Origin of the sequence: Nonomuraea sp. NPDC049625 (assembly GCF_040675285.1) — a bacterium.
Lineage (GTDB): Bacteria > Actinomycetota > Actinomycetes > Streptosporangiales > Streptosporangiaceae > Nonomuraea > Nonomuraea angiospora_A.
In genome coordinates this window covers 816321-930235 of the sequence record NZ_JBFAOQ010000001.1, presented here as the reverse complement: position 1 = coordinate 930235, position 113915 = coordinate 816321, and the positions used below count along the sequence as shown (strand labels likewise).

Sequence of the window (113915 nt, the reverse complement as noted above, 5' to 3'; positions counted from 1 at the left end):
TTGCCCGAGCCGGACTCGCCCACGAGCGCGTGCGTGGTGCCGCGGGCCACCTCGAACGAGACCCCGTCCACCGCCCTGAACCCCTTGAACTCCTTGACCAGGTCGCGCACCACGATCGCGGGCTCGCTCCCGGGAGGGGGGTCGCGGAACGGGGACGCCGACAGCGACGGGGCGTCGTTCAGCAGGCGCTTGGTGTAGTCGGCCGCCGGGGAGGCCAGCACCTCCGGCGTCCGGCCCTGCTCCTCGATCCGGCCGCCCTTCATGACGACCAGCCGGTCGGAGCGGGCGGCGGCCACGCCCAGGTCGTGGGTCACCAGCAGCAGCGCGGTGCCGGACTCCGCGCGCAGGTCGTCGATGAGGTCCAGGATGCGCCGCTGCACGGTGACGTCCAGGGCGCTGGTGGGCTCGTCGGCGATGATCAGGCGGGGTTCGAGCGCGATCGCGATGGCGATGAGCACGCGCTGGCGCATGCCGCCGGACAGCTCGTGCGGGTACTGGCGGGCCCGCGCCTCGGGGTCCGGCAGGCCCACGCGGGCCAGCAGGTCGACGACCCGGCTCCGGATCGCCCGCCGGTCGCCGCGCTTGTGGATGCGCAGCACCTCGGCGATCTGCGCCCCGACGGTCTTGACCGGGTCCAGCGAGCTGGACGGGTCCTGGGGGATCAGGCCGATCTGGGCGCCGCGTACCGACTCCATGCGCTTCGACGACCAGGACGCCAGGTCGGCGTCGCCCAGCAGGATCCGGCCCGCGTCCACGGCGCCGTTCGAGGGGAGCAGGCCGATGACGGCGTGCGCGGTGGTGGACTTGCCCGATCCCGACTCGCCGACGACGGCGACGACCTCGCCGGGCTCCACGGTGAAGGAGACGCCCTCGACCGCGCGCCTGCCGTCGTAGGAGACGGCCAGGTCACGGACCTCCAGCAGGCTCACTCGTGCCTCCCGATCGAACGGCTGATGCGGCCGGCGGCGAGCACCACCGCGACCACGACGGCGCCCGGCAGCGTGGTCAGCCACCATGACGTAGCCAGGTAGTTGCGCCCCTCGGAGATGAGCAGGCCCCACTCGGGAGTGGGCGGCTCGGCGCCGTACCCGAGGAAGCCGAGCGTCGAGATGGCCAGGATGGCCATCCCGAACTGCAGCGCCGCGAGCGCGATGACCGGGCCGAGCGAATTGGGCAGCACGTGCCGCCACAGCACGGCCGGGAACCGGCCGCCGCTGCCGAACGCGGCCTCCACGTAGTCGGTGCGCCGCACCCGGACCACCTCCGAGCGTGACAGCCTGGCGAAGGCCGCGACCGAGCCGACGCCGACCGCGATGGCCACGTTCACGGTGCCGGGCCCGAGCAGGATGATCACGGTCAGGGCCAGGAGCAGGCCGGGCACCGACAGCAGCACGTCCACGATCCGCATGACGGCCTCGTCCGGCACCCCGCCGACGGATCCGGCCAGCAGCCCGAGCAGCGTGCCCAGCACCAGGCCCACCGCCACGGCCACGAACGCGCCCGACAGCGAGTGCACGGACCCGTGCACCACCCGCGCGAACAGGTCGCGTCCGACCGCGTCGGTGCCGAACAGGTGGTACGCGCTCGGCGCCTGCAGCTTCTCGGCCGGGACGCCCGCGATCGGGTCGAACCCGGTGAACAGGCCCGGCACCACGGCCCAGAACAGGGCCAGGCCGATCACCGCCCAGGCGAGCGCCAGCCCGCCCCTGCGCTTCACGAGGCCGCCTTGAGCCGCGGGTCGAGCACCGGGAACAGCACGTCCACCACCAGGTTGACCAGCACGAACACGGCCGCGGCGAGCACCACGACGGCCAGCATCACCGGCGTGTCCTGCGCGTTGACGGCCTGCTCGGTCAGCCGTCCGATGCCGCCGCGCCCGAAGACCGTCTCGGTCACGACCGACCCGGCGATCAGCTCGCCCAGCGTCAGCCCCGCCACGGTCAGGGTCGGCAGCACGGCGTTGCGGGCGACGTGCCGCCACAGGATCCACCACCGCGAGGCGCCCTTGGCCGCCACCACGGGCACGAACGCCTGCGTGGAGACCTGGTCCATGCTGCGCGCCAGCACCTGGGCGATCGGCGCGGAGATGGGCACGGCCAGCGTGAGCACCGGCAGGATGAGTTGCTGCACCGGCCCGCCGCCGATGACGGGCACCAGCTTGAGCCGGAACGAGAACACCTGGATGAGCAGGATGCCCAGCCAGAACGCCGGGACCGACACGAACACCGACGGCACCGACAGCAGCGCGTTCCTGATCCAGGAGGTCCTGCTGTAACCGGCCGCGAACGCGATCAGCACGGCGATCAGCACCGCCAGCGCGAACGCGGCCGAGGCCAGCTTCGCCGTCTCCGGCAGCGCCTCGCCCAGCCGCTCGACGACCGGCGTGCCGGTGTCGATCGAGTAGCCGAACGAGCCGCGCAGGAAGCCGAGCAGGGTGTTCAGGTAGTCGAGGAGCGGCGGGTCCCCGGCGCCGTAATAGGCCCGGATCTCGGCGATCTGCTGCGGCGACAGGCCCAGCTCGGGGTTCTGGAACTTGATCAGGATCGAGTCGCCGGGCAGCAGCTGCAGCAGCACGTAGCTCGCCGTGAAGGCGATCCAGAGCACGAGCGCCGCCTGCCCGACCCGGCCGAGCAGGTACCTGGTCACTGCTGCGACTTCCACACCGAGTAGAACCACGGCCTGGCGACCGCCTCGAAGGCCACCCCCTGGACGTACGGCGCCCCGCCGTAGACCTGCGGCTCCTCGAAGAGCGGGATCGCGTAGCCCTGGTCGAGCACGTACCGCTGGATCTCGGCGACCTTGGCGTTGCGCTTGGCGACGTCCGGCTCGGCCGACTCCTCCTCCAGCAGCTTGTCCAGCTTGGTGTCGTCGGACAGGATGACGTCGCGGTTCTTGCTGTGGAAGTGGCTCTTGATCACGTCCTGGTCGGCGCGCCCGACCATGCCGTGCTGGACGGCGGTCTTCTCGGCGTCCTTGATGTCCACGGCCTGGGTGCCCGCGTCGGCGGGGCGGATCTCCAGCTTCACGCCGAGCTTGGCCCACTGCTGGCCGACGAATTCGAGCGTCTGCTTCGACAGCGGCTGCGGGCCGGAGACGAACACTCCGAGCTGCAGCGGCACGCCGTCCTTCGCCCGGGTGCCGTCGGCGCCCCTGGCCCAGCCCGCCTCGTCGAGGAGCCGGTTGGCCTTGTCGGGGTCGTAGGCGAGGTCCTTCGACAGGTCCACGTAGCCCTGCGCCAGGTGGCTGAGCACCGAAGTGGCCGGCGGGTAACTCGCGGTGAAGAGGGTGTCGACGACCTCCTTGGCGTTCGTGCCGGCCTGGAGGGCCTTGCGGACCTTGACGTCCTTCAGGATGCTGTTGCGCGGCCGCAGGTAGAGGCCGTTGTTGACGCCTCGCGTGGGCTCGGCGTAGATCTGGAAGCCCGCGTCCTTGACGGTCTTCTCGTCGTACGCCTGGACGTACCTGACGAAGTCGGCCTGGCCGGAGGTGAGGGCGCCGACGCGCACGTTGTCCTCGGGTGTCACGATGATCTTGATTTCGTCCAGGTACGCGCGGCCCTGGTGCTTCGACGACGGCGGCGCCCAGTTGTAGTCCTTGCGCGCGACCAGGTCCACCTCCTTGTCGACGACCTGGTTCTTCAGCGTGAAGGGGCCGGAGCCGACGATGTTCTTGAGCTGGCACTGCTGCTCGTACGGCAGCGAGATCGTCTTCTTGGACACCAGCCCGGCGCCGATGACCGAGGTGCCCTGGAGGAAGCCGGGCGACGGCTTGTCGAAGTGGAAGCGCACGGTCAGCGGGTCGACGACCTCGCTGCGCTGGTAGTTGTTGACGAACTCGGCGACGGGCAGCTTGAGCTTCTCGTCGCCCAGGCCGTACACGTCGAAGTTGGCCGCCACGGCGGAGGCGTCCAGCGGGCTGCCGTCGCTGAACGTCACTCCGTCGCGCAGGTGGAACGTGTACTCGGTGGCGTCCTTGTCGACCTCCCACTTGCTGGCGATCCACGGCTCGATCTCGAGCGTCTTCGGGTTCTGCCAGGTGAGCTTGTCGGTGATCTGGTTGAGGATGCCGCCGTTGGGATAGAACCCGGCCGCCGGCAGGTAGAGGCAGGTCGGGGGCTGGTGCTCGAGGTAGGTGAGCGTGCCGCCGAAGACGGGCTGCCCGCCGCTCTTCGCCGTCTGGGCAGCTCCGCCACCGCCACAGGCGCCGAGTAGCCCCACGACGGCGAGCATCGCGGTGCTCGCCACGGCTGTGGTGCGCAGTCTGGAGGATGACATGGATCTGCCCTTCATGAACGGAGGCGGATGACTCTAAAGCCACTATAACCTACCGGCAAAGAAGGGAATGCTCCGGGTCACGGTCTTGCCAAGGAAGCCCGCTCGCCCTAACATCCAAATATCGACTTGTTAAGTAGGGATATAGGAGAATCGGTGAACGTGCGCAGGCTTCTGGCGACCGCTACGGTCATGGCGTCGATCGCCACTCTCGCCGCGTGCGGGGGCGGCGGGTCCGACGGAGGGTCGGGCGGTCAGGTACAGCTGTCGCTGGTGGCGTACTCCACGCCACAGGCGGCCTACGAGAAGATCATCAAGGCCTTCCAGGCCACGCCGGAGGGCAAGAACGTCACCTTCACCAAGTCCTTCGGGGCGTCGGGCGACCAGAGCCGGGCCGTGGAGGCCGGGCTGAAGGCCGACATCGTCGCGTTCTCCCTCGAGCCGGACATGACCCGCCTGGTCAAGAAGGGCCTGGTCGCCGAGGACTGGAGCGCCGGCGAGAACAAGGGCATGATCACCGACTCGGTCGTGGTCATCGCCACCCGCAAGGGCAACCCGAAGAGCCTCAAGACCTGGGACGACCTGACCAAGCCGGGCGTCGAGGTCATCACCCCCAACCCGTTCACCTCGGGCGGCGCCCGCTGGAACGTCATGGCCGGTTACGGCGCCAAGTCGAACAAGGGCGCCGACAAGCAGGCCGGCGTGGACTACCTCAACGCCCTGTTCGCGAACGTTCCGGTGCAGGACGACAGCGCCCGCAAGTCGCTGCAGACCTTCTCCAGCGGCAAGGGGGACGCCATCCTCGCCTACGAGAACGAGGCGATCTTCGCCCAGCAGAACAACCAGCCGCTGGACTACACGGTCCCGGACTCGACGATCCTGATCGAGAACCCGGTCGCGGTGGCCAAGAACTCGGCCCACCCCAACGAGGCCAAGGCGTTCCTGAAGTTCCTCTACACCACGGAAGCGCAGAAGATCTTCGCCGACAACGGCTACCGGCCGGTGGTCAAGGGCGTGCAGGGCGTCTCCTTCCCTGCTCCGCCCGCGCTGTTCACCATCGCCGACCTCGGCGGCTGGCCGAAGGTGACCACCGAGTTCTTCGACCCCAAGGGCAGCGTCATGGCCGACGTCGAGCGCAAGCTCGGGGTCTCGATCGAGAAGTAGGGACCGCGTGTCCGCACAGACTGTCGTCTCCAGGGCGGCGCTCAGCCAGAAGCGGGGCACCGCGCTCGGGCTGGGCGCGGCCGTCCTGTACCTGAGCCTGATCGTGCTGATCCCCCTGGCCGCCGTGGTGTTGCGCTCGCAGGAGCGAGGGATCGTCTACTTCTGGGACGCCGTCACCACGCCGGACGCCTGGGCGGCGCTCTCCCTGACGATCGGCGCCTCGGTGGTCGTGGCCGTGATCAACCTGGTCATGGGCACGGTCATCGCCTGGGTCCTGGTCCGGGACCGCTTCCCCGGCAAGGCCGTGGTCGACACGCTCATCGACCTGCCGTTCGCCCTGCCCACCATCGTCGCCGGGCTGGTGCTGCTGGCGCTGTACGGCCCGCAGAGCCCGCTCGGCGTCGACCTGGCCTACAGCCGCGCCGGCGTGGTGCTGGCGCTGCTGTTCGTCACCCTCCCGTTCGTGGTGCGCACGGTCCAGCCGGTCCTGCTGGAACTTGACAGGGACATGGAGCAGGCCGCGGCCTCGCTCGGCGCGAGCACGGCGCAAACCTTCCGTCGCATCATCCTGCCCAACCTGGTGCCGGCCATGTTGTCGGGCACCGCGCTGGCGTTCTCCCGATCGATGGCCGAGATCGGCTCCGTCGTGCTGATCTCGGGAAACCTCCCGTTCAAGACCCAGGTGGCCTCGGTGCACATCTTCGGACAGATCGAAACCGACAACCCGGTCGGCGCGGCGGCGGTCTCCACGGTCCTGCTCGTCGTCGCCCTGGTGACGCTGGTCCTGCTGGACCTGCTGCAGCGGTGGGGCAGTCGCCGTGGCTAAATACGGACTCCGCGCGCTCGCGCTCCTCTACCTGCTGTTCCTGCTCGTGCTGCCGGTCGTGCTCATCGGCTGGCGCACCTTCGCGAACGGTCTCGGCCCGGTGCTGGAGGCGCTCGCCACGCCCCAGGCACAGTCGGCCTTCCGCGTCACCCTGATCGTCGCGTTCTGGGCCGTGCTGGCCAACACCGTCTTCGGGGTCGGCACGGCGATTCTCCTGGTACGGCACGACTTCCCCGGCAAGCGGCTGCTGAACGCTCTCATCGACCTGCCCATGGCCGTCTCCCCGGTCGTGGTGGGCCTGGCGCTGATCCTGGTCTACGGCCGCTTCGCCCCTGTGGGCGGATGGTTGGAGAACCTCGGCGTCCAGGTCATCTTCTCCATCCCCGGCATGGTCATGGCAGCCGTCTTCATCTCCCTGCCCCTGGTCATCCGAGAGGTGATCCCCGTCCTGGAGGAGCTCGGAGACGAGCAGGAGCAGGCGGCCCGCACGCTCGGCGCCGGCCCCTGGCAGACCTTCCGCCGCATCACCATCCCCGGGATCCGCTGGGCGTTGGCCTACGGCGTCGTGCTGTGCCTGGCTCGGGCGCTGGGCGAGTACGGCGCGGTCGCCGTCGTCTCCGGCCGCCTGGTCGAGAAGACCCAGACGCTGACCCTGTTCGTGGAGGAACGCTTCCAGAACTTCGACGAAGCCTCCGCCTTCGCCGCCGCGACCGCGCTCGCGCTGGTGGCGGTCGTCACGCTCCTGCTCACCAAGATCCTGCGCCCGAAGGGCTGAACCTCATGGCCATCCAAGTAAGCGGCGTCAACAAGGCGTTCGGGGAAACGCCGGTGCTGAGCGACGTCTCCATCGACGTGGCCGCCGGATCCCTGACCGCGCTGCTCGGCCCCAGCGGCGGCGGCAAGTCGACGCTGCTGCGCGTCATCGCCGGACTGGAGACCCCCGACACGGGCACCGTGCTGATCTCCGGCGTGGACGCCACCAGGCTGTCGCCCCAGCGCCGCAATGTCGGCTTCGTCTTCCAGCACTACGCGGCCTTCAAGCACATGAGCGTGTTCAAGAACGTCGCCTTCGGCCTGGAGATCCGCAAACGTCCCAAAGACGAGATCCGCAAGCGCGTGATGGAGCTGCTGGAGCTGGTCCACCTGGAGAACTTCGCCGACCGCTACCCGGCCCAGCTCTCCGGCGGCCAGCGCCAGCGCATGGCCCTGGCCCGCGCGCTGGCGGTCGAGCCGCAGGTCCTGCTGCTCGACGAGCCCTTCGGCGCCCTGGACGCCCAGGTACGCAAGGAGCTGCGGACGTGGCTGCGCCGCCTGCACGACGAGGTGCACGTCACCACCGTGTTCGTCACCCACGACCAGGAGGAGGCGATCGAGGTCGCCGACACCATCGTCGTGCTGGCCGACGGTCAGGTGAAGCAGATCGGCAGCCCCACGGAGGTCTACGACAACCCGGCCGACCCGTTCGTGATGCGCTTCCTCGGCCCGGTCACCGAGCTGGACGGCCACCTGGTCCGCCCGCACGACATCGAGATCGGCACCGCCCCGGAGGACGGCAGCGTCCCCGCCACGGTCACCCGGATCGTCCGCCTCGGATTCGAGGTGCGCGTGGAGCTGCTCATCGACGGCCAGGAAGCCTGGGCCCAGGCCACCCGCAGCACCGTCGAGCGCCTGAACCTGCGTCCGGACCAGGTCATCCACGTGTGGCCCAGCCCGGCCGCCCGCTCCCTCGCCCTGAGCACGACCACGGCGTGATGAGGATCTCTGCCCGCACTCACTACGCCCTGCGCGCCGCCGTCGCCCTCGCGGCGGCACCACCCGGCCCGGTGCCCGCCGAGAAGATCGCCTCCAGTCAGGACATCCCGCGCAGATTCTGCGACAACATCCTGCTGCAGCTGCGCCGGGCCGGGCTCGTGCGCAGCCAGCGGGGCCCTGACGGGGGCTACTGGCTGGCCCGGCCTCCCGAGGAGATCACCCTCGCCGACGTCATCCGCGTGACGGAGGGGATCGAGGAGGAGATCGAGCGCTTCCCCGGCGTGGCCGGCCCGCTCGCCGACATCTGGACGGCGATGCGCGAGCACGAGCACGCCCTGCTCACCGAGGTCACGCTCGCCGACGTCGTCACCACGGCGGCCAAGGACCCCGCCGCCGGCTAGGTGTTCTCGATCGCCCGGCGGGCGTAGGCCCGTACGTCGGCGTCCGGATCGTCAATGACGGCGCGCAGTCCGGCGGCCGCCTCGGAGGTGGTCGCCCAGGGGGTGAGGGCGAGCACGGCGGCCTTGCGTACGTCCTGGTTGGTGTCCGAGAGGGCCGCGACCAGCGCTCCGATCGCCGTGGCCGGGTCCGCGGCGGCCAGGCAGCGGGCCGCGCCCACGCGTACCTGCCAGTCGGGGTCCTCCAGCCCCTTGACGGCCCGCGACTCCAGCGGGACGCCCGCGGCGCCGGACGCCTCCAGCGCGGCGGCCCTGACCAGCGGGTCGGCATCGTCCGCGAGCACCGCCAGCGACCCTGTCGATCTGCCGATGAGGCCGAGGCCCTTCGCCACCCATACGCGCACCTCGCGCGACGGGTCGGCGACGGCCGTGGCCACCAAGGCGGCCTCGTCGAGCGAGACCAGCCCGCGGATCGCCTCGATGCGCACCCGGCGGTCGGGGTCGCCGATCCCCGCCGCGAACGCCTCCCGGTCGCCGAGCCGCAGCGCGCGCAGCACGTCGAGCGCGGTGGCCCGGACGACGGCGTCCGCGCCGGTCAGGCACCCGGCCAGGGCCGCGCCCAGCGCGGGAGTGGCCGGCAGCACCTCGACCAGCTCCCTCAGCCCGGTCGCCGCGGCCCGCCGCACCGTGCCGTGGCCGTCCCCGAGCGCGGCGACCAGCGCCTCCCCCGCCCCTTCCGGGACGGTCTCGGTGAGCGTGGCGATGGCGGCCCGCCGCACCTTGGGGTCGGGATCGGCGAGGTAGGGCGCGAGCCGCTCCACGTCGGGCTGCTCCTCGGCCAGCCGGTGCAGCTCCAGGATCCGGGGCGAGCGCCCCACGGCCGCCCGCTCCTTCCGCGCACCGTCCGAGCGCCGCACGGTGGCGGCCGACTGCGCGCCCAGCAGCACCGGCTCGCCCGCGACCGGCTCGAACTCGGGCACGGGCACCAGGTACGGCTCCACCGGCCGCTTGACGAACTCCATCGCGCCGTCGGCCCTCTTGCGGAGGTTCAGGTGGTAGAGCCACGTGCCGTCGTCGCGACCGGGCAGGTCGGCGCGCTCGTGGTAGAGACCCCACCGGCTCTCAGTACGGGTGAGGGAGGACCGGGCGGCCATCTCGGCGCAGTCGCGGATGAACGTGACCTCCGCGCAGCGCATCAGCTCGTGCGGCGTACGCGCGCCCATCGCCGCGATCTCCTCGCGCATCCGCTCGAACGACTCCAGCGCGATGTCCAGCTTGGCGGCCGTCTTCGGCGGGGCCACGTAGTCGTTGACGAAGCGGCGCAGCTTGTACTCCACCTGCTGCTGCGGCGGCCCGTCGGGGTTGGCCAGCGGGCGGTAGACCAGCGCGTGCGCCTCCGCGACCTGGTCCTCGGGCAGGGCCTGCGGCCGGACGTGATGCTCGGCCGCGTGCGCCCCGGCCAGGTCGCCGAACACGAACGCGCCGATCATGTAGTTGTGCGGCACGCAGGCCAGGTCGCCGGCCGCGTACAGGCCCGGCACGGTGGTGGCGCCGTGCTCGTCCACCCAGACCCCCGAGGCGGAGTGGCCGCCGCACAGCCCGATCTCGGAGATGTGCATCTCCACGTCATGGGTGCGGTAGTCGTGGCCGCGCCCGGCGTGGAAGGTACCGCGGGTGGGGCGCTCGGTGGTGTGCAGGATGCCCTCCACCGCGGAGATCGTCTCCTCGGGCAGGTGGGTGAGCTTCAGGTAGATCGGCCCGCGGGCCGAGGCGATCTCGGCGGCGACCTCGGACATCATCTGCCCCGACCAGTAGTCGGAGTCGACGAACCGCTCCCCCTGGTTGTTGACCTGGTAGCCGCCGAACGGGTTGGCCACGTACGCGCAGGCCGGGCCGTTGTAGTCCTTGATAAGCGGGTTGATCTGGAAGCACTCGATGCCGCTGAGCTCGGCGCCCGCGTGGTAGGCCATGGCGTGGCCGTCGCCGGCGTTCGTGGGGTTCTCGTAGGTGCCGTAGAGGTAGCCGCTGGCCGGCAGTCCGAGCCGCCCGCTGGCGCCGGTGGCCAGGATCACGGCGCCGGCCCGCACCGTGACGAACCGTCCCGACCTGGTGTCGAACCCGGCGACCCCGACCGCCCGGCCGTTCGAGGTGAGGACCCTGACCGGCATGACGCGGTTCTCGATGCGGACCCGTTCCCTGATGTCGCGGCGGCGCAGCACCCGGTAGAGGACCTTCTTGACGTCCTTGCCCTCGGGCATCGGCAGGACGTAGCTGCCCGAGCGGTGCACCCTGCGCACCGCGTACTCGCCGTACTCGTCCTTCTCGAACTTCACGCCGTACCGCTCCAGGCGCCGGACCATCGCGTGGCCCCTCGTGGCGGTCTGGTAGATCGTCTTCTGGTTGACGACGCCGTCGTTGGCCCTGGTGATCTCGGCGACGTAGTCCTCGGGGGTGGCCTTGCCGGGGATGACGGCGTTGTTGACGCCGTCCATGCCCATGGCCAGCGCGCCGCTGTGCCGTACGTGCGCCTTCTCCAGCAGCAGGACGTCGGCGCCGCGCTCGGCGGCGGTGATCGCGGCCATCGTGCCCGCGGTGCCGCCGCCGACGACGAGCACCTCGCACTCCAGGCTCAGGCGGTCCTCGATCGGGGGGATCTCCATCTACAACTCCTCCAGGATCCTGGCGCGCAGGTCGTTCCGGTCGCCGTCGGCCACGCCGAGCACCGAGCGGACGTCCTGGCCGCCCAGCACCACCACGCGGTCGGCGAGCAGCAGCGCCTCGTCCACGTCGTGGGTCACGAAGATCACGGTGGCCCGGGTGCCGCGCAGCACGTCGAGCAGCAGGCGCTGCATCTGCGCCCGGGTCTGGGCGTCCAGCGCGCCGAACGGCTCGTCCATCAGCACGGCCCTGGGCGCTCCGGCCAGCGCGCGGGCGAGCTGGACGCGCTGCCGCATGCCGCCGGACAGCTCGCGGGGCAGCTTGTCCTCCGACCCCGCGAGGCCCACGCGCTCGATCCACTCGCGTGCCTGCTCCGCGCGCTCGCGCCGCGCCACTCCCCGGATCTTCAGCGGCAGTTCGACGTTGCGCCTGACCGTCCGCCACGGCAGCAGGCCGTCGTCCTGGAAGACCATCGCGCGCTCTCCCGACGTGCCCGCGACCTCGGCGCCGTCCGCGAGGATCCGCCCCTCGTACGGCGCCAGCAGCCCGGCCAGCGCCCGCAGCAGCGTGGACTTGCCGGAGCCCGAGGCCCCGACCACGACCAGCACCTCGCCCGGCACGACCTCCAGATCGACCTCGCGCAGCACCAGGCCGCCGCCGTAGCCGAGGGACAGCCCGTCGAGGGCGAACCCCAGCCCCGCGGTCATCGCCCGCTTCCTTCCGCCCGCGGCAGCCAGCGGGTGATCCGGCGGCCGACCAGCTCGACCACGGCCGAGGTGAGCCAGCCGAGCAGGCCGATGGTGATCATCCCGACGATCACCGCGGGGTAGTCCACGAGCGTGTACGACTGCCAGGTCCGGTAGCCGATCCCGAACTCGCCGGAGATCATCTCGGCCGAGATCACGCAGATCCACGACACGCCCATGCCGACCGACAGCCCGCCGAACACGCCCGGCAGGATCCCGGGCAGCACGACGTACCGGAGCACGTGGCGGCGCCCGCCCCCGAGCGTCCTGACGGCGTCCTCCCAGAGCGTCGGCAGCGCCCGTACGGCGTGGCGCGTGCTCACCATGATCGGGAAGAACGCGGCCACGAACGTGATGAACACGATGCCCTGCTCGTCCGTCGGGAACAGCAGGATCGCCACCGGCACCAGCGCGATGGCCGGGATCGGGCGGACGGCTTCGAGCAGCGGCAGCAGCACGTCACGCGTGCGGCCCGACCTGCCCACGAGCACGCCCACCCCGATGCCCGCCAGCGTGGCCAGGCCGAAGCCGGTGAGGATGCGGATCAGGCTCTGGAGCAGGTCGAGCAGGTAGACCTGGGTGGCGAGCTGCCTGGCCGCCTCGCGGGCGATCTCGTCGAGCGTCGGCAACCGGTCGAACCTGAGCCACAGCCGGGCGTCGGTGACGGTGAGCAGCTGCCACAGGCCGGCCGCCGCCGCCACGGACGCCACCCTGACGGCCCACCGCCCCTTCCCGGCCCGGGGCGGAGTGGTGACCTTCCGCGCCTTCCGGGGGCCGGTCGTCTCGCGTGGGAGTACTTCGGCGCTCGTCATGCGTCGCCGCCCCGCCCGGCCGCCTTCAGCGCGGCCTCGTAGGTGACGGGCTCGGTCCCGGGGTGTGCCTTCCGGTAGGCGTCGGCGCCGTCCTGCGTGGTGAACGGCAGGAACCGCGACCGCTCGGGTGCCGCCGGGTCCCGAAGCCAGACCGAGCCGTCGGCGAACCACCGGGTGCCGGTGGTCGTGTCGGGCACGTACGCGGCGCGTACCGCCGTACCGGCCTTGGCGATCTGGCGCAGCAGGCAGGTGGGCGTGGCCGCGGGCCGCGTCGTCGCCGCGCCGGCCGGCCACAGCTCGGACGCCGTCCTCGGGTCGGTGACCTGGCCGCCGCAGGCGGGGTCGGTGCCGGTGATCCGGGCGGGGTTCGCGGTGGAGGCCAGGTCCTTGTCGTACGAGGGCCCGTACGCCTTGCGCAGGTACGTGTCGTTGACGAATGCGGAGACGTCCACCCCGGCGAAGTCGGTGCCGATGCGCTTGAGGAACGGCACGTCGTGCTCGTGCGCCGCCTTGAGCTGCGGCTTCAACGTGACGTCGAACGAGGAGATGCCGCCGGGGCCGTTGTAGAGGTAGACCACCTCGGCGGGCAGGCCCGTGGTCCCGGCCACGGACTCGGCGGCCTCCAGCGGGTGGTCGTGCAGGTAGCGGGTGGCGTCGATCTGCGCCTTGAGGAAGGCGTCCACGACCTCGGGGTGCTCCTTCGCGTACGCCTGACGCACCACCACACCGTGGAACGTGGGCACGTCCAGCGCGGAGCCGTCGTAGACCAGCCGCCCCTTGTGCTGGAAGACCAGCAGCCCCGGCCAGGCCACGAACTGCGCGTACGCCTGCACCCCGCCCGAGTCGAGCTGGGAGGCGCCCACCGCGGGCTGGTGGTTGACCACCTCGACACCCGTGACCCCGGCCTTCTCCAGGGCCTGGACCAGCGTGCCGTGCCCGGCCGAGCCCAGGCTGGCGGAGATCTTCGCGCCCTTCAGGTCCGCGAGGGTCTTCGCCTTGGAGCCGGGCGGGACGACGACCATGTTGAGCCCGCCGCGCAGGTTGTAGCCGGTGATCGAGACCAGCTCCGTACGGGCGGCCGGGATCCCCTGGGTGCGGGAGGCGTTGATCAGCAGCGGGTAGTCGCCCATCGAGCCGATGTCGATCTTCCCGGCCACCATTTTCGCGGTGATGGGGGCGCCGGTGTCGTAGTCCTGCCACTCGACGGAGTACTTGCCGCCGAGCCGCTTCTCCAGGTAGCCGAGCGAGCGCAGCAGCGTGCCCGCCGTCACCGTGTTGATGGTCTTCGACTGGTAGCCGATGACGATCTTCGTCTTGCCTTCGCCGCCCGCCGCGCCGGTGACCGAGCACCCGGCCGCCGCCAGCAGCGCGACGGCCGCCAGGGCCTTGCGCATCGTGCTCTCCCTCATCGCAGCAGGTAGGGGATGTTGATGGTGACCGCGTCCACGGGGCACCGCGCGGCGCAGGGACCGCAGTACCAGCACTCGTCCACGTGCATGTACGCCTTGCCGGTCTCGTCGCTGATCGCGAGCGAGTCCAGCGGGCAGGCCTCGACGCAGAGTGTGCAGCCGTCGATGCAGAGCGCCTCGTCGATGGTCACGGGGACCTCGACCCGCTGGGTGATCAGGGCCATCGTCACTCCTTGTCCGTGGCGCGGTTCAGGTGGCCGCGCATGGTCAGCCGGTCGCCCCTGAAGCGGATGAACTCCAGGTCGACCGGTCGGCTGTCGGCCAGGTGGGTGAGCCGTTCGACCATGAGCAGTGCGGCGCCGGGCGGCGCGTCGAGCACGGCCGCGGTGTGCGCGTCGGCGTTGACCGCCTCCAGGGTGAGCTCCGCCGTGCCGAGCGGCTGGCCCGTGATGCTCTCCAGCAGCACGAAGATGTCGTTGTGCTCCAGGTCGGCGTCGAACAGCGGCTCTCCGACGTCCCGCACCAGGTAGGTCAGGTCCAGGGAGAGGGGCAGGCCGTTGAGACGGCGCAGCCGTTCGAGGTAGACGACCTGCTCGCCGGCGGGCAGGTCGAGCCGGTGGCTGACCGCCCTGGGCGGCTCCATCAGGGTCATGGTCCTGACCTGGTTGGTGACCTCGCCGTGCTCGTGCAGGGTCTCGGCCAGGCCGAGCAGCCGGTGCAGGCCGTGCGGGTACTTCTCCCTGGCCACCGTGGTGCCCACGCCCGGACACCGCTCGACCAGGCCCTCCTCGCGCAGCAGCCCGAGCGCCTCGCGCACGGTGTTGCGCGAGGCGCCGAACTCGCGCGCCAGCGCCGCCTCCAGCGGCAACTGGCCACGCGGGAAGTGCCCGTGGACGATCTGCCTGCGCAGCAGGTCGGCCACCTGCCGGGCATGGTCGGCCCGGCGCCGTGTGGGTCCCACTTGTGCCTCCCGGCGGTCCTCAATCGGCCTCCGACAAGCACAACCTAGCAATCCGGTAGGGAAATAGGGATAACGGTCGGGTTGCGCCACCCGACCGCCCCGCCGCCCCACCCCCGATCAGCCGTTCCCCCAGAACGACCCCAAGATCTGCCACCCCGCCGCCACCCCAGGAAACGACCGAGCCCCCGCCCCCGGCCACCGCACCGCGCCCGCCCCGCCACAGCACCGACCGGCCACGCCGTCGCCCCGGCTCCGCCCCCACGGCGCCATCCCTACGCCGTCACCCCCCGCGTCGGCGTCCGGCGTAGCGCCGGGGCGGCTCCCGGCACTTGGCCTACCCCGTCACCCCAGCCCCCTCGAACCGCGAGTGCCGGGGTGCGGTGGCTCGTCGGTGGTCGGCGAGTTCGCCGGGCCGTAGCCGTACCACCGAGAGCCGGGCGCGAATGCGTGGTCAGGCCGCCCGCAGCGGGCGGAGGGCGCCGCCCCAGGCGAGGACCTGGTCGAGCATGACGCCGAGCTTGTCCTCGTGCACGGCGGCGGGCTTGAACGCGGTCATGTTCTCGAAGTCGGTGAAGATCGAGAGCGTGACCTGCTGCTGCACAGTGGCCACGCCGACATTGGAGAGGACGTCGCGCAGGTGCCCGACGGCCTGGACCGCGCCGCCCACCCCGCAACCCACGAAACCGGCCGCCTTGTTGGTCCACTCCGCATACAGGAAGTCGATGGCGTTCTTCAGCGAGCCCGGGATCGAGTGGTTGTACTCGGGCGTCACGAAGACGAACGCGTCGAAGGATGCGATCTTCGCCGCCCACTGCTTGGTGTGCTCGTGCGCGTAGTTCCCCGCGGCGGGGTGCTGCGGCTCGTCCAGGTTGCCCAGGGCGTAGTCCTTCAGGTCCACCAGCTCGTACTCGGCGTCGCCGCGCTTGGCCGCCAGCTCGTGGACCCACTGCGCCACCGCCTCGGCGTTGCGGCCGGGACGGGTGCTCCCCATGATGATGCCAACCTTGATCATGTCAATCGGTCCTCTCAGCGAGTCAGGAAATGCCTGACCAACAGTAGGAGCCGAGATTGAGATATCCAATGCTTCAAACACTACTTTTTATACGCGAGAGTCTCCTGCCTTAGACTGGTGACATGGATGTGCTGAGCGACGTCGTCGCCCTCATGCGTACCGGCCGCCCGACCTCCGTGCGCATCTCCTGGCGGGCCCCGTGGGGCAAGGAGTTCCCGAAGGTGCCGGGGTCCGCCGGCTTCCAGATTGTGCTGCGCGGGTCCTGCTGGCTCATCCCGCCCGGCGGCGAGCCCATGCCGCTGAGCGTGGGCGACGTGATCTTCTTCCCGCACGGCGACGGGTACGGCCTGGCCGACACCCCCGGCACGCCGCTCGCCGGGCCGGTCTGCGACCCGTACCTGGACGCCGAGCTGTTCGCCTCGACCATCGAGGGCGGCGACGGGGCCGAGACGGTCACCCTCTGCTGCGGCTACCAGCTCGACCCCACCAGGACCCACCCGATCCTGAACGCGCTGCCCGACGTGATCCACCTGCCGACCACGCTCGGCCACCACCCCGAACTCCGGGCCGCCGTCGAACTGCTCGCCGGCGAGATCGACAACCCCCGGCCGGGCGCCGACACCGTCGTCACGTCCCTGCTCGACGTCCTCCAGCTCTACATCCTGCGCGCCTGGTTCGACCTGGAGTCCGACGCGTGCAGGGAATCGGGCTGGGCCGCCGCGCTGGCCGACCCGGCCATCGGCCGCGCGCTGGACGCCATCCACCGCGCCCCCGCCCACCACTGGACTGTCGAGTCGCTCGGCGCCCACGCCGGGCTCTCGCGCGCCGGCTTCGCCCGCCGCTTCACCTCCCTCGTCGGGCAGCCGCCGCTGGCATACCTCACGTGGTGGCGCCTGGCCACGGCGGGCCGCATCCTGCGCGAGTCCGACGTCTCGGTGGCGGAGGTGGCGCAGCGGGTCGGGTACGGGTCGGAGTTCGCGTTCGGGAACGCCTTCAAGCGGCAGTACGGGCTGGCACCCGGGAAATACCGCCGCCAGGTGTGCGAAGAGGCGCGTACGGCCTCCTGAGATTTGGGGGGTGGCTGGGGCAGATGGGGATGAGCTACCCCACAATGGAGCAATGGCATACCCTCCGCAGCCTCCCCCGCCCCAGCCCCAGCCGGAAGGCCCGTGGGGCGCGCAAGGAGCGCCGCAGGGGTACGGCCCGCAGCAGCAGCCCTATGGCCCGCCACCCGGCCAAGCCGGCCCTCCTCCGCAGCCCGGCTACGGCCAGAGCCAACCGGGATACGGCCAACCCGGCTACCCGACCCCACCCGGGCAGGGCACCCCACCACCCGGATACGGGCCACCGAATGGGCAAGGTGGCTACGGGTCCGGATCTGGCCAAGGGTCCCCTCCGTCCGGATACGGCCCAGCCCCCGGGCAAGGGTCCCCGCAGCCCGGATACGGCCCACCGCCTGGGCAGGGAGCCCCTCCACCCGGATATGGGCCGCCGAGTGGGCAGGGGGTCCCGCCGCCCGGATACGGGCCGCCGAATGGGCACGGTGGCTACGGGGCCGGGCAGGGGCAGCCGCTGGGATCGGGCGGGCCGCCGTACGGCAACCCGACCGGGCCCCAAGGCACGCTGCTGCTCCCGGCCCCAGGCCCCGTCCCAGGCCCGCCGCCACCCCCGGCTCCGCCGCAGAAGGGCACCAATGCCCTGGTCATCGGCCTGGTCGTGGGCCTGGTCTCGGTCCTCCTGATAGGCGGCGGGGTCGTCGCGTTCCTCTACATGCGCGACTCCGGCCAGAAATCGCCCGTCGCGCTGCCGACCGCCGACCCGGTCCCCACGACCACCACGGCGCCGCAGTCCGACCCGCCGTCGGCCGCCCCGTCGGACCCGCCCACCTCCGAGCCCGCCGAGCCCACCCCGGCCCCCAGCGATACCAGCTCCAGCACCTCGAAGCGGGTGGATCCCGGCTCGCCGCTCACCGACGACGAGTTCGAGGACTGGGACTTCAAGCTGGGAGACGTGGAGCTCCAGGCCAAGAAGGTCGCCGGGTGGACGTACGACAGCTGCGACCCGGTGGACGGCCAGGGCGTGCTGGCCAAGAACAACTGTCAGCGAGCCGTCCAGCTCGCGTACTCGGCGAACGGCGGGCACATCAAGGCGGTCCAGCTCCTGCTGTCCTTCCCCAGCGAGGGTGCCGCCAAGGCCATGGCCACGCGCCTGGCGTCGCTCACCTCGGACGCGGTCAAGTGGCACACGGACAGGACGCTCAAGAGCTACGCCTACGGCAAGATGCGCTCGAGCGCGTCCAAGAAGTACGTGGTCATCACGGTCCTCACCGCGGACAAGGCCGCCAAGCCCATGGCCACGTACTACCACCAGTACCTGCAGAGCGACATCGCGAGCTACTTCCTCTTCCGCGACCTGACCATCACCAGCTGACAGGAGCAACGCTAGGACTCCTAGTCATGCTAGCGTGCGAGGTATGTCGATAGCCGCCCGCCGAGCACGCGAACGCGCACAGCGCCACCAGCTGATCATCACCGCCGCCCGCGAACTGGCCGAGTCCGAGGGCTGGGACGCCGTGACGACCCGGCGCCTGTCGGAGCGCGTCGAATACAGCCAGCCGGTGCTCTACAGCCACTTCAAGGGCAAGGACGCCATCGTGCGGGAGGTGGCGATCGAGGGGTTCGTGGAGCTGGCGAACAAGCTCCGGGCAGCGCGAACGGCGGGCGGCGACCCCCAGGTGGTGCTGCGCCGGGTGGCGACGGCCTACCTCGACTTCGCCCGCACCCACAGCGCCCTGTACGAGGCCATGTTCGTCATGCCCGTCGCCATCCCCTTCGCCACCGACGAGACGCCGGAGGAGCTGCGGGCGGCGTTCGGCGAGTTCGTGCTCGCGCTGGAGCCGGTGGCCGGTGAGCACCATCCCGGCGTCTTCGCCGAGGTGGTGTGGGCCTCCCTGCACGGCCTGGCCACCCTGGCCCACGACGGGCGGATCCCGGCCGAGCATCAGGAAGCCAGGATCGACCTGCTCATCGACCACCTCACCCGGCCCGCCTGACCCCGCGCTAGGCCAGCAGCCCCAGCCGCCGTCCGGCCGCGGCCGCCTGCGTGCGGGTGGAGACCTCCAGCTTCCCCAGGATGTTGGACACGTGCACGCTGACCGTCTTCTGCGCGATGAACAGCCGTTCCCCGATCTCCCGGTTGGTCAGGCCCTCGGCGACCAGCCGCAGCACCTCCGTCTCCCGGGCCGTCAGCCCGCCGTCGCCCTGGCCGCCGCCGTGCCCGCCGGCGGGCACGAACCGGGCCCGCCGCCCGAACTCCTGCAGCGCGTTCGCCAGCGGCGTGGCCCGCAGCCGCTCCGCCGTCTCCCGCGCCAGGGCCCACTCCGCCTGCGCCGCCTCCCGGTCGCCGGCCGCCAGCAGCGCCTCGGCCAGCCGCCAGCGAGCCCGCGCCACCTCGTAGACGAACCCGAAGTCGAACGCCTCCACGACCCGGCGCCACAGCTCCACGTCGAGCCGCCCGTGCACGCGATGCCACTCGGCCTCCACCCGCACCGCCCAGGCCAGCCCCTCGGGCCCCAGATGGCCGGGCTCGCCGGTGGGCCCGGACTCGACGGCGAGGCGGGCGCGGGCGCGCAGCTCGTCGGCGCCCTCGGTGGTGCCGAGCTCGGCCAGCGCCCACAGGCCGATGGCGGCCAGCCGCAGGATCCACGCGTAGCCGTCGACCATCGGCGCCAGGACCGCCCGCACGTGGTCGAGCGCCGCCGCGGGGTCGCCGTGCCAGAGCGCGTGCTCGGCGGCCAGGCCACGGGAGATGTATCCGGCCAGCTCGTCGTACCAGAACGGCCGCACCCAGCTCAGCCGCGCCTCGACCGCGGGCAGATCCCGCGCCACCTCGATGAACAGCGCGAACGACGACAGCGTCGCCTCCGGCAGCGTGCCCACCCGGGTGCCGAAGCCGGACGCGACCGCCTCGGCCTGGTCCCACTCACCGGCCACGTAGTGGATCAGGAACCGCAGGAAGCGCAGGTCGGTGCCGTAGGTGCTCCACCTGAGCCCGGTCTCGGTCGCCACGCGGACGCCGGCGTCGGCCACCTCGGCGGCCTTGGCCAGCAGTCCCTGTTCGTAGTGGATGCGGGCGTGCTGGAAATGGGCGCGCAGGTCCATCGCCAGGTCGCCGGAGCCCTCGGCGGAGGCGCTCTCGATCAGCTCGTGAGCCCTGGCCACGTCGCCCTGGTGCTCCACGTAGGCGGCCAGCGTGAGGAGGGCGCCCACCTCGGCGTCCCTGGCACCGGACGCGCGCGCGGTCTCCAGCGCCCGCGCGGTCAGGGCCTCGACCTCGCGGTGGCGGGTGCTCCACAGCAGGGTGCGGGCATAGGTGGCCAGGGCGCGGGCGAGCGCGGGCTGATCCTCGGCGCTCTCCACCGCGCGCTCCGCCGTCGCGATGGCGCCCGGCTGGTCGTCGGCTTCGTAGAGGTAGTAGGCCAGGCGTTCGCTGACCTCGGACGTCTGCGGCAGGGCCTTGAGCTGGGTGATCGCACGATGCTTGTCGCCGCTGTCGGCCGCCGACACGGCGCTGCGCAGCGCCAGCGCGAACCGGCCCTCCCCGGCCAGCTCCGCCGCGCCCTCGACCCGTTCCCACAGGCCGAGCACCTGGTCGTAGTGGCTGTGCGCCTCGGCCGGAGCCCCGAGCCGCTCGGCCAGGCGCCCCGCCTCGGCGGAGGCCGCCAGCGCCCCGGCCAGGTCGTGACCGGCGAGGTAGTGGTGGGCCAGCTCGGCGGGTGAGGTCAGCAGCTTGGCGAAGGCGGCGTGCAGCCGCGTGCGCTCGCCGGGCAGCAGATCGGTGTAGACCACTTCCTGCAGCAGGGCGTGGCGGAAGGTGTAGCCGTAGCCGTCGACCCTGAGCAGCCCGCGCGAGACGATCTCCCTGACCGCCTCCTCGAACTCCGCCAGCGGCAGCCCAGACACCTCCCGCAGCAGCTCGTCCTCCACCCGCCGGCCCGCCACGGCGGCGGCCCGCAGCACCCGCTGCCCGGCCTCCGACAGCAGCTCGACCCTGGACATCAGCAGGCTGGCCAGCCCGTCGGGCAGGCTGTCGCCCTCGGCCATCGCCGCGAACAGCTCCTCGGCGTAGAACGGGTTGCCGTCGGCGCGGGCCACGATGAGGCCGAGCTCCTGAGCGCCCACCTCACCCATAGTGGTGACATAGTCGGACATGTCGCCGGAGCCCAGAGGCCCCAGCTCGACGCCCATCACCGTGGGCAGCCGCCGCAGCTCGGCCAGCACCGACCGGAGCGGGTGGCGGCGGTGGAGATCGTCGGTGCGGTAGGTGCCGACCACGCAGACCCGCTCGCTCTGCACCATGCGGCTGAGGAAGACCAGCAGGTCACGGGTGGACCGGTCGGCCCAGTGCAGGTCCTCGATCACGAACAGCACCGGCTGCACGTCGGCCAGCAGCCCCAGCAGCGAGCCGAACAGCCGCTGCTGCGTGAGCCCCGCCGAGGGGGCGCTCTCCACGCCCGGCAGCAGCTGGCCCAGCATGGGATGGGCGGCGGCGGCCTCGCGCACGGCCGGCTCGGCACCGCGCAGCGCGTCGGCCAGCGGCAGGTAGGGCAGCGCGTCACCCAGCTCGGCGCACTGGCCGACCAGCACGTGGAAACCGCGCTCGCGGGCCTCGGCCACCAGCTCCGAGATCAGCCGGGTCTTGCCGATGCCCGCGTCTCCGCCGACGAGCGCCACCCCGGCCGTGCCCTCGGCTGCCGACTGCAGCACCCGCACAAGTCCGGACAGCTCCGTAGAGCGCCCGACGAGAAGACCGTTCACGCCAGAAACTATGCCACGCCCCACTGACATCCCATTGGTCCAGGAAATTGGACCAAGATTGGCCCTCATCTACATACCAAAGGCATTTTACGCTGCTGTTTCGTGATTCAGCCAACGACTTTCGCCCTCTTCATCACGGCCTCGCTCGCCCTGGTGCTCATCCCCGGCCCGAACCATCTCTACATCACCGCCAGGGGCCTCGCCCAGGGCCGGGCGGCGGGCCTGGCCAGCGCGTTCGGCGTGGAGACCGGCACGCTCGTGCACATCGCGGCCGCCGCCGCGGGCCTGTCGTACGTGATCTCGCAGTCGGCGACGCTGTTCGCGGTCGTCAAGTGGGCCGGCGTCGCGTACCTCGTCTATCTCGGCATCCGCGCGTTCACCGGCAAGGAGACGGAGGGCGTGGCGCCGCCGCCCCAGCCGCTGCGCAAGGTCTTCCTCGAAGGCGTGCTGGTCAACGTGCTGAACCCCAAGGTGGCGCTGTTCTTCCTGGCGTTCCTGCCGCACTTCGTGCGCCCGGAGGCGGGCTCGCCCGCGCTCCAGGTGGTGCTGTTCGGACTGACGCTGCTGCTCCTGGGGCTGATCTCCGACGTCGTGTACGCCTGCACCGCCGGCGCCCTCGGCACCCGGCTCACCGCGCGGGCCAGGACCCTCCGGTACGTCAGCGGCTTCGTCTACCTGGGACTGGGAGTGGCCACGGCGTTCGCCGGGAGAAAATGACCCTATGGCGCCGAGGAAACAGCAGGAGATCTTCGATGCGACGTTGCGGCTGGTGGCGGAGAAGGGCTACGACGGGCTGACCGTCGAGGGGGTCGCCGAGCACTCGGGCGTCAACAAGACGACGATCTACCGCTGGTGGCCGTCCAAGGCCGCGCTGCTGGGGGCGGCGCTCGTGGAGGCCGACGTGCTGGGGTTCGAGGCGCCGGACACGGGGAGCCTGCGCGGTGACCTGGTCGCGCTGGTCGAGGGGGTGCGGCGGCTGCTCACCGAGCCGCCGTCCAGCGACATCGCCGTAGCCGCGCTGGCCGCCGCCGTCCGCCATCCCGAGCTGGACGCGCGCCGCTTCTTCGCCGACCGCTTCGCGCGGGAGCGGGAGATCTTCGAGCGTGCGGTACGGCGGGGCGAGCTGAAGGGGTCGGTGGACCCGATGCTGATCGTCGACCTGCTGGCCGGGGCCGTGTGGATGCGGGCGGTCTTCCGGGGCCTGCCGGTCGCCGACGACTTCCCCACGGCGACCGTCTCGGCCCTCCTGGACGGGCTACAACGCTTCTGAGAGCGCGGCCGGGATGCGGTCCAGCACGGGGTGGGGCACCAGCCCGTACGCGTAGAAGTCCACGGCGAGCGCGCCCGCCGCCTTCGCGCCCCGGGCCTTGGCCACCAGCCGGTCCGTCGAGTCGCTGTCCGGGTAGCCGGGCCGCAGCACCGCCCGCACCTCCCGGTCCTTGCCCACCGACCGCAGGTAGGCACCCACGTCGTCGGCCACCCGAGCCGCGTCCCGCGCGTACGCCAGCACCCCGAAGGCCGGGACGAGGTCACCCAGCGCCACCAGGTCGACCCCGAGCTGCCAGGCGTCGTGCGCCGCGAGCCCGGGTGTGGGCAGCCCGTCCGTGTAGCCCTTGACCGCGCCGGTCGAGTCGATGAACACCAGCTTGGAGCCCTCGTCGGCCACCGCCGAGGCCACCTCGGACACCAGCGTGGTGACGGTCTCGGACCGGGCCCGCGCGTAGGCCACGACGTCGGGCCCCGCGTAGGCGGTGAGCGCGGCCCGGGTCACCTCCCCCTGCGCGGGCGGGTCGCCGTCGAACACGCCGCCCACGATCCTGGCGCACTCGTCGCGCGCCACCTCGGCGTTCACGCCCAGGTCGGTGGCGCGGCGCATGCAGTAGTCGCAGAAGCAGAGCGCGAACAGGTACGCGTCCATCGGCCCCAGCGGCACGAACGAGCGCTGCGGCTTGAGCGGCCTGAAGTGCAGCGACTCCGCCACCACGCTGTCGACCCCGAGCCTGGCCACCGCCCGGGCCAGCGCGACCGCGTATTCGCGCACGTCGGGGTGGGCGGGGCACAGGTCGGTGAGCGAGCCGCGGTCGCCGAAGCAGTCGCGTACGGTCACGTCCGGATGCTTCGTGCCGAGCGTGGCGTTGCGCAGGAAGACCGTCCATCCGTGGAGCTTCATGGACCGCTTCGCACAAGCCTCGCGAAGCCCGTCGAGGGCGTTCAGGTAGCCGGGCACGGGAGACAGGCGGAGCCCGGCGAACAGATCGGACGGCGGGGGGAAGTGCGCCCCGTCGTGGCGGATGGTCAGCCGGGACAGTCCGTGCGGGGTGACGTCGCGGGAGGCGTGGTGGACGGCGCCGACGGTGATGCCGCTCACGCCGTACGCGCTGATCCTGTCGAGCACCCGCTCGACGCCCTCGCCGCGCAGGTCCTCGACGAAGACGTACACCGAACTGTCCACAAGCAGACCTTAAGCGCTCTTGTGAGCGACGAAGTCGATCTCCACCAGGATGCCCAACAGCTGGGATCCTACGGTGGTGCGCACGGGGAACGGCTGGCTGAAATAGGACTTGTAAACCTCGTTGTAGGCGGCGAAGTCGCGCTCGAGGTGCTGCAGGTGGACCGTGGACTTGATCACGTCGTCGAAGCCGAGGCCGTGGGCGGCCAGGATGGCGCCGAGGTTGCGCATGACCTGGTGCGTCTGAGTGGCCACGTCGTCGCCGACGATCTCACCGGTCTGCGGGTCGAGCGGGCCCATGCCGGAGGTGTAGACGAAGTCCCCCACCACGAGACCCTGCGAGTAGGCGCCGATGGGGGCGGCGCCTTCGGTGGTCCTGAGCTCCTTTTTCACCGTGTCTCCCTAGAAATTGGTGGTTATCTGGCCAACGACACGGTAGTCCTGGTCCACCAGGGGCAGCACGCGCCACTTGTCGAACGCGGTGCAGGGATGGGAGATGCCGAAGGCCAGCAGGTCGCCGGGCTTGAGCCCGTCGGCGCGCACGACCGTCTGCTGGTCCTGCATCTTCACGATCGTGACGCCGTCGCGGCGTGGGATGGGCAGCCCCTCGTCGTAGGGCGCGTCGCGCTTGCCCATGCCCACGATCGCCAGTCCGGGCTCGGGCGTGGACAGCACGTGCGCCCAGACCTCCAGCGCCGGGCGCAGCTCCCCTTCGATGCGGTTGAACGGGGTGCGCTCGCGGTAGTAGCCGTCGTCGTGGGTGACGTACGCGCCGCTGCGCAGCAGGATCCTGGCCTGGGTGGTGACGAGCTCGCGGCCGATCACGTCGAACCACTGGCTGCCGCCCACGGTCAGGATCGGGTTCTTGAGGCGGACGTACTCGACGGCCTCCTGCAGCAAGTACAGATATTTCCGGACATCGTCGGCGGTCTTCAGCGCGCCCTCGTACCCGGCGACCCCGGCCAGCTCGACGCCCGGGACCCCCTGCACGTACGACACCAGGCTCAGCAGCTGCTCCAGGGACCGGCACCCGGCTCGTCCGCCTTCGTGCCCCAGCTCCACCAGCACCCGGAACGGCCGGGACGCGGCATGCCGAGCGAGAATGTCCACCCCGGCCTCGGAGTCCACGAAGCTCAGGAGCTCGAACGCGGGATCCCGCTCCAGCTCGCCCGCGGCCCAGTCGAGCCCCGCCGGGTCCACGAGCTGGTTGGCCACCAGGATCCGGCCCACCCCGAACCCGCGGACCACCCGCGCCTGGCGCGGCGTCGCGACGGTGAGCCCCCAGGCGCCCGTTTCGAGCTGAAGCGCGGCGATCTCAGCGGACATGTGCGTCTTGGCGTGCGGCGCCAGCTCCATGCCGTGATCGCGGACGAAGGCCGCCATCGTCTCGATGTTGTGCTCCAGCGCGTCCCGGTGCACGACCATGAGGGGGAGTTCGAGTCCACCCGCGAAGACCTGCTGCCCGAGCACAATGCCCCTTTCGTCCGCGTCCGACCCTATCTCAGACCTTCGCCGCAATCATGGACGGAGCGCACGCCCCGGAGTGGCGCCGGTCAGCTCTCCCCCGGCCAGTACGCGTACCCCCGACACGAGCACGTCGTCGACCCCGGCCGCGAGCGTGCGCGGCGCCTCGTAGGTCGCCCGGTCGCCCACCGCCGCCGGGTCGAACACCACCACGTCGGCCGCGAACCCGCTCCGCACCAGCCCCCTGTCCGTCAGCCCGAAGCGCCTGGCCGGGTGGGAGGCCAGGTGCACCACGGCCTGCTCCCAGGTCCAGTCGGCCAGCTCCCGCACGTGCCGGCCGAGGAACCTGGCGAACGCCCCGAAACCCCGCGGATGCGGATGGCCGCCCACATAGATGCCGTCGGAGCCGCCGGTGTGCGAGGGGTGCCGGAGCATCCTGCGTACCGACTCCTCCCCTTCCGGGCCCTCGTCGGGGCGGGCGGACACGACGCCCGCCTCCAGCCGCGTCTCCGTCAGGAGACGGCGGCAGAACTCGGCGGGCGCCGACCCGTCCCGTTCGGCCGCCGCCACGATGGTCAGGCCCTCGGCCCACTCCATCCCCGGGGCGTGCGAGACGGTCAGCCGTGGCCAGACGGCGTCGAGCGTCGGCCACCAGCCGTCCAGCTCGTCGGACGCGATCATCTCCAGCGCCCGGTCGGTCTCGGCGCCCGGCACGGAGCCGGGCAGCACGACCATCGCCAGGATCGTGTTGCCGCGCAGGTAGGGGTAGGTGTCGAAGGTGAGGTCCACGCCCTTGCCGAGCGCCTCCTCGACCAGGGGCAGCAGCACGTCCGCGGGGCCGTGCAGGTGGGAGACGTGCACGGCGGCGCCGGAGCGCTCGGCGATGTCGATGACCTCGGTCATGCCCACGCCGGCCTGAGGGCCGTACGCGCGCATGTGGGTGACGTACGGGAGGCCGCCGAGCGGGGCGCACAGGGCGGCCAGCTCCTCGGCGGTGGCGTAGCGGCCGGGGAGGTATTCGAGGCCGGTCGACAGGCCCACCGCCCCCTCCGACAGGCCCCGCTCGACGTGCCGCAGCATGGCCGCCAGGTGGTCGCGGGAGGGCGGCTCGGGCGAGGGCCCCATGACGTCGTAGCGGATGGTGCCGTGCGGGAGGAGGTACGCGGTGTTCAGCGCCACGGCGCGGTCGTAGCCGCCGAGCAGCTCGCCGACGGTCAGCGGCCCATCGGCGGCGAGCGGGCCGTCGAGCGGCCCGTTGACGGCGGCGAAGTAGCGGGAGGCGTAGGCGACGGTGGCGGCCGAGCCCGGGGCGAAGGACAGGCCGTCCTGTCCCAGCACGAACGTGGTCACCCCCTGCCGCAGCGCCGCCCGCTGGACCGCCGGGTCGAACACGGCCGCGTCGCCGTGGGCGTGACAGTCGACGAAGCCGGGCGCGACGAACCGCCCCGTCGCGTCGATCACGGTCTCCGCCCCGGCGCCGCCCAGCCTCCCGATCGCCGCGATCTTGCCGTCCGCGACCGCGACGTCCGCCCGGTACGGCGGGGCGCCCGTCCCGTCGAGCACCCGGCCGCCGTTGATGACTACGTCGAACCTCACACCAAGATTCAATCAGAGCCGCGCGAATACGCCGGAGGGCATTCCACGGACTTGACGATCGGCCGGGCGGCCAGCACGGCGCGAGCCCGGGCCCGGTCGAGGTTCCAGCCGTTCCAGGGGTCAGGGTGGGACAGGCCGTTGGCCGCGACCACGTCGGCCAGCACGCAGCTGCGCTGCGGCTCCGGCAGCTTGTCCAGCGCCGGTACGGCCTCCGCGCCGAGGTCGCCCAGGTAGTCGGAGTCCAGCTTGGTCACGCCGCGCACCTCGACCTGCGTGTGGGCGACCTGGAGATCGGGGTTCACGATGGCGAACGCGCCCAGGCCCAGCCCGGTGACCAGCACGACCGTACGCGGCAGCCAGCCGGAGCCGCGGCCCAGGAGCCGAGCCGCCCCCGCCAGCAGCACCAGCGCGAACAGCGTTCCCAGCCACCACACCGTGGCCTGCACGGACAGGCGCAACCTGGACAGGCCGTACGCCTCGGTGTAGAGATTCATGCGATGCAGGGCGGAGGCCAGGACCACCATGGTCAGCCCGCACAGCACGCCGAGCAGCACGGCCAGCAGCCAGCGTTCGCGCCGCTCGACCTTGAGCATCCCGCTGGCGACCGCCACGATGCCCAGCACGAACACGCTGACCACCACGAGCTGGAAGAACCCCTGCCTGGCGTACTCGGCATAGGTGAGCCCGGCCGTCTTCAGCACCCAGGTGTTGCCGCCGAACAGCGCCGTGATCTGCACCGCCACGAACGAGGCGAACAGCAGGTTCACCGCCGTGAGAGGCACGATCCAGACACTCCTGCTCACCGTGAACTTCGGCTCCGGCCCCACGGGGTCCACCACCGGTCTGAGCGCGACCAGCACCACGGCGGCCAGCAGCACGGCGAACAGCCCGAACAGGAAGATCCGCACCGGCGCCGACTCCGCCCAGTCCGGCGCGGTCGTCAGCCGTTCCAGGAAGGAGGCGAACACCGCGTCCGCCGAGGCGAACAGCAGCCCGAACACCAGGAGCAGCACCGCCGTGATGCCCAGCGCGGCCAGCATCGGCATGAAGCGCCGCCTGGCGGTCAGCTTCTTCAGCGGCTGGGCCAGGAACCACGGCACCGGGCCGAGCGCCAGCATCACGGACACGCCGCCCCTGATCACGCCGAGCCACCCGGCCCCGGCTCCCGACACGGCCAGCGCGCCCAGACCGGCCCCCGCCACGAGCAGGATCGCGACCAGCCAGTCCGCGTCGCGCACCGCCGCCATCGAGATCAGGAAGTACGCCGTCAGCCCGAACGCCACCGTCCACGGCGTCATCCGTCGCAACACGGCAGGCAGCGCGGCCGCGCCCAGAACCATGGCGACCAGCACGATCCCCAGCCCGACCTGCGCCTCGGGCAACGCCACCGCCGCGAACACCCCGGCCCCGGCCGCCGCGGGCAGCAGCCAGCGGGGCGAATCGGGCAGCTCGGGCCTGGGGAAGAGGGGCGGCGGCACGTAGGGCGGCGGCGGCCCTCCCTGGTTCCGGTGCGGCGCCGCAACCTGCGGGCTCCCCTGGCCCGCCGCCGTTTGGGCCGCCGACTGGTACGCCGCGACCTGCGCCGACTGGTAGGCCGCCACGGCCGCCCGGCGCCCTGACCCGGCCCCCATCCCCGCGCCGACCGCGCCCATGAGCGCGGTGCACATGACGAGCGTGACGAGGGCCATCCCGTCGCTGACGGTCACACTGACGAGCACGGCGGCGAACAGGCCGGCCAGGAACCCGACCAGCACACCGATGACCGCACCCCCGATCATCCTGACGAACGCGCTGCCCGCCGGCACCCCGGCACCACGCCCAGTGCCCCCCGCGGCAACGCCCACCCCGGTTGCGAGCCCTGAGGGTCCTCCCACGCCTGCCGCCGGCCCGGGCGCGACGACGGCGCCCGTCTCGCTCTCGGCGGCGGGGCGGCCGGGCGTACCGACCGTGGCCAGGGCTACGAGAGCCGCGACTCCGGCGGCGTCACGGGACCCTTCACCTGAAGCCGCACCACCCTCGACCGCGTCGGCCGCCGGGCCCACCACCTCGGCGCCGTCCCCAGCCGAGGCGGTGACCACCAACTCCGCGGCGCGATCGGGGGTCTCGGAACCCACCGTCGTCGGGGCAGCGACGTCCAGAGCCTCCGGCAGCTGCTCGGTCCCCGTGCCCCGCTCACCGCCCTCCAGCGGCACATCCGCCATCGTCGTCCTCCCTGGTAGATCGACCACCATGCGGCATCCCGCACAGTCGTCGATGCGAATGGAGCCCCCGTGCAGCTCGACGATCTCCTTCACGATGGCCAGCCCCAGCCCGGCGCCCCCGGAGTCGGCCGCCCGCCCGGCGTCGAGCCGGGAGAAGCGCTCGAACACGCGTCCCCTGGCCGCGACCGGGATCCCCGGCCCCTGGTCGGCGACGGCCAGCAGCACCCCGGCCCCCTTCGCCGCGACGGTCACGGTCACCACCCCGTCCGAGGGGCTGTGCCGTACCGCGTTGTCGAGGAGGTTCGCCAGGACCTGCGCGAGGAGGTCGGGGTCGGCGCGCACCACCAGGTCGGCGGGGACCGACGCCCGGATCGCGACGTCGTCGCGGGCCAGCGCCCCCTCGCGCACCGCCTGCTCGACCAGCGGCGCCAGTTCGACGGCCTCGGGCTCGATCAGGCGTACGCCGGAGTCCAGCCGCGACAGGTCCAGGAGCTGGGCCACGAGGCGGCCGAGGCGTTCGGTCTGGGCGAGCGCGGTCCGCATGGTGACGGGGTCGGGGGCGGAGACGCCGTCCACGACGTTCTCCAGGACCGCGCGCAGGCCGGTGATGGGGGTGCGGAGCTCGTGGCTGACGTTCGCGATGAGCTCGCGCCGCTGCCGGTCCACCTCGCCGAGGTCGGCGGCCATCGCGTTGAACGCCCTGGCCAGCTCCCCGACCTCGTCGCGCGACGTGGCGGTCACGCGCAGCCCGTAGAGACCCTTGGCGATCGTCTGGGCGGCGCTGGCCATCTGGCGCAGCGGCTTGGTCATCCCCGTGGCCAGCAGCTGCACCATGATCAACGCCAGGACCACGGCGACCGCGATGCGTAACTCGCGGGACAGGCCCGAGTTGAGCCCGACCTCGTTCACCACGAACGCGGTCCCCACGGCCAGCACGATCACGATGCCGAGCTTGACCTTGATGCGGCCGAGGAAGTCGAGCGGCCTCATCGCCGCACCAGGGCGTAGCCGACGCCGTGCACCGTGCGCACCACGTCGGAGCCCAGCTTGCGGCGCAGCGCCCGGACGTGGCTGTCCACGGTCCTGGTCGCCGCCGCCTCCGAGAAGCCCCACACGTCCGACAGCAGCCGGTCCCGCTCGAACACCTGCCCGGGACGCTCCGCCAACCGGCGCAGCAGGTCGAACTCCGTCCTGGTGAGCTGCGCCTCCGCGCCTCCGACGAACACCCGGCGGGCCGCGGTGTCGATCTCGACCTCGCCGACCCTGATCACCGTGTCCTCGGCCGCGAGCTGGGCCGCCCGCTCGACCCTGCGCAGCAGCGCGTGGATCCTGGCCACGAGCTCGCGCATGCTGAACGGCTTGGCCAGGTAGTCGTCCGCCCCCACGCCGAGCCCGACCAGGACGTCGGTCTCCTCGCCGAGCGCGGTCAGCATGAGCACGGGCACCGGCCTGGCCGCCTGCATCCGGCGGCACACCTCCAGCCCGTCGAGCCCCGGCAGCAGCCGGTCGAGGATCACCAGGTCCGGTTCCGCCTTGCCGTACTGGATCAGGGCATCCTGCCCGTCGCCGGCCACCCTGACGTCGAAGCCCTCGGCGGCCAGCCGGTTCCGTACGGCCAGCGCGATCGTCTGATCGTCCTCGACCACGAGGATGCGTCGCTGCTCTGCCACGTACGAAAGCCTAGAAGCGGCCTGTGCAGACGACACTCCTAAATTTGTGCACATACAGTGCAGACTTGGCTGGTGAACACAGCCGGATACCTCCGCCGCATCGGCCTGCCCAGCCTCCTCGACGCCCCCACCAGCGCAGAGAACCTGCGGGCGCTCCACGCCGCGCACCTCGAGAAGGTGCCGTACGAGGCGCTGGAGATCTGGCTCGATCGCCCCACCACCGTCGATCCCGTCGAGTCCGCCGAGCGCATCATCGGAGGGCGCGGCGGCTACTGTTACCACCTCAACGGCGCGTTCTCCGAGCTGATCAGGTCGCTGGGGTACGACGTGACCAGGCACGTCGGCGGGGTCCAGAACCGCGGCGACGAGCCCGGCATCACCGCCAACCACCTGGTGCTCACCGTGCGCGGCCTGCCGTCGCAGGACAATCCGGGCGGTGCGTGGCTGACCGACCTCGGGCTCGGGGACGGGTTCCACGAGCCGCTGCCGCTGGTCGAGGGCACGTACGAGCAGGGGCCGTTCACGTACGTCCTGCGCCCGTCGGAGGTCGCGCCGGGCGGCTGGCGGTTCGAGCACGATCCGAGCGGCTCGTTCGAGGGCATGGACTTCGGCCCGGCCCCGACGGACATGTCGGCGTTCGTCGATATGCACCGGCATTTGACGACGTCGCCGACGTCCGGGTTCGTGCGCATCGCGACCGTCCAGCGACGGGACGCGTACGGCGTGGACAGCCTGCGCGGGCTCCAGCTGAAGCGCATCGGCGGCCGGACGCTCTCGGTGACCTTGGACAACGCCCGCGACTACTACGCGGCGCTGGCGGACATCTTCCTGCTCCCGCTCACGGACCTGAGCGGGCCGGAGAAGGAGAAGCTCTGGCGCAGACTGTACGAGGCGCATGAGGCCTGGCTGGCCAGTGACGCGACGTGACAGCCTTGCGCTATCGTGCACCTCGACATGGGTGAGACCCGGAAGCTGGCCGGTCGCTACCGGCTGCTGAATCCCCTGGCCGCGGGCTCTGTCCGGCTGGCCTTCGACGAGTCGGAGCACCGCGATGTCACGGTCAGGGAGCTGCGGGTCCCGGCCGAGCTGCGCGACGCCGCCCTGGAGGAGGCCCGCCGGGCGTCCGGGCTCCGGCACGCCTCGATCGTGCGGGTGCTCGACGTGGTGATCGAGGACCAGACGCCGTGGCTGGTCATGGAGTTCGTGTCGGGGGCGTCGCTGGAGCAGACCGTACGCGCCCGCCGCCCGCTGCCGGTCGCGCAGGCGGCCAGGGTCGGCGTCTGCGTCCTGTCCGCCCTGACGACGGCTCACGAGGCGGGGATCGTGCACGGGCGCGTGGAGCCCGGCAACGTCCTGCTCACCCCGACGGGCCGGGCGGTGCTCACCGGCTTCGGCTTCCCCAGCCTCAGCATGCTGCCCTCCGCGGACCTGTGGGCCCTGGCCGCCACGCTGCACTTCGCGGTGGAGGGCCGCCCGCCGGGGCAGGTGCCCGCGGAGGGCGCGGACCCGCTCAGGACGCTGATCAGAGCCATGCTCCACCCGGCGGGGGCGCCGGCGACGGACGTGATCCGCGAGACCCTGGAGCTCCTGGCCGTGAGCCGCCCGCTGGACGTGATCATCGGGCTGTTCGGGCCGCTGCCGATCCCCGTGGTGGCCGCGATGGGGCTCGCGCTGATCGAGCAGCTCCAGGCCGGGGAGGCGTTCCACGGCGGGATCCAGCCCGGCAACGTCCTCATCGACGACCGGGGCCGGGCTCACCTGACCCCGCTGCTGAGGTCGGGAACGCTCCCGGCCTACACGGCCCCGGAGGCCTCCGCCACCCTGGCCGCCGACATGTGGTCCCTGGGCGCCACGCTCTTCACCGCCGTCGAGGGCGTGCCGCCCTCGCCCGGCGCGCCGCTGACCAGAGCGGGGGCGCTGGCTCAGGTGTTGTTCCGTCTTTTGTCAGGTAATCCGTTGGAACGTCCCACTCCGGACGAGCTCCGCCGCGACCTCCGGTTGGTACGACGCACCCGTTGAGATACATCGCGATTGGAACCAAGCGATGGGCTCACTCGTTGGACAGGGGACGCAGAATGTAGGAGAGGCGGGGCACGCGCTCCGTGTTCGGAAGCGGAGGAAGTTGAGTATGTCGCCAATCCAGAAGTACGCCATTGGCGCAGGCGCCGCGGTTCTGCTCTCGCTGATCTTCTTCGGGACCGGATGGATCACCCTGCTGGTCATCCTCGGCGTGATCGCCGCCCCTGTGGTCGGTTACCTGATGCTCGACCCGTCGCAGCGCGAGCGGCTCAAGAGGGCCCGCAGGCGCGGCATCGGCCGCTGAACTCCGCGCGGCGGGGGCCGTGACACGGCCTCCGCCGCGCGCTCAGGCCTCCGCCGCGCGCTCAGGCCTCCGCCGCGCGCTCAGGCCTCCGCCGCGCGCTCAGGCCTCCGCCGTCGCCGCCGCCTGCTCCGTCTGCACGCGCTGGGTCACCCGGCGCTCGATGTAGAACGACAGGAACGGCACCGTGCCCCCGACCATGACACCGAGCATGTACTGCCACGTCCAGCGCGCCTTCATGCCCAGGTTCATGACCGCGACCAGGTAGAGCATGTAGAGCCCGCCGTGGATGGGCGCGATGACCTTCGACAGCGTCGGGTCGCCGAAGCCGTAACGCACCACCATGGCCACGCAGAGCACGAGCAGCATGCAGCCGACCACGTACGCGAGCACCCGGAAGGGCTTCAGAGCCGATTCCACGATTAACCTTCCAGAGCCATCTCAGGGGACTTGGCACGGTCCCGATCGGTTCGTACGGCATCGCGTACGAAGTGGAACCACATGAATACGGCGAATCCTGCGAAGATCCACCAGTTGGCGGCATATGCCAGGTTACGCCAGGTCAGCGTGCCTCCCACCACCGGCGGCTGGATCTCGACCTGCGCCAGCGAGCCGGACGGCGGCTGCGCCACGACGAAGCCGGCGCGTACCTGCTGGCCGCTCCACAGGTTGACCAGCTCGCCCGTGGACACCGTCTGCACCTGACCGGCGGGCAGACCCTCCGCGCGCCGCTGCACGCTGTCGGTGCCCTGCTGCGGCCGCAGCCGCCCGGCCACCGTGACCTTGCCCTGCGGCACCGCGGAGACCGCCGGGTCGTCCGCCTTGGCGGTCCAGCCCCGTACCACCGGCATCAGCGTGCCGTCGTCGAGCCGGAGCGGCGTGAGCACCCAGTAGCCGCGGTCACGCGAGACGTTGCCGCCTGGGGCGTCGACGTCGGCCCGCCGGTCGGCGACCAGGAGCTGGCGGCCGGCCTCGTAGACCCCCTCCGCCATGACCTTGCGGCCCACGAGCTCACCGCTCAGCTGCGGGCCCACCTGGGCGAGCGTGCCGACCGCGACGGGCCCGGGATCGGTGGAGGCGTGCGGCTTTCCCGAATCCTGGAAAACGCCGAGCTGCCAGCGCCCGAGCAGGATGAACGCGACGAGGACCCCGATCGTGAGCAGGTGCAACCCCATGAGACGGGGGGAGAACAGGGTCCGCAGCATGTTTCAAAGCTATCCGCCGGGTGGGGTGGTCCCCTAATCAGCCCATGCCTACCGATACCAACAAACAGTGCAAACGACACAGGCGCTCACGCTAGGCTGCTGGCCATGTCTGACCAGCATATCGACCCTTCGGGCAGCACTCAGCAGTTCAAGGCTTTCGCTCAGCGTCGCGAGCAGGAAGCCGCCGCCACCCCCAAGAAGTCCCCCGTCGTACCGATCATCGCGGTCGTCGTCGCGATCGTGATCGTCGGCGTTGCCGCCTTCCTCCTGCTGAAGTAACCCCAGATCTGATCGAACCGCCGCGGGGGCCGTGGCGGTTTCTCGCCGTTCACGCAATCATCCCTTCGGCCCGCCCAACGACGCGCGGGCCCTCGGTCCCCCGCCTCCCCTGCCGACACCGCTCCGGCCCGCGAGGCGCATGCCTCCCAAGGACCTCTGCCGAGGCGCAGCACCCCACAGGCAAGAGCCGCCACGCCACGCGCCCGCCCGCGCAGGAACGCGCCATGGCCACCGAACAAGCGAACGACCGCTTGGGGGCGGTGAGGCTGGAGACGCCCAGGGGGCGGGATAGCGGCAAGGATCCGAGCGGGCGCACGAGCGGCGGGCACGCAAAGCCGAAGCGGGCGCGCAGCGCCCGAGCGAGCCCGCGGGTAGCGGTGCGGATGGCGGGACGGGCACGGGTAGCGGGGTGAGGGGCGGAGGGCGTGAGAGGGGGTCGCTCTGGACCTCGGTGAGGCGGGTTATTACATTGGATTGAGCGTCCAATAAGCGCCACCCCGGGAGGTCAGATGCCAGGGTTAGCGATCATCGGGTCCGGGTTCGCCGGGATCGGCATGGCCATCAAGCTCAAAGAGGCGGGGTATCACGACTTCGTCATCCTGGAGAAGGCCGCCGACCTGGGCGGCACCTGGCGGGACAACACCTACCCCGGCTGCGCGTGCGACGTCCCCTCGCACATGTACTCCTACTCGTACGAGCTGAACCCGGGCTGGTCCCGCATGTTCTCCCCGCAGGAGGAGATCTGGGACTACATGCGCTCGTGCGCCGACAAGTACGGCGTGACCCCGCACATCCGGTACGGCAAGCGCGTCGTCGCGCTCGAGTACGACGACGGCCGGCGCGATTGGTCGGTCACCACGGATGACGGGGCGACGTTGCGGGTGAACGCGGTCGTGTCGGCCATCGGCGCCCTACATATACCGAAATTTCCCGAAATTTCGGGGCGCGAGTCCTTCACCGGCCCCGCCTTCCACTCCGCCGAATGGGACCACTCGATCGACCTGACCGGCAAGCGCGTTGCCGTCATCGGCACCGGCGCCTCCGCCATCCAGTTCGTCCCCCAGATCGCGCCTGCCGCGGGCCACCTGACGGTCTTCCAGCGCACTCCCCCGTGGATCCACCCCAAGCCGGACTTCGCCATCACCCCCGCCACCCGCCGGATCCTCGGCCTGCCCGGCCTGGCCAGGACCATGCGCAACGCCATCTACTGGGCCCTGGAGACGCGGGCGCTCGGCTTCACCGTCGACCCGCGCCTGATGAAGGCCCACAAGAAGCTGGCCCTCAGGCATCTCGATGCCCAGGTCCCCGACCCGGACCTGCGCCGCAGGCTCACCCCCGGCTACTCGATCGGCTGCAAGCGCATCCTCATCTCCAGCGACTACTATCCCGCCCTCACCAGGGACAACGTCGAGCTGGTGACCGACGGCATCACCGAGATCAGGCCGCGCTCGGTCGTGGACGCCTCCGGCGCCGAGCACGAGGTCGACGCGATCGTCTACGGCACCGGCTTCAAGGTCGTGGACGCGCTGCAGGAGCAGCACATCGTCGGCAAGGGCGGCCGCAAGCTCCAGGACGCCTGGCAGGACGGCATCGAGACCTACTACGGCATCGCCACGTCCGGCTTCCCGAACCTGTTCTTCCTGCTCGGCCCCAACACGGGCCTCGGGCACAACTCGGTCGTGTTCATGATCGAGTCGCAGGTCCGCTACATCATCGACTGCCTGCGCCTGCTGTCGAGGACGCAGGCCAGGGCCGTGGACGTCAAGCCGGGCGCCCAGCGGGCGTTCGCCCGCCGCCTGCGCGAACGGCTCGACCCCCTCGTCTGGAACGCGGGCGGCTGCGACTCCTGGTATCTGGACGAGCACGGAGTGAACCGGACGATCTGGCCGGGCTTCACCTTCGAGTACTGGGCGCGCACCAGAAGGGTCAAACCCAGCGCGTACGAGCTCATCTACTGAGGAAACACGCAGAACTCGTTGCCCTCCGGGTCGGCCAGCGTCACCCAGTCGTCGTACGTGGCCAGCAGCGTGGCACCCAGCCCGCGCAGCCGGTCGATCTCGGCGTCGAGGTCGTCGGCGCTCAGGTCGAGGTGGAGCCGGTTCTTGACGACCTTGCGCTCGGGCACGTGCTGGAACCACAGCCGCGGCGGCCCGCCCTCGACCAGCACCGTGGGGTCGTCCTCGGGGTCCTCGATGCCCTCGCCGCGCAGCCGCGCCAGCTCGGCCTCGTCGTACGGCGCCACGGCGTAACCGTCGAGCGCCGCCGCCCAGAACCTGGCCAGCGACGCCGGGTGGCGGCAGTCGACCACCACGTCACGCAGCCGGGCCACCGGGCTTCCTCGCCTCGATGAGGAACCTGGAGGAATGCGCCACGAACGGACCCTCCGCCTCGATCCGGTCGTGCAGCTCGCGCAGCCGGTCCGCGTACCGCTCGACCGAGAAGCCCGGCACGATCCAGATCACCTTACGCAGGAAGTAGATCACCGCCCCCACGTCGCAGAACTCCATCCGCAGCCGCTCGAACCGCAGGTCCACGACCTCGAGCCCGGCCGACCCGGCCGCGGCCCTGGCCTGGTCGGGGTCGCGGGAGGAGCCGTCGTGGGGGCCCATGAAGTAGCGCGTCAGCTCCGCGACGCTCCACGGCCCGACCTGCTGCGAGAAGTAGGCGCCGCCAGGGCGCAGCACGCGGGCGATCTCCTCCCACCAGGTCTCCACCGGATGGCGGCTGGTGACCAGGTCGAAGACGCCGTCCCGGAACGGCAGGCGCGGATCGTCGTCGTCGGCCACCACCCACGCCCCGCGCGGGCGCAGCCGCGAGGCGGCCAGCTTGAGGTTGGGCGGCCAGGACTCGGTGGCCACGGTCACCGCCGGCAGCGTGGGTACGCCGGCCAGGATCTCGCCCCCGCCGGTCTGGACGTCGAGCGCGGCCCCGGCCCCGGCCATCCGCTCGCCGAGCAGCCTGGCGTACCCCCAGGAAGGCCGCTCCTCGCTGGCCCGGCCGTCGAGCCAGGAGAAGTCCCAGCCGTCCACGGAGGCCGTGGCGGCCTCCTGGACGAGGTCGTCATACGTACGGCTCATTCTTCGACCTTGTCAGCGGCCCCGCCGGACGTTCAACCAAATTTCGTCATACGCTCCGCATCATGCGCAGCGGCCGCGTACCGCCGCTCGGTCGATGCCGAGGTGGTCGATCAGCCCCGCGACCGGGTCGGGCCGCCCCTGCGCCAGCAGGGCGAACACCAGCTGCCGGGGGGCCTCGACCGCCCTGGTCTTCATCGTCGTGGCCTTGATGGCCTGGTTGATGGTGGCGCGGGCGCTCGACGTCAGCGCGGTCCCGGGCACCTGCGGGTGCTTGCGCGGCGTCCGCGGCAGCAGGTCCCCGACCTCCAGGCCGAGCATGCGCAGCGCCGCCCGGTCGAGCTCGTCGAGCGCGGCCCGCGCGCCCGCCACGTCCACGCCGAGGGCGCGGGCGAGGTCCGCGTCGTGCAGGACGCCGAGCAGCAGGTGCTCGGTGCCCAGCCGCCGGTCGCCCCGCTGCCTGGCCTCGTCGAACGCGGCCTTGACGATCACGCCGAACCGGCTCTTCTCAAAGCCGAACATCGCGAACCCCTCACTTCCCGTATTTGGCGTGCACCGACTGCCGTGACATGCCGAGCGCGTCGCCGATCTGCTCCCAGGTCCAGCCCTGCTCCCTGGCCAGCGCCACCGACACCGCCTCGACCTGCTCGGCCAGCCGGTGCAGCGCGCCCACCGCCCGCAGGCCCAAGGCCGGGTCGTTCGACCTGATCCGTTCGGAGAGCTCTGTTACGTCCACCCTGTCAGGCTAGATTGACAGCCGCCGATTTGTCAATCTAGCCTGACAGCCATGGATGACGTGTTGATCGTGGGGGCGGGACCCGTGGGGCTCATGCTCGCGTGCGAGCTGGGCCTGGCGGGAGTCCGCCCGATCGTGCTGGACAAGAGGCCGGAACCGAGCGAGCTGCCCAGGGCCAACGGCCTGGGCGGGCAGATCATCGACCTGCTCGACCACCGCGGCCTGCTGGAGCGCTTCAGCGCGGGCAGCCCGTTCGCCGGGCGGCCACCCGGGTTCCCGTTCGGCTCGGTGCCGCTGCGCTTCGCGGGGGCGGCCGACCTGCCGTTACGGCTGCTGATGATCCAGCAGCCGCGGATGGAGCAACTGCTCGCCGAGCGCGCCAAGGAGCTCGGAGCCGAGATCAGGCGGGGGTGCGAGGTGCTCTCCCTGGCCCAGGACGAGGAGGGGGTGACACTGGAGCTCGCGGACGGCACGCGGATGCGGTCCCGCTACGCCGTGGGCTGCGACGGCGGGCGCAGCAGCGTACGGCGGGAGGCCGGGATCGGTTTCCCCGGCACGACCGACGACGAGGTGCTGCGCCTCGGGCACTTCGCGACCGGCGCGGACACGGGCATCTTCGAGGCACTGGAGACCGACGGCCTGGCTCCCGGCTGGAACCGCACCCCGAACGGCCGCCTGCTGCTCACCTCGCTCCAGCACGGCGTGCTGATCGCCGGCGTGCGCGAGAAGGGGGCTCCCGGCGACGGCCCCGTGACCCCGGAGGACTTCCGGGCGGCCGTGCGCCGCGTGCTGGGCCGGGACCTGCCGTTGGGCGAGCCCATCTGGCTGTCCAGCACGGTCGCGCAGGCGCGGCTGGCCGAGCGGTACCGGGCGGGAAGGGTGTTCCTGGCCGGGGACGCCGCGCACCTGTTCCCCGCGGGCGGCTCGGCGCTCAACGTCGGCATGACGGACGCGGCCAACCTCGGCTGGAAGCTGGCCGCCGCGCTCCTGGGGCGGGCCTCCGACGGGCTCCTGGACACGTACGAGTCCGAGCGGCGGCCGGTCGCCGAGCGCGCCCTCATGCAGACGCGGGCACAGGCGGTGCTCGACCGGCTGGAGGGCGAGGACGGGGCGGCGCTGCGGGAGCTGCTCACCGAGGTGTTCGCCTTCGAGGAGCCGCTGCGGCACGTGGCCGGGCTGCTGCACGACTCCGGCGTCCGGTACGGCCCGGCGGCGCACCCGCTGGTGGGCCGGTTCGTCCCGGATCTGGCGCTGTCCGGCGGGCGGCGGGTGGCCGAGCTCATGCGCGAGGGCCGGCCCGTGCTGCTCGACCTGGGCGGCGGCGCGACGCTGGACGACGACTGGATCGACGTGGTCAGGGCCCGCGCCGACGACCCGCCCGCCGACGCGCTGCTGATCCGCCCCGACGGCTACGTCGCCTGGGCGGGCATCGACGGGCTCGCCGAAGCGGCCCAGGAATGGTTCGGGCTCACAGCCACCCCGGCTTGACCAGGCCCGATTCGTAGGCGATCACCACGAGCTGGGCGCGGTCGCGGGCGTGCAGCTTCATCATGGCCCGGCTCACATGCGTCTTGGCCGTCGCCGGTGACATGAACAGCTTGGCCGCGATCTCGTCGTTCGTCATGCCGGTCCCGACCAGGCCGAGCACCTCGCGTTCGCGCTCGGTGAGCTGGTCGAGGCCGTCGGCGGCGACGGGCTCCTTGGCCCGGGAGGCGTACTCGGCGATCAACCGGCGCGTCACGCTCGGCGACAGCAGCGCCTCCCCCGCCGCCACCACCCGGACGGCCTGGATCAGCTCGGCCGGCTCGGTGTCCTTGACCAGGAAGCCGCTGGCCCCGCCGCGCAGCGCCTCGAAGACGTACTCGTCCAGCTCGAACGTCGTCAGGATGATGATGTGCGGCCCCTGCGGCATCTGCCGGGTGGCGGTCAGGCCGTCCATGCCGGGCATGCGGATGTCCATCAGCACCACGTCCGGCTGGTGCTCGCCCGCCAGCCGGACCGCCTCGGCGCCGTCGGAGGCCTCGGCCACCACGGTCATGTCCGGCTGGGCGTCGAGCAGCGCCTTGAAGCCCGCCCGGACCAGCGCCTGGTCGTCGGCCAGCAGCACCTTGATCATGAGGTCTCCTCGGGTAGTGGCAGCCGGGCCTCGACCTGGAACCCCGTGCCGGACGGCCCGGCGACCAGCGTGCCGCCCAGCGCGGAGGCCCGCTCGCGCATGCCGGGGATGCCGTTGCCGCTGCCCGCCTCGGACAGCACGGGGGCGGTCGTCGCGCCGGAGTCCGTGACGTGGATGGCCAGCTCCTGCTCGCCGTACTCCAGGCGCACGCTCACCGACGAGCCGGGCGCGTACCTGGCGGCGTTGGTCAGCGACTCCTGCACGATCCGGTACGCGGCCCGCTCCACCTGCGGCGGCAACGGCCGCGAGCCGACGCGTTTGAGCGCCACGTCCATGCCCGAGCGCTCGATCAGGTCGTCGAGGCGGTCGAGTCCGGCCGTGGGGGAACGGGGCGCCCCTTCGCGAAGGACGTTCAGGACCGAGCGCATCTCGCCCAGAACCTCCTTGGACGCCGTCTTGATGGTGGCCAGAGCGGTCTTGGCGTGGTCAGGGTTGTCGTCGATGAGGTGCAGCGCGGTGGACGCCTGCACGTGGATGAGCGAGATGTTGTGCGCGAGCACGTCGTGCAGCTCCTGCGCCATGGTCAGCCGCTCCTCGCTGGCCTGCCGCCTGGCCTCCTCCTCGGCGACGCGCTCACGCTCGGCCCGGCGCTCCCTGACGATCCTGACCAGCTCGGCCACGACCATGAGCAGCATGATGAACGTGAGGATCCACACGCTGTGGAAGAGGTCGCGGTTGCCGATCAGCCAGGCGTAGGAGAGGAACGACAGCACCGTCATCCCCGCCATGAACCAGGCCATCGCCCGCTTGCCCCGCGTGACCAGCAGGAACAGCAGGATCGCGGGGCTGATGAAGCTGGGGCCGTAGGCGTACCCGCCGGCCAGGTAGAGATCGCACGCGCCGAGCGCGGCGGCGGTCGTGAGCAGCGGGAAACGGCGGTGCAGCAGGATCGCCAGCGGCCCGATCAGCAGCAGCCCGTACGCGTACGGGTCGAGCGGCTCCCTGAGAAACCGCTGCCCCCAGGACGCCCCCTTGGCGATGACGAACTGGGCGGCCGCCACGATGAGGGCGAGATAGGGATCGAATCCGAACTTTCCTCGCACGACCCCTACGCTAGATCAGCGCTCTGACCTGTGCATCATCCCAGCGTGTGAGGGGGCCCTACCGCGACGGGCGTACGTGGGCCATCGTAAGGACCATGCTCCGAGTGATCGTCCCCGCAGCAGCAGTCCTCATCACGCTCGTGTCGGCCCCGCCCGCGCTGGCCGGGCCCCAACAGAAGGTCCCGGTCGCGGAGGGGTACGGCGGCGCCGTCGCCACCGTCGACCTCGACGCCAGCAAGGCCGCCATCGCCGTGCTCAGGAGGGGAGGCAACGCCGTCGACGCCGCCGTCGCCGCGGGCGCGGTGCTGGGCGTCACGGAGCCGTACTCCGCGGGCCTGGCCGGCGGCGGCTTCATGGTGTACTACGACGCCAGGCAGCGCAAGGTCTTCACGATCGACGGCCGTGAGACGGCCCCGCAGGCCATGACCTCGACCACGTTAGAAGGCATCCCGTTCGAGGAGGGCGTCACCAGCGGCCTGTCGGCGGGCATTCCCGGCACGGTCGCGAACTGGGACCTGGCCCTCCGCAAATTCGGCACGATCTCCCTCAAAGAAGCCCTCCAGCCCGCCATCGACGTGGCTTCCAAGGGCTTCGTCGTCGACCAGACCTTCCACCAGCAGACCGCCGACAACGCGGCCCGGTTCAAGGACATCACCTCCACGGCCAAGCTCTACCTCCCCAACGGCGCCCCGCCGCCCGTCGGCTCGGTGTTCAGGAACCCCGAGCTGGCGGCCACGTACCGCGAGCTCGGCAAGCGCGGCCCCGGCTGGCTGTACGGCGGGCAACTCGGCAAGGAGGTCGTGGCCACCGTCAAGCAGCCGCCGGTCACCCCCGGCAGCACCCGCAACGTCCGGCCGGGCCTGATGGAGCTGTCCGACCTGCGGGCCTACCGGGCGCTCCTGCGCGAGCCCACCAAGATCTCCTACAAGGGCAAGGACGTGTACGGCATGGCGCCCCCGTCCTCCGGCGGCTCGACGGTCGGCGAGGCGCTCAACATCCTTGAGGCTCTCCCGCAGGTGGGCCTGCACGAATACCTGGAGGCGTCGAGACTGGCCTTCGCCGACCGCGGCAAGTACGTCGGCGACATCCCCGGCGTGCCGCTCAAGGAGCTGCTGTCCGACGGCTTCGCCAAGGAGCGGGCCTGCCTGATCGGCGACCGGGCGACGGCCCACCCGGCGGCGCCCGGCAGCCCGGACGGCTCGTACGAGCCCTGCGCCCAGCCCACCGGCACCGCCACCCCGATCGCGGACGAAGGCCCCGAGACCACCCATCTCGTCATCGCCGACCGCTGGGGCAACGTGATCGCCTACAACCTGACCATCGAGTCCACCGGCGGCAACGGCATCGTGGTGCCCGGACGCGGCGTGCTGCTCAACAACGAGCTGACCGACTTCACGTTCGGCCCGGCGCCCGGCGACCCGAACCTGCCCGGCCCCGGCAAGCGTCCCCGCTCGTCGATGTCGCCGACGCTGGTGTTCGAGCACGGCAGGCCGGTGCTGGCGGTCGGCTCGCCGGGCGGCTCGACCATCATCACGACCGTGCTGCAGATCCTGGTCAACCGGTACGAGTTCGGGATGAGCCTGCCGGACGCGCTCGCCGCGCCGCGCGCCACGCAGCGCAACACCGCGCAGACCCAGGCCGAGCAGGCGTTCCTGGACAAGTATCGGACCGAGTTGGAGGCCAAGGGGCACAGCTTCGCGCTCAACCCGGAGATCGGGGCGGCGACGGCGCTGGAGTTCGTCGGCCGGGGCCGGATCCAGGCCGTCGCCGAGCCTGTCCGCCGCGGCGGCGGCAGCGCGCTGGTGCTGGCTCCCTAGAAGTCGCCCACGTGGTCCTTCGCCCATTCGGCGAAGGACCGCGCGGGCCGGCCCGTCACCTCCTCGACCGTGTTCGTCAGGACGGGTGGCGGGCCGTCGAGCATCTGGGCGTAGCCGTCGAGCAGCGCGTCCACGAACGAGTCGGGGAAGGAGTCGTCGGCCAGCAGCCGCTGCCGCTCCTCCTCCCGGCTGAGCTCCTGCCAGCGCAACGGGCGCCCGAGCGCGTCGCCGAGGATCCGCACCTGCTCGACCTGAGTCAGCACCTGCGGCCCCGTCAGCGCGTAGCGGGCCCCGTCGTGGCCGTCCGTGGTCAGCGCCCGTACGGCCACGGCGGCGATGTCGCGCTCGTGCAGCATCGCCATCGGCACCGCGCCGAACGCGCCGCGCACCACGTCTCCCGAGCGGATCTGGTCGCGCCACCAGAACGCGTTCGCGGCGAACGTGCTGGGCCAGAGCATGGTCCAGGCCAGGCCCGACTGCTCGACGCGCTGTTCGAGCTCGTTGTGCGAAAGGCCGACGGACGAGTCGGGCTGGTCGCGTACCGCGCCCGAGGAGAGCAGGACGACGCGGCGGGCATGTCGCCTGATCGCGCCGACCACGGCGGGGGCGAGGTCCGCGGTGTGGAAGGGCCAGATGAGGAAGACCGACTCGACGCCGTCCAGGCACCGGTCGATGGTCTCGTGGTCGCCCTTGACCACCTCGACGGCCGCCGGCAGGGCCGCCCAGGAGGGGTCACGGGTCATGGCGCGTACGGGGTGGCCGGCCTCGACGAGTTGGTTGACGACCTGGCGGCCGACGTTTCCGGTGGCTCCTGTGACGAGAATCATGGGTCCAAGGTTGGCCCGCGGGCCGAAGGTGCCCCAATTTTTCACGATATTTCGGTGGCTTTCCTCCAGAGGATTAGCCTGAATGAATGGAATCCGCCGAACTCGACGGCGTGGACCGCGGTCTGGTGCACGCGCTCCAGCTCGACGGCCGCGCCCCCTTCGCCAGGATCGCCGACGTGCTCGGCGTCTCCGAGCAGACCGTCGCCCGCCGCTACCGCAGGCTCACGGCGGCCGGCGTGATCAGGGTGGTGGGCGGCCTCGACGGCGCGCTCCTCGGCTACACGCCGTGGACCATCCGCGTACGCTGCACGCCCGACGCGGGCACCGCCATCGCCGAGGCCCTGGCCAGGAGGCCCGACACGTACTGGGTGCACCTGCTGTCCGGCGGCACCGAGATCTCGTGCTTCGCCCAGTCGCCCGACACGGTCCTGCTGGAGAAGCTGCCCCGGACCAGCCGCGTCCTGTCCATGACCGCGCATTCGCTCCTGCGCGGCTTCGCCCTGCCCGACGGCTGGCAGGGCCTGGCCTGGCTCACCGCGGAGCAGGCCGACCTGCTGCGCCCCGAGCCGCGTACCGGATCGGACGGCATCGTCCTCCAGGAGGAGGACCACCGCCTCCTGGACGTGCTGGCCAGGGACGGCCGGGCCGGGTACACGGAGCTGGCCAGGGCCACCGGCTGGTCGGAGGCCACGGCCAAGCGCCGGCTGCGCCAGTTGCGCGGGTCCGGCGCGCTCACCATCCAGCTCGACTACTCCCCCAGGCTGCTCGGCTACCGCGCCGAGGCCCGGCTGTGGATGGCCGTGCGCCCCTCCGAGCTGCTCCAGGTGGCCGGGACCCTCGCGGGCCACCCCGAGATCTCCTTCGCCAGCGTCACCACCGGCCCGACCAACCTCCTCGCCACCGCCATCTGCCGCGACAACGCCGACCTGTACCGCTACCTCACCGAACGGGTGAGCGCCCTGGACGCCGTCCAGACGCTGGAGACCGCCCCCGTCCTCCGGACGGTCAAACGCACCGGCGCACTACCCCCACAGGTGTACGGGCGACCCGCGTGAACACTCCCCCGGGCTGACTCCGAACAGGGCCTGACGTGCGATTCGGCCCGCCCCTCCGACCGGCACGCTGAAAGGCATCACGTCAAGGAGGAGACATGCACAGCTTCTGGCCGATCATCCCGTTCTTCTGGGGCCTGTTCTGGGTCGCCGTCGTCGCGCTGGCCATCACGGCCCGGCACAAGGGCTGGTGGGGGCCGCGCCACGCGCACGTCGCGGCTGCCGCGTCGCCCACCACCGGAGCAGAGCGGATCCTCGCCGAGCGGTACGCCCGCGGCGAGATGAGCGAGGACGAGTACTTCGAGAAGGTGTCCGTTCTCAAAGGCTGGACATCCTAAACATCACTAAGGGTGCAATTACTGTCACTGGCCGCATTCAGGGACCGGCGTTACGGTTCGTGTACCGGATACATAGAGAGCGGGGACAGGTATGCGATCCGTCGCCAGGTTCTGCGGCCAGTGCAGCTGCGGGTGCCCCGAGCTGTTCGTCGACGAAACGGCGCCCGTCGAGCGCCAGGTGGTCATCACCGACGACTTCGGGCAGCGCGTGGAGATGAGCCTCGACCAGTTCGGCTCGATCGTCGAGGCCGCCAAGAGCGGGTCTCTGGACAGTCTGGCGCTCGCCCGCTGAGCGCCGTCACCCTGCTGGCCGGCGGAGTCGCCGCCGGGCTGGTGGCGGGGACGGCCTCGTGCACCGCGGCGCAGGGCAGCCTGCTCATGGGCCTGGTCGATCACTGCCACGGGCGCGATCCCGCGCTGGTCGGCTGGTTCCTGGCGGGGCGGCTGGCCTCGTACACCACGGCCGGAGCGCTGCTCGGGCTGCTCGGCTCGGCCGTCAGCCTCCCGCCCGCGGCCCGCGCGGTGCTGCTCGTCGCGGCCGGGCTCACCGTGATCGTCTTCGCCGTCCGGCTGATGCGGCGCGGTCACTGCGCGGCCAAGCCCGAGGCCGGCGCCCCCTCGCGCTACAAGGCGCCGCTGCTGGGCGCGGCCACCATCCTGGTGCCCTGCGGCGTGACCCTCGGCATGGAGATGATCGCGATCTCCAGCGGCTCCCCGGTGGCGGGGGCGGCGGCCATGGCAGGGTTCGTGCTCGGCACCGCTCCGGCGTTCGCGCTGCTCGGGTACGTGCTGCGGCGTGTCTCCCGCACCCGGCTGGCCCGGCTCGCCGCGGTCGTGGCCGTCGCCGCCGGGCTCTGGACCGTCGGCGCGGGGCTCACCCTGGGCGGCTGGATCGGCGGCACCCCGCCGGCCGCGTCCAGGCCCCTGCCCGCCGCGCATGGCCCCGGCGAGCAGATCGTGACGGTCTGGGCGACCCGCGAGGGCTACCGGCCGGCCGTCGTGGCGGCCCGCGCCGGAGCGCCGGTCGAGGTGGTGTTCAAGCTGGTCGACCGGGGGTGCACCGGCACGGTCACGATCGGCGGGCGCGACGTCGCGCTGCCGGCCACCGTACGCCTGCCGCCGCAGCCGAAGGGCGCGCTGCGGTACGTGTGCGGGATGGGCATGTACACGGGCTTCATCGACTTCTCGTGACGCCATGTCGGCGATTACCGTTCGTGATCACGCGATCACGTGCCACGCTGGTCGCCATGGCCTGGCAAGGAGAGGTCGCGGCGCCGTCCGTACCGGCGCCGCGCGTGGGAGACGAGCCCGAGCTGCTGGCCGCCGCGGGAGCCGGCGACGCGCAGGCCGCGCACCGGCTCGGCAAGCTCTATGCCCAGCACGGCGACCGCGCGGCCGCCAAGCACTGGTGGGAGCGGGCGGCCGAGGGCGGCAACCTGGACAGCGCGTACAACCTGGGCGTCTGGCACGAGATGCACGGCAGCCTGGTGGATGCCGTCAGCTGGTACGAACTCGCGGCCGGCGCCGGCGACGCCGAGGCGGCGAGCAACCTGGCGACGCTCCTGCTGGAGCAGCGCGGAGACCCCGACAGGGCCCGGCGCTGGTACGAGGTCGCGGCCCACGGCGGCTCCAGCACCGCGGCCCGCAGGCTGGCGCTGATGTGCGAGGACGCGGGCGAGCTGGCGGCGGCCCGCGAGTGGCACCGCACGGCGGCCGCGGAAGGCGACATGGCCTCGGCGCACGACCTGGGCTTCCTGGCCTACGCGACGGGCGACGACGAGGAGACCGTGCGCTGGTGGGAGTACGCGGCCAGGGGCGGCCACCCGGACTCGGCGTACTGCATGGGCCTCTACCTGCACGCCAGCCGCGACCCCGAGGGCGCGGAGGCCTACTACCGGCTGGCCGCCAAGAGCGAGCACCCGGGCGCCGCCTCCCAGCTCGGCGAGATCGCGCTGTCCATGGGCGACCTGCGGATCGCCCGCGCCTGGTTCGAGCAGGCCGCCGGCGCCGGGCGCGGCTACGACCAGCGGATGGCCGGGTTCGTCTGCGTCGAGCTGAGGGACTGCGCGGCGGCCAGCCACTGGTTCGGCCGGGCGGCGGCCGGCGGGGACGCCGAGGCGGCCTTCAACTACGGCCTGCTGCTGATCGCCGAGTTCGGCGACCTGGCGGGCGGGCAGCACTGGTTCCGGCAGGCGGCGCGGGCCGGGCACCGCGGGGCCGCCGTCGAGCTGGGCGGGCTGCTGTCGGTGGCCGGTGAGCTGGGCGAGGCCCAGGAATGGCTGTCCGATCCGCCGCCGCCCACGTGGGGGCGGCACGCCGAGCCGGAGCTGGCCGCCAGGGCCGAGCTGGCCGCGGCGGCCACCGGCCGCAGGGGCGGCGCCGCGCTGGACGTGGGCGACCTGACCGAGGTGCTCGGCACGTGGGATCTGGTGACCCGGCCGCTGCACGACCACTCCGACGTGATCGGGTGGCTGGTGGGGCGCAGCGGGCTGCACCCGAGCGCGATCGAGCACCTGGCGTCGGTGCGCGGCACGCTGCTGCGTCCCGGGACCGCGCCGTGGCCGAGCTGCGGCGAGATCGAGTACGTGCTGGCCACGGCCCGCGACCTGCGCAAGCGCCTGGGCGTGCGCTGACCGACGCACGCCCGGGCGCTCCTCGTCACACCAGTTCGGTCACCGGGGTGAACGGCAGGCCGAGCGCCTCGGCCACCGGCCCGTTGGTGAGCAGGCCGTCGTGCGTGTTGAGCCCGCCCGCGAGGCCGGCGTCCGTCCTGAGCGCCTCGCGCCAGCCCAGGTCGGCCAGCTTGACCGCGTACGGGAGGGTCGCGTTCGTCAGGGCGTACGTGGAGGTGTTGGCCACGGAGCCCGGCATGTTGGCCACGCAGTAGAAGACCGACTCGTGCACCTTGTACGTCGGCTCGGCGTGCGTGGTCGGGCGCGAGTCCTCGAAGCAGCCGCCCTGGTCGATGGCGATGTCGACGAGTACGGAGCCCGGCTTCATGCGCGAGACCAGGTCGTTGGAGACCAGCGTCGGGGCCTTGGCGCCGGGGATCAGCACCGCGCCGATGACCAGGTCGGCCTGCAGGACCTCCTGCTCGATCGCGTACGACGTCGAGACCAGCGTCCTGAGCCGGCCCTGGTAGATGGCGTCGATGAAGCGCAGGCGGTCGATGTTCGTGTCGAGCACGGTGACGTCGGCGCCCATGCCGACGGCGATCTGCGCGGCGTTGAGGCCGGAGACGCCGCCGCCGATCACGACCACCTTGGCCGGGGCCACACCCGGCACGCCGCCCGGCAGGACGCCGCGGCCGCCGTTGAAGCGCATCAGGTTGTAGGCGCCTACCTGCGGCGCGAGGCGGCCGGCGACCTCGGACATCGGGGCGAGCAGCGGCAGCGCGTTGCCCACCTGGACGGTCTCGTACGCGATACCGGTCGTCCTGGCCTTCAGCAGCGCGTCCGTGCAGGGGCGCGAGGCGGCCAGGTGCAGGTACGTGAAGAGCACGAGGCCCTCACGCAGCCGGTGGTACTCCTCGGCGATGGGCTCCTTGACCTTGAGCACCATCTCCGCTTCGCCCCATACGGCGTCGGCACCGTCGAGGATCTTCGCCCCCGCCGAGAGATATTCCTCGTCCGGGATGTGCGAGCCCAGGCCCGCACCCCGCTGGACCAGGACGTCGTGGCCGTGGCGCACCAGCTCGTGAACTCCGGCGGGCGTGGCGGCGACGCGATATTCGTGGTTCTTGACCTCGGCAGGGACGCCGATCTTCATGGTTGATCCTTTCGCGAAACCGGCACGCCGTCGTACCGGACTGAGGGGTGGTTCTGTCGGGCCTCTACAGACGCGTCCACGCTTCGGTGAGCACGCCACGGAGTATCGACCCGATCTCGGCGAACTCCTCGGGCCCCGCGATCAGCGGGGGCGCCAGCTGGATGACAGGGTCGCCGCGGTCGTCGGCGCGGCAGTAGAGGCCCGCGTCGAACAGCGCCTTGGACAGGAAGCCGCGCAGCAGCCGCTCCGACTCGTCGGCGGAGAACGTCTCCTTGGTGGCCTTGTCCTTGACCAGCTCGATGCCCCAGAAGTAGCCCGAGCCGCGCACGTCGCCGACGATCGGCAGGTCGCGCAGGCCGTCGAGGGTCTCCTTGAACAGCGGCTCGTTCCTGGAGACGTGGCCGAGCAGGTCCTCGCGCTCGAAGATGTCGAGGTTGGCCAGCGCCACGGCCGAGGAGACCGGGTGGCCGCCGAAGGTGTAGCCGTGGGCGAACATGGCGTCGCCGCCCTTGAACGGCTCGAACAGCCGCTCGTGCGCGATCATGGCGCCGATGGGCGAGTAGCCGCTGGTCATGCCCTTGGCACAGGTGATGATGTCCGGCACGTAGTCGAACTTCTGGCCGCCGAACATCGTGCCGAGCCGGCCGAAGGCGCAGATGACCTCGTCGGAGACGAGCAGCACGTCGTACTCGTCGCAGATCTCGCGCAGGCGCTGCCAGTAGCCGGGAGGGGGCGGGAAGCAGCCGCCGGCGTTCTGGACGGGCTCGGCGAAGACGGCGGCGACGGTGTCGGGGCCCTCCATCTCGATGGCGCGGGCCACGCGCTCGGCCGCCCAGATGCCGTACTCCTCGGGCGTCATGCCCTTGACGCCGGTGATCTCGTCGGCGCGGTAGTGGTTGGTGTTGGGGACCCGGACCGAGCCCGGCACCAGCGGCTCGAACATCTGCTTGAACGCGGGGATGCCGGTGATCGACAGCGCGCCCTGCGGGGTGCCGTGGTAGGCGATCTGGCGGCTGATGACCTTGTGCTTGAGCGGCTTGCCGATGAGCTTGTAGTACTGCTTGGCCAGCTTCCAGGCGGTCTCGACCGCCTCACCGCCGCCGGTGGTGAAGAAGACGCGGTTGAGCTCGCCGGGCGTGTACGAGGCCAGCCGCTGGGCCAGCTCGGCGGCTTTCGGGTGGGCGTAGGACCACAGCGGGAAGAACGCCAGCTCCTGAGCCTGCTTGGCGGCGGCCTCGGCCAGCTCCTGGCGTCCGTGGCCGACCTGGACCACGAAGAGTCCGGCCAGTCCGTCGAGGTAGCGCTTGCCGTGGATGTCGTAGACGTAGGACCCCTCACCGCGCACGATGGTCGGGATCTCGGACTGCTGATAGGCGCTGTGCCTGGTGAAGTGCAACCACAGGTTGTCCTGCGCGGCCTTCAGGACGTCGTTTTCCGGCTGCGTCATGGTTATCTTCCCTCGTGTCTCAACTCCCCACAGTCTGCATGCTCACCTGGGGATTTGCCAAGCGAATCGGTCGTAGCAATATGCAAGAAAATCGGTATCCGCAGATCGACTATGTAACGGCGACGAAATCCGCATGTAGATTGGCGCGCGGGTCACCAGCGCCGCTTTGGCGTTCTCGCACGTGGAACGTTGTGTGATCCAATGAGACCAACATGTTGAGACCAGCCAGAACCTTCTGATAACGACCCCCGGGGGACCCTTCCGTGACTCCTGACCAGATTGAGAGCGCCGTCGCCGCCGCGATGCCCCAGGCCGTCGAGGAGCTGCGGCGGCTGGCCGCCATACCCTCCGTGGCCTTCCCCGGGCACCCGGAGGAGCCGGTCTTCGCCGCCGCCGCGATGACGGAGGAGCTGCTGCGCTCCGTGGGCCTGCCGCGTGTCCAGCAGGTGCCGGTCGAAGGCAGCTTCCCGGCGATCTTCGGCGAGGCCCCCGCGCCGCCCGGCGCGCCCACGGTCCTGCTGTACGCGCACTACGACGTGCAGCCCGCGGGCGACCCGGCCGCGTGGCGCACTCCGCCGTTCGAGCCGACCTTGATCGACGGCAAGCTGTACGGGCGGGGCTGCGCGGACGACAAGTCCGGCATCCTCTCCCACATCACCGCCCTGCGCGCCTTCCAGGGCCGCTTCCCCGTGGGCATCAAGGTCATCATCGAGGGCCAGGAGGAGTACGCGGGCGAGCGCCTGGAGGCGTTCGTCGAGCGCAACCCCGAGCTGCTGCGGGCCGACGCCATCGTGGTGGCCGACACCGGCAACCCGCGGGTCGGCGACCCGGCGGTCACGACCTCGCTGCGCGGCATGGCGGCGTTCACCATCGAGGCGCGCACGCTGCGGGAGCCGGTGCACAGCGGCTCGTTCGGCGGCGCGGCCCCCGACGCGCTGGCCGCCCTCATGCGCATGCTGACCTCACTGCACGACGACAACGGCGACATCCGCGTGCCCGGCCTGCCGCGCGGCACCTTCCTCGGGCAGGGGCCGTCGGAGGAGGAGTTCAGGAAGACTGCCGGCGTCCTCGACGGCGTCTCGCTGGTGGGCTCGGGCTCGCTGGCCGACCGGCTCTGGGCGTCGTACGCGATCACGGTGACGGGCCTGGACGTGCCGACGGTCTCGGGCGCGGTGAACGCGGTCCAGCCCGCCGCGCGGGCCCGCGTGACCGTACGCGTCCCCCCGGCGGGCGACCCGAAGGCGACGGTGAACGCCGTGGTCGAGTTCCTGCGCAAGGTGGCGCCGTGGGGCGTCCAGGTGTCGTTCACGGACCTGACGGTGGGCTCGGGCTTCCAGGCGGACTCGGGCGGCAAGGCCCGCGCCGCCCTCAACCGGGCCATGGAGCGCGCCTTCGGCCGCCCGCCCAGGGACGTGGGCGCCGGAGGCTCGATCCCCCTGGTCAACACGCTCCTGAAGCAGTTCCCCGCGGCGGAGATCCTGCTGTTCGGGGCGGAGGACGAGGACGCGGCCATCCACGCGCCCAACGAGCGGGTGGACCTTGAGGAGCTACGGCGGGTGGCGACGACGGAGGCCCTGTTCCTCCACGAGCTCAGCCTCCCCACCGCGCTCGGGGTGTGACGACAGGTCGTGCGGGCTCGCCTCGGATGGGGAGCCCGCGCGACCCCTAAGATCCGTTCCATGCGTTCCGCGATCTTAGGCGGCCTCGCCGCCTCTTTCCTGCTGGTCGCCACGGCTCCCGCCGTGGCCGCCGCCCCCGCCAAGCCGCTGACCTCGGATCAGTTGAGCGAGGCCCTGATCACGCCCGGCGACCTGGGCGAGCAGTACACGGAGAACCCGAAGCACATCCGTGAGGCGCTGGACTCCGAGTCGGCGCACACGAAGAAGTGCCGGAGCGCCATCAAGGCGCTGAAGCCCATTCTCACGAGCAAGGCGGCGGCCTTCATCGACGAGGAGGGCAAGCCGTCCGGCGTCAAGCAGTTCCTGATCAGCGGGACTCCCGCGCGGCTGGCCCGCTGGGAGCCCGTGGGCAAGGTCATGGTCCGCGACTGCTCCGGGGTCAAGGCGAACTCCGGCTCCTCCAAGGCCGGCATCACCAAGCTCTCCATCGGCAAGTTCGGCACCTGGACCTACGGGATCAGGCACCGCAAGACGATCCCCGCCCTGAACTCCAAGCCGAGTTTCGCGGCGGACGTCGTGCTCATCGGGACCGGGAACAGCGTCATGCTGCTGGTGAGCGACGGGTTCTTCGGGACGTTCGACCCTGGCCTGAGCAAGCGGGCGGCGAAGGTGGCCATGCGGAAGCTGCAGGACGCCCAGGCGACCGCCGCCGAGTAGAGAAGGACGGTTCCGGCGTGTCGGGGGCGCCGGGTTCAGCCGATCACCGTAGCCGGCCGATCAGCGTGACCAGCCGATCAGCGTGACCAGTCGATCAGCGCCAGGAGGCGGTCGGACTGGGCGCGGTCCGCGGCGGTCAGTGCGATGCCTCTGACCAGGGTCAGCAGGTCGCGTACGTCGAGATCCGCCCGTACGGCGCCGGCCCGCCTGGCCGCGTCCAGCAGGCCCGAGGCCGTGGCGAGCATGGACGCGTGCCACTGCGCCACCAGCGCGGTGGCGCCGCTGTCGCCGGTGACCGCCAGGGCCAGGTCGCGCTTGGAGGCGATGTGGTCCATGAAGAGCCGCAGCCATTCGTGCAGCGCCTGCGCCGGCGACCCGGCGGCCGACAGGGTCTGGCCGCGGGCGCACAGCTGGGCGACCTCGTCCGCGTAGACGGCGACCAGCAGATCCGTACGGGTGGGGAAATGTCGGTACATGGTGGCGTTGCCGACCCCGGCCCGGCGGGCCACATCGTCGAGCGGCGCGTCGGTGCCGCGTTCGGCGAAGACCTGCGCGGCCGCGGCCAGCAGCCGGTCGTAGTTGCGCTGCGCATCCGCCCGGCGAGGACGCGATCCCATCCTTCTCCTTGCTAAGTGGGGAACTCCCCATCTAGTCTAGTCACGCCAACTAAACGGGGAGTTCCCCACTTAATGCGGGAGGCAGGCATGGCAGCGACGGCCGGTGAAGTGCATCGGAGCATCATCGAGCTCTACGGGGCCGGGCGGATCGACGAGGGGCTGGCGCTCGTCGACCCCGGCGTGATCGACCACCGAGGCGGCTCGGACGGCGACCACCACGGGCTGGCGGCGTGGAGGGAGAAGTGGGAACGGGCCCTGTCCGGCGGGACGGGCTTTCATGACATGTCCGTCACGGTGGAGCAGAACATCTCCACCGATGACCTGTCGACCAACGTCTACCTCAGCCGCGGCACGCACACCGCCTCGGGGCGTCGCTACGAGGTGCGGGGAATGGACATGATCCGCGTCAGGGACGGCAGGATCGTCGAGCACTGGGCCATCAGGGACTCGGTGGCCATGCGCCACCAGCTCGGCCTGGATCAGTGATACCGGTGCACCAGCCGCAGGCCCGCCTCCACCAGCACCCAGCCCAGGCGCACCTCCACGGCGCGGACCACCGAACCGCCCGGGCGACGGCGCTCCACACCGGGCCGCAGCTCACCCACCCGGGCTCGCCGCCACATGGCGGCCCCCAGCTCACCCACCCGGGCTCGCCGCCACATGGCGGCCCTCAGTTCGCCCGCGCGGGCGTGCCGCCGCGCGTCGGCCCGCAGCTCACGGGCTCGCGCCCGCTCCACGAACAGATACAACTCCGGATACATCACACCCTCCTCGGTCAGGTCCGGAACGGGAAGCCGTACGTGTGCACCGCCACGTTCTCGCGACCCTCGACGTCGCCCGCCTCGCGAGCGTCCTTCCCGTGTGCCCGCCACTTCCCGATGACCTCGTTGATCTCGTCGCCCAGCCGCTGCAGCTCCTCCGCCGTCAGCGAGAGGATGCGCTCGGAACTGAAGACCGCGTTGCGCCAGTCACCGGGCCAGGCGTGCTGGGTGTCGAGGTAGCTCTCATACATCTCGTTACGCTGGCGGGCGTATATGCGTGTCACCGCGGAGTGGACGGCCGCGCTCTCGGGGGAGTCGCGAAAGTCCTCGTCCCTGGTGCTGATGCCGTCGTCTGCCGGTCGCCACCAGCGTTCCCGCGCGTCGCCGCGCGCCTGCGCCTCCTCGATGAGGCCGTGCGTGGCCAGCTTGCGCAGGTGGTAGCTGACCAGCGAGACGGCCTCGTCGACCTGGTCGGCGAGCTGGGAGGCGGTCGCCGTGCCCGTCACCTTGAGCGCGCGGTAGAGCTTCATGCGCAGCGGATGCCCCAACGCCTTGAGCGTGTCGAGGTCCTTGATCCGACGACTCTCCTCGGTGGCCATGGAACCACCATAGAAGCGAAAGAAAATTTGCGCAAATAAATTTTCCTATCGAAGGGTAGGGTGAGGGGCATGGCGACGTTCGCACTGATCCACGGGGGCGGCGGGTCCGCGTGGGACTGGCATCTGCTGGAGCCCGAGCTGCGCGACCGCGGGCACGACACCGTGGCGGTGAGCCTGCCGGTCGAGGACGAGTCCGCCGGCCTGCTCGACCACGCCGACGCGGTGGTGGAGGCGGTCGGAGGCCGGCGCGACCTCGTCGTCGTGGCGCACTCGTGGGGCGGCTTCGTCGGGCCGCTCGTCTGCGCCCGCACACCGGCCGACCTCCTGGTGCTGGTCACGGCCATGATCCCGGCCCCCGGCGAGCCGCCGTCCGACTGGTGGGGCAACACGGGGTTCGGCTCGAAGGACATGTCCGACCCGATCGGCCTGTTCCTGCACGACGTGCCCGGAGACGTGGCCGAGGAGCTGCTGACCAGGTCACGGGACCACGCGGACAAGGCCATGGGAGAGCCGTGGCCGCTCGACGCGTGGCCCGACGTGCCGACGAGATTCCTGCTGTGCCGGGACGACCGGTTCTTCACGCCCGATTTCATGCGCGGGGTCGTACGCGACCGGCTCGGCATCACGCCCGACGAGATCGACGGCAGCCACGCCCCCATGCTGGCCCGGCCGAAGGAGCTGGCCGACCGCCTGGAGAGTTACCTCACCGGCAGGTCGTAGACGCGGCGCACGCTGCTGCCGAGCCGGGCCACGTTCGCCCCGTACACGTGGATCGACAGCCCCACCTCGTCGCTGGTGTTGCGGACCTTGTGGATGTCGCCGGGCGGCGCGAACCCGCTCACCTCGCCGGGCCGGTTGTCGACCCGCCCGATCTCGACCAGATGATCGCCCATGTCGCGGTAGAGGGTCTCGTGCTCGATCCCGCTGACGATGCCGAACGCGCACCACGACACGTGGTCGTGGATCTGCGTCTCCTGGCCGGGACGCCACACGACGCTCACGATGGAGAAGTCCTCCTCGCAGTGGAGCGGGCGGGACACGTAGCCGTCGGGCGAGCCCTCGCGTTCGCGCGGCGTGAGGATGTCGAGCCCGGGAAGCCGGCCGCGCAGCAGGTCCGCGACGGCGAACGCGGTCTCGGCGCGACCGAGCCGCCGCGCCACGATCTCGGAGACCCCGGTCACGAGCGCGTCCAGGCCGGGCCGCGCGGCGGTGGTGGCGGCCATATTCATGGTGTCCCCCTAGGGAAAGCAGATAATCATCCTTCCCCTTCTACGGTGCTACACCGCAACCGATAGGTCCAACAGAAGTTATCTGGCCCATTCATAGATACGATCGATGAATGCTGGATGTCGTGCGCCTTCGCGTTCTCGTCGCGGTCGCCCGTAAGGGCTCGCTGACCGCCGCCGCCAAGGAGCTCCACTACTCGCAGCCCTCGGTCAGCCACCACCTGGCCCGGCTGGAGGCGGAGACCGGGGCCCGGCTCGTCCAGCGCGTCGGGCGCGGCGTCAGGCTCACGGAGGCGGGCCGGCTGCTCGCCGAGCGGGCCGCCGAGATCATCGGCCGTCTCGACGCCACCGCCGAGGAGCTCGCCGCGCACGTGGGGCTGCGTTCGGGGCGCGTACGGCTGGCCGCGTTCCCCTCGGCGCTGGGCACGTTCATCCCGAAGGCGGCGGGGCTGCTGTCGGCCGCTCATCCAGGGCTGCGCCTGCAGCTCACCGAGATCGAGCCGCCGGAGGCGCTCAGGCTGCTGCGGTCCGGGCGGGTGGACGTGGCCGTGATCTTCCGGTACGACGACACCGCGCCCGAGGACGGCGACATCCGCATGATCCACCTCCTCGACGACCCCAGCTACCTGGTGGCCAAGGGTCCGGCGGGCGGGCTGGCCGACCACGCGGACTCAGCCTGGATCGCGGGATGCGACCGGTGCAGGAGCCACTTGCTGGAGATCTGCGAGAAGGCGGGATTCACCCCGCAGATCTCGTTCACCAGCGACGACATCGTGGCCGTGCAGGCCCTGGTGGCGGCCGGGCTGGGCCTGACCATGCTGCCGGGGCTGGCGCTGCGGGCCCACCGCAACCCGGACGTGCAGGTGGCCGAGGTACCCGGCTCGACCCGGCACGTGTACGCCGCCGTCTACGGCGAGCCGCCCCACCCACCGGCCACGGAGGCGCTGCTGGCGGCGCTGCGGGAAAGTCTTTTGACGCCGCCTCTACGATGACCCCATGCCGGAAATTTCGACTCTCGCGCTCTTCTGCGTGGCCACTCTCGGCCTGCTCGTGGTCCCCGGACCGGCGGTCCTCTACATCGTCACCCGGAGTGTCACGCAGGGCCGTGCCGCGGGCGTGATCTCGGTGCTCGGCGTGCACACGGGCTCGCTCGTCCACATCGCGGCGGCGGCGCTGGGCCTCAGCGCGCTGCTGGCGGCCTCGGCCACGGCGTTCACCATTGTGAAGTACGTGGGCGTGGCCTACCTGCTCTGGCTCGGCGTACGCAAGCTGATGCAGCGCGAAGAGGGCGAGCAGGTGCTGGAGCTGCGCGTGCAGTCGAAGCGGCGGCTGTTCTGGGAGGGCTTCGTGGTGAACGTCCTCAACCCCAAGACGGCCCTGTTCTTCCTGACGTTCCTGCCGCTGTTCACCCACCCGGAAGCAGGTCCCGTCGGCCCGCAGATCCTGCTGTTCGGGGCGCTGTGGCTGGTGCTGGGGATGGCGTCCGACGGCGCGTACGCGATGCTCTCGTCGGCGCTGGCGGGCCGGCTGCGCGGGTCCGCCCGTGCGCGCCGCCGCCTGAACGTGGGCAGCGGGCTGGTCTACCTCGGGCTGGCGGCCTGGCTCACAACCGAGAAGGCCTGACAAGCCAGGAAATTTCTGGCTCATAGTGCGATAGTGAGATCAGATCAGGGGGACGGCACGTCGGGACGTAGCTAAGAGGCGGACCTCATGGACACGCCACCGCACCGCCTCGGGCTCGAACGGGTCGTCGAGGTCTACTCGGGTCACGACGACCTCGTCGGCGTGACCGGCTCCGGCTATGCGATCGGTGCCGATCTGGTGCTGACCTCCGGCCTCGTGGTGGCCCACGGGCTGCCGTGCCAGGTACGCGCGGCCGATTCGGGCCACTGGGCCGAGGCCGAGCAGGTATGGCGCGGGCGGGCGGGCACGGTGCTCCTGCGGGTCGCCGGAGCCCCCTGGGCCGGCGTCCCCGGCATCGAACACGTCCGCTGGGCCAGGGTGGCCGCCTCCTCGGGCGCGGCAACGGGCTTCAGGGTGCGCTGCGTGGCCAGAGGGTTCCCGTGGCTGGGGCGGCGGGCCGGGATCCGGGACGCGGAGACCGTGACGGGCCTGGTCGACGCCCCCACCGGCGCGGTGTCGAAGGTCCTGGCGGTCAGCGTGCTGAGCCCCGGGCCCGAGTCGCCGCCGGGCGCGCTCACGCGGGGCCTGTCGGGCGCCGTCCTGCTCGCCGAGCCGGCCGGGCAGATCATCGGCGTGGTCGCCGCCGGCCCGTCCGGGACCGCGCCGCACGAGCTGGACGCGGTGCCCGCGACCGCGCTGCTGGGCGACGAACGGTTCTGCGAGCTGGCGGGCGTGGCGCCCGGCCGGATGGAGATCGTGGCGGAGGACGACCCCTCCGTGATCATCGCCGACCTCCTGACCCCCGCCCGCGAGAGGCTGCCCCAGGACTGCTCCGACTGGACGCTGCTGATGGCGCGGCACGCGGTGGTGCCGTTCCTGGGGAGGGACGAGCAGCTGGCGGACCTGCGCTCGTGGGCCGCCGAACCGGCCGCCCTGTCGATCGCGGTGCTGACCGGCCGGAGCGGCACGGGCAAGACGAGGCTGGCGGGCGAGCTCTGCGCGGAGCTGGCCGAGGCCGGGTGGGACACCGGATTCCTGCCGCTGGACTCCGCAGGCGGCCCGCTGACCGGCCGGGCCCTGGAGGCGTTACGCCCGACCCTGCTCGTGGTGGACCATCCTGACCCGTCCCCGCCCCTGGTGGGCGAGCTGGTACGGCGCCTGGCCAAGCACGGGCGCAACCCCCGCGTACGGCTCCTGCTGCTGGCCCGCGAGCTCGGCGAGGCGGACTGGTGGCGGCGGCTCGACACGGCGGCCGGCGGCTGGCTGAGACGGCTCACCTCCACGACGGTCCAGCTCAACGCCCACCCGCTCACCCTGGCTGAGCGCACGGACCACGCGCTCGCCGCCATGAAGGCCTTCGCCCCCAGCCGGGCCGCGCTGCCCGCCCCTCCCCGCCTCGACGACCCGGAGTACGGCCTCCCGCTCCACGTCCACCTGGCGGCCCTGCTCCGGCTGTGCGACGACGAGCACCCCGCACCCTCCCGCGACGGCGAACCGCCCGCGCACGCACGCGACCGCGACGCCGACCTGCGCACGCAGCCGATGCGGCCGCACGGGGACGGCCTGCTCCACCGGTTCCTGGCGCGGGAGAGCGACCAGTGGGCGCGGGTGTGGCCCGCCGAGCACGAACGCGTGGACGACGTGACGGCACGCCAGGCCGTGGCGGTGCTCACGCTCACCGCGCCGGCGCCTGCCGAGCTGCCGGGCCTGCTGACGGCCGTACCCGGACTGCGTGGCGGGACCGGGCTCCACGGGCACACCACGAACGCGGCCCGTTGGCTGGGCGCCGTCTTCCCGAGCGGCGAGCTGGGCCCCGACCTCGTCGCCGAGGAGCTCCTGGCCGAGACGGAGGGCCTGGACGAGCTCGTGCTCGCCCTCCACGATCACGAGGGCCGCACGGTCCACCACCTCGTCCACCTGCTGCACGTCCTGCGCCTGTCCGCCGACCGGGCGCGGGTCGGGTCGGCGCTGCGCTCCCTGGTCGGGGCCAGGATCGGCGCGATGGTCACCGAGGCCGCAGCGAACCCCGCCACCCGGCTCGGGGACCTGCTCAACGCCGCCCTCACGCTGTTCCCCGCCGACCGGGAGCTCGCCGAGGCCGCGTCCGGCCTGCTGGAGAGCGGGCGGGGCGCGGCGCTGGGGCTGCGGGCGTTGCACGTCACCCTCGGCGAGCTGGCCGTACGGCACCGCCGGGCGAGTGGCGAGCGGATCGCGCAGGCCGCGGGGTTGACCTGGCTGTCCGGGCGGCTCGTGGCCGTCGGGCGGGTCGGCGAGGCGGTCGTGGCGGCGGCGGAGGCCGTCGAGATCTACGCGGCCGCTCCCCCGTACGAGGCGGCGGCCGGGCGGGCGGAGGCGCTGTTCAGCCTGGGGGCGTGCCTGCTGCTGGCGGGTGAGGCCGGTTCGGCGCTCAAGCCCACGCAGGAGGCGGCGGCCAGGTTCCGCATCCTGGCCGAGGAGGACCCGGGGTACGCGGCGGAGGCGGCGCGGGCGCACCACAATGTCGCGTGCGCGCTGCTGGAGCTCGGGCGGCTGGACGAGGCCGTGGCGGCGTTCGAGGCGGCGGGCGGCGACGCCGGCACCGCGATGCATCTGACGGCGCTCACCTCCGCACCCCCGCAGTCCGTCACCTCATGGCCGGGGCCCGAACCGACCACGCAACCACGCGTGCGCCCCCACTCGATCTTTTCGCCTTCGCCGGATCCTGGGGCCGGGTTCCGGCCGGACGACACGCCGCCGATGAGGTTGCTCGCCGCCCCGGCCCTCACGCCACCTCCCGGAGCGCTCCCCATCCCGACCGTCGCGCCGCCTCACGGCGCGCTCCCCGTCGCGGCCGTGGGGCCGCCTAAGGGGACAGCCGAGCCGGTGCCGGTGCCCGGGCCGCTGGTGCCGTTCGAGGAGGCGGACGGCGGCGCGCTGCCCGAGCTGGCCGCCTGCCTCGCCGTCGCCGCCACCGTGGCCGTCAAGGGCGTGGCCCCCACGAACACGGATCTGGCCCACCACCTCCACCTCCTGACCGCCTGGCTCGAAGAGCAGGGCAGGCCGGCCGACGCGGTCGTCCCCGCTTCGGAGGCCGTCGTACGGCTGCGCGGCCTCGCCGCCCAGGAACCCGGCCTGCGGTCCATGCTCGCCGACGCCGCCGGGCTGCTGGCAGGGCTCCATGCCCGGCTGGACGACCTGGACGCCGCCGTGCGATCCGCCGCCGAAGCCGTACGCAACCTGCGTGCTCTGGTCGCCTTGGAGCCCGACGAGCACGGTCACACCCTGACGGGGCAGCTGCTGGAGCTGGGCGAGCTGCTGCTGGTCGACGACCGGCCCGAGGCGGCGCTGGGGCCGTTGCAGGAGGCCATGAGCGTGGCGGCCGACCGGCGCCCGGCCACGGAGGCGCGGGCCAGGCGGCTGCTCGGCCTGTGCCTGGACGAGCTCGGGCGGCCCGCCGACGGCCGGGCACAGCTGGAGCTCGCCGCCGAGCTGTACGGCGGGCTGAGCCCCGAGGACCTGACGGCCGAGAACGGCTCCCCCGCGCGGCACGCATCCGAGGCGCGAGCGCGAGCCCGACGGCCGGAGCCGGCGGGCGGCCATATGGGGGGCTGGCCGTGGCTGCCGGAACCGGCCGCCGGTCGCGTGGGGGGGCGGCCGTGGCTGCTGGAGCTGGTCACCTCGCGGCCGGAGGAGGCCGTGGTCAGCGCGGAGCGGCGGCTGGTGGAGTGCCGGCAGGCGGCCGAGGGTGGCGGCACGCCGGAGATCCATGCCTACATCTCCGCCCAGGCCGTGCTCGCCCGGGCCTGGACGGACGTGGGGCGGGCCGGGGACGGGCTCGTGCTCGCGACGCAGGCCGCCGAGCTGCTGCGCCGCCACCCCGTACCGGACGCGCCGCAGCGCGAGCCAGGCCCGGAGCGGCCGCACGCGATCGCCGTGGGGATGGTGGCGGCGGCGCTCGGCAGGGCGCTCGTGAGCCTGGGGCGGGCCGAGGAGGCGAGGCCGCACCTGCGCACCGCCGTCGAGTCCTACGAGCCGATGGCCGAGACGAGCGTCGTGTTCCGTACGGAGCTGGCCGAGCTGCTGATCCTGGAGACGGCCGCGCTACCCCGGGCCGGCGCGGAGGCTGCCGCCGACCGGCTCGTCGAGCTGTACGACGGGCTCGTCTCGGAAGGGCTCGCGACCGCCTCCGCCCTCGCCGGGGCGCTGTGCCTCCAGGGCGGCGCCCGCTTCGCCGGGCAGGATGTCGAAGGCGCACTCCGGTCGGCCACCCGGGCCCTCGATGTCATGACGCCGGCCGACGACCGGGTGCTCGCCGCCGCCTGCCTGGAGCTCGCCGGCCTGTGCCTGGCCGAGCTGCACGAACCCGGCGCGGCCGGGCCGAAGCTGGCCGAGGGCGTCGAGCTGATGACCGACCCGCCGCCGGAGCTCGCCGGCGTGCACCTGCCGGCTCTCGCGCGGCTGGCCAGGATGCGGGTCGAGGAGGAAGGACCGGCCGCGGGCATCGCCCTCTACCGCCGGATGCTCGACACGCGACCGCTTCCCGGGACGGATGTGCTCGGAACGCTCATCGAGGAGGTCTCCGGCTTCCCGGGCGACCCGTCCGAGCTGCTTGCGTCGCTCGCGTCCTTCACGGACGCGCTGGAGCGGGAGGTGCCGCTGAGCGGCGGTGGCGGCGCCGAGGTGCACGACCGGTACGGGCGCTGCCTGACGCGGCTCGGCGCAGCCGCGAAGGAAGGCACGGCGCAGGAACGTGCGGCCCAGGAAGGCACGGCGCAGGAAGACGCGGCGGTGCTGTGCGCGGAGCTGGCCGTCCGGGTCTACCGAGGGCTGGCCGCCTTCTCCGGCGACCACCGCGGACGGCTCGGCCTGGCGCTGGCCTCGCTCGCCCGGCACGGCCAGGCCGAGCCCGCCGTCCTGGAGCAGGCCGCCTACCTCCTCGCCGGGCAGCCGGGCGACGTGCTGGCGGACGTCCTCAACCGCTACGCCGTCCTGCTGCTCGAACAGGGCCGCCCCGTGGAGGCTCTGGCGCACTGCGAGCGGGCCGCCGACCTCTGCGACGAGCTCGACGACCCGGCCCTGGCCGGCGTCACGTACGCCCGGCTCGGCGCCGCCCTGGCCATGCTCGAACGCCCCCAGGCCGCCCTGGAGGCGATCACCTGGTCCCTGGCCGAGCTGGACCGGGCCCCGGAAGCCGGCCCGGAGCTGCGCCGCGTCCGGGCTCAGGCGATCCAGGTGCGCGGGCGGGCGCTGCGGGCCGCCGGCAGGGAGCAGGAGGCGCTGGCGCACCTCATGGAGGCGTTGCGGCTCTACACGGACCTGTCGGAGCAGCGGGAGGCCGCCGAGACCGCCGCGGTGATCGCCGACGACCTGCTGGCCACCGGGCGGCCGGAGGAGGCCGCCGAGTACGCCGGGATCGCCGTCGCCGGACAGCCGCCGGGCACGCTCAAGCACACCCTGGCCACCCAGCGGCTCGTACGGTGCCACATGATGCGCGGCGAGCTCGCCGAGGCCAACGCGCTCGTCGAGGAGCTGATCCCGCTGGCCCGGCGGTCGCCGGACGATCTCACGTACCGGGCTGTGCTCGCCGACTCCCTGGCGCAGAGCTCCGAGCTGCTGCCCCTGCTCGGGCTGGACGAGGGGACCGAGGCCGAGGCCAGGGCCCGGGAGGCCATCGGCATCTACGACGAGCTGCTGACCACCGGCGTGAACGCGCAGGCCCTGCACACCAGCCGGGCGGGCGCCTGCCTCACGATGGCGTCCGCGCTCAGGATGCGGGGCCTGGCCGCCGAGGCGATCCAGCCGCTGCGGGAGGCGGTGGCGGCGCTGGAGCGGTTCGGCCCGGGAAGCACCGTGGAGCAGCGCGCCGGCCAGGGGAACCCGACGCAGCGCGAGCTGCTCTCAAGGGCGATGCTCATGCTGGGCGACGCCCTCATGGAGGCGGGCCGGGCGCTGGAGGCGGGGCTCGTCTTCCACCGCGCCACGCAGGTGACCCGGGACGAGCTGTCCAGGGCCGTGGCGCACGCCCGGCTCGGCCTGTGCCAGCAGGAGCTGGGCAGGGACGACGCCGCCGACGCCGCGCTGCGCGTCTCAGCGGGGCTGCTGCGGGACCTGACGGCCCACGACGGCGTCCCCGACCTGCTCCGCGACGTGCTGCGGGGCAGGCTGACGCTGCTGGAGAAGACGGGCAGGCGCGACGAGACGGCGGCGATCGAGGAGGAACTGCAGCGGCTCTAGGCGTCGCTGGCCTGGACCGTCTCGCGGGCCCACCGGTAGTCGGCCTTGCCGGCCGGCGAGCGCACCATCTCCTCCACGAACGCGTACGTACGAGGCACCTTGTACCCCGACAGCAGCGTCCTGCAGTGCGCGTCCAGCTCCTCGGCCGTGACCTCGACGCCCGGCCGCGGCTCCACCACGGCCGCGACCCTGTTCCCCCACCGCTCGTCCGGCATCCCGGTCACCACCGCGTCGAACACCGACGGATGCCCCTTGAGCACCGCCTCGACCTCCTCGGGGAACACCTTCTCCCCGCCGGTGTTGATGCACTGCGAGCCGCGGCCGAACACGTTCACGGTCCCGTCGGTGTCCACGGTCGCCAGGTCACCGGTCAGCAGCCAGCGGGTGCCGTCCGCGTCGGTGACGAACGTGCGGGCCGTCTTCTCGGGGTCGTTGTAGTAGCCGAACGCCACCCGCCCGGCCCTGGCGACGGTCCCGAGCTGCCCGGAGCCGGGCTCGACGGGCCGGTGCCGCTCGTCGAGCACGGCCAGCTTGACCACGGAGTTCGGCTGGTAGCGCAGGCCCTTCTCCGGCGAGGACCCGGCCACGCCGGACGCGGTGAAGCCGGACTCGGTGGAGCCGAAGTTGTCCAGGATCCCGATGTTCGGGAGTGCCTTCTGGAGCCGGTCGCGTACCGCGCCCGACAGGATCGCCCCGGTCGAGCTGACCACGAACAGCGACGAGACGTCGTAGCCGCCCTTCTCCAGCGCCTCGGCCAGGGGCCTGGCCATGGCGTCGCCGGTGATGTTCATGGTGAACACGCGCTCGCGCTCGACCGCGCGCCACACGTCCTCGGCGTCGAACTTGCGCACGTACACCATGGTCGCGCCCATCCACCAGGCGATGAACGTGGCCATCTGCGCGGCCCCGTGCATCAGCGGCGGCGCGGCCATCATGACCATCGGGCCGGCCTTGACGGCCTCGTCGATCACCTCGCGCGGGGTGGCGCGCGGCTCGCCGTACGGATTGCCGCCGCCGAAGGCCATGAACAGGTCCTCGACCCGCCACATCGCCCCCTTGGGCATGCCCGTGGTGCCGCCGGTGTAGATGATGTAGACGTCGTTGCCCGAGCGCGCCGGGAAGCCGCGCTCCGGCCGCCCGCGCTCCAGAGCGGTCTCGTACGGCACCGCCGCGCCGATCGCCGACGGCCCGCCCACCGAGATCAGGTGCTCCAGCAGCGGCGCCCGGTCCGCCACGGCGGCCACCCGCGCGTCGAACTCCACGTCGTAGACCAGCGCCCGGATGTCGGCGTCGCGGTAGAGGTAGAGCAGCTCGGACTCGACGTAGCGGTAGTTGACGTTGATCGGCACGGCCCGGATCTTCAGCGCGGCCAGCAGGCCCGCCACGTACTCGACGCCGTTGTAGAGGTGGAGGCCGACGTGCTCGCCGGGCTGGACGCCCAGGTCCATGAGGTAGTGGGCGAGCCGGTTCGACTCGGCCTCCAGCTCGGCGTAGGTGCGCCGGTCCGGGCCGCAGACGACGGCGGTCCTGTCCCCGATCGCGTCCGCGAGCCCTTCGAACAGGTCAGCGTGGTTGAACTCCATCAGGGTCTCTCCCGTCCGACGATCCACATCGCGAAGAACTGGGCTCCCCCGCCATAGGCGTGGCCGAGCGCCGTGCGGGCGCCGTCCACCTGGTGCTCGCCCGCCATCCCGCGCACCTGCAGCGCGGCCTCGGCGAACCTGATCAGTCCCGACGCCCCGATCGGGTTGCTCGACAGCACCCCGCCCGAGGCGTTCCACGGGGTGTCACCGTCGAGCGCCGTCGCGCCCGACTCGGTGAGCTTCCACCCCTCCCCGTCCGCCGCGAACCCCAGGTTCTCCAGCCACATCGGCTCGTACCAGGAGAACGGCACGTACGTCTCGGCCACGTCGATCTGCCGCCGCGGGTCGGTGATGCCGGCCTGGCGGTAGACGTCGGCCGCGCAGTCCTTGCCCGCCTGCGGGCTGACAGTGTCGCGCCCGGCGCGGAAGATCGGCTCGGAGCGCATGGCGGTGCCGTGCACCCAGGCCGGGGTGCCGGTGACCTTCGACTCGGACGACAGCACCATCGCGCAGGCGCCGTCGCTGGACGGGCAGGTCTCCAGGTAGCGGATCGGCTCCCACAACATCGGCGTGGACTCGACCATCTTCTGGTCGATGCCGGGGATCTTGAGGTGCGCGTACGGGTTCTTGAGCGCGTTGAGCCGGTCCTTGACCGCCACCAGCGTCCCGATGTGATCGGGCGCGCCCGATCTGCGCATGTACTCGCGGATGTGCGGCGCGAAGTAGCCGCCCGCCCCCACGACCAGCGACGCGTTGAACGGCAGGTGCGTGGACAGCGCCCAGGTGGCGTTCGACTCCGACTGCTTCTCGAACGCCACCACCAGCACCCGGTCGTGCACGCCGCCCTGGATGAGGCTGGCGCCGACCAGCGCCGTGGAGCCGCCCACGCTGCCCGCCGTGTGCACCCGCATCATCGGCTTGCCCGCCGCGCCGAGGGCGTCCGCCAGGTACGACTCCGGCATCATCACGCCCTCGAACAGGTCCGGCGCCTTGCCGATGACCACGGCGTCGATGTCCTTGAACGACAGCCCGGCGTCCTCCAGCGCCCGCAGCGCCGCCTCGCGCACCAGCCCGGCGATCGACACGTCCCTGCGCTTGGTCGTGTAGTGCGTCTGCCCGACGCCGATGACCGCACAGCGGTTGCCCATGTCACGCCTCCAAAACGGTGACGAGGTTGTGCTGCAGGCAGGGCCCGCCCGCGGCGTGCCCGACGGTGCGGCTCGCGTCGCCGTCGAGGATGCGCCGCGCGGCCTCGCCGATGCGGATGAGGCCCGTCGCCATGACGGGGTTGGCGGCCAGCGGGCCGCCGGACGGGTTGATCACCGTTTCGCCGGGCAGCTCCAGCGCCCGGCGCAGGATGATCTCCTCGTGCGGGAACTGGGCGTGCAACTCGGCCACCTCGACGGGCCCCTTGCCGACCCCGGCAGCCCGTGCGGCGTCGGCCGCGGAGGCCGACGCGGAAAGATCGCGCATGCCCAGGTAGTGGGGCTCGATGCGGTGGGCGATGCCCCTGATGTAGGCCGGGTTCGGGCACAGCTCCCCGGCCAGGTCACCGGCCGCGAGCACGATCGCCGCCGCGCCGTCCGTGATGGGCGGCACGTCCGTCTTCTTGAGCGGTTGCACCGCGAAGTCCTCGCCGTCCGGATCGGGCAGGTCGAGCGCGTACGGGTTGGCCCGCCCGTCCGCCCGGCTCCTGCGGACGATCTCGTCGAGCTCCTTGCGGTCCGCGCCGACCGCGCCGGCCTGGAGCGCGGCGTAGGAGAGCAGGTCGAGGCCGAGCGGCGCCAGGTAGTAGGGGTCGAGCTGGATCGTCATGATCGTGTTCAGGTCGCCGAGCGACGACTTGCCGAACCCGTAGACCAGGGCCGAGTCGATGTCGCCGTGCTGGAGCCGGACCCACGCCTCGTACAGGGCCCAGGCGCCGTCCATCTCCACGTGGCTCTCCGAGATGGGCGGCCAGGCGCCCAGCGCGTCGAGGGCCGACACGAACGAGAACGGGGCGCCCGCGAGGTAGTCGCAGCTGCCGGAGCAGGTGAAGCCGAACCTCTTGAGCCCGGTGCGCTCCTTGACCTCGTCGATCACGGGCAGGATCAGCTCGGGCTCGGTCTGCCCGGCGTCGTGGTCGGTATGCCGGGTCTGGGCGAACGCGACGATCGCGACATCTCTCATGACAGCTCCACGTCGGGCTCGCCGGTGGGGGCGAACCAGCGGATGTTCGACATTGACGCCGTACGCTCGCTCTCCGGCACCCAGACCGCCCTGACCCGCATGCCCTGGCGCACCTCGTGAGCGGGTACGTCCCCGATGAGCGCGATCATGGGGATATCGGCGTTGTCGAGCAGGATGTACGCCGACACGAACGGCACCTGCGGGGCCCGGGGATCGGGCAGGTTGTTGATGGCGAACGTGGTGATCGTGCCGGTGTCGGGCACTTCGAGCGTCTCCGCGATGCCGCTTCCGCATTCGGGGCAGGACTGGCGGTAGGGCACGTACACCTTGTCGCAGGTCTCGCACCGCCCGCCGAGGAAGACGCCGCGCCGGACGCCCTCCAGGAAGACGCGGAGCGCGCCGCCCGCCTGGAGGCGGTACTCGGCGCGCACGTTGGAGACGATCTTCGTGACCTCGGGGGCGAAATGGGAGATGTCGCGGATGTGGCCAGTGGGCCGGTCGCTCCAGACCGGCCAGACGCGTGCTCCTGCGGCCAGCGCCTTGGCGTTGCCCGCGTCCACGGCGTGGAGCAGCGCGGTGTCGGCGCCGTCCAGCTTGATCAGCGCCCAGGCGAAGGGGCGGTCGAGCGGGTGGCCTTCGAGCGGCTCGTCCACCCACGCCCAGGTGGTGACCGTGCCGGCCGGACCGACCTCGACGTACTCGGCGGTCACCGGCTCGCCGGTCGCGGGGTCGTACTCCAGGGGCGGCACGAGCACCTTGCCCTCGTTCGTCCGCACCCCGACGATGCGCCGGCCGCGCAACTCGCTCAGGAACCGGCCGATCACGGGGCCTGTGGTTCTCGTGTAGCCGCCCGGGAACTCCAGGACGTGCTGGGCGACCAGCGGATCAGATGGCACGGTCTCGTCCCTCCCAGTACGGGGCGCGGAGCTTGCGTTTGAGCAGCTTGCCGTTGGGCTCTCGGGGCATCTCGGCGATGAAGTCGACGCTCTTGGGCCACTTCATCCTGGACAGGCGGCCCTCCAGCGAGGCCAGCAGCTCGCGGGCCAGCTCGGGGCCGGGCTCGACGCCCGGCGCGGGCTCGACCACGGCCTTGATCTGCTCGCCCCACTCCTCGTCCGGGATGCCGAACACGGCCACGTCCGCCACCTTCGGGTGGATCATGAGCTCGTTCTCGATCTCGGCGGGGTAGATGTTCGCCCCGCCGGAGATGATCATGTCGGCCTTGCGGTCGCAGAGGAAGAGGAAGCCGTCCTCGTCCAGGTATCCGATGTCCCCGACGGTGAAGTACTCCTTGAGCCGGTTCGCGGCGGTCTTGGCGGGGTCGCCCTTGTACTCGAACGGGACGCCCATCATCTTCATGTAGATCGTCCCGGCGGTGCCGGTCGGCACGGGCTCGCCCTGATCGTCGGCGATCAGCAGCTCGCTGATGGGCCAGGCGTTGCCGACCGTGCCCGGATGCGCCTTCCAGTCCTCGGGCGTGGCCAGGGTGCCGCCGCCCTCGGTGGCCGCGTAGTACTCGTACACGCAGTCGCCCCACCACTCGAGCATCGCCCACTTGACCGGGACCGGACAGGGGGCGGCGGCGTGGATCATCCACTTGAGCGAGGACAGGTCGTACCTGGTCCGGGTCTCCTCCGGCAGCGCGAGCAGCCGCTTGAAGTGGGTCGGGACGAGGTGGGAGTTCGTGACGCCGTGGCGCTCGCAGAGCCGGAGCAGCTCTTCGGCGTCCCACTTGTCCATGTAGACGAGGGTGTGTCCCATGTGCAGCGCGGTGCCGCCGAACTGGGTGACCGCGGTGTGGTAGTTCGGGGAGGTGACCAGGTGGGCGTTGGGGCGGCCCGGGGTGATGCCGAACAGTCCGAGCAGGAACGTCATGAGCTCGGCGGAGTCGTCCGGATCGAGGCCGTTCAGCCGGCGCTTGACCCCCTTGGGCTTGCCGGTCGTGCCCGAGGTGTAGTGCATGGTGGCGCCCGCGGTGCGGTCCTCGGGGGCGGTGTCCGGCTGGCCGTCGATCAGCTCGCCCACCTGGCGGAAACCATCCGTCTTGCCCTCCCCGACGAGGAAGCGGCGGTGCGGCTCGATGGCCTCGGCCGCCCTGGCGCCCTCCTCGATGTAGCGGGGGTGCACGAAGAACGCCTTGGCCTCGCTGTCGGAGACGATGTACGCGATCTCGGGGCCGGTCAGATGCCAGTTGACCGGGGTGTAGTACCAGCCGGCCTGCATGGCGGCGAGATAGAGCACGAGCCCGTCGGCACCGTTCGGCACCAGGCCGCAGATGCCGTCGCCGGGCTGGAGCCCGAGCCCGCGTAAGCCGTGGACGAGGCGGTTGGCCCGGGCGAGCAGATCGCCCGCGCGATGCTCCGTGCCGTCGGGGTCCACGGCCGCGATCCACTCGGGATCCGCCTGCGCGAGCCTCCAGAAACCGAGCGTGCCCATCTGAACTCCCAGGAGTCGTGGCGCGAGCAAAACAGGAACCTGTTCTCGTTTGCTGCTGGGAGCGTATCCTGGGGCCGAAGTTCGTAGCAAGCGCTTGATTAGACACTTCGGAGGCGTACGTGGAGCTCCTGCCGATCAGCACTCCCCACTGCCGGATCGAACGAGACGGCCATGTCCTGATCGTCACCATGAACCGGCCGGAGGCGCGCAACGCGCTCTCCTCGGACATGCTGATCGGCCTGGCCTCGGCATGGGCTTACGCGTCGGCCGAGGCCGGGATCAGGGTGGCGATCCTGACGGGCGCGGAGGGCACGTTCTGCGCCGGGGCCGACCTCAAGGCCATGGGACAGCCGTCCACGGACCCGGAGGTCCAGGCCAGGGCCGCGCAGATCCCCAACTTCCACTGGAAGGGCCTGCTCAGGGAGGAGCTGCCCACCAAGCCGATCATCAGCGCGGTCGAGGGCTACGCGGTGGCGGGCGGCACGGAGCTGCTGGTGGGGACGGACCTGCGGGTGGTGGCGGAGTCGTCCACGCTGGGGCTGTTCGAGGCCAAGCGGGCGCTCTTCCCCATGGGCGGCAGCGCCGTACGCCTGCCCCGGCAGATCCCGTACTGCCACGCCATGGACCTCCTCCTGACCGGCCGCCCGATCACGGCGGCGGAGGCGCTGTCCATGGGGCTGGTCAACCGCGTGGTGCCCGACGGCCAGGCGCTGGCCTCGGCCCGGCAACTGGCCGAGGACGTCGTCTCCTCGGGGCCGCTCTCCGTGCAGGCGATCCTGCGTACGTACCGGGACACCCTGGGCATGCCGGAGCCGGAGGCGCTGAAGGTGTCGGACGAGATCGGCTGGCCGGTGATCGGGTCGGAGGACGCCAAGGAAGGCACCCGGGCCTTCCGCGAGAAGCGCCCCCCGACCTACCACGCGCGCTAGTCGCCGGTGAGGCGCTCCAGGCGGTCGAGCGCCTCACCGTACTCCTCCACCAGGCCGAACATGACGTCCTTGGTCGAGCGGACCTGGTTGGTGATGCCGATGACCTGGCCGGCCGGGAAGGTGGCCAGGTCCGACACGTCGGAGCGGCCGATGCGCCGCAGGGCGTCCGACACCAGCATGAACTGCAGGGGCATCGGCAGCGTGCCGGGCGACTCCTCCGACTCCCACGCCTCCGTCCAGGCGTTCTTGAGCAGCCGCGCGGGCTTGCCGGTCCAGCTGCGCGAGCGGACGGTATCGCGGGAGGTGGCCTCCAGGATGCGGCGCTTGGCCATCTCCGGGGTGTCGGCCTCCTCGACCGTGAGCCAGAGCGAGCCGGTCCAGACGCCCTCGGCGCCCAGCGCCATCCCCGCCGCCATCTGGCGGCCGTTGCCGATGCCGCCGGCGGCCAGGACGGGCACGTCCACCGCGTCCACCACCTGCGGGATCAGCACCATGGTGGAGATCTCGCCCGTGTGGCCGCCGGCCTCGGTGCCCTGGGCGACCACGACGTCCACGCCGACCTCCACCTGCTTGAGCGCGTGCCGGGGCGTGGAGGCCAGGGCGGCTACCTTGACCCCGTGCTCGTGGGCGAGGTCCACCACGTCGGCGGGGGGCGGGCCGAGCGCGTTGGCCAGCAGCGCGATGGGGTGCCGCAGGGCGACCTCGACCTGGGGGCGCGCGGTGGCGTCCGTCCAGCCGAGCAGCACCTTGCCGGGGTCCGCGTCCGACGACAGCGCCGGGACCCCGTGCTTGGCCAGGAGGTTCTCGACGAACCCCCGGTGGCCGTCGGGGATCATCGACTGCAGGCGGCCCACCAGTTCCTCGGGCGCGAAGTCGGCGCCCTCGTAGGAGGCGGGCATGACGACGTCCACGCCGTACGGCTTGCCGTCCACGTGGTCGTCGATCCACTTGAGCTCGGTCTCGAGCTCCTCGGGGGTGAAGTAGAGCGCACCGAGCACACCCATGCCGCCGGCGCGGCTCACGGCCGCGACCACGTCCCTGCAGTGGCTGAAGGCGAAGATCGGGAGCTCGATTCCGAACATGTCCGTGACACGTGTCCGCATGAGCCGACCATAAGCCGCGAAACCAGCGAACTGCAACGCGTTCTATCCTAGAACCTTTGCTCTAGTCACGAGTTCGGCCCGGCTGCTCGCGCAAGCCGGGCCGAACTGCAACCTGTTCCAGCAGTTACGCGTCGACCGGCTCCTTGACGACGGCGCGCGGCGTGCGGCGGCGGGCGACCACCAGCGCGGCGCCGAACGCGAGCAGGCCCGACGCCAGCAGCGCGATGGGGATCGTGGTCTTCACCAGGGTGATCTGGTTCTTGGCGTCCCTGGCCGTGGCCACCAGGTTGGAGATGGTCTTCGGAGTGAAGGAGGCGGTGGCGACCAGGGCCTTGGCCCGCTCGACCCCGTCCTGGCTCTTGAGCGTCTCGTTCCTGCTCACTTCCTGCTTGACCGGCGCGCCGCTGGTGGGCTCCACCCAGTACGTGTCCACGCCCTCGTACCAGCGGTCGACCTGGACGTCACCGGTCCCCGTCATCCCCATCATCGAGGCGGGGGCGCTCAACGTCGCGATCTTGGTCGGCGGCACCTTCAGCTGGAACTTGTAGACGGGCAGCCCGTCCACGGTGTCCTCGCCGGCGAACGTCGCGTCGAAGGCGTGCTTGGCCGTCTGGTTGAAGTACTTGTAGGTCTTCTTCTCCACGCCGAAGGGGAACAGGTAGATCTGCCCCTCCAGGGTCACGGGCTCCTTGTTGACGCTCACCCCGCAGCAGTTGACGCCCACGCCGGTGTGCCGGTCGAAGGCGCTGCGCCGCTCGGAGATGTTGATCTGCGGCTTGTTGTTGGTGACGTCGTCCACCACGGTGAACTCGTCCCAGACGACGCGGGAGTCAGTGGCTTGCGAGACGTCGCCGCGGGTGGTGACCAGCATCTTGAGGTTCGCGGTCAGCACCTTCCCGTCGGCGACGGAGAAGTACTGGGACGACGGGGCCTCGAGCTCGACGGTGCTGTACTGGCCCGCCGGCGCGGAGATGACCCGGTCCGCCGCCCAGAATTTCACCATTCCTGCGAGGACCACCAGAAACGCACCAACGGCGACGAGAACGAGTACAGGTGTGCGCTGCATTCAAGATCCTCCTGGCGTCGAAGGTGCGAGAACCGGTTACATACTCAGCGCCCCGCCCCCCGGACTTCAAGTCGCGCGTGTGATGTACGTAACATGATCGTTACTGGAAAGTAGCATCCGGCGAGACGTCTTCACAGCCACATCCGAGTAACAAATCGGAACATGTTCTACGAAGGACCGTCGGCGCACCGAACATACCCTGTCCGACGACCGCTCTCTTGACGCCCCCGGCGATTGCCTGTACCCAGGCATCGAAACGCGTTCTATTCTGGGTGTCTTCTCGACGGGACGGAGTCGTGGGCATGCGTGCCGATCTGGCCAGGTCCATCCGGCTGTTCCGCGCGTTCAGGACAGAGCAGGCCAAGCCGGACGCGTACTACACCACCCTCGCCACCGACACCGCCGCCCAGCTCTCGGACCGCGTGTCCCTGGCCGGCGCCACCGTGCTCGACGTGGGCGGCGGCCCCGGATACTTCGCCGACGCCTTCAGGCGGGCCGGCGCCCGGTGCGTGTGCGTGGACGTCGACGCGGGAGAGCTGACCGGCCAGGGCGCACCGGGCTCCGGCGTGCTGGGCAGCGCCCTGGAGCTGCCGCTCGCCGACGGGTCGGTCGACGTGTGCTTCTCGTCCAACGTGCTGGAGCACGTTCCGGACCCGTGGCGGATGGCGGCCGAGATGGCCCGGGTCACCCGCGAGGGCGGGGTGATCTTCCTCGCGTACACGAACTGGCTCTCCCCATGGGGCGGGCACGAGACCTCGCCCTGGCACTATCTGGGCGGCGAGCACGCCGCCCGCCGGTACGCGCGGGTGCACGGCAGGCAGCCCAAGAACCGCTACGGGCGCTCGCTCTTCCCCGTCTCCGTCGCGCACGGCCTGCGCTGGGCGCGGTCCGCGCGGGACGTCGAGCTGGTCGACGCCTTCCCGCGCTACCTGCCGTGGTGGTGCCGTCCGCTGGTCAAGGTCCCCGTCGTCCGGGAGTTCGTCACGTGGAACCTCGTCCTGGTGCTCAGGAAACTCGGGTGACGGCCGCCGCAGAGGGCCCCGCCACCGGGCGGGACGCCGCGCTCGACGGCATCCGGGCCCTGGCCGCGCTCGGCGTCTGGGTCCTGCACGTGGGCGGCAACACCGGGATGATCTACCAGGAGGGCATGTTCGCCTGGATGACGTCCCGGCTCGGCATCGCCGTGCCGATCTTCTTCCTGCTGTCCGGGCTGCTGCTCTACCGGCCGTGGGCCCGTGCCGTGCTGGAGGACGCGCCGTCGCCGCGGGTGGGCCGCTACCTGTGGCGGCGGGCGATGCGCGTGCTGCCCGCCTACTGGCTGGTCACCGCGGTGGCGCTCTGGGCCTGGGGGCAGCTCGACTGGACGGGCTGGCTCAAGTGGCTGTTCCTGCTGCAGAACTACTTCGAGCAGGGGCGGGCGCCCGACGGGCTCTACCAGATGTGGACGATGCCCATCGAGATGGCCTTCTACCTGGTCCTGCCGGTGCTCGCCTGGCTCCTGCACCGGTGGGCGCGCGGCGGCAACCGGCCTCTCCGGCTGCTCGGCGGCATCGCGGTGCTCCCGGTGATCTCGCTGGCCGGCGTGGTCGTCTCGCACGTGCTCGACCAGCCGGAGCTGGCGCTGTGGCTGCCGAACCACCTGATCTTCTTCGCCGCCGGCATGGCGATGGCCGTGCTGTCGGTGTGGATCAAGCGGCGCGAGGTGGTGGACGCGCTGGCGCCGCAGCTCCTGGTGCTGGCGCTGCTGGCGTTCGCGGTGCTGAGCACGGAGCTGGCCGGGCCGCGCACCCTCACGCTGCCCAGCCTGTCGCAGTCGCTGTGGCGGATGGTCCTGGAGACGGCGGTGGCGGTGCTGCTGGTGGCCCCGTTCGCGCTGGCCTCCCGGCGCGACACGCTGCCGCACCGGGTGCTGGGCAACCCGGTGACCGCCTATCTGGGGCGCATCTCGTTCAGCTTCTTCCTGTGGCACGCGCCGGTGATCACGCTCTTCTACAAGCTCACCGGCCGCCCGGTGTTCAGCGGCGACTTCGTGGGCGTGGCGGTGCCCACGCTCGTCGGCTCGCTGCTGGTGAGCGCCGTGAGCTACCACCTCGTCGAGGAGAACGCGCTGCGGCTCAGCCGCCGGTGGCGCTCAGCACCTCCTGCTCGGCCGGAACCTCAGGCTCCGGTGTCGGCTCCGGCGCCGTGACGAGCTGGCCGAACAGCGACCCCACCGCCGCGCACGACAGGAGCTGCGGCACCTGGTCGAGCAGCGGATCGACGTCGACGCCCCGGTTGCGCAGGAACACCCCGGCGGCCAGCGCCACCGTCGCCGCGCCGAACAGGCCCGCCGTCGCCCAGTGCGTGTGCGGCCGGCGTACCCGCAGCCAGAGGGTGGCCACGACGGCGGCGAGCGCCACGAGCATGCCGGGCCAGTTCGCCACCCAGCCGCCGAACGCCAGGCCCAGCACCACGACGTAGGGCACGCGCCAGCGCGGCAGCCGCGACTCCGCCGCGGCGGCGGTCTCCTTGACGTGCTCGGGGCGGGGTCCGTGCATCACCAGGGAGAGGAGCGCGAGCAGCGCGATCCCGGCCAGGCCCAGCCCGAGCGCGAGCCGGTAGGGCTGGTCGGGCTCGTACGTCAGCCGCACCGTACCCGCGGTGCCCGCGGGGAGCTGCCAGCCCTGCTTCCACCCGTCGATCCGGATCGGGCGCAGCTGCCGGCCGTCCAGTTCGGCCCGCCAGCCGGCGTTGAAGTTCTCGTTGACCACGAGGAAGGAGTCCTCCGGCGCGCTCACCCGTACCTCGCGCTCGACGGAGGACCAGGCGCCGCGGGCGGCGGAGCTCTCCACGGCCTTGCGCCGGGGCGGGAACGCGCCGATCGCGAGGTTCTCCACCGCGAACGGCTCCCAGCCGGCCGCCCGCACCCGGTTGTCCCCCGCCCGCAGCGTGACCTGGCCGCACGCGGTGATCTGCACGGGCCGCCCCTCCAGCAGGTCGGCATAGACGCCGGTGACCTTGGTCTTCACGGCCGCGCCGTTCACCTGGAGGGTCGGGCCCAGCCCGCAGGCCAGCCGGAACTGCGGCCCGGCCGGCCGGCTCGCCGGGCTGACGCCGGGGATCACCAGCTCGGTGACCTGGAGCCGGCGCGAGGCCGGGTAGAAGCGCAGCTTCAGCCGCGTCGTGGTGAGCGGCTTGAACCGCAGCGTCCCGCCGGCGTCCACCCGGCCGCCGCGGACCTCGCCCCTGGCACCGGTCACGACCACGTCGAGCGCCTGCCGGTCGCCGCCGGGGCGGGCGACCTGGATCTGCGAGACGGTCCGCCGGCCCTTCCAGCCCAGCGTGAGCGTCGGCTCGGCGTCCTCCGGCGAGGGCACCCACGTGGTGGCGGAGTCGGCGTCGAACGCCGACCTCGGCGCGACCACCGCGTCCTTGCTCATCGCCGACGAACCGGTCACCGTGGTCAGGTCGCCGCTCAGCCGGGTGAACCGGTCGACGAGCGCGACGTCCCGCAGCACCGCCGAGCCCCGCAGGGTGGTCTTCCGGCCGGAGTCCGAGGTGAACGTCCGGTCGAACCCGGCACCCTCCTCCCCCGACCTGACCAGCAGCGGGTTGCACACCCAGCGGGCCCAGTTGCGCATGCAGCGCGGCCGCTCGTCCAGCCCGCGGTCCATGACGAAGACGTCCCCGTCCCGGCCCGGCATCCTGACGGTGCGGCCGGGCAGGACCCCGGGGATCGCGACCTCGGTGATGCCGACCCGCTGCACGAAGCTCCACTCCGCGTTGTACGTGCCCAGCACCCTGATCCGCACCCAGCCCGTCGGCCCGGCGGGGACGCGGAGCGTTTGAGCGTCGTTGGTCCTGGCCACGTCCTGCACCAGCCGGCCGCTTTCGGTCTCCACGGCCACCTTCCTGACCGACTGGCTGATCAGCAGGTTGTTGGTGAAGGTCACCCGCAGCCGGGGGATCTCCCGGGGCTGGCGAAGGTCGATCCGGAGCCATTCGTTCTCCGGCCGCTTCCAGCCGCCGCTCTCCCAGCCGGTGTCCAGGTCGCCGTCCAGCGCGGCCCAGGGGCCGCGGCCGGGGGTGCTGAGGCCGGGCACGGCGTCGGCGTCGGCGACCGAGGAGGAGGCCGTGACGTCGGCGATGCCGTCGTACTCGGCGGTGGCCGTCTCCTCCAGCCAGCCGTCCTCCAGCAGGTCGAGCTCCTTGACGCCGGTGAAGTCGTCGCGCCGGTCCGCGGTCAGGGTGGGCGACCAGTTGGACCTGATCTCGCCGAACTGCCGCTCGCGCAGCCGCAGCCCGTCGCTGACCACGGTGGGCAGGCCGGAGTCGGCCCCGTCACCGTTCACCAGCGCCGGGCCCTCGCCGAGCAGGCCGAGGTCGCCCATCGTCAGCAGCGAGTCCGGGCCGCCGCGCACCTCCAGCGCGTCCGCGGCGGGCTCCACGCTGACCATGTCGGTGCTCTCCGACACCTTGTACAGCTCCAGAGCCGGGAAGGGCCAGTCCACCGACTCGATGGCGTCGTCGGTGCCGGTGTCGCCCACCTCGCCGCCGAACGAGGTGACCTTGGTGATGCCGGGCGACTCGCGCAGCGCCTCGTAGACGCGTGACGGCCAGGCTCCCTGCAGGTTGGCCCGCATCAGGTCGTTCCTGACGAGCAGGTAGTGCACGCCCATCCTGCGCAGTACCTCGGTCAGCCCCGCCGAGCCGTGGCCCGCGGTGAGCCGCTGGTCGATGGCGTCGAGCAGCCTGGTCATGCCCACGGAGCCGGCCGCCGTGACCTGCCGGGCGGTCCAGCGGACGGCGGACAGCGGCTGCAGGGGGTCGTCCATGGGCCGGCCCCACAGGTACTCGCCGAACTTGGAGCCGGGCACGACGAGCACCCCGTCGTCACCGGCGTTCTGGTTGAGCCACGTCGCGGCCTGCCGCCAGTAGAGCGGCACCTCCTTGAACTCGCCGGGCGGGGCCAGGCCCTGGTTGAAGACCGGCAGCACCAGCGCGGCGAGGGTCGCCACGGCCACCGACCGGATCGGCAGCCGCGCCCGGGCCGTCACGTGGGCCAGCAGGTGGGCCAGGCCGAGCGCCAGCGGCAGCCGGACGAGGGGGTCGAACTTGCGCAGGTTGCGCAGCGGCGCGAGCGGCCCGTCGAGCAGCCAGCGCACGGGCTCGGCGACGACCGGCTCCAGCGCGCTCATGTGCCCGGCGACCAGCGCCGCCGTGCCGATCAGGAAGAGGGTGACGACGAACCCCTTGGCGGGCAGGTCGCGCCGGGCCAGCCCGGCCAGGCCGAGCGCGGCGAGCAGGCCGGTGACCAGGACCATGGCGGCCGCGGTGGCGATCTCGTACCCGGGCGGCTGCGTGGCGACGCCGTTGACGGTCAGGTAGCGCACCCAGTCGGAGGCGCCGCGCAGCACGTTCGTCAGCGAGGTGACCTGCGTGGTGGTGGAGGCGGTCTCGGTGTACGGCAGGAAGGAGAACGCGTAGCGGCCCACCAGGAGCAGCGGCAGCCACCAGAACAGCGTGGCCACCGACACGGTGCCGGTCCACCAGGCGAGCAGCCGCCAGCGGGGCACCGGGCGCGGCCGGGTGAGGATGTAGACGACGGGGGCGACCAGCACGGCCAGCACCGCCACCGCGTTCACGCCGCCGCACAGCGCCACGGCCAGCCCGGACCTGATCGCGCCGCGGGCGCGCTGGCCCGTCTCCGCGGCGGTGAGCAGCGGGATCAGGATCCACGGCAGCATCGCCGCGGGCAGCCACTCGATCGAGATCTCGCCGAGGATCGACAGGGTGCGCGGTGCCAGCGCGTACGCCAGCGCGGCGGCGATCGCGGTGCCGGGCCCGCCGATGCCGAGCTGCCTGACCAGCCGCTCCACGCCCAGGAACGCCAGGCAGAGCAGCGCCGTCAGCCAGAGCCGCTGGGTCACCCAGGCGTCCAGCCCGGCCAGCTCGCCGAGCGCGAAGAACGGCCCCATCGGGAACACGTAGCCGGCGGCCTGGTTCTGGAGCTGCCCGAAGTGCTGGAGGTCCCACAGGTGGGCGACGCGCTCCAGCCAGCCGATCGGGTTGAGCGCGAGGTCGAGCTTGGTGTCGGAGATGATGCTGCCGGGCTTGGTGGTGAACGACAGCACGGCGAAGCCGAGGCAGCAGATCGCCAGCCAGAGCCGATGCCTGGCCCGCTCGGTCACCGTTCCTCCCACTCAAGGACGACAGGGGTGGCGGGATCGCCGGGGGGACGGCGGACGAGGGCGGAGAGCCGCTCGGCGCTGCGGTCCCAGGAGAACTGAGCCGCCCATTCCCGACATTTCGCGCTATAGGTGTCGGGGGTCACCGTGAGCTCGTCGAGGGCCGCGGTGATGCCCTTGGCCAGGTCCCCGCCCTCGGGCAGCAGCCAGCCGGTCTCGCCGGGCCGCACCGCGTCCCGCAGCCCGTCCACGTCGTACGCCACCGTCGGCACCCCCAACGCGGCCGCCTCCAGCACGCACAGCCCCCATCCCTCGCCTTGAGAGGTGTTGACCTGCAGCCAGGCCGCGGACACCAGCCGCTCCTTCTCCTCCTCGGTCAGATAGCCGTGCAGGACGACGCCCTCGGGCGCCGCGGCGCGCAGCCGCGCCTCCTCCGGCCCTCTGCCGACGACGTCCACGACCAGGTCCGGCCAGCGCTTCCTGAGCTCGGGCACGGCCTCCAGCAGCAGCTCCACCCGCTTGTGCGCGACGAGCCTGCCGACGCACACGAGCCGCGGCCGCCGGCTCCGCGCGGCGCTCGCGCGCGGCGCGCTCAGCCGGCCGGGCACCCCGTTCGGGACCAGGTGGATGGGCCCGCGCCAGCCGAGCCGCTCCCGCATGGCGCGCACGGTCGACGGCGAGACGGCCACGCACTCGCGCCCCCGGTACGCCCACCGCGACACCGGCCCCTCCAGGAACCGGCCGAGCGCGGCCAGCCACCACGGCAGGTGCACGTCGAACTGCCGGTCGTGCACGTGGTGCACCACGCACAACACCCTGGTACGCCGCCCCACGACCAGCGGCGTGAAGAACGGGATGCCGTTCTGGCAGTCGAGGACCACGTCGAAGCGGTTGCGCCGGACCGACATCCAGAGCAGCACCAGGGGGTAGACCGTGAACGGCCCGCCCATGCGGACCAGCCGCACCCCTTCGACGGTCTCCTCGCGGGCCTGCCCGGGGGCGCGGGCCGTGACGAACCACACCCGGTCCCCGTCGGCCGCGAAGCGCCGGGCCAGCTCCCAGGCGTAGACCTCGGCGCCCCCCGCGGCCGGATGCCACGGGTCGCGCCAGTTGACGATGGCGATGTTCACGGATATCCGAGGGAGTCCAGCGGTTGCTTCACCCTGAGCGCGCCGCGCGACTCCGCGCGCAGCCGCGCCCAGATCCGGCAGAGCTCCAGCACTATGCCCAGGCTGTGCCGGGCCGGGGAGAACCGCGAGCCCGGCATGTCATGCCACGTCACCGGGATCTCCAGGACCGAGGCGCCGTCCGCGACGCAGCGCGCGAGCAGCTCGACGTCGAAGGCGAAGCCGTCGGTCCGCAGCCGGGCCGCCATCTCGCGGGCGAGCAGCCCGTCGAAGAACTTGAACCCGCACTGCGTGTCGCTCACCCCGGGCACCAGCACTCTGGCCAGCGCTCGGAATCCGAACGCGCCCAGCTCGCGGATCGGGCTGTGCCGGTGCTCCACCTCGGCCAGGGGATGCGCGCGCGAGCCGATGACGATGCGCTCGCCGGAGAGCAGCAGCCCGAAGGCGCGCTCGACGGCCCGCAGGTCGGTGGCCATGTCGGCGTCACAGAAACCGACGAAGGGCGCGGTGGTCTCCAGCAGCCCGGCGCGCACCGCCGCGCCCTTGCCGGGCGTGGGGCACTGCGCGAGGCGTACGGGGACCGGCTCCTGCGGCCACGTACTGACGATCTCCGCGGTGCGGTCGGTGCTGGCGTTGTCCACGACGATGACGGCTGTCGGGAACGGAAGGCGGGCAAGCTTCGCGCACAGCTGCAGGAGCCCCCCAGGAAGTCGCCGTTCCTCGTTGTACGCGGGAACGATGATCTCAAGCAGTGTCGGTCGGCTCGTCCTCTCGTTCCCTTGACGGGAGGGCGGCATGGCCCGTGTTACCGGTCGCCGTAGTTGTAGAGCGGCCGGTTGACCGGTGTCGCCGTGGCACCGGTGAGTGACACGGTCGTGACGGTCGCCACCAGTGCGGCCAGGGCGACGCCAATGATCGCTGCTAAGAGGATCTTTATCACCGGGAATTCCTCCTTTGAGGCGGCAATGACCCGGGCGCACCCAACTTAGAACCAATTCTCCTTACTCGCTAGTAGCTAGACTGAATTTTCACAAAGTCGCCGATCAAGTAGGGTGATCGTTCCCGGTAGGCGCTTGAATTCTGTACAACCGCAGCTCAGGCCGATCGATGACCAGGGTGGCCCCCTCGGTCCACAGGGCGAACCTGGCACGCTCCTCGGCCGTCCCCGCGTCCACCACGACGTACCGGAAGCCCGCTGCGGCCAGGTCTGGCGAAGATCCATCTAGTACGCGTTCCACCTCGCGCACCCGGCGGTCCTCGGCCGCGACGACCATGCTGCCCACCCGCACCGAGTCGTCGGCCACCACGTCGCGCCCCGGCGCGGCGAAGAAGCGCTGGGCCGGGTCGAGCACCGCCCGCCTGCCGTTCCAGGGGAACCGGCGATAAGACTCGAACGGTAGCACCAGGACGTCCCCCGGCGCCCCGTCCGCCAGGATCGCCGCCCTGGCCTCGTACCAGCCGCGCGGATACTCCACCGCCTCCAGCCGGCCGAACGCCCCCCAGGCCAGCGTCGGCAGCACCGCCACCGGCGCCAGCACCAGGAGCGACACCCCGTACGGCACCAGGCGCCCGCCCTCGGCGGCGGCCCGCGCGGCGAGCAGGCCGAGCCCCACGGCGGCCAGCAGCGCGAGCGGCGCCAGGAACTGCTGCGCGTCACGCAGCACCCCGAACCCGCCCCACAGCTCCACCAGCCACCTGAGCGCCGCCCGGCCGGCGGCGGTGACGCCGAGGCAGGCGATCGCGAACCCGGCGGCCGACGCCACGGCGAGCCCCGCCCGGCCGGGCAGGTCCCGGGCGCGCGCCACAGCCGCGATCCCGGCGAGCACCAGCACGAGCCTGGCCAGGGCGGCGACCGGTGCGTCGTACCCGGCGGGCACCGCGCCGGCGTTCCAGATCCCGCCGAGCGACAGCAGGCTCACCACCGCGCCGAAGGGGCCGTCCGCCCGCGCGGCGAACGCGTCCACGCCCACGCCGTCCCCGTTCAGCGCCTCCGGCCGGGCCAGCGCGGGCACCAGCCAGGGCAGGCTGAACGCCAGGACGAGACTCGCCGCCAGCACGGTGTCCGCCACCCGGCGTCCTCGGCGGCTGTGCTCGACGGTCGCGCTCCGGGCGTACCAGGCCGAGGGGATGACGGTGATCGCGGTGACGGCCATCGCGGCGAACCCGCCCACCGCGGCCGGCAGCATCGCCACGGCCATGCGGCGGCGCTCGCACGCCGCCCGCACCACCCACGGCAGCCCGGCGTACCCCAGGAGCAGCGCCCACTGCCCCATCAGCAGCCGCTCGGCGACGTACGGGTTCCAGACGTAGAACGCCCCCGCGACCAGCCGGGGCCCCAGCACGGCCGACGGGACCAGCAGCCCCGCCCCCGCGCAGCCCAGCGCGAACACCCCCAGCAGGACCGCCTTCTGCACCAGCTCCGCGGGAACCACCGAGGCCACCGCGGTCACGACGGCGTCGCTCGGCACGACCCGCGGCGCCCCGCCGGCCAGCCCGAAGGTGAAGCGCGAGAAACGCGGCTCCGGCACGAACACCATGTCCTGGACGAGGACGAACCCCCACCCCAGCCCGGGCCCCAGCGCGAGAGCACCCAGGACGAGTCCGAGCAGCGCGCAGGCTGCTCCGGCCCTCCTGGTCTGCGGCATCCCGCTATGACATCACAACCCAGCCACAGACATTCCCGGCATGTCCCCCGATTGTTAGTCTTTCCGCAGATCCAGGTGCTCTCTCGGTGACACGACGCCGCGCAGGGGAGCAGCGCGGGACCGATCCACGCGAGCGACGGGGCCAGAGGGACCGGTGACGACGAGCGAGACGACGGCCGAGAGCCGCCCGCGGACGCGTGGCGCCGAAGGTCGCCCGTGGACGCGCGGCGACGCCGTGCTGGCCGCCGGGCTGGTCATGGTGGCCGTCCAGCTGGTCTGGAAGTTCGACCTGGTACGGCGCTCCTACTTCAGGCAGGACGACTTCACCTTCATCGCCCGCGGCCTGGAGCACGGCCTGACCTGGGACTACCTCATGCGGGTGGACTACGGCCACCTCGTGCCCGGGCCGTTCGCGATCCAGTGGGCGCTGGGCCGGCTGGGGGTCTACAACGACGTGCTGGCCCACGCCGTGGCGATGACGTTGCTCGGCGCCGCGGGGCTGGCGCTGCTGCGGCTGCTGCGGCTGCTGTTCGGGCCGCGCCCGGCCATCCTGGTGCCGCTCGCGTTCTACCTGCTGACCCCGATGACGATCTCGTCGCTGTCGTGGTGGGCGGTGCTGATCGAGACGCTGCCGTTCCAGATCGCGCTGCCGATGGCGCTGAGCTCGCACATCCACTATGCGCGGACCGGCCGCTTCGGGCACGCGCTGGCCGCCGCGGCGTGGACGGCGGCCGGCATGGCCTTCTTCGTGAAGGCGCCGTTCATCCTGGTGCTCGCGCTCGCGCTGAGCGTGGGGTGGCTGCGCCGGCCCCGGCAGTGGCCGGCCTGGGTGCTGTACGCCGGGGTGGTCGCGGTCTACGCGGTGATCTTCTTCCGGCAGCTCTTCACCTCCGTGCAGCTCACGGACGACACCGTGCAGCCGAGCCTGCCGAGCCTGTCGGTCGCGGCCAGGTTCGCCTGGACGCTGCTGTGGGGCTCGCTGGTGCCCGGCACGTTCGGCGGGCCGTGGAAGTGGCTGCCCATCGGGGACGACTACGCCATCGCCGCCACGCCGCCCGCTCTCGCCTGGGCCGCGCTCGGGCTGGCCGTCGTGGCCGTGGCGGTGTCGATCCGCTACCGCAGGCGCGCCTGGCTGGCCTGGCTGGTCCTGCTCGGCTACGTGCTGCTCGCCGACGTGGTGCCGGTGCTGATCGGACGCATCGAGCAGCTCGGCCCCGACCTGGGCGGCTACGAGCTGCGCTACGTCTCCTCCACGTCCATGGTGCTGGCCCTGGTGATCGGCCTGGCGTTCATCCCGCTGCGGGACGAGGAGCGACCCTGGCTCCGCCCCGCGCCCCGGCTGAGGCTGGTGTGGGTGCCGCTGGCCGCCGCCGTCGCGGCGGGCTCGATCTGGTCGGTGACGGCCTACGGGCACCTGCCCCTCGGGCAGCACGTCAAGAGCTACGTGGAGACGGCACGGGTGGCGCTCAAGCGCACGCCGCCCGGCGCCGTCATCGTGGACGCGTACGTGCCGCCGAAGGTGGTCGTGGCCACGTTCTTCTACCGGTACGCGCTGACGTCCAAGGTGCTCGGCCCCATCGCCGCGCACCCGGTCACCTGGACCGGCCGGCTGAACGGGCCGGTCAGCGGCCCGCTCATGTTCGACGACCAGGGCCGCCTGCGCCCGGTGTCCATCGAGGGCGCCGTCGTCCCCGGGCGGTCCCCCTGCACGCGGGTGGGCCCCGCGGGGGTCCGCTTCCGCCTTCCCCTGTCCCTGCCCAAGGGCACGTGGACGGCCCAGATCGGCTACCTGAACCCGGTGGAGACCACGCTGTCCGTGCGGCTCGGCGGGGCCGAGACGCGGGTGCCCGCGGGCAAGGACCTGGGCTCGACGTACGCGGCCGTCGAGGGCGGCGGGACCGACCTGGTCCTGCGCACCCTGGACGGCCGGTCCGCCTGCGTCGGCGAGATCAGGGTCGGCATCCCCAGACCGGCCGTGAACGCCACCGCCGTCCCCCCGCAGCCCGTGGGGGGGATGACGCTCACTTGCCGGGCTCGGGGTCCCTGGGCAGGCCCAGCATGCGCTCGCCGATGATGTTGAGCTGCACCTCCGTGGTGCCGCCGTAGATGGTCATCGCCCTGGTGGCGAGCACCGCGCGGTTCCAGTAGCCCGCGTCGCCGAGCTTCATGTCGGCCCCCACGACCGCCGCCGCACCCAGCAGGTCCACCGCCGTCTCGGAGACGTGCTGGGCGTGGGAGGTGGACAGCAGCTTGCGTACGGACGCGTCCGCGCCCGGCTCGGCCCCGGCGAGCTGCTTGAGCGTGACCCGCAGCGACAGCGCGTTGATCGAGTGGCCCTCGCAGACCACCGCGGCCACCTGCTGCGCCTCGGCCGGCGTCAGCTCGCGGCCGAGGCGGCCGATCAGGCCCAGCAGGTCGGGTACGGACGCGCCGGTGCCGCCGGAGCCGGACGACAGCGAGACGCGCTCGTTCGAGAGCGTGTTGCGGGCGACCTTCCAGCCGTCGCCGACCTCGCCCACGACCAGGTCGTCGGGGACGAAGACGTCGTCGAGGAAGACCTCGTTGAACAGGTTCTCGCCGGTCATCTCGGTCAGCGGCCGGACCGTGACGCCCGGGGCCTTCATGTCCACCAGGAAGTACGTGATGCCCTGGTGCTTGGAGCCCTCGCTGGAGTTGCGGGCGATGCAGATGCCCCACTCGGCCACGTGGGCGACGGAGGTCCAGATCTTCTGCCCGGTCAGCTTCCAGCCGCCCTCGACCTGCTCCGCCTTCATCTGCAGCGAGGCCAGGTCGGACCCGGCGCCGGGCTCGGAGAACAGCTGGCACCAGATCGTCTCGCCGCTGAGCGTCCTGGGCAGGAAGCGCTCCTGCTGCTCCCGGGTCCCGTACGCGGCGACGGACGGCACCACCCACGCGCCGATGATCATCGCGGGCAGCTTGACCTTGGCGGCCTTGAGCTCCTGGGCGATCAGCACCTGCTCCAGCGGCTTGGCGTCGCGGCCCCACGGCCGGGCCAGGTGCGGCATGACGAAGCCGCGGTCGGCCAGGGCCCGCTTCTGCTCCTTGCCCTCCAACTGGGCGATCTCCGCGATCTCGGCCCGGATCGACTCGCGCAGCTCCTCGGCGTCCTCGGGCAGGTCGATCTGCATCTCGCGGGCGACGCCCTCCAGGGCCAGCCCGGTCACCTTGGCCGCCCACTCCGACGAGGAGCCGAGCAGGGCGCGCAGGGTGAGCGCGCGGCGGTAGTAGAGGTGGGCGTCGTGCTCGAAGGTGTAGCCGATGCCGCCGAAGGTCTGGATGGCGTCCTTGGCGCACTGGACGGCGGCGTCGGGGGCCATCACGCCCGCGATGGCGGCGGCGTACTCCAGCTCCTTGCCGTCAGCCCTGGTGGCGTCCCAAACGGTCGCGCGGGCCTGCTCCAGCGCTACCAGCATGCGGGAGAGCTTGTGCTTGATGCCCTGGAACTGGCCGATCGGGCGGCCGAACTGCACGCGCACCTTGGCGTATTCGGCGGCGGCGGTGACGCACCACGAGGCCAGGCCCGCGGCCTCGGCGCCGAGCAGGATCGCGGCGAGGTTCAGCACGTCGGGGCGCTGGACGCCGCCCAGGATGCCCTCGGCGGGCACCACCAGCTCCGACAGCTCCACCTTGGCCACCGGCCTGGTCAGGTCCAGCGACTTGACCTCGGTGACGGTGACGGCGGAGGCGTCGACGAGGATCCACTCCTCGCCGTCGTCCGTGGCGACCGGCAGCACGAGCGCGTCGGCCAGCGAGCCGCCGAGCACGGGGTCGGCCGTGCCGGAGACGACCAGGGAGCCGTCCTCGGTGCGGGTGCCGGTCAGCGAGCCGGTCAGGGCGACGGCGCCGGTGAGGGTGCCGTCGGCGAACGACTCGAGGTGCTCGGGGCGCTTGGAGGCGTTGATCACGGCACTGGCCAGCACGGTCGGCAGGTAGGGACCCGGGGCCATGCGCTCGGCCAGCGCCTCGACGGCCACGGCCGTCTCCAGCAGCCCGTAGCCGGAGCCGCCGTACTCCTCGGGCACGTGCAGGCCGAGCAGCCCCTGCTCGGCGAGGCCCGCCCAGAACGGCGGACGCCCCTCCGTCCCGGCGCGCAGCAGCTCGGACGGGATGTTCCGCTCGGCCCAGCCGCTCACCGACTCACGGAGCGCCTCGTGCTCCTCGCTCAACCCGATCGCCATGCTCATCCTCCATGCCAGGTCCGACCCATACCTAGAACCATATTCTAGAGGATGCTTCTGGCCTAGAGCGGTCGAACCCGTTGGACGAGGGTGTTGATGTCCGCCCAGCGCTTCTTGTTCGGCTCGGGGATGGAGGCCAGGAGCATCGCGGGCTTGGTCTTGCCCACCTCGACGATCGTCACCATGGCCTGGGCGACCTGCTGCTTGCCGTTGAAGGTGTAGGTGACCTGGTAGCCGAGCGTCCAGCCCTTGCCGACCGGGACCTTCTGGGAGGCGGTCCAGGCGAGCGTGGCGCCCGCTGGGTACTGCGTGCGGAGCGACCAGCGGGCGGCCTGGGTGGCCAGCTCGCGGTAGTCGGCGTCCTTGGAGGGCTTCGTCGTGGGCGAGTCGCCCGGGAACATGGCCGAGGCGACCACCGTGTGCGGGACGGCCACCTTGCCGATGCGCTGCGCGATGGAGAACGGCGGGAACGACTTGGCCTTCCACGGTGTGGCCAGCCTGGGGTAGCTGATCCCGGCGTTCTTGTCGCTGATGATGCCGGTGACCACGGCCGCGGTGCCCGCCAGGGTCGGGTACGCCTTGCTCTTCGGCACCGGCGGCAGCACGATCGGGCTCTCGGTGGGGGTCGGGGCGGCCGACGCCGAAGGGGCGCCGGAGCTCGGCACAGGGGCGACGGAGGCCACCTGCTCGGCCGACTTGTTGGTGGGCACGTCACCGGAGAAGACCACGAAGATCAGGAACACGGCGAGGACGGTGACAAGGATCGCACCGAGGAGATAGACGACCTTGATCGGAATGTCGCCGATGCCGCGCCTCGGCGGCTTGGGGATGGGCAGGGGCGGGGACGGGGGCGGATACAGCGGCTGCTGCTGCATCGGGGGCTGCGGCAGCGGGCCGGGGAGCGGGCCGGGACCGCCTCGCTGGGCAGGAGGCTGCGGGAGAGGCGCCTGCTGGGGAGGGGTCTGCTGCACCGGCGGGCCGCCCGCCGGGGGCCTGAGAGGGACGGACGGACCCGCCGCCGGCGGGCGGGGGATCTGGACCGTCTCCTCGGCAGGCAGGACGACCTTGCGGAACGGAGTGGTGGGTGAATCGTATGAAGGTCTCTTGTCGCCGACGTCCGCCATGGCCATGAGGTTACGTCACAAGAGAGCTGGATAATTCCTCCAATACCCCTGCAGAATCTAATTCTGTAAGGTCTGCGAACATGAGGGGTTTTTACGAGATCGCAGCCCATGACCCTGAACGTCCCGCGCTCCTCGGTGACACCGGCGCCACCTACGGTGAACTTCTCGCCCGGGTGAACCAGGTCTCCAACGGCCTGACGGCACGTGGAGTCGCCCCCGGCGACCGCGTCGTCACCGTGCTGAAGAACGGGCTCGACGCCCTCACCATGATGCTCGCGACGTACCAGACCGGTGCCTACCTCGTGCCCGTCAACTGGCATTTCACCGCCGAGGAGATCGACTACATCGTGGCCGACTGCGGGGCCGGGCTGGTGGTCTCGCCGGACGCCCGCTCGGTCGCCGAGCTCGCCGACGGCCAGCCCGCCACCGCGCCACCGCACCGGCGGGCCGGGTCCATGATGCTCTACACTTCCGGGACGACGGGACGACCCAAAGGGGTACGTCGGCGGCTGCTGGACCTGACGCCGGAGGAGCTGTACCCGATCCTCGTCCGCAAGAGCTGGCGCCACTTCGGGCTGCCGTTCGGCGGGGTGCACCTGGTGTGCTCGCAGCTCTACCACTCGGCGCCGTACGGGCAGGCCATGATGGCGCTGCAGTTCGGGCACGCGATCGTGGCGCCGGAGCGGTTCGAGGCCGTCGAGGCGCTGCGGCTGATCGAGCGGCATCGGGTGACGAACGCGTTCATGGTGCCCACGATGTTCCATCGGCTGCTGGGGGTGCCGGATCGGGAGTCGTACGACCTGTCGTCCCTCACCCACCTCTACCACGGGGCGGCCCCGTGCCCGCCGGCCACCAAGCAGGCGATGATCGACTGGCTCGGGCCCGTGCTGTGGGAGTACTACGGGTCCACCGAGGCGGCCGTGGCGACCATGGTGTCCTCGCAGGAGTGGCTGGCCAGGCCGGGCACGGTCGGCAGGGCGCTGGACGGGATGTCGTTCACGATCGTCGGGGAGGACGGCCAGGAGGTGGGGCCGGGCTCGCCGGGGCTGGTCTACATCGGCGGGATCAACCGGTTCGAATACCACCGCGACCCGGACAAGACGGCGGCGGCGATGCGCGGCCAGGCGTACACGCCCGGGGACATCGGCTACCTCGACGACGACGGCTATCTGTTCCTGCTGGACCGGCGGACCGACCTGATCATCTCCGGCGGGGTCAACATCTACCCGGCCGAGATCGAGGCGGCGCTGCTCGAACACCCCGCCGTGGCGGACGTGGCCGTGATCGGCGTACCGGACCCGGAGTGGGGACACCAGGTGGTCGCGCTCGTGCAGCCGGCGGCCGGCGCGGTGGCCGGGGACGAGCTCACGGCGGAGCTGCTGCGGCACTGCGCGCCCCGGCTGGCCAGGCTCAAGCATCCCCGGCTGATCGAGTACCGGGAGTCGCTGCCGCGCACGCCGACCGGCAAGCTGAGCAGGCACAACGTGCGGGAAGCGTATCTTTCGGGCTGAGCTGGGAACAGTCCTCCCATGAGGAGGATCGCCGCGGGACTGGCCACCGCTTTCGTGCTGCTGCTCGCGGGCTGCGCTCCTCCCCCCACGTCCAGCGCGACGCCGTCGACCGCGACCCCGCACAGCTCGCCGACGGCCTCTCCCTCGCCACCGTCGCTGCACTCGCTGGAGTCGGCGTACGAGGACGTCATCGCCGACGTCCTGCCGTCCATCGTCCAGATCACCACCAAGGTCGGGCTCGGGTCCGGCATCGTGCTCGACACCGCGGGACACATCATCACCAACGCTCACGTCGTCGGCCAGGCCGGCAAGATGGAGGTCACGATCGCCACCGGCGGCCCGCCGCGCTCGGCCAGACTGGTCAGGTCCTTCAACGCGGGGGACCTGGCGGTGATCAAGGTGGACAACCCGAACGGGCTGCGGCCCGCGCGGTTCGGGGACTCGTCCAAGCTGCGGGTCGGGCAGATCGTGCTCGCCATGGGCAACCCGCTGGGCCTGTCGGGCAGCGTGACGAACGGGATCGTCTCGGCTCTCGGCCGTACCGTCTCCGAGCCTCAGGAGGCGGGCTCCCCCGGGGCCACGATCGCCGGCGCCATCCAGACCTCGGCCGCCATCAACCCGGGCAACAGCGGCGGAGCACTTGTGGACCTGTCGGGCAACGTGATCGGCATCCCCACGCTCGCGGCCACCGACCCCGAACTGGGCGGGGGCGCCGCGCCGGGCATCGGGTTCGCGATCCCGAGCAACACCGCCAGGGACATCGCCACCCAGATCGTCAGGTACGGCAAGGTCACCAACAGCCACCGGGCCGCGCTCGGCATCCAGGGCAGCACGGTGATCAGCACGGACGGGCAGGAGATCGGCGTGGGCGTCATCCGGGTCGAACCGGGCAGCGGGGCGGACAAGGCGGGGATCGCGGCCGGTGACGTGATCGTCTCGATCAACGGCAGGAACACGCCGACGATGGCGTCCCTCGCGGAGGCCCTCGCCACCCTCAGGCCCGGCGACCAGGCCAAGGTCGGGGTGCAACACTCCGACGGCACCACGAGCACGGTCACCGTCACCCTGGGCCAACTCCGAACCGACTGACACCCCACCCACGGCACGCGTGCGGGGAGCGCCGCCACCCCTCCCGAAGGACCCCGGCCGAAGTACGGCGCGTCAAAGGGGCCCGCAGGGTCACTGCTTGGCGGTGAAGACGATCTCGACCCGCCGATTCTGCGCCCGGTTCTTCTCGACCGGCTTCCCGCCCACCACGTTGGGCCGCCGCGGCCGGCTCTCGCCGTACCCCCGCGCCTCCAGACTCGCCCCCGCCCCCGTGAGCAGCCCGCGCATGGCCGTCTCCACGGCCTGCGCCCGCCGCCGCGACAGCGCGAGGTTGTACGAGTCGCTCCCCTGATCGTCCGTGTGCCCCTCGATCCTGACCGCCCCGCCCGCCCCGTCGGCGTTCACCTTCGCGGCCACCTCCCGCAGCCGCTGCCTCGCGTTCGCGGTCAGCTGCCACTTGTCCAGCGCGAACAGCACGTCGCTGGTGAGCGAGACCGTCACCTGGCGCCCCTGCTTGGTCTCGGTCTCGGTGCCGTCCAGCGACTCGACCTCGCCGATGATGTCCTCGACGGGCAGCACCAGGTCCTCCACCGCCCCCACGGCGTCGGACGGCGCGCCGGGCGCCGGGGTGGGCGACAGGACGAGGGCCAGGGCGACGCTAAGAGATCGGAACATCGGTGAGCACGCCGATCATGGGCATCTCAATGTTGATCTTCGTGACGTCCGCCGGAGGCGCCGCGAAGACCGCGTACAGCGTGGACGTCTGCCCCTTCTCCAGGAACTGGCCCTGGGTGCCGGAGCAGACGCACTTCGCGTCCTGGCCGGTGCCGTTGCGGGCCACGCGGTAGCGCTTGGCGTTCACCGGGTCGATGAGGGAGACGGCCGACACCGTGAAGTCGAGCGTGGCCGTACCAAGACCGTTGTGGACGTTGACCTTGCCGTCGAGCGCGGTGATCGACCAGTTGAGGCTGAGCGTCCTGCCCTGGCGCTTGAGCCCGAGGATGTCGGCGCGGGCCTTGCCGTGCTGCCCGCCGGCGGACACGTCGGCCTCGCGGCTGGCGATCGCCCTGGTCTCCTGCGCAGGCGCCTCTGTCGCCTCGGCCGTGGCCGGGGGTTCGGTGGTGGTTTCCGCGACGGTCTGGGGCTGCTTCTCCTCGCCGCCACCGCCGGCCTGCCGCCCCGGGAGCGCACCGCAACCGGCCAGCGCGACGGCCGCGACAGCCAGCGCGATCGTCTTTCGCATTCTGAGATCACCTTCGTTGTCGGGGATGTGGCCCTCACCGTAGGGAGGCGGCGTTCAGGATCCGCATAGTCCGCTATATCCGCGGGCCACGCCGTCTACGGGCCTCCTGCGCGAGCCGGTCGGCCTCGGCTCTGCCCTGCTCGTCACTGAGGCGGTCAAACTCTCCCATAGCACGCGTAAGCGCCTCAACCGCTCCGTCAATGTCGTCAAGGTCCAGCGCGGCCCGGGCGAGCGCCATCAGGGCCTGCGCGGCGCCCCGCCGGTCCCCGTAGGCGACGAACGTCTCCAGCGCTTCCCTCGCGGAGCCGGCCGCGGCCCCTGGCGTGCCTTCCGCCCTGGCGATCTCGGCCAGTACGAGCAGCGCCCCCGCCTCGGGCAGCCGATCGCCCAGGCGGCGGTTGATCCGCAGCCGCCGTTCCACGCACCCGCGGGCCTCGGCGAGCCTGACCCCGCCCAGGTGCAGCCTGCCCAGGTCCAGCAGCGCCTCCGCCTCGCCACGCGGGTCGCCGAGGTCCTGGTACGCGCTCAGGCTCTCGTTGAGCCGGCCCTCGTCCCGGCGCAACGCGCCCAGCGCCCGTAAGGCATCGGCCCGCCCGCGCCGGTCGCCCGCCTCCTCGAAGACCCGCAGGGCCCGTACGAACGCCTGCTCGGCCTCCGCCGGACGGGCCTGGACCAGCCCGAGCCGGAGCGTGACCCTGGCCAGCTCCAGCCCTTCCACCAGCGGCTGGGCCGCCCGCAGCGCCGCGGCCGCCGACTCCGTGCGCCCTTCGGCCCGGTGCAGGTCGGCCAGGCCGCGCAGCAGGAGCGCCTCGCCGTGCCGGTGGCCCGCCGCCCTGGCCGCGTCCAGCCCGGTCGCCGTGGTGGCGTGCCAGTCGTCGTGGTGCGCGCCCAGCTCGAACAGCGGGGTGAGGTAGAAGGCCAGCCGCCAGGCGGCCTCGTGCAGGCCCACCCGGGAGAAGTCCCCGACGGTCGCCACCAGGAAGCGGCGCTCGGCGCTCAGCCAGCGCGCCTCGTGCCGCAGCCACCCGGTCTCCAGCCGCTCTGCGCCGGGCAGATGGACCTCGGTGCGGCCGGTGCCGGGCTCGGCGGGCAGGAGGGAGGCTCTGGCCTGCCGGGTCCGTTCGAGGATCGCGCCGGCGATGACGGCCAGCACGCGTTCCGGGCCGCCTTCCTCCCCGGCGAGGCGTTCGGCGGCGTAGAGCCTGGTCAGGTCGTGCCAGCCGTAGCGCTCCTGGCCTGCCTCGTCCAGGCCGCGCGACTGCAGCAGCCCGGCCTCCGCCAGCGGCTCCAGGTCCGTGCCGAACACCCACGACGCGAAGTCGGGCGCCGACAGCGCGCCGAGCCCGCGCAGCAGCCGCCGTTCCGGGTCGGCCAGGCCCCGGTAGCCGAGCGCGAGGCTGCCCCGCACGGCGAGGTCGCCCGCGCTGAGCTCGTCGAGCCTGCGCCGCTCGTCCCCCAGGCGGCCCGCCAGGTGGTCGAGCGTCCAACCCGGCTTCCTGGCCAGCCGGGAGCCGGCGATGCGCAGGGCCAGGGGCAGGTGGCCGCAGAGCCGTACGATGCGCAGGGCGGCCTCGGGCTCGGCCCGCACCCGTTCGTGCCCGGCCACCTCGCCGAGCATCGCCACCGCCTCGTCCCCGTCGAGCACCCCCATCTCGTACGCCCGCGCCGCCTCCAGCCCGGCCAGCGGCGACCGGCTCGTCACCAGGGTGAGGCTGCCGGGCCCGGTCGGCAGCAACGGGCGCACCTGGGCCTCGTCGGCGGCGTCGTCCAGCACGACGAGCAGCCGCTTGCGGGCCGTCATGCTCCGGTAGAGCCGCACCCGCTCGTCCGGCGCCGGCGGGACCGCGCCGTCCGGGCAGCCCAGCGAACGCAGCAGGTCCTCCAGCACCGCGCCGGGCGGGCGGGCGCCCAGCGAGGCGTAGAGCCGGCCGTCCGGGCGTTCGAGGCCGGTGGCGGCGTGCACCGCGACGGCCGACTTCCCGCAGCCGGGCGGGCCGTGCAGGACGAGGTGCACGGGGGCCGACGCGTGCTCGCGAGCCGTCCGGACGATCCAATCGAGTACGGGCGATCGGCCGACAAAATCGGAAATGTCGGGTGGCAGCTCGTCGACCGGGCCGCGGTCGCCACCGGCCGGTGCCGCGGGGCGGTCCTCGCCGGCCAGGACCCGCCGGTGAGCGTCGGCCAGCTCGGCGCCCGGCTCCAGACCCAGCTCGTCCACCAGCGTCCGGCGCGCGTCCTGGTAGGCCCCGAGCGCCTCCGACCGGCGTCCCGCCTGGTGGAGGGCTTCGATGAGACGCACCCAGGCGCGTTCGCGCAGCGGATGCGCCCCGACCAGCGCCCGCAGCTCCCCGATCACCTCCGCACCCCGGCCCAGCCGCAGGTCCAGCTCCACCCGCTCCTCCAGCGCGGTCAGGCGCAGCTCCTCCAGCGGTACGGCGTGCGTCCGGCGCAACAGGGACGACTCGACGTCGGCCAGCGCCTGCCCCCGCCACAGCGCCAAGGCCGCCCTGAAGCCGTCGGCCGCCTCCGCCACCCGGCCCGCCGCCCGGGCCTGCCGCGCCCCGCCGACCAGCCGCTCGAACCGGTGGCAGTCGACGTCGTCCCGCTCGACGTCGATCAGGTAGCCGCCCGGCACCGTACGGATGCCGTCCACGAGCTTGCGCAGCGCGCTGACGTACACCCGGAGCACCGACCCCGCCGAGGCCGGCGGCCGGTCGTCCCACACCACGGACATCAGCCGCTCGACCGGCACCGTCTCACGGGCCGACAGCAGCAGCGCGGCCAGCAACGTGCGGTGCTTGGCCGGTCCCGGCACCTGACCGGACTCGATCCGCAGCGGACCGAGCACGCCGAAGCGCACGCTCACGCACCTCTCAGCATCACGTGCCCGCCGGCCTGAGCGCGAAGGAGTCGAAGCGGACGCGTGCGGACCCGGTGGCGCCGGAGGCGGCGTGGACGCCGGACTCGCCGGGGCCGTAGGGCGCGTCGGAGTCGGTCGCCTGCGCGACCAGGCGTTCGTTCAGCCACATGCGCAGCGTCACCTTGCCCCCGCTCTCGCCGCACTCCGCAACGACGCGGTTGACGGTCGCGCCCTGCGCGTCCGCCGGGCCGTACAGGGTCGTGCCCCGGGTGCCCGTGCGGCGCTTGACGATCGTGACCTTGCCCGAGCCGCTCACCCCGAACTCGTAACGATCGCCGGAGCGCGCCGAGCCGTGGCACCACACACCGTACTCCCCGCTCCCCTCCTCAAGGGTGGCCTTCGCGCTGACGACCACGTCGCCCTCCGGCTCCTGCCTGGGGGCCGACTTCCACAGCCGCCAGCCCGGCTTGACGGTCAGCTCGTAGCCGGAGCCCGCCTGCCGCGCGCTCCCGCCCTCCGACGCGCCGATCGCCCAGGAGTCGCCGAAGTCGGCCTCGTACGGCCAGCTCTCCTGCGACAGCGCTGGGACGGTCACGGCGGCGGCGACGACGGCGAGCACGAGCCCGGTGGCCCCCGCGACCCACGGCCACCGCCTCCGCTTCGGCTTCGTCCCAGGCACAGACGCAGACACAGGCGGAGCGGGCGACATCGCGGGCGGGGGCGGCATACCGGACGCGGGTCGCAGGTCGGGTCCGGGCCGCACGTCGGGTCCGGGCCGCACGTCGGCCGTCGTGGTGCCCGTCCAGGTGCGCTCGACCCTTTCGGTGGCCGTGGCCAGGCGGGTGCCACCGACCAGGTCGGCCAGCAGCCGCTGGGCCGTCGGCCGCAGGCGCGGATCCTTGGCCAGCGCCCGCTCCACGACCTGCCTGATCCCCTCGTCGAGCCCGTCCAGCCTGGGCCCTTCCTGCGTGATCCGGTACAGCACCTCCGCGGGCGCCCCGCCCCCGAACGGCAGCCGCCCCGTCCCCGCGAACGCGATCACCCCGCCCCACGCGAACACGTCGGCCGCGGGCGTCAGCGGCTCCCCGCGCACCTGCTCGGGCGCCATGAACGCGGGCGTCCCGAGTATCGCCTGGCTGACCAGGCTGTCGTGCTCCACGAGCTGGGCGATGCCGAAGTCGATCACCCGGGGCCCGAGCGGCGAGAGGAGCACGTTCGACGGCTTGAGGTCGCGGTGGATCACCCCGGCCCCGTGGATGGCGCTCAGCGCGGTGGCGATGCCCACCGCGAGCGCCTCCAGGTTCCCGCCGGACAGCGGCCCCTGCTCGTTCACGGCCTGCGCCAGGTCGGGCCCCTTGACGTATTCGGTGACGAGGTAGGCGATATCGCCGTCGATCCCCGCGTCCAGCACGGGCGCGGTGCAGAACCTGGCCACCCGGCGGGCCGCCGCGACCTCCCGCTCGAAGCGCCGCCTGAACGCCGGATCGCGGGCCAGCGCCGGATGGATGACCTTGAGCGCCGCCAGGCCGCCGGTGGGTGTCGAGGCGAGATGCACCTCGCCCATGCCGCCGCGCCCGAGCAGGCGCCGCAGCGTGTACCCGCCAATGACCTCGTTCATCGCAGACAGACTAGCCAGCTCCCGACATTTCCCTGGATCGGGTCACCCGGCCGCCTGGGTCAGCCGGTAACGCGACGGCGGGATCCCGTACCGGTCGACGAACGCCTGCCGCAGCGTCTCCGCCGTCCCGAAGCCGCACCGCACGGCCACGGACGCCATCGGCAGCGACGTGGACGCCAGCAGGTGCGCGGCGGCCTCGGTGCGGGCCTGCCGGACATATCGCCCGGGCGTCAGCTGCAGGTGCTGGAGGAAGAGCCGGGTGAGGTGCCGCTCGCTCACCCCCGCCTCGTTCGCCAGCGCGGCCGTGGTGAGGTCCTCGCGCAGGTGCGCGGCGATGTACTCGATGGTCCGCCTGACCAGGTTGTTCGCGGGGACGGGCGCGCTGACGAACATGCTCATCTGCGCCTGGTCGCCGGGCCGCTGCAGGTAGGTGACCAGGTTGCGGGCCACCGTGCGGGCCAGCTCGGGGCCGTTGTCCTCCGCCACGAAGGCGAGCGTGAGGTCGAGGGCGGCGGTGACGCCGGCGGACGTGGCGACGTTGCCGTCGCGGATGAAGATCGGGTCGGCGTCCACGGCCACCGCGGGATGCCGGGCCGCCAGGTCGTGCGCCAGCTGCCAGTGCGTGGTGGCGCGCCGCCCGTCGAGCAGCCCCGCGGCGGCGAGCACGTACGCGCCCGTGCAGACGGAGGCGACGCGGCGGCTCTCGCGGGCCAGCCTGCGGACGTGGCCGACGATCAGCGGGCTGGCCGCGGCGTCGTCGTGGCCGACCCCGCCGGACACCACCAGTGTGTCGAGCGGCCCGTGGATCCGCTCCAGCGCCAGCTGGGCCTGGACGGTCAGCCCGGTGCCGCAGGTGACGGGGTGCCCGCCCGGCGTGGCCACGCGTACCTCGTAGCAGGGCGCCGCGCCGTGCCAGTTGGCCTCCTCCAGCGTCGAGGTGACGCAGGCGACGTCGAGTAACCCCACCGCCTCGTACGCCACGACGACGACCCGTCGTACCTCCATGGCCATGACTGTAGGGCCGAAGGACAGAGAGCCCAAGTTTCCGGACCTCCCCGGCCCACCTCCCTTGGCACGCGGCGGCCCTCCGGCAACAGTCGTGGCATGACAACGACAAACACCGGCACCGGCCGCCGCTGGGGCAGGTTCGCCCTTCACTATGTCGAGATGATCGTCGCCATGTTCGTCGGCATGTTCGTCGGCATGCTGGCCCTCGGCATGCTGCAGTCCGCCCTGGGGATCGGCTTCTCCCACGAGCAGCAGCCCGAGCTCGCGTACCTGGTCATGGCGGTGGACATGTCGATCGGCATGGCCGCGTGGATGCGGATCCGCGGGCACGGCTGGGCCTCGACGCTGGAGATGTGCGCCGCGATGTTCGTCCCGGTGGTGCCGCTGTTCCCCTTGCTCTGGCTGGGCGCCGTCGACGCCGGGACGATGATGACGGCGGCGCACGTGGCGATGCTCCCGCTCATGCTGGCGGCGATGCTGCGCCGGCTCGACGAGTACGCCGGCTGCGCTCACTGAGCGCCTTGCGGTAGCCGTCCAGGACGTCCTGCCGCAGCAGGTGCCCGAACCCGGCCCGCTCCAGCCGCAGCCCCAGCTCGGCGGCGCTCACCCGCAGGCTCTCCGCGGCGGCGGGCAGGCTCCAGTCGTGCTCGGCCAGCGTGCTCAGCAGGTGGCCACGCCTGACCTGGGCCTCCGACAGCCTGAACGTCTTCAGGTAGGCCGTCCGCCCGTCCGCGTCGTTGATCATCTCGCCGATGTGGTTCTCGCTCTTCCGCTCGAACGCGGGCAGGAACCGGCTCAGCGTGAACCCGCCCATCCGGTAGACCTCCTCCACCCGCGCGGGGGCGCGGAGGAGGCCCGCTGCCATCACCGAGTCGTGGAAGCCGGCCCAGTCCCGCTCGGCACGTACGGCCTCGGCCCGCAGGTCGGCCAGCGAGGCGACCGCGCTCTCGTCGATCACCGCGGGAAAGTCCCTGGCGGGGTAGAACAGGGCATAGTCGTGGATCAGCTCGCCGTACATGTCGCGGACCAGCGTCGGGTGCAGCGCCCGGTAGTCCTCCGGGTGCGGCACCACGAAAGCGCTGGCCAGCGTGTCACCGGCGTACAGCAGCAGCCCGCACTGCCCGGGGTAGATCTCGAAGATCTTGAGCGCGTCCTCCAGCCCGCGCACCTCCGCCCCGGCGTAGGCCTCCTCGGAGCGGGGGGACAGCCCGTGGACGAGCGCCTGCCGCGACCACTCCTCCCACGCGACCACGGGGCCGCCGAAGTGCAGCGCGAGGTATCCCTCCACGGCCAGGTGCAGCGGCAGGAACCGGAGCCGGTTCTTGTCCACCCGCCGGGCCATCCTGCGCCTGGTCCTGATGCACATGTGGCGCAGCGGCTGCCCGAGCTGCGTGCCGTAGGCCGCCGCCGGGGTCCCGTCGCCGGTCCACGACGCGACGAAGGCGTGCGGGACGTACGCCGTGTAGAGGGTCTTGTCCGGCAGGTGGACCATGGACAGCTCGTCGCCGTACACCTTGGCGTGCAGCCGCAGGTCCTCGACGGGCTCGCGGCGCACGAGCGGCACCAGCCGCAGCCCTCCCCAGGTCTGCGCGGGCCGCGTGTCCAGCCCCGTGAGATCCATCATCGCCGTGCCGCCCGATCTTCCAGGTACGTCCTCAGCTCCCCGAGCCCGGTGCGCCCCTCCGCGAACCGGGCCAGCTCCACCAGCGCGGGCAGGTCCTCGGCGTCGCGGATGCCGGCCGTCGGCACCATGGGCGACAGCCGCCGCACGTCGAACCGGTCGGCGTCGTAGACCGGGTTGACGTGCACGATGCCCACCTCGCCTCCGGGATCGAGCTTGCGCCGCCACACGCGCAGCACCTCGCCCGCCAGCCCCGGCGGCGCGTTGTCCCAGCCGTCGGAGACGATGACGAGCAGGCCGGGCCGGTGTTCGAGCGCGTCGAGGATCCGCTGCCCCAGCGGCGTCGGCCCGTACGGCCGCACCTGGAGCGGGTCGGTCCGGCGCGACAGCCACAGGCCGCGGTAGTCGCCGGCCAGGGCCTCCAGCAGGTAGTGGCAGGCCAGCGCGACCGCCAGCGGCCGGCGGCGCTTCACCGGCGAGCCGAACGAGGAGAAGCTGTCGTCCAGCACCGCCGCGACGCTCCCCCACGTGCCCGCCCGCGCCCCGGCCACGCGGGCCGCCGCCGCCCGCAGCGCGCCCACCAGCTCGGCGCGACGGCTCGCGCGCACGTCGGCACGCAGCGACAGGATGTACGAGGCCAGCCTGACCAGCGGCATCGCGGCCAGGTCCGCCTCGGTGTCCACCTTGTCCCGGCTCGCGGACTCTGTCAGCCGCAGGCGCTCCAGCCTGGTCAGCCGGGGCGCGATGCGCTCCAGGAAGATCTCCCTGCCGATGCCGTGGCGGGCGGCGAAGCCCTCGGCGACCGTGTACGGGAGGTCGTACAGGGCGCTCTTGTCGAAGTGCGCGCGGCGCCACGCCTCCAGGACGGGCGTCTCGTAGCGGGCCCGGCTGAACGGCGCGAACAGGAAGTCGCCCAGCTCTCCCGGCAGTCGCAGGTGGGCGTGGCGCACCGCCGACTTCACCTGCGCGCGGTACTTGACCGCGTCGAAGGCCAGGTCGGGGCGGCCGGTGAGCCAGTCGCGGACGACGGCCCTGGTGCGCCGGTTGTTGACGCCGTCGCGGCGCAGGCGCCGGAAGAGCCGGTAGACCCTCGGCGGGCTCATCCGTTCCAGCCGCCAGGCGATCAGCCGGCCGTCGCCCGCGCGCCCGCTCAGCAGGTTGGCGATGATCAGGGCGGCGTTGTGGTCGTTGATGTCGAGCGCCAGCGCGGCTGCGTACAGGTCGGGATAGTTGCCCTGGACGTAGCGGTGCAGGAAGTCGAGGGAGAGCCGCTGCTCGCCGGCCGTGCCGTGGAACTCGCGCTGGCCGGTGGAGGTGATGGCCGCGTTCGCGAAGATCAGGACGTCCTCGCACTCGATCAGGTCGGCGTAGGTCTCCATGGGCTCCCCCGGGGGTCGGCGGACTGGCCGGGGAATGGGGGCACGAGCTGCGAAGCATCGCTGTACAGGCGGGTTCCGGAAGTCGTACCTGAGTCCCGCGGCCAGTCTGGTCCGGACCTTACCGGGCCTTTCGCACCGATGCGACGGTATTTACCGGGCCTCGGTGCCCGCCGAGCGGGCCTTGATCTCGCCGAGCGTGGTGTGGTTCTCCCGGATGACGGAGATCAGCACGTACGAGACCAGCATCAGCCCGAGACAGAGTGCGTCGGCGGCCCACCAGGGGATCTCGGCGAGCAGCAGATAGCCGTCGCCGTCGCTCAGCGACCTGATCACCGCCGTGACCACGGCCACCACCAGGGTGACCAGCAGCCAGCTTCGCAGGCGCGGCAGATTCCCCTTGTTCCACAGCCGGATCCGCCAGCCCATGAAGACGGCGAGCACGCCGAGCAGGGCGCAGAACCCGATCAGCCACCAGGGCAGCGCGAAGGCGGTCTGGTCGGCGATCTGCCGCTGCGTGGTACGCAGCTCCGTCTCGGCCTTCCGCTTGGCCTCCACGGCAGCGTCGAGCTGCTTCTTCAGCTGGGCGACGCTCCTCTCCTGGCGCGGAGGAGTCGCGGGGGTGTCCGTCGGGAGCATCCGCGCCACGACGGTCAGCATGATCGCGACGAACGACAGCGCCAGGACGATGGCCATGAACAGGTCGATGAAGCGCAGATCGAGCGGCGGGGCGAACGATCGGGCGGGCCGCCGCCTCACGGCTCCCTCACCAGCGTGTACTTCTGCGGGCGGCTCTCGGCCGCGCTCAGCCGCTCCACCGCCGTACGCAGCGCGTCCAGGCCCTTGACGAGCTCCTCGGTCCGGCCTCTGGACTGGGCCAGCTCCTGGGTGAGCCCGTGCATCGCGGGGGCCGCCTGCTTGGCGGGCAGCCGCGCGATGTAGATCAGGAACACCTCGTCGGCGGCCACCACGTTGGCCCGCTCGCCCCGCTCGACCAGGGCCATCGCGCTGAACGACAGCACGCTCAGGAACAGCGCGATCAGCGTGACGCCGAACGCGGAGGCCAGCTCGGGCAGCACGTGCTGCTTGAGCGCGGCGATCAGCACCCCTGGGTCGCCCTCGCGGTCCAGGGCGTTCGAGAACGAGTTGACCATCGCGCCCATCGTCAGCGCGGTGCCGATGAACCCGAAGACCGGCAGCGCCCAGATGAGCGCGTGGTCGAGATGGTGCTTGTTGGCCATCTCGCTCTCGTCCAGCGCGGACCGCGCGCTCAGCACCGCCTCGCAGTCGTTCCCTGCCTCGGCCGCCTCCCTGAACAGCTTGAGCCGCCGCGCCACCAGCGTGTCGTCCGTCGGCTTCACCGCCTGGACGTTCGACACGGCCCGAGCCGTCGCGGCGTTCTCACGCCGGATGTCCGGAACGGCCCTGACGATCCTGAGCACCGCGGTCAGGAACACCGCGATGATCAGCGTGACCACAAGCTCCGCTGCCACGGGGGCCGTGGTCGCGCCCACGGACACCAGCAGAGCCTCCACCATTCCGGCCGCCATCAGCAGCGCGGAGAACACCACACCCACCACAGGCGCGAACACCGAGTGACGCCAGCCGTACCTTGACACCCTTTACCCTCACTCCGGCACGCAAAATGTCAGAGACCCACCTAAGCACATGTAAAACACGCGTTGGTTACGGTCTGCGGTGTCAGCGGTACCAAATGTTGTCAGCGACGGTGAGCGCCGGCGCTCCGCGGGCGCCTTCTCACAACCAGAACCACCGGACCTCCGACGTGCGCCGCCGCTCGTCCAGCCACGCCTGGAACGCCGCGTCCCGCGCCGCCTCCAGCACCTCGGGAGCCTCGGGATCGGGCGGGACGACCTCGTGGACGACCCCCGCCAGATAGCCGCCGTCGTACGGAACGGGCCCGGCCGAGGTCTGTTCGGGCAGCGCCCGCAGGGGCTCGGGCAGCTCCGGGGTGAGCGCGACGGCGGCCTGCAACCGCATCCCGCGCCGTCCGGATGCCGGGCTCCCGGGCAGCGCGGCCATCGCCCGCGCGTGGAAACCCGGCACCGGCCCGTCCAGCAGGGCGCCCAGCTCATCGGCGTCCGGCCCGATCACCCACACCGCATGCCGCACCGTGAACTCCTCCGGGTGCTCGGCCAGACGGCGACGGGCCGGCTCACCGGCGAAGCGCTCGCGGACGCGGGCGATCAGGCCCTGCGTTCTGACGTGGCTCCAGAAGGCGTCCTCCGACATGCCCGTCTCGGCCAGCCACCGCAGGGTCTGCGCACGACCGGTGAGCCCGCGCCGTCGCCGGAACTCGTCGGCGGCCCGCCGCGCCTCCTCCGGAGTCACCGGCCGCATGTCGTTCTCCAGCTCGCTGAGCAGGATCCGGTGGTCCACCAGCCGCTCGTGCAGCTGCCGGTCCCGGGCGCCGAGCGCGCGGATCGTGGACAGCGCGGCCGCCACCGGCAGCCCCTTGCCGTCGACGCTGAGGACGCACGACGCCGCCCAATGGGTGGAGTGGTCCACCAGCCAGGGGATGCCGTCGTCCACCTCGGCCGACAGCGCGACGGTGCCTCCCTCGGGGTGCTCCAGGAGCAGGTCGTAGCCCGCCCTGGTGGTGCCCGGCGGCTCGTCGACCGCGAGCTGGACACGCAGGTGCGGCCGCTTCGCGCCCCAGTCCCCGACGCGCCGCCGCGCGTCGCCCACCTCCTCCTGGGAGGCCGGCAGGTCGCGCAGCAGCACGACCGCGTCGAAGAGATCCATGGCGAACGAATCAGCGGACATCGGCGGCTTCCTCGATGCGGGGACGGGCGGTGGCGGTGGCGTCGGCGAGCCAGTCGGCGATGGCGTCGCTGATGGGCAGGCCGGTGAGCATCTCGACGAAGGCCCATTGGCCGTTGACGTTGAGCTCCAGGAAGACGTACCGGCCGTCCGGGGTCACGATGAAGTCCAGGGCGGCGAAGCTCAGGCCGAGCCCCGCGACCAGGCGTACGCAGCCGTCGGCGACGTTCCGCGGCAGGTCGTAGGCGGAATAGCGGGTCTTGGGATCCTCGAGGTGCCGCCAGTCGACCTCGGTCATCCGTGACGCCTGGGAGTCGATGCTCGCGGCGAACACCCGCTCGCCGACGACCGTCACCCGCAGCTCGTAGGCTTTGGGCACATTGGGCTGCAGCATCGCGGGCCCGTACCGCAGCCGGTGCCGCCCGGCGAGCCGCCGCCTCGGCACCACCGTCGTGAAGAGGTGACGGTCCTCGCCGTCCACGAAGAACGGCCGGTAGTCGAGCGTCTTGGTGATGACCCGGCCGCCGGCCCGGTTCCACAGCTGCGCCAGCGCCTCCGGATCGTTCGTCACGAGGGTGTCGGCCACGGTGAACCCCAGCTCGGTGGCCCGGTACAGGTGCAGGAGCTTGTTGTCCACCGCTGCGACGTGCGGCGGCGGCGCCGGCATCCACCGCGCCCCTGCCATCAGGTTGTACGCGCCCGCGAGCGCGATCCTGGCCACGTGCTCGGCGAACGCCCGCTGCGACGGCTCTCGCACGGCGGGTGCGGCCACCTTGCCGGGGCGGCGGTCCCAGACCGCGGTGACCTTCGACAGATCGTACGTCTCGCCCTGAAACGTCAGCGTCTGCCGCCACCAGCCGTCGAGAAAGGCGGTGGTGAGGGTGGAGGACCCGGGGTACTCGGCCTCGTCCCACCACAGCAGCGGCACGCCGCGCTCCTCCAGCTTCGGGCGCACGGTGTGCACCGAGTCGTCGCGCGGGCTGCTGATGATCAATAACACGGTCGGATGCTCCTTCAGCTGTTCACGCGGCGGGGAACCGGCACCCGGTGATTGCCGGCTCCCCGCCGCAACCATCAGCGATTCACGCAGTCGGCGCTCGGGTTGCCCCACGTGGAGCTGCAGGTGTAGCCCGAGCCGGGCTTCATGTCCGCCATGGGCATGCCCGCGACGACCTCGAGCTCCTCACCGACGAGTTCGGAGACCCCGGCGGGCAGATCCTCGATCTTGAGCAGGTTGCTCATCAAACATCCCATCTGGTTACAGAAGGCCGCGATCTACGGCCCGGTGCAGGAGCTTGGCGCTCGCACCTTGGGAATGGCCTGGGGCCACTTGTACCGGCAGCCCCGGCACCCGCGACGCCCGTCTCCAAGCGGCATCAAGCGTCCTACCAAAAGCCCCTTGAGCCTCTTTGGGCCCTGCGCGCCCCTGAACCCCCTGCTCACACCTCGGGTCCAGGGGCCTGTGGCGCCCTTGCCGCCTTGAGGACCTTGAGGACCTTGAGGCCCCTGAGGACGTTGGGGCCCCTGAACACAGAAAACCGCCCCTGCCTGCCGAGGTCTCGGCAGATCAGAGGCGGTCTGATGGTGTGGAGGTGGCGGGAATCGAACCCGCGTCCTTCAACCCCAAGTCAGGGCTTCTCCGGGCGCAGCCTGCTGTGCTTTTCTCGGCCCCGGCGATCACGCAGGCGAGTCGCCGACGGGCCCAGCCACTGTTTGATTTCCCGCTCTCCCCCGTGGCCGGGTCGAGCGGTTGAGCCTTCTAACGATGCCAGACACCGGGCCGAAGGCACTCCCGGGCTGACAGTGGTTTCGCTACTTAGGCAGCGAGGCCCAGGGAATCCTGGGCAGCCACAGTGCGCTTAGAATTGGCACTTGTTGTTTGCGGTCACAGGATTAACGAGGTTATGTCCGCAGTCCTCGGCCCGCTTCACCTGGCTTGCAAAGTCGAAGTCGAAGCCAGTCACCCCCTGTGCAGTTGTCAACACACCTCCGAAGAGGTGAGCAACAAGAATCTACAGGGAACAACGCCCCCAACGCCAACTTGATTCCCCATGACGAAACCCCCGGGAGCGCGGCTCAGCGGCTCGCGCTCCCGGGGGCCGACCGGCAGGGTCGAGCCGGTCCGGACGGCAGGACTTCCCCCGAGATGAAGTCCTGATCTCATCACGGCGACTGGATCCGCAACCCCCCGAGCGGGTCCAGTCACTCAGTAAGACGCAGCCGGACCCTCGAATGGTTGCTCAGAGTGACGACAATTTCACGAAGAGTTCCGAAGGGCCGAGAAGAAGCTGCCCGCGACCGCTCCGGCGTCGTGGTTACGCGCCAGTACGGCGACCGCCACGTCCCCCTGCCAGCCCACGAACCACTTCAGCTGGTTGCCTGCCGTGGCCGTCACGCCGTAGACCCTGCCCTTGCCCGCCTGGGCGGGCGTGCCGGTCGCCCCGGCCGCCATCATCCGCTTCAGCGTCGCGAGGACCTTGGGGTCGACGGGTACGGGGGCGGGCTGCGGAGCCTGCGCGGCCTCCACCGTCGGGTCGGGTGACCTGGGGTCGGTGACCAGCACCGGCGGGCGCCAGGTGCCCGAGGCGACCGCGGCGGCCACCAGCGCCATGCCGAGCGGGCTGACCTCGACGTTCTGGCCCGCGATGGCCTTGGCCTTGTCGGCGTCGCCGGCCAGCTGCGGCAGCGCGCCGCTGAACGACTTGAGCGGCAGCCGCCACGGCTGGCCCACGCCGAACGCCTTGGCGCTCCCGGACAGGTCGTCGGCCGTGACGCGGCGGGCCAGCGAGGCCAGCGCGGTGACGCAGCCCTTGGCGAAGTTTTCCTGGAAGGTGGCCGAGGGCGTGACCCCGGTGGACTCCGCGGCCTGCACGAACTTGGCGCCGCCGACCGTGCGCTCGTCCGGGCAGGCCAGCCGTAGCTTCGGGCTGACGTCCTTCTTGAGCAGCGCGTTCGCGGCCACGATCGAGAACGCCGTGCCCGCGGGGAAGCGGCCGGCCAGCGCGCCCATCTCCTGGTTCAGGTCCTTCTGCCGGGTCAGCTCGCCCTGGGACCCGACCGCGAGGATCTGACCGGTGTCGCGCTGCACCGCCACCAGCAGGCTGGCCTCCGTGTCGCCCAGCGCCTGCTCGGCCGCCGCCTGGACGGACCGGTCGATGGTGGTCTTCACCGAGACGTTCTCCCGGCCCCGCCACTCCTTCAGCAGGGCGACCTGCTTGCCGGTCTTCAGGTCGAGCGTGATCACCTTGGTCTGCGTCGAACCGGTCAGGTAGTCCTGGTAGGCCTGCTGGAGGCCGCTCCTGCCGACCGAGTCACCGGCCCGCTCGGGCCCGCCGAGCTTCTGCTCGGTCTCGGGGGTGAGCGCGCTGACGCTGCCGACGATCTGCTGCGGCGGCTCGGGGTTGACCGGCTGATCCTGCTGCACGGTCTCGATCCCGTCGATGGCGTCGAGCTTCGACTGCATCGTCTGGTAACGCGAGCGGCCGAACGTGACCAGCGGCACGAACTTGTCGGGCGGCGACGACCTGATGCGGCTCAGCAGGCGGTCCTGCGCGTAGTCGGTGATCTTGGACAGCTTGGCGGCAACCTCTTCCGCCTTGTCGCCGAGCTTGGCCGGGTAGACACCCGCGCTGTAGAACACGGTGTTGCCCTGCAGCGGCTCGCCCGTGCGGTCGACGATCGGCTTGCGCGGCCTCGGGTCGGTGTCGACGGCGAACCGCTGCCCCTCCTTGAGCTGTGGATGCAGCACCGAAGGCGACCAGCGCACCTTCCAGGTGCCGTCCACGAGGTGGAGCGGGAGCAGCCCGTCGTACTCCCAGAGGGGGTTGTTCTCCCCCAGGTCGACCTCGGCGCGGAAGTCGGCCTTCGCCTCCTCGCCCGTCATGCTGAGGCTCTTGATCTTGAAACGGAAGGAGGCCGCGTCGAGCTCCAGCTTGGCGTCGGACAGCGTCTTGCGCACGATGGCCTGATCGCCGTCGGTGCGGCCGGCGGCGAGCTCGTAGTCGCCCGACTGCCAGCCCACGAGGAAGTCCCGCACCGCGTCGTGCGGTGAGGGCTCCTCGAAGCAGCCGGTCAGGGTCGTGCTCGCGACCGCCAGGGTGGCGGCCGCGGAGAGGATGCGGCGAGCGCGTGTCATGGGGTGCGGTGCCGCCGTCTCATCGGTTGCGGTGCCGCAGGGCCCGGGCCATCTCCCGCTTCGCCTGCTGCTCCGCCAGCGACTGCCGCTTGTCCCAGTCTTTCTTGCCCCGGGCGAGCGCGATCTCGACCTTGGCCCTGCCGTCCTTGAAGTAGAGCGTCAGCGGCACGATCGTGAGCCCGCCCTCCTTCGTCTTGGCGGCGAGCTTGTCGATCTCCTTGCGGTGCAGCAGCAGCTTGCGCTTGCGGCGGGCGGCGTGGTTGGTCCACGTCCCCTGGGAGTATTCGGGGATGTGGACGTTGAGCAGCCACGCTTCGTCGCCGTCGATGCTGGCGTAGCCGTCGACGAGCGAGGCGCGGCCCTCACGCAGCGACTTCACCTCGGTGCCCTGGAGCACGAGCCCCGCCTCGAACGTGTCCTCGAGGAGGTAGTCGTGCCTGGCACGCTTGTTCTGGGCGATGACCTTACGCCCGGTCTCACGTGGCATGCTTCGACTTTACCGGCGATCCCTAGACCCTCAGGTAGCGGCGGAGCGTCACGAACGATGCCAGCACACAGATGACCACACCGATGACCATGGTGATGGTGATGGTCTGGGCCACATCGTTCCAGCCCAGCTGCGCGGTGGCGTCGCCCAGGTAGCGCCCGAGCTCCTCGAAGAGGAAGACCTTCGTGACGATCAGGATGACCGCCGCGAACACCCCGCCGATCAGGCCGGCGATGACGCCTTCCATGACGAACGGGAGCTGGATGTAGAGATTGGACGCGCCGACCAGGCGCATGATGCCCGTTTCTCTACGCCGGTTGAACGCCGAGAGCCGTACCGTGTTGCCGATCAGCAGCGCCGCCGCCAGCACCAGGATGATGGCCACCGCGAGCGCGTAGAACGCGAGCTTGTCGAGCATCTCGAAGAACGGACCGACCAACTGGGCCTGGTCCAGCACCTGCGACACGCCCGGCTGCCCCTGAAGGGCCTGCACGACGGCCTTGTAGTTGTTGGGGTCTGCCACCTTGATACGGAACGACTGCGGCATGTCCTCGACCTTGGCGGTGCTCACCAGGGCCTTGTTGGTCGCGTACAGCTTCTGGAAGTTCTGGTACGCCGCCGACTGGTCCTCGAAGAACACCTCCTTGACCCCGGGGGTGCCCTTGATCAGGGTGTTGAGGGCCTCCTTCTGGGCGTTGGAGACCTCCTTGCCCTTGCAGGACTCCATGGCCGAGCCCTTGGTGCACAAGAAGACCGAGACCTCGACCTTGTCGTCCCAGTAGCCCTTCATCATGCCGACCTGGGCGTTGATCATCAAGCCGACGCCCAGCATCGCCATGCCGACCGCCACGGTGATCACCACCGCGATCGTCATGGTCAGGTTGCGACGGAGGCCGATCCAGACCTCGGAGAAGATGAAATTCGCCCGCATGTTCTGTCTGCAGCTCCCTGTCAGTACGCCTGGCCGTACACGCCACGCGACTGGTCACGGACGATCTTGCCGTCCTCCAGCTCCACCACGCGCTTACGCATGGAGTCGACGATGGCCGCGTCGTGCGTGGCCATGACGACCGTGGTGCCAGTCCTGTTGATGCGGTCGAGCACCTTCATGATGCCGATGCTCGTCGCGGGGTCGATGTTGCCCGTGGGCTCGTCGGCCAGCAGGATCATCGGCCGGTTGACGAACGCGCGGGCCATGGCGACGCGCTGCTGCTCGCCGCCGGACAGCTCGTCGGGCATGCGGTGGGCCTTGCCTTCCAGGCCGACCAGCTCGATGACCTCGGGCACCACCTTGCGGATGAACCGCCGGGGCTTTCCGATGACCTCGAGGGCGAACGCCACGTTTTCGTAGACGTTCTTGTTCGGGAGCAGCCTGAAGTCCTGGAACACGCAGCCGATGCGGCGGCGCAGGTGCGGCACCTTGAAGTTGGAGAGGCGGGCCAGGTCCTTGCCGGCGACATGGATCGCACCGGAGTTGGGCCGCTCCTCCTTGAGGACCAGACGCAGGAACGTGGACTTGCCTGATCCCGAGGGACCGACGAGGAACACGAACTCGCCCTTGTCCACGTCTACGGACACGTGGTCGAGGGCGGGCCGGTTCTGGTTCGCGTAGACCTTGGTGACATTATCGAAATGGATCACGAGAGCATCACGGCATGCCAGTCTAGGGGTCAGGACGGAAGCGAGGGTGGCACATGCCCACTTCCCGCCACCGGCCGATCGGGTTACGCGGTCTTTACTGTTGATCGACGTTCCGATTGGCCAGACGACAGTCTAGGGGGAAGACTGGCATGGAAAGTCCATAACGGAAACAAAACGATTGTGCGGCTAGACTTGGGGCTGTCATGAGTTGTGAACACCTCGTATGCGCGCAGTGCGCCCACCCTGTGATCGAGGGACGCTGCCCCACCTGCCGAGCCAGCAGGGAGCGGATGCACCAGCACGGCTTCGCCGGGCTGTCACCCGCTCTGATCGCCCTGCTGCTGGTCGTCCTGCTCTTCGTGAGCCTGGTGCTCAAGCACCTGAGCGGGCTCTAGTCGGCGGTCCCCGACTCCTGGCGGCGCATCCAGCGGATCTCGGACTCGATGAACTCATCGAGGTCGCCGTCGAGCACGGCCGACGGGTTGCCCGCCTCGGTGGCCGTACGTAGATCCTTCACGATCTGGTACGGGTGCAGCACGTAGTTGCGGATCTGCGTGCCCCAGGACGTCGTGGTGGCGCCGCGCAGCTCCGACATCTTCTCCGCCTCCTCCTGCCGCTTACGCTCCAGCAGCTTGGCCTGCAGGACGTTCATGGCGGTGGCGCGGTTCTGGAGCTGCGAGCGCTCGTTCTGGCAGGAGACGACGATGCCGCTCGGGAGGTGCGTGATGCGCACCGCCGAGTCGGTCGTGTTGACCCCCTGGCCGCCCGGGCCGCTCGACCGGTAGACGTCGACGCGGATCTCGTCCTCGTTGATGTCGATGTGGTCGGTCTGCTCGACGACCGGCACGACGTCGACCCCGGCGAACGAGGTCTGCCTGCGGCCCTGGTTGTCGAACGGGCTGATGCGGACCAGCCGGTGGGTGCCGTGCTCGCCACGGAGCGTGCCGTACGCGTAGGGAGCCTTGATCGTGAACGTGGCCGACTTGATGCCGGCCTCCTCCGCGTAGGAGGTGTCGTAGACCTCGGTCGAGTAGCCCTTGCGCTCGGCCCAGCGCAGATACATGCGCAGCAGCATCTCGGCCCAGTCGGCGGCGTCGACCCCGCCCGCCTGGGAGTTGATCGTGACGAGCGCCTCGCGGGCGTCGTACTCGCCCGAGAGCAGCGTGCGCACCTCTAGAGCCCCGATGTCGGACTTGAGCGTCTCAAGCTCCTTGTCGGCCTCGGCGCGCGTGTCGTCGTCGCCCTCCTCGGCCGCCAGCTCGTAGAGGACGTTGAGATCGTCGAGGCGGCGCGCGACGCCCTCGACGCGGTTGAGCTCACCCTGGAGGTGCGAGAGCTTGCTGGTGACCTTCTGCGCCTGGTCGGGGTCGTCCCACAGGTCCGGTGCGGCAACCTGCTGCTCCAGCTCCTCGATCTGCTTGCGCATCGCGTCGAGGTCGAGCACGTCCTGGATGCTGCGGAGCGTGCCCGCGAGCTCGTTGATCTCTTCTGCCGGATCGATGCCTGCCACGTCTCCCAAGCCTACTTCCCCCGGAGGGCTGCGCCCCCCATCCCGCCCACGTCGTCAAAAGGCGGCTTCTGTTCGGGCACCGGAGGGCCCGCCGCCCCGCGGTCGCGAATAACATGGCGAGGTGCGTGCATACGGTCGGCGGAAGGTGCTGGCGCTCGCCGCCGGCGTACTGGCCGCGGCGACCGCCTGCACGGGCAATGCCCCGGCCGAGCCGTCCAAGGCGGCCGCGACCTCGTCGGCGTCCGCGTCCCCCTCGCCCTCCGTCCCCATGACGGCCGTCACTCAGGCCGAGGCCACGGAGGAGTTCTCCAAGTTCACGGCCACCGACGACACGCTGCGGGCTCCGAGCGAGTTCCAGGGACGCCTGGACATGGAGCTGAAGGACGTCGTGACGGGCGGGCAGTTGCCGCTGACCGCGGCGGCGTTCCTGTCGCATGACTTCGCGCCGCCCCGCTACAGGTGGGGGACGCCGAAGCTGTTCGTGCCGAGGTTCGCGCCGACGGAGCAGGCGCCCTGGTTCAGCGCGCTGGTGACGCGCGACGGCAGCCCGACCCTGCTGACGTTCGCCAAGTCCGCCGACCGGTGGCGGCTCAGCTCCGCGGCCGAGCTCCTGCCCAGGCAGGAGGTGCCGGAGATCCAGCTCGACTCCGACGGCTACGCGACCGCGGTGGCGCCCGACGACAAGTCGGTCACGATCAGCCCGCAGTTCATGGGTCCGGTGCACGCCAGCGTGGCCGAGACCGGGTCCGCGGGGGTCACGGCGGGGCTGCTGGCGGCGGGCCCGTACACGACGGACGTGGCCGAGCAGATCGCCGGCCTCCGGGAGAAGTCGAAGAACGACGGGTTCAGCTACGACTCGATCTTCAGTGCCGACAACTATCCCGTCTACGCGCTGCGCACCAAGGACGGCGGGGCATTGATCCAATACTCACTCACCCGCACGACGTCCACGACGACGAAGACGGCCGAGGACGACTACATCCCCGTGCCGGAGCAGGCGCAGTGGGCCATCACCACGCCGGTGCTGCGGCGCTCGCTCAAGCTGATCGAGACGCACCAGTACGCCACCGTGGTGCCCCCTCTGAAGGCCCCGGCCGCCGCCGACGTCATCGCCCACGACGGCGCCCTGACACGCGCCTCGGGCCAGTAGCAACTTAGGTTGACTAATTCGCCGGTAGGCAACTATGGTTGCTTGCATGCCGGCCGACATTCCCGAACCCCAGGAGCCCGCTGACGCGCTGGCGGCCGTGGTCGCACTGCGGCGCCTGGCCGATCAGCTGGAGGACGCCGCCGTCGAGCAGGCGATGCGGGCCGGCTGGAGCTGGCCGCAGGTCGCCGAGGCGCTCGGAGTCACCCGTCAAGCGGTGCACAAGAAGCACGTCAAGCGGCTCATCGCCGCCGGCGTCACGCTGAGGAGACGACAGTGAGCGCGATCGACCACTACATCCAGGCCGTCATCCTGCACGGCCAGACCGAGGCCAGGCAGGACGGGTCCGCCGCGATAGAGGCGCACCACCTGCTCCTGGGCATCGCCGCCCAGGAGGGCACCGCCGCCCGCGAGGTCCTGACCTCGGCAGGGCTGGACCGCCAGGCGATCCGCGACGCGCTGGACCGGGAGTTCGAGCACAGCCTGGGCACGGCCGGGGTGTCGGCCGCCTCGTTCGGCCTCCCGGCGCCCACCCCCGACCCGGACCGCCGCGTGAGCCTGGGGGCCTCGGGACGGCTCTGCCTCGAACGCGGCTTCGCCTCCGCCACGGGCAAGAAGGACCTCAGGCCCGGCCACCTGGTGCTCGGGATCCTGGAGGCCGAGGTCGGCACCGTGCCCCGCGCGCTCACCCTGGCAGGGGTGGACCGGGCCGCGCTG

The 113915-nt window shown here is 71.7% G+C and carries 103 protein-coding genes and 1 other RNA gene (2 of these 104 cut by a window edge); 39 read left to right on the top strand and 65 right to left on the bottom strand.

Annotated features, from left to right (window positions below; all coding sequences use genetic code 11):
* The 4 genes in view from AB0J87_RS04495 to AB0J87_RS04480 are tightly spaced (each overlapping or abutting the next) and all read right to left on the bottom strand, a layout consistent with a single transcriptional unit that may run on beyond the window.
* Positions 1-929: the 5' portion of an ABC transporter ATP-binding protein gene (locus tag AB0J87_RS04495; RefSeq protein WP_363962598.1), read on the bottom strand. 610 nt of this gene lie to the left of the window's left edge; the window shows 929 of its 1539 coding nt (coding positions 1-929); it begins with the start codon at positions 927-929; the stop codon falls past the left edge of the window.
* On the bottom strand, positions 926-1717 hold the full coding sequence (locus AB0J87_RS04490) for an ABC transporter permease (RefSeq protein WP_350728541.1): 792 nt from the start codon (positions 1715-1717) through the stop codon (positions 926-928). The genes AB0J87_RS04495 and AB0J87_RS04490 overlap by 4 nt, the downstream gene beginning before the upstream one ends.
* Positions 1714-2661, bottom strand: a complete 948-nt coding sequence (locus tag AB0J87_RS04485; protein ID WP_350728540.1) for an ABC transporter permease — start codon at positions 2659-2661, stop codon at positions 1714-1716. Before AB0J87_RS04485 ends, AB0J87_RS04490 begins: the two co-directional genes overlap by 4 nt.
* Positions 2643-4274: a TIGR04028 family ABC transporter substrate-binding protein gene (locus AB0J87_RS04480; protein WP_363962597.1), complete on the bottom strand. Its 1632-nt coding sequence runs from the start codon at positions 4272-4274 to the stop codon at positions 2643-2645. The genes AB0J87_RS04485 and AB0J87_RS04480 overlap by 19 nt, the downstream gene beginning before the upstream one ends.
* A 153-nt stretch (positions 4275-4427) precedes the next feature.
* Here AB0J87_RS04480 and AB0J87_RS04475 point away from each other — a divergent pair, with 153 nt between their 5' ends.
* The 5 genes from AB0J87_RS04475 to AB0J87_RS04455 are packed head-to-tail and all read left to right on the top strand — an operon-like array spanning position 4428 to position 8414.
* The gene (locus AB0J87_RS04475; protein ID WP_363962596.1) at positions 4428-5435 is read left to right on the top strand and encodes a sulfate ABC transporter substrate-binding protein; all 1008 of its coding nucleotides are present in this window, start codon (positions 4428-4430) and stop codon (positions 5433-5435) included.
* A 7-nt stretch (positions 5436-5442) separates the two neighbouring features.
* Positions 5443-6261 (top strand): sulfate ABC transporter permease subunit CysT, encoded by an 819-nt coding sequence (cysT, locus tag AB0J87_RS04470; protein WP_363962595.1) that lies wholly within the window; start codon positions 5443-5445, stop codon positions 6259-6261.
* The gene (locus tag AB0J87_RS04465; RefSeq protein WP_363962594.1) at positions 6254-7036 is read left to right on the top strand and encodes a sulfate ABC transporter permease subunit; all 783 of its coding nucleotides are present in this window, start codon (positions 6254-6256) and stop codon (positions 7034-7036) included. The genes cysT and AB0J87_RS04465 overlap by 8 nt, the downstream gene beginning before the upstream one ends.
* Before the next feature lie 5 nt (positions 7037-7041).
* Positions 7042-8013 carry a sulfate ABC transporter ATP-binding protein gene (locus tag AB0J87_RS04460; protein ID WP_363962593.1) on the top strand — a complete coding sequence of 324 codons (972 nt, stop codon included), beginning with the start codon at positions 7042-7044 and terminating at the stop codon, positions 8011-8013.
* Entirely contained in the window at positions 8013-8414 is a 402-nt protein-coding gene (locus AB0J87_RS04455) for an Rrf2 family transcriptional regulator (RefSeq protein ID WP_363962592.1), read from the top strand. The genes AB0J87_RS04460 and AB0J87_RS04455 overlap by 1 nt, the downstream gene beginning before the upstream one ends.
* Here the strand turns inward: AB0J87_RS04455 and AB0J87_RS04450 are convergent.
* The 7 genes from AB0J87_RS04450 to AB0J87_RS04420 form a co-directional block, all read right to left on the bottom strand.
* The gene (locus AB0J87_RS04450) at positions 8411-11071 is read right to left on the bottom strand and encodes a fumarate reductase/succinate dehydrogenase flavoprotein subunit (RefSeq protein WP_363962591.1); all 2661 of its coding nucleotides are present in this window, start codon (positions 11069-11071) and stop codon (positions 8411-8413) included. The genes AB0J87_RS04455 and AB0J87_RS04450 overlap by 4 nt on opposite strands.
* Entirely contained in the window at positions 11072-11776 is a 705-nt protein-coding gene (locus tag AB0J87_RS04445; protein ID WP_363962590.1) for an ATP-binding cassette domain-containing protein, read from the bottom strand.
* Positions 11773-12627 (bottom strand): ABC transporter permease, encoded by an 855-nt coding sequence (locus tag AB0J87_RS04440; protein WP_363962589.1) that lies wholly within the window; start codon positions 12625-12627, stop codon positions 11773-11775. Before AB0J87_RS04440 ends, AB0J87_RS04445 begins: the two co-directional genes overlap by 4 nt.
* Entirely contained in the window at positions 12624-14021 is a 1398-nt protein-coding gene (locus tag AB0J87_RS04435; RefSeq protein ID WP_363962588.1) for an ABC transporter substrate-binding protein, read from the bottom strand. The genes AB0J87_RS04440 and AB0J87_RS04435 overlap by 4 nt, the downstream gene beginning before the upstream one ends.
* A gap of 11 nt (positions 14022-14032) precedes the next feature.
* Positions 14033-14260, bottom strand: coding sequence for a 4Fe-4S dicluster domain-containing protein (locus AB0J87_RS04430; RefSeq protein WP_192790340.1), 228 nt, complete (start codon positions 14258-14260; stop codon positions 14033-14035).
* Positions 14261-14262: 2 nt separating this feature from the next.
* On the bottom strand, positions 14263-14997 hold the full coding sequence (locus tag AB0J87_RS04425; protein WP_363962587.1) for a GntR family transcriptional regulator: 735 nt from the start codon (positions 14995-14997) through the stop codon (positions 14263-14265).
* A 451-nt stretch (positions 14998-15448) separates the two neighbouring features.
* Entirely contained in the window at positions 15449-16009 is a 561-nt protein-coding gene (locus tag AB0J87_RS04420) for an NAD(P)H-dependent oxidoreductase (RefSeq protein ID WP_363962586.1), read from the bottom strand.
* A gap of 122 nt (positions 16010-16131) precedes the next feature.
* Between AB0J87_RS04420 and AB0J87_RS04415 the strand changes: the two genes are divergently transcribed.
* The 3 genes from AB0J87_RS04415 to AB0J87_RS04405 all read left to right on the top strand — a co-directional run bounded on the left by AB0J87_RS04415 (position 16132) and on the right by AB0J87_RS04405 (position 19061).
* The gene (locus AB0J87_RS04415; RefSeq protein ID WP_363962585.1) at positions 16132-17076 is read left to right on the top strand and encodes an AraC family transcriptional regulator; all 945 of its coding nucleotides are present in this window, start codon (positions 16132-16134) and stop codon (positions 17074-17076) included.
* A gap of 649 nt (positions 17077-17725) precedes the next feature.
* On the top strand, positions 17726-18439 hold the full coding sequence (locus AB0J87_RS04410) for a hypothetical protein (RefSeq protein ID WP_363962584.1): 714 nt from the start codon (positions 17726-17728) through the stop codon (positions 18437-18439).
* 43 nt (positions 18440-18482) lie between these two features.
* Entirely contained in the window at positions 18483-19061 is a 579-nt protein-coding gene (locus tag AB0J87_RS04405; RefSeq protein ID WP_363962583.1) for a TetR/AcrR family transcriptional regulator, read from the top strand.
* Between the two features lie 7 nt (positions 19062-19068).
* On the opposite strand, the gene AB0J87_RS04400 is transcribed toward AB0J87_RS04405, so the two are convergent.
* Positions 19069-21825, bottom strand: a complete 2757-nt coding sequence (locus tag AB0J87_RS04400) for an AAA family ATPase (RefSeq protein WP_363962582.1) — start codon at positions 21823-21825, stop codon at positions 19069-19071.
* A gap of 102 nt (positions 21826-21927) precedes the next feature.
* Here AB0J87_RS04400 and AB0J87_RS04395 point away from each other — a divergent pair, with 102 nt between their 5' ends.
* Both AB0J87_RS04395 and AB0J87_RS04390 read left to right on the top strand, forming a co-directional pair.
* Positions 21928-22542 carry a LysE family translocator gene (locus tag AB0J87_RS04395; protein WP_363962581.1) on the top strand — a complete coding sequence of 205 codons (615 nt, stop codon included), beginning with the start codon at positions 21928-21930 and terminating at the stop codon, positions 22540-22542.
* A 4-nt stretch (positions 22543-22546) separates the two neighbouring features.
* A complete protein-coding gene (locus AB0J87_RS04390; RefSeq protein WP_355190981.1) occupies positions 22547-23095 on the top strand; it encodes a TetR/AcrR family transcriptional regulator in 549 nt (182 codons plus the stop codon).
* Here the strand turns inward: AB0J87_RS04390 and AB0J87_RS04385 are convergent.
* The 6 genes from AB0J87_RS04385 to AB0J87_RS04360 are packed head-to-tail and all read right to left on the bottom strand — an operon-like array spanning position 23081 to position 31181.
* Positions 23081-24277 carry a hypothetical protein gene (locus AB0J87_RS04385; protein ID WP_350728524.1) on the bottom strand — a complete coding sequence of 399 codons (1197 nt, stop codon included), beginning with the start codon at positions 24275-24277 and terminating at the stop codon, positions 23081-23083. The two genes, AB0J87_RS04390 and AB0J87_RS04385, sit on opposite strands and share 15 nt — an antisense overlap.
* A gap of 9 nt (positions 24278-24286) precedes the next feature.
* Positions 24287-24667, bottom strand: a complete 381-nt coding sequence (locus tag AB0J87_RS04380) for a Rid family detoxifying hydrolase (RefSeq protein ID WP_185071114.1) — start codon at positions 24665-24667, stop codon at positions 24287-24289.
* A gap of 9 nt (positions 24668-24676) precedes the next feature.
* Positions 24677-25744 carry an alanine racemase gene (locus AB0J87_RS04375; protein WP_363962580.1) on the bottom strand — a complete coding sequence of 356 codons (1068 nt, stop codon included), beginning with the start codon at positions 25742-25744 and terminating at the stop codon, positions 24677-24679.
* Positions 25745-25792: 48 nt separating this feature from the next.
* The gene (locus tag AB0J87_RS04370) at positions 25793-27334 is read right to left on the bottom strand and encodes a D-aminoacylase (RefSeq protein WP_363962579.1); all 1542 of its coding nucleotides are present in this window, start codon (positions 27332-27334) and stop codon (positions 25793-25795) included.
* A gap of 8 nt (positions 27335-27342) precedes the next feature.
* The gene (locus AB0J87_RS04365) at positions 27343-30525 is read right to left on the bottom strand and encodes a DUF4153 domain-containing protein (RefSeq protein WP_363962578.1); all 3183 of its coding nucleotides are present in this window, start codon (positions 30523-30525) and stop codon (positions 27343-27345) included.
* On the bottom strand, positions 30522-31181 hold the full coding sequence (locus tag AB0J87_RS04360) for a response regulator transcription factor (RefSeq protein ID WP_350728657.1): 660 nt from the start codon (positions 31179-31181) through the stop codon (positions 30522-30524). Before AB0J87_RS04360 ends, AB0J87_RS04365 begins: the two co-directional genes overlap by 4 nt.
* 96 nt (positions 31182-31277) lie before the next feature.
* Between AB0J87_RS04360 and AB0J87_RS04355 the strand changes: the two genes are divergently transcribed.
* From AB0J87_RS04355 to AB0J87_RS04345, 3 genes are all read left to right on the top strand, one after another.
* Entirely contained in the window at positions 31278-32132 is an 855-nt protein-coding gene (locus tag AB0J87_RS04355; RefSeq protein WP_363962577.1) for an arylamine N-acetyltransferase, read from the top strand.
* 27 nt (positions 32133-32159) lie between these two features.
* On the top strand, positions 32160-33224 hold the full coding sequence (locus AB0J87_RS04350) for a protein kinase (protein ID WP_363962576.1): 1065 nt from the start codon (positions 32160-32162) through the stop codon (positions 33222-33224).
* 109 nt (positions 33225-33333) lie between these two features.
* Positions 33334-33528, top strand: coding sequence for a hypothetical protein (locus AB0J87_RS04345; protein ID WP_350728518.1), 195 nt, complete (start codon positions 33334-33336; stop codon positions 33526-33528).
* Positions 33529-33627: 99 nt separating this feature from the next.
* Here the strand turns inward: AB0J87_RS04345 and AB0J87_RS04340 are convergent, their stop codons facing one another.
* Both AB0J87_RS04340 and AB0J87_RS04335 read right to left on the bottom strand, forming a co-directional pair.
* Positions 33628-33945 carry a DUF3817 domain-containing protein gene (locus AB0J87_RS04340; RefSeq protein ID WP_350728517.1) on the bottom strand — a complete coding sequence of 106 codons (318 nt, stop codon included), beginning with the start codon at positions 33943-33945 and terminating at the stop codon, positions 33628-33630.
* 2 nt (positions 33946-33947) lie between these two features.
* Positions 33948-34730, bottom strand: a complete 783-nt coding sequence (locus tag AB0J87_RS04335) for an SURF1 family protein (RefSeq protein WP_363962575.1) — start codon at positions 34728-34730, stop codon at positions 33948-33950.
* Between the two features lie 105 nt (positions 34731-34835).
* Between AB0J87_RS04335 and AB0J87_RS04330 the strand changes: the two genes are divergently transcribed.
* Positions 34836-35009: a hypothetical protein gene (locus tag AB0J87_RS04330; RefSeq protein ID WP_192790321.1), complete on the top strand. Its 174-nt coding sequence runs from the start codon at positions 34836-34838 to the stop codon at positions 35007-35009.
* A gap of 509 nt (positions 35010-35518) precedes the next feature.
* Complete coding sequence (locus AB0J87_RS04325) at positions 35519-36967, top strand: NAD(P)/FAD-dependent oxidoreductase (RefSeq protein ID WP_363962574.1); 1449 nt, start codon at positions 35519-35521, stop codon at positions 36965-36967.
* Here AB0J87_RS04325 and AB0J87_RS04320 read toward each other — a convergent pair.
* Genes AB0J87_RS04320 through AB0J87_RS04305 form a run of 4 tightly spaced genes read right to left on the bottom strand, consistent with a single transcriptional unit; the run spans position 36961 to position 38819 of the window.
* Positions 36961-37338: a VOC family protein gene (locus tag AB0J87_RS04320; RefSeq protein ID WP_350728513.1), complete on the bottom strand. Its 378-nt coding sequence runs from the start codon at positions 37336-37338 to the stop codon at positions 36961-36963. The two genes, AB0J87_RS04325 and AB0J87_RS04320, sit on opposite strands and share 7 nt — an antisense overlap.
* Positions 37322-38086, bottom strand: coding sequence for a class I SAM-dependent methyltransferase (locus AB0J87_RS04315; RefSeq protein ID WP_363962573.1), 765 nt, complete (start codon positions 38084-38086; stop codon positions 37322-37324). The genes AB0J87_RS04320 and AB0J87_RS04315 overlap by 17 nt, the downstream gene beginning before the upstream one ends.
* Before the next feature lie 60 nt (positions 38087-38146).
* Entirely contained in the window at positions 38147-38605 is a 459-nt protein-coding gene (locus AB0J87_RS04310; RefSeq protein ID WP_350728511.1) for a Clp protease N-terminal domain-containing protein, read from the bottom strand.
* Between the two features lie 10 nt (positions 38606-38615).
* Entirely contained in the window at positions 38616-38819 is a 204-nt protein-coding gene (locus tag AB0J87_RS04305; RefSeq protein ID WP_185071099.1) for a helix-turn-helix domain-containing protein, read from the bottom strand.
* A 51-nt stretch (positions 38820-38870) separates the two neighbouring features.
* Here AB0J87_RS04305 and AB0J87_RS04300 point away from each other — a divergent pair, with 51 nt between their 5' ends.
* Positions 38871-40307 (top strand): FAD-dependent monooxygenase, encoded by a 1437-nt coding sequence (locus tag AB0J87_RS04300; protein WP_363962572.1) that lies wholly within the window; start codon positions 38871-38873, stop codon positions 40305-40307.
* Here AB0J87_RS04300 and AB0J87_RS04295 read toward each other — a convergent pair.
* Complete coding sequence (locus AB0J87_RS04295; protein ID WP_350728509.1) at positions 40288-40935, bottom strand: response regulator transcription factor; 648 nt, start codon at positions 40933-40935, stop codon at positions 40288-40290. The genes AB0J87_RS04300 and AB0J87_RS04295 overlap by 20 nt on opposite strands.
* Positions 40932-42038 carry a histidine kinase gene (locus AB0J87_RS04290; protein WP_363962571.1) on the bottom strand — a complete coding sequence of 369 codons (1107 nt, stop codon included), beginning with the start codon at positions 42036-42038 and terminating at the stop codon, positions 40932-40934. Before AB0J87_RS04290 ends, AB0J87_RS04295 begins: the two co-directional genes overlap by 4 nt.
* Positions 42039-42133: 95 nt before the next feature.
* Between AB0J87_RS04290 and ggt the strand changes: the two genes are divergently transcribed.
* Positions 42134-43855 (top strand): gamma-glutamyltransferase, encoded by a 1722-nt coding sequence (ggt, locus tag AB0J87_RS04285; protein WP_363962570.1) that lies wholly within the window; start codon positions 42134-42136, stop codon positions 43853-43855.
* Here ggt and AB0J87_RS04280 read toward each other — a convergent pair.
* Positions 43852-44682 carry an NAD(P)H-binding protein gene (locus tag AB0J87_RS04280; protein WP_363962569.1) on the bottom strand — a complete coding sequence of 277 codons (831 nt, stop codon included), beginning with the start codon at positions 44680-44682 and terminating at the stop codon, positions 43852-43854. The two genes, ggt and AB0J87_RS04280, sit on opposite strands and share 4 nt — an antisense overlap.
* 86 nt (positions 44683-44768) lie before the next feature.
* On the opposite strand from AB0J87_RS04280, the gene AB0J87_RS04275 reads away from it, so the two are divergent.
* The 5 genes from AB0J87_RS04275 to AB0J87_RS04255 all read left to right on the top strand — a co-directional run bounded on the left by AB0J87_RS04275 (position 44769) and on the right by AB0J87_RS04255 (position 48705).
* Positions 44769-45737, top strand: a complete 969-nt coding sequence (locus tag AB0J87_RS04275) for an Lrp/AsnC family transcriptional regulator (protein WP_363962568.1) — start codon at positions 44769-44771, stop codon at positions 45735-45737.
* A 95-nt stretch (positions 45738-45832) separates the two neighbouring features.
* Positions 45833-46072, top strand: coding sequence for an SHOCT domain-containing protein (locus tag AB0J87_RS04270; protein WP_363962567.1), 240 nt, complete (start codon positions 45833-45835; stop codon positions 46070-46072).
* Between the two features lie 91 nt (positions 46073-46163).
* Positions 46164-46364: a hypothetical protein gene (locus tag AB0J87_RS04265; protein ID WP_350728503.1), complete on the top strand. Its 201-nt coding sequence runs from the start codon at positions 46164-46166 to the stop codon at positions 46362-46364.
* Positions 46365-46405: 41 nt separating this feature from the next.
* Positions 46406-47263 carry a sulfite exporter TauE/SafE family protein gene (locus AB0J87_RS04260; RefSeq protein WP_363962566.1) on the top strand — a complete coding sequence of 286 codons (858 nt, stop codon included), beginning with the start codon at positions 46406-46408 and terminating at the stop codon, positions 47261-47263.
* A gap of 56 nt (positions 47264-47319) precedes the next feature.
* The gene (locus AB0J87_RS04255; protein ID WP_350728501.1) at positions 47320-48705 is read left to right on the top strand and encodes a tetratricopeptide repeat protein; all 1386 of its coding nucleotides are present in this window, start codon (positions 47320-47322) and stop codon (positions 48703-48705) included.
* Positions 48706-48730: 25 nt separating this feature from the next.
* Here the strand turns inward: AB0J87_RS04255 and ald are convergent, their stop codons facing one another.
* Both ald and AB0J87_RS04245 read right to left on the bottom strand, forming a co-directional pair.
* A complete protein-coding gene (ald, locus tag AB0J87_RS04250; protein WP_363962565.1) occupies positions 48731-49840 on the bottom strand; it encodes an alanine dehydrogenase in 1110 nt (369 codons plus the stop codon).
* A 64-nt stretch (positions 49841-49904) separates the two neighbouring features.
* Positions 49905-51287, bottom strand: coding sequence for an aspartate aminotransferase family protein (locus AB0J87_RS04245; protein ID WP_350728499.1), 1383 nt, complete (start codon positions 51285-51287; stop codon positions 49905-49907).
* Between the two features lie 263 nt (positions 51288-51550).
* Here AB0J87_RS04245 and AB0J87_RS04240 point away from each other — a divergent pair, with 263 nt between their 5' ends.
* Both AB0J87_RS04240 and AB0J87_RS04235 read left to right on the top strand, forming a co-directional pair.
* Positions 51551-52906 (top strand): dipeptidase, encoded by a 1356-nt coding sequence (locus AB0J87_RS04240; protein ID WP_363962564.1) that lies wholly within the window; start codon positions 51551-51553, stop codon positions 52904-52906.
* Between the two features lie 60 nt (positions 52907-52966).
* Positions 52967-53623, top strand: a complete 657-nt coding sequence (locus AB0J87_RS04235; RefSeq protein ID WP_363962563.1) for a hypothetical protein — start codon at positions 52967-52969, stop codon at positions 53621-53623.
* Positions 53624-53700: 77 nt separating this feature from the next.
* On the opposite strand, the gene AB0J87_RS04230 is transcribed toward AB0J87_RS04235, so the two are convergent.
* Positions 53701-54240: a helix-turn-helix domain-containing protein gene (locus tag AB0J87_RS04230; protein ID WP_363962562.1), complete on the bottom strand. Its 540-nt coding sequence runs from the start codon at positions 54238-54240 to the stop codon at positions 53701-53703.
* A gap of 87 nt (positions 54241-54327) precedes the next feature.
* On the opposite strand from AB0J87_RS04230, the gene AB0J87_RS04225 reads away from it, so the two are divergent.
* Positions 54328-54726, top strand: a complete 399-nt coding sequence (locus tag AB0J87_RS04225; RefSeq protein ID WP_363962561.1) for an ester cyclase — start codon at positions 54328-54330, stop codon at positions 54724-54726.
* Here the strand turns inward: AB0J87_RS04225 and AB0J87_RS04220 are convergent.
* Together AB0J87_RS04220 and AB0J87_RS04215 are read right to left on the bottom strand one after the other, a co-directional pair.
* The gene (locus tag AB0J87_RS04220; RefSeq protein ID WP_363962560.1) at positions 54720-55001 is read right to left on the bottom strand and encodes a hypothetical protein; all 282 of its coding nucleotides are present in this window, start codon (positions 54999-55001) and stop codon (positions 54720-54722) included. The two genes, AB0J87_RS04225 and AB0J87_RS04220, sit on opposite strands and share 7 nt — an antisense overlap.
* 14 nt (positions 55002-55015) lie before the next feature.
* Positions 55016-55600 (bottom strand): helix-turn-helix domain-containing protein, encoded by a 585-nt coding sequence (locus tag AB0J87_RS04215; RefSeq protein WP_363962559.1) that lies wholly within the window; start codon positions 55598-55600, stop codon positions 55016-55018.
* Between the two features lie 69 nt (positions 55601-55669).
* Here AB0J87_RS04215 and AB0J87_RS04210 point away from each other — a divergent pair, with 69 nt between their 5' ends.
* Positions 55670-56320 (top strand): alpha/beta hydrolase, encoded by a 651-nt coding sequence (locus AB0J87_RS04210; RefSeq protein WP_350728492.1) that lies wholly within the window; start codon positions 55670-55672, stop codon positions 56318-56320.
* Here the strand turns inward: AB0J87_RS04210 and AB0J87_RS04205 are convergent.
* Positions 56299-56829 carry a cysteine dioxygenase family protein gene (locus AB0J87_RS04205; protein WP_363962558.1) on the bottom strand — a complete coding sequence of 177 codons (531 nt, stop codon included), beginning with the start codon at positions 56827-56829 and terminating at the stop codon, positions 56299-56301. The two genes, AB0J87_RS04210 and AB0J87_RS04205, sit on opposite strands and share 22 nt — an antisense overlap.
* A 110-nt stretch (positions 56830-56939) precedes the next feature.
* Here AB0J87_RS04205 and AB0J87_RS04200 point away from each other — a divergent pair, with 110 nt between their 5' ends.
* The 3 genes from AB0J87_RS04200 to AB0J87_RS04190 all read left to right on the top strand — a co-directional run bounded on the left by AB0J87_RS04200 (position 56940) and on the right by AB0J87_RS04190 (position 64662).
* Positions 56940-57818, top strand: a complete 879-nt coding sequence (locus tag AB0J87_RS04200) for a LysR family transcriptional regulator (protein ID WP_363962557.1) — start codon at positions 56940-56942, stop codon at positions 57816-57818.
* 4 nt (positions 57819-57822) lie between these two features.
* The gene (locus AB0J87_RS04195) at positions 57823-58449 is read left to right on the top strand and encodes a LysE family translocator (RefSeq protein WP_363962556.1); all 627 of its coding nucleotides are present in this window, start codon (positions 57823-57825) and stop codon (positions 58447-58449) included.
* An 87-nt stretch (positions 58450-58536) separates the two neighbouring features.
* Positions 58537-64662, top strand: coding sequence for a tetratricopeptide repeat protein (locus AB0J87_RS04190; RefSeq protein ID WP_363962555.1), 6126 nt, complete (start codon positions 58537-58539; stop codon positions 64660-64662).
* On the opposite strand, the gene AB0J87_RS04185 is transcribed toward AB0J87_RS04190, so the two are convergent.
* The 5 genes from AB0J87_RS04185 to AB0J87_RS04165 are packed head-to-tail and all read right to left on the bottom strand — an operon-like array spanning position 64659 to position 70850.
* On the bottom strand, positions 64659-66245 hold the full coding sequence (locus tag AB0J87_RS04185) for an acyl-CoA synthetase (protein WP_363962554.1): 1587 nt from the start codon (positions 66243-66245) through the stop codon (positions 64659-64661). The genes AB0J87_RS04190 and AB0J87_RS04185 overlap by 4 nt on opposite strands.
* Entirely contained in the window at positions 66245-67393 is a 1149-nt protein-coding gene (locus AB0J87_RS04180; protein ID WP_363962553.1) for a thiolase domain-containing protein, read from the bottom strand. Before AB0J87_RS04180 ends, AB0J87_RS04185 begins: the two co-directional genes overlap by 1 nt.
* 1 nt (position 67394) lies before the next feature.
* Positions 67395-68414, bottom strand: a complete 1020-nt coding sequence (locus AB0J87_RS04175) for a thiolase domain-containing protein (RefSeq protein ID WP_350728485.1) — start codon at positions 68412-68414, stop codon at positions 67395-67397.
* Complete coding sequence (locus AB0J87_RS04170) at positions 68411-69310, bottom strand: OB-fold domain-containing protein (protein WP_363962552.1); 900 nt, start codon at positions 69308-69310, stop codon at positions 68411-68413. The genes AB0J87_RS04175 and AB0J87_RS04170 overlap by 4 nt, the downstream gene beginning before the upstream one ends.
* Positions 69300-70850, bottom strand: a complete 1551-nt coding sequence (locus tag AB0J87_RS04165) for an acyl-CoA synthetase (RefSeq protein WP_363962551.1) — start codon at positions 70848-70850, stop codon at positions 69300-69302. Before AB0J87_RS04165 ends, AB0J87_RS04170 begins: the two co-directional genes overlap by 11 nt.
* Positions 70851-70969: 119 nt before the next feature.
* Here AB0J87_RS04165 and AB0J87_RS04160 point away from each other — a divergent pair, with 119 nt between their 5' ends.
* The gene (locus tag AB0J87_RS04160; protein WP_363962550.1) at positions 70970-71779 is read left to right on the top strand and encodes a crotonase/enoyl-CoA hydratase family protein; all 810 of its coding nucleotides are present in this window, start codon (positions 70970-70972) and stop codon (positions 71777-71779) included.
* On the opposite strand, the gene AB0J87_RS04155 is transcribed toward AB0J87_RS04160, so the two are convergent.
* The gene (locus AB0J87_RS04155) at positions 71776-72882 is read right to left on the bottom strand and encodes a nitronate monooxygenase family protein (protein ID WP_363962549.1); all 1107 of its coding nucleotides are present in this window, start codon (positions 72880-72882) and stop codon (positions 71776-71778) included. The genes AB0J87_RS04160 and AB0J87_RS04155 overlap by 4 nt on opposite strands.
* Before the next feature lie 124 nt (positions 72883-73006).
* On the bottom strand, positions 73007-73948 hold the full coding sequence (locus AB0J87_RS04150) for a DUF3068 domain-containing protein (RefSeq protein WP_363962548.1): 942 nt from the start codon (positions 73946-73948) through the stop codon (positions 73007-73009).
* 302 nt (positions 73949-74250) lie between these two features.
* Here AB0J87_RS04150 and AB0J87_RS04145 point away from each other — a divergent pair, with 302 nt between their 5' ends.
* Complete coding sequence (locus tag AB0J87_RS04145; protein ID WP_363962547.1) at positions 74251-74970, top strand: class I SAM-dependent methyltransferase; 720 nt, start codon at positions 74251-74253, stop codon at positions 74968-74970.
* Complete coding sequence (locus AB0J87_RS04140) at positions 74967-76136, top strand: acyltransferase (RefSeq protein WP_363962546.1); 1170 nt, start codon at positions 74967-74969, stop codon at positions 76134-76136. The genes AB0J87_RS04145 and AB0J87_RS04140 overlap by 4 nt, the downstream gene beginning before the upstream one ends.
* Here AB0J87_RS04140 and AB0J87_RS04135 read toward each other — a convergent pair.
* The 5 genes from AB0J87_RS04135 to AB0J87_RS04115 all read right to left on the bottom strand — a co-directional run bounded on the left by AB0J87_RS04135 (position 76063) and on the right by AB0J87_RS04115 (position 83887).
* Positions 76063-80118 (bottom strand): alpha-(1->3)-arabinofuranosyltransferase family protein, encoded by a 4056-nt coding sequence (locus AB0J87_RS04135; RefSeq protein WP_363962545.1) that lies wholly within the window; start codon positions 80116-80118, stop codon positions 76063-76065. The two genes, AB0J87_RS04140 and AB0J87_RS04135, sit on opposite strands and share 74 nt — an antisense overlap.
* Entirely contained in the window at positions 80115-81245 is a 1131-nt protein-coding gene (locus AB0J87_RS04130; protein ID WP_363962544.1) for a glycosyltransferase family 4 protein, read from the bottom strand. Before AB0J87_RS04130 ends, AB0J87_RS04135 begins: the two co-directional genes overlap by 4 nt.
* The gene (locus AB0J87_RS04125; protein WP_363962543.1) at positions 81242-82039 is read right to left on the bottom strand and encodes a glycosyltransferase; all 798 of its coding nucleotides are present in this window, start codon (positions 82037-82039) and stop codon (positions 81242-81244) included. The genes AB0J87_RS04130 and AB0J87_RS04125 overlap by 4 nt, the downstream gene beginning before the upstream one ends.
* A gap of 8 nt (positions 82040-82047) precedes the next feature.
* Positions 82048-82182 (bottom strand): hypothetical protein, encoded by a 135-nt coding sequence (locus tag AB0J87_RS04120; RefSeq protein WP_318787313.1) that lies wholly within the window; start codon positions 82180-82182, stop codon positions 82048-82050.
* A gap of 103 nt (positions 82183-82285) precedes the next feature.
* Positions 82286-83887 carry a hypothetical protein gene (locus AB0J87_RS04115; RefSeq protein ID WP_363962542.1) on the bottom strand — a complete coding sequence of 534 codons (1602 nt, stop codon included), beginning with the start codon at positions 83885-83887 and terminating at the stop codon, positions 82286-82288.
* A 154-nt stretch (positions 83888-84041) separates the two neighbouring features.
* On the opposite strand from AB0J87_RS04115, the gene AB0J87_RS04110 reads away from it, so the two are divergent.
* The gene (locus AB0J87_RS04110; protein ID WP_363962541.1) at positions 84042-85961 is read left to right on the top strand and encodes a hypothetical protein; all 1920 of its coding nucleotides are present in this window, start codon (positions 84042-84044) and stop codon (positions 85959-85961) included.
* Here AB0J87_RS04110 and AB0J87_RS04105 read toward each other — a convergent pair.
* Together AB0J87_RS04105 and AB0J87_RS04100 are read right to left on the bottom strand one after the other, a co-directional pair.
* Positions 85909-88086: an acyl-CoA dehydrogenase gene (locus AB0J87_RS04105; RefSeq protein ID WP_363962540.1), complete on the bottom strand. Its 2178-nt coding sequence runs from the start codon at positions 88084-88086 to the stop codon at positions 85909-85911. The two genes, AB0J87_RS04110 and AB0J87_RS04105, sit on opposite strands and share 53 nt — an antisense overlap.
* 62 nt (positions 88087-88148) lie before the next feature.
* Positions 88149-89210, bottom strand: coding sequence for a hypothetical protein (locus AB0J87_RS04100; RefSeq protein WP_363962539.1), 1062 nt, complete (start codon positions 89208-89210; stop codon positions 88149-88151).
* Between the two features lie 80 nt (positions 89211-89290).
* Here AB0J87_RS04100 and AB0J87_RS04095 point away from each other — a divergent pair, with 80 nt between their 5' ends.
* Entirely contained in the window at positions 89291-90721 is a 1431-nt protein-coding gene (locus AB0J87_RS04095) for an AMP-binding protein (protein ID WP_363962538.1), read from the top strand.
* An 18-nt stretch (positions 90722-90739) separates the two neighbouring features.
* Positions 90740-91810, top strand: a complete 1071-nt coding sequence (locus AB0J87_RS04090) for a trypsin-like peptidase domain-containing protein (protein WP_363962537.1) — start codon at positions 90740-90742, stop codon at positions 91808-91810.
* A 90-nt stretch (positions 91811-91900) separates the two neighbouring features.
* Here the strand turns inward: AB0J87_RS04090 and AB0J87_RS04085 are convergent, their stop codons facing one another.
* From AB0J87_RS04085 to AB0J87_RS04065, 5 genes are all read right to left on the bottom strand, one after another.
* On the bottom strand, positions 91901-92443 hold the full coding sequence (locus AB0J87_RS04085) for an OmpA family protein (protein ID WP_363962536.1): 543 nt from the start codon (positions 92441-92443) through the stop codon (positions 91901-91903).
* Complete coding sequence (locus tag AB0J87_RS04080; protein ID WP_363962535.1) at positions 92427-93011, bottom strand: hypothetical protein; 585 nt, start codon at positions 93009-93011, stop codon at positions 92427-92429. The genes AB0J87_RS04085 and AB0J87_RS04080 overlap by 17 nt, the downstream gene beginning before the upstream one ends.
* 73 nt (positions 93012-93084) lie before the next feature.
* Complete coding sequence (locus tag AB0J87_RS04075) at positions 93085-95877, bottom strand: BTAD domain-containing putative transcriptional regulator (protein ID WP_363962534.1); 2793 nt, start codon at positions 95875-95877, stop codon at positions 93085-93087.
* A gap of 13 nt (positions 95878-95890) precedes the next feature.
* Positions 95891-97489, bottom strand: a complete 1599-nt coding sequence (locus AB0J87_RS04070) for a serine/threonine-protein kinase (RefSeq protein WP_363962533.1) — start codon at positions 97487-97489, stop codon at positions 95891-95893.
* Positions 97490-97531: 42 nt separating this feature from the next.
* A complete protein-coding gene (locus tag AB0J87_RS04065; protein WP_363962532.1) occupies positions 97532-98494 on the bottom strand; it encodes a GlxA family transcriptional regulator in 963 nt (320 codons plus the stop codon).
* A gap of 99 nt (positions 98495-98593) precedes the next feature.
* Here AB0J87_RS04065 and AB0J87_RS04060 point away from each other — a divergent pair, with 99 nt between their 5' ends.
* The gene (locus tag AB0J87_RS04060) at positions 98594-99013 is read left to right on the top strand and encodes a hypothetical protein (RefSeq protein ID WP_363962531.1); all 420 of its coding nucleotides are present in this window, start codon (positions 98594-98596) and stop codon (positions 99011-99013) included.
* On the opposite strand, the gene AB0J87_RS04055 is transcribed toward AB0J87_RS04060, so the two are convergent.
* The 13 genes from AB0J87_RS04055 to prfB all read right to left on the bottom strand — a co-directional run bounded on the left by AB0J87_RS04055 (position 98958) and on the right by prfB (position 112051).
* A complete protein-coding gene (locus AB0J87_RS04055) occupies positions 98958-100121 on the bottom strand; it encodes a hypothetical protein (protein ID WP_363962530.1) in 1164 nt (387 codons plus the stop codon). The genes AB0J87_RS04060 and AB0J87_RS04055 overlap by 56 nt on opposite strands.
* Positions 100118-101497, bottom strand: coding sequence for a hypothetical protein (locus AB0J87_RS04050; RefSeq protein ID WP_363962529.1), 1380 nt, complete (start codon positions 101495-101497; stop codon positions 100118-100120). Before AB0J87_RS04050 ends, AB0J87_RS04055 begins: the two co-directional genes overlap by 4 nt.
* A gap of 150 nt (positions 101498-101647) precedes the next feature.
* On the bottom strand, positions 101648-102253 hold the full coding sequence (locus tag AB0J87_RS04045; protein WP_363962528.1) for a hypothetical protein: 606 nt from the start codon (positions 102251-102253) through the stop codon (positions 101648-101650).
* Positions 102250-103086 (bottom strand): hypothetical protein, encoded by an 837-nt coding sequence (locus AB0J87_RS04040; RefSeq protein ID WP_363962527.1) that lies wholly within the window; start codon positions 103084-103086, stop codon positions 102250-102252. The genes AB0J87_RS04045 and AB0J87_RS04040 overlap by 4 nt, the downstream gene beginning before the upstream one ends.
* Before the next feature lie 166 nt (positions 103087-103252).
* Positions 103253-104281 carry a TIGR04500 family putative peptide maturation system protein gene (locus AB0J87_RS04035; protein ID WP_363962526.1) on the bottom strand — a complete coding sequence of 343 codons (1029 nt, stop codon included), beginning with the start codon at positions 104279-104281 and terminating at the stop codon, positions 103253-103255.
* Complete coding sequence (locus tag AB0J87_RS04030) at positions 104271-105278, bottom strand: MvdC/MvdD family ATP grasp protein (protein ID WP_363962525.1); 1008 nt, start codon at positions 105276-105278, stop codon at positions 104271-104273. Before AB0J87_RS04030 ends, AB0J87_RS04035 begins: the two co-directional genes overlap by 11 nt.
* Before the next feature lie 74 nt (positions 105279-105352).
* Entirely contained in the window at positions 105353-105520 is a 168-nt protein-coding gene (locus tag AB0J87_RS04025; RefSeq protein WP_355190865.1) for a hypothetical protein, read from the bottom strand.
* 342 nt (positions 105521-105862) lie between these two features.
* Positions 105863-106246: a transfer-messenger RNA gene (gene ssrA, locus AB0J87_RS04020) on the bottom strand.
* Between the two features lie 289 nt (positions 106247-106535).
* Positions 106536-108413: a penicillin-binding transpeptidase domain-containing protein gene (locus tag AB0J87_RS04015; RefSeq protein WP_363962524.1), complete on the bottom strand. Its 1878-nt coding sequence runs from the start codon at positions 108411-108413 to the stop codon at positions 106536-106538.
* A 19-nt stretch (positions 108414-108432) separates the two neighbouring features.
* Positions 108433-108900: an SsrA-binding protein SmpB gene (gene smpB, locus AB0J87_RS04010; protein ID WP_350728456.1), complete on the bottom strand. Its 468-nt coding sequence runs from the start codon at positions 108898-108900 to the stop codon at positions 108433-108435.
* 22 nt (positions 108901-108922) lie between these two features.
* A complete protein-coding gene (gene ftsX, locus AB0J87_RS04005; protein WP_355190861.1) occupies positions 108923-109831 on the bottom strand; it encodes a permease-like cell division protein FtsX in 909 nt (302 codons plus the stop codon).
* A gap of 20 nt (positions 109832-109851) precedes the next feature.
* A complete protein-coding gene (ftsE, locus tag AB0J87_RS04000; protein ID WP_020541427.1) occupies positions 109852-110541 on the bottom strand; it encodes a cell division ATP-binding protein FtsE in 690 nt (229 codons plus the stop codon).
* 391 nt (positions 110542-110932) lie between these two features.
* Entirely contained in the window at positions 110933-112051 is a 1119-nt protein-coding gene (gene prfB / locus AB0J87_RS03995; protein ID WP_363962523.1) for a peptide chain release factor 2, read from the bottom strand.
* Positions 112052-112172: 121 nt separating this feature from the next.
* On the opposite strand from prfB, the gene AB0J87_RS03990 reads away from it, so the two are divergent.
* The 3 genes in view from AB0J87_RS03990 to AB0J87_RS03980 are tightly spaced (at most 46 nt apart) and all read left to right on the top strand, a layout consistent with a single transcriptional unit that may run on beyond the window.
* The gene (locus tag AB0J87_RS03990) at positions 112173-113201 is read left to right on the top strand and encodes a hypothetical protein (protein WP_363962522.1); all 1029 of its coding nucleotides are present in this window, start codon (positions 112173-112175) and stop codon (positions 113199-113201) included.
* Positions 113202-113247: 46 nt separating this feature from the next.
* Positions 113248-113478, top strand: a complete 231-nt coding sequence (locus tag AB0J87_RS03985; protein WP_350728452.1) for a hypothetical protein — start codon at positions 113248-113250, stop codon at positions 113476-113478.
* Positions 113475-113915, top strand: the 5' portion of a protein-coding gene (locus tag AB0J87_RS03980; protein ID WP_363962521.1) for a Clp protease N-terminal domain-containing protein. Its footprint extends 42 nt past the window's final position; only the first 441 of its 483 coding nucleotides appear in the window; the start codon lies at positions 113475-113477; the stop codon falls past the right edge of the window. Before AB0J87_RS03985 ends, AB0J87_RS03980 begins: the two co-directional genes overlap by 4 nt.

Coding starts and splice junctions, on each gene's coding strand:
- AB0J87_RS04480 (WP_363962597.1), bottom strand. CDS start 4,274: ATGTCATCCTCCAGACTGCGCACCACAGCCGTGGCGAGCACCGCGATG.
- AB0J87_RS04460 (WP_363962593.1), top strand. CDS start 7,042: ATGGCCATCCAAGTAAGCGGCGTCAACAAGGCGTTCGGGGAAACGCCG.
- AB0J87_RS04455 (WP_363962592.1), top strand. CDS start 8,013: ATGAGGATCTCTGCCCGCACTCACTACGCCCTGCGCGCCGCCGTCGCC.
- AB0J87_RS04450 (WP_363962591.1), bottom strand. CDS start 11,071: ATGGAGATCCCCCCGATCGAGGACCGCCTGAGCCTGGAGTGCGAGGTG.
- AB0J87_RS04445 (WP_363962590.1), bottom strand. CDS start 11,776: ATGACCGCGGGGCTGGGGTTCGCCCTCGACGGGCTGTCCCTCGGCTAC.
- AB0J87_RS04440 (WP_363962589.1), bottom strand. CDS start 12,627: ATGACGAGCGCCGAAGTACTCCCACGCGAGACGACCGGCCCCCGGAAG.
- AB0J87_RS04435 (WP_363962588.1), bottom strand. CDS start 14,021: ATGCGCAAGGCCCTGGCGGCCGTCGCGCTGCTGGCGGCGGCCGGGTGC.
- AB0J87_RS04430 (WP_192790340.1), bottom strand. CDS start 14,260: ATGGCCCTGATCACCCAGCGGGTCGAGGTCCCCGTGACCATCGACGAG.
- AB0J87_RS04420 (WP_363962586.1), bottom strand. CDS start 16,009: ATGATCAAGGTTGGCATCATCATGGGGAGCACCCGTCCCGGCCGCAAC.
- AB0J87_RS04415 (WP_363962585.1), top strand. CDS start 16,132: ATGGATGTGCTGAGCGACGTCGTCGCCCTCATGCGTACCGGCCGCCCG.
- AB0J87_RS04405 (WP_363962583.1), top strand. CDS start 18,483: ATGTCGATAGCCGCCCGCCGAGCACGCGAACGCGCACAGCGCCACCAG.
- AB0J87_RS04390 (WP_355190981.1), top strand. CDS start 22,547: ATGGCGCCGAGGAAACAGCAGGAGATCTTCGATGCGACGTTGCGGCTG.
- AB0J87_RS04365 (WP_363962578.1), bottom strand. CDS start 30,525: ATGAGGCCGCTCGACTTCCTCGGCCGCATCAAGGTCAAGCTCGGCATC.
- AB0J87_RS04350 (WP_363962576.1), top strand. CDS start 32,160: ATGGGTGAGACCCGGAAGCTGGCCGGTCGCTACCGGCTGCTGAATCCC.
- AB0J87_RS04345 (WP_350728518.1), top strand. CDS start 33,334: ATGTCGCCAATCCAGAAGTACGCCATTGGCGCAGGCGCCGCGGTTCTG.
- AB0J87_RS04335 (WP_363962575.1), bottom strand. CDS start 34,730: ATGCTGCGGACCCTGTTCTCCCCCCGTCTCATGGGGTTGCACCTGCTC.
- AB0J87_RS04330 (WP_192790321.1), top strand. CDS start 34,836: ATGTCTGACCAGCATATCGACCCTTCGGGCAGCACTCAGCAGTTCAAG.
- AB0J87_RS04325 (WP_363962574.1), top strand. CDS start 35,519: ATGCCAGGGTTAGCGATCATCGGGTCCGGGTTCGCCGGGATCGGCATG.
- AB0J87_RS04315 (WP_363962573.1), bottom strand. CDS start 38,086: ATGAGCCGTACGTATGACGACCTCGTCCAGGAGGCCGCCACGGCCTCC.
- AB0J87_RS04310 (WP_350728511.1), bottom strand. CDS start 38,605: ATGTTCGGCTTTGAGAAGAGCCGGTTCGGCGTGATCGTCAAGGCCGCG.
- AB0J87_RS04300 (WP_363962572.1), top strand. CDS start 38,871: ATGGATGACGTGTTGATCGTGGGGGCGGGACCCGTGGGGCTCATGCTC.
- AB0J87_RS04295 (WP_350728509.1), bottom strand. CDS start 40,935: ATGATCAAGGTGCTGCTGGCCGACGACCAGGCGCTGGTCCGGGCGGGC.
- ggt (WP_363962570.1), top strand. CDS start 42,134: ATGCTCCGAGTGATCGTCCCCGCAGCAGCAGTCCTCATCACGCTCGTG.
- AB0J87_RS04280 (WP_363962569.1), bottom strand. CDS start 44,682: ATGATTCTCGTCACAGGAGCCACCGGAAACGTCGGCCGCCAGGTCGTC.
- AB0J87_RS04275 (WP_363962568.1), top strand. CDS start 44,769: ATGGAATCCGCCGAACTCGACGGCGTGGACCGCGGTCTGGTGCACGCG.
- AB0J87_RS04270 (WP_363962567.1), top strand. CDS start 45,833: ATGCACAGCTTCTGGCCGATCATCCCGTTCTTCTGGGGCCTGTTCTGG.
- AB0J87_RS04265 (WP_350728503.1), top strand. CDS start 46,164: ATGCGATCCGTCGCCAGGTTCTGCGGCCAGTGCAGCTGCGGGTGCCCC.
- AB0J87_RS04255 (WP_350728501.1), top strand. CDS start 47,320: ATGGCCTGGCAAGGAGAGGTCGCGGCGCCGTCCGTACCGGCGCCGCGC.
- ald (WP_363962565.1), bottom strand. CDS start 49,840: ATGAAGATCGGCGTCCCTGCCGAGGTCAAGAACCACGAATATCGCGTC.
- AB0J87_RS04245 (WP_350728499.1), bottom strand. CDS start 51,287: ATGACGCAGCCGGAAAACGACGTCCTGAAGGCCGCGCAGGACAACCTG.
- AB0J87_RS04235 (WP_363962563.1), top strand. CDS start 52,967: ATGCGTTCCGCGATCTTAGGCGGCCTCGCCGCCTCTTTCCTGCTGGTC.
- AB0J87_RS04230 (WP_363962562.1), bottom strand. CDS start 54,240: ATGGGATCGCGTCCTCGCCGGGCGGATGCGCAGCGCAACTACGACCGG.
- AB0J87_RS04225 (WP_363962561.1), top strand. CDS start 54,328: ATGGCAGCGACGGCCGGTGAAGTGCATCGGAGCATCATCGAGCTCTAC.
- AB0J87_RS04220 (WP_363962560.1), bottom strand. CDS start 55,001: ATGTATCCGGAGTTGTATCTGTTCGTGGAGCGGGCGCGAGCCCGTGAG.
- AB0J87_RS04215 (WP_363962559.1), bottom strand. CDS start 55,600: ATGGCCACCGAGGAGAGTCGTCGGATCAAGGACCTCGACACGCTCAAG.
- AB0J87_RS04210 (WP_350728492.1), top strand. CDS start 55,670: ATGGCGACGTTCGCACTGATCCACGGGGGCGGCGGGTCCGCGTGGGAC.
- AB0J87_RS04205 (WP_363962558.1), bottom strand. CDS start 56,829: ATGAATATGGCCGCCACCACCGCCGCGCGGCCCGGCCTGGACGCGCTC.
- AB0J87_RS04200 (WP_363962557.1), top strand. CDS start 56,940: ATGCTGGATGTCGTGCGCCTTCGCGTTCTCGTCGCGGTCGCCCGTAAG.
- AB0J87_RS04195 (WP_363962556.1), top strand. CDS start 57,823: ATGCCGGAAATTTCGACTCTCGCGCTCTTCTGCGTGGCCACTCTCGGC.
- AB0J87_RS04190 (WP_363962555.1), top strand. CDS start 58,537: ATGGACACGCCACCGCACCGCCTCGGGCTCGAACGGGTCGTCGAGGTC.
- AB0J87_RS04185 (WP_363962554.1), bottom strand. CDS start 66,245: ATGGAGTTCAACCACGCTGACCTGTTCGAAGGGCTCGCGGACGCGATC.
- AB0J87_RS04180 (WP_363962553.1), bottom strand. CDS start 67,393: ATGGGCAACCGCTGTGCGGTCATCGGCGTCGGGCAGACGCACTACACG.
- AB0J87_RS04175 (WP_350728485.1), bottom strand. CDS start 68,414: ATGAGAGATGTCGCGATCGTCGCGTTCGCCCAGACCCGGCATACCGAC.
- AB0J87_RS04165 (WP_363962551.1), bottom strand. CDS start 70,850: ATGGGCACGCTCGGTTTCTGGAGGCTCGCGCAGGCGGATCCCGAGTGG.
- AB0J87_RS04155 (WP_363962549.1), bottom strand. CDS start 72,882: ATGCGGACACGTGTCACGGACATGTTCGGAATCGAGCTCCCGATCTTC.
- AB0J87_RS04150 (WP_363962548.1), bottom strand. CDS start 73,948: ATGCAGCGCACACCTGTACTCGTTCTCGTCGCCGTTGGTGCGTTTCTG.
- AB0J87_RS04145 (WP_363962547.1), top strand. CDS start 74,251: ATGCGTGCCGATCTGGCCAGGTCCATCCGGCTGTTCCGCGCGTTCAGG.
- AB0J87_RS04125 (WP_363962543.1), bottom strand. CDS start 82,039: ATGCCGCCCTCCCGTCAAGGGAACGAGAGGACGAGCCGACCGACACTG.
- AB0J87_RS04115 (WP_363962542.1), bottom strand. CDS start 83,887: ATGCCGCAGACCAGGAGGGCCGGAGCAGCCTGCGCGCTGCTCGGACTC.
- AB0J87_RS04105 (WP_363962540.1), bottom strand. CDS start 88,086: ATGGCGATCGGGTTGAGCGAGGAGCACGAGGCGCTCCGTGAGTCGGTG.
- AB0J87_RS04100 (WP_363962539.1), bottom strand. CDS start 89,210: ATGGCGGACGTCGGCGACAAGAGACCTTCATACGATTCACCCACCACT.
- AB0J87_RS04095 (WP_363962538.1), top strand. CDS start 89,291: ATGAGGGGTTTTTACGAGATCGCAGCCCATGACCCTGAACGTCCCGCG.
- AB0J87_RS04090 (WP_363962537.1), top strand. CDS start 90,740: ATGAGGAGGATCGCCGCGGGACTGGCCACCGCTTTCGTGCTGCTGCTC.
- AB0J87_RS04085 (WP_363962536.1), bottom strand. CDS start 92,443: ATGTTCCGATCTCTTAGCGTCGCCCTGGCCCTCGTCCTGTCGCCCACC.
- AB0J87_RS04080 (WP_363962535.1), bottom strand. CDS start 93,011: ATGCGAAAGACGATCGCGCTGGCTGTCGCGGCCGTCGCGCTGGCCGGT.
- AB0J87_RS04070 (WP_363962533.1), bottom strand. CDS start 97,489: ATGAACGAGGTCATTGGCGGGTACACGCTGCGGCGCCTGCTCGGGCGC.
- AB0J87_RS04065 (WP_363962532.1), bottom strand. CDS start 98,494: ATGGAGGTACGACGGGTCGTCGTCGTGGCGTACGAGGCGGTGGGGTTA.
- AB0J87_RS04060 (WP_363962531.1), top strand. CDS start 98,594: ATGACAACGACAAACACCGGCACCGGCCGCCGCTGGGGCAGGTTCGCC.
- AB0J87_RS04055 (WP_363962530.1), bottom strand. CDS start 100,121: ATGATGGATCTCACGGGGCTGGACACGCGGCCCGCGCAGACCTGGGGA.
- AB0J87_RS04050 (WP_363962529.1), bottom strand. CDS start 101,497: ATGGAGACCTACGCCGACCTGATCGAGTGCGAGGACGTCCTGATCTTC.
- AB0J87_RS04035 (WP_363962526.1), bottom strand. CDS start 104,281: ATGTCCGCTGATTCGTTCGCCATGGATCTCTTCGACGCGGTCGTGCTG.
- AB0J87_RS04025 (WP_355190865.1), bottom strand. CDS start 105,520: ATGAGCAACCTGCTCAAGATCGAGGATCTGCCCGCCGGGGTCTCCGAA.
- AB0J87_RS04015 (WP_363962524.1), bottom strand. CDS start 108,413: ATGACACGCGCTCGCCGCATCCTCTCCGCGGCCGCCACCCTGGCGGTC.
- smpB (WP_350728456.1), bottom strand. CDS start 108,900: ATGCCACGTGAGACCGGGCGTAAGGTCATCGCCCAGAACAAGCGTGCC.
- ftsX (WP_355190861.1), bottom strand. CDS start 109,831: ATGCGGGCGAATTTCATCTTCTCCGAGGTCTGGATCGGCCTCCGTCGC.
- AB0J87_RS03985 (WP_350728452.1), top strand. CDS start 113,248: ATGCCGGCCGACATTCCCGAACCCCAGGAGCCCGCTGACGCGCTGGCG.